This window comes from Ferruginibacter profundus, assembly GCF_054783275.1.
Genome location: NZ_BAAGQW010000002.1, coordinates 1,614,800 through 1,730,142, shown reverse-complemented (window position 1 = coordinate 1,730,142; position 115,343 = coordinate 1,614,800). Strand labels below are relative to the sequence as shown.

The window sequence follows — 115,343 nt, the reverse complement described above, 5'->3', positions numbered from 1 at the left end:
GCATCTTTAAACCCGGCCGTACCCTCATCGTCACTGTAATTTTCATAACTGGTTTTAAATGTTTCAATCTGGCTTTTAGATTCTTCAATTACCGATTCGATAGATGAAGAAACACTAAAGGAAAGAAATACCACACTAACTGCAAGGATGAAAAGTACAAAGGCAAGTTTGATGATATTACCCCTGCTTTTTAAAATGATGCCTATCATGTAAGTAAGAGCTGCAGCCAGTAACAACGCAGATGCGATATAACTTTTAATTACAAATAGTATATACAGGCAGGCTACCAATACAAGGATATTACCCAAAGAATATTTTTTTTTTGCAAATAAGCTGTACCCTGCACTAAAAATAAAACCTACCATACCAAGGCAAAGAGAATCTTTCATTAAACCGCTTCCCCAAAAACATACAGAGGGCAAAAATAGTACTGCGTAGGCAAGTTTTTTTTCAAATTGCTTTTGCAAGAGTTCCCTGAACGTACAAAAAAGACGCCACACACCGGCAAAAGAAATGAGCCCGAAAAATAATGAAATAATAAGGTAACTGTTAAAGGAGAGGTACGAAAATAATGTTGCTATTTTATATACCATTAACGAAGCGCTGTTTGAAAGTCCTGCCTGGATATACAAGCTGTCGTCTCCGGAAGATTTATAAATTTTGGAAAATCCGTCCGGATCTAAGAAAAAAGTTGTTATCGGATTCCCTTCGCCGGCAATCATTTTTCTTACCACCTGGGCGCCCTGGTAAAAGCCAAACGAATCGCCATATCCATAATAATACTGTATTACCATGGCATATAAAAAACTGCCCGACATATGTATCCAGAAACCCGTGATGAAATATTTGTGCAGATCGGTATCCCTGTATTTTATTGCTTTTAACTTAATGATATAATACAGAAAAAAAAGGTAGATTGGCAACAGGACGTAGTCAAAAAAAGTAATATATGCCATTCGTTAATTAGTTATAAAATAATTATAGTAAACAGGCCTCATCTTATTTTACCTTTTATGTATTCCAGTATTGTTGGCTGGTAATACATAAATCCTTTTTCAGTGTGCTGTTTTACCTGATATGTTTCGTTAATTACCTGGGGTAATATGCTTTTTAACGCAGCTATTCCTTCCCCCACCTGTATTACAGGGTAAGTCGTAAAATTATCCGCTTTAGTTGGTTTGGCAAAAACCTGTTTTAATACACCACCGGTATCCACACCAGTATCTACCAAATGAATAGTAGTGCCAAAGTTTTCAACATCATTATTGTACAAAGCCCAATAGCCGCCATGGCTGCCCCTGTACCAGGGTGTAATGCCCACGTGCATATTGATAAAAGTGGCACCCGTGCTTTGCAAAGTTTTTTTACCAATGATCCGTGTGCCGTTTACAATTACTATATCAGGTTGTAATGAGTGTAATAGTTTCTGACAGTCCTCGCTGTTTACTGATGTTACATAATGAGTATGCGTACTGTTAAAGCGGGCATTGCTCAAATGATATGCTTCTGTTAAAGCTGCTTTTCGAACGGCAGCTTTTTTTCTTAACCAGGGAACAACCAGTACAGAGAACATTGCCTGGCCCAACACCTTTAATATGCCAATTCTTTTAACCCGGTTTTTAAACAGCAGTTTTTTAGAAACCGGCTGTTCTATAATGGCTGCGTCGAGTAAAAAATCTTGTGCAATGGCATTATATACCCACCTGGAAGATTCGCAATCAGATGCCAGGAAAACTATTTTTTTATTTTGCATTACGGGAGGAAAAATTATTATTCACAGGCGGCAAAGTTACACATTCGGTTTCTATAAGCCTGCGGCTTCTTTCATGGTGCAATTGGCAAAGCCATACTTTTTATGCAGGGTTTGATAGTGGTCTAATATAACAGTGAGGTTGGCCATGTTTTCGGTAATATTTACCCCGAAATTATGTGGGTGCCACCATAAATGGTAGGCTTCCTTTTTTATAGCAGCCCTGGTCATTTCATTCATGATCCTGCTGAGCTTGATCTTTTCCAGCCAGGCTAAATTTTTATTATAAGGTTTTAAAAAACGGCTGGCAGGTATATTAACCGGGCGTCCTTCTTCTTTTTTTATCACATGGGTATTATACCCCGAGATCGGAAAATAAGTATCCATCAAACGGCAAAGCCTGATAAACGGCACTTCTGCAGTAAATTTCCGGGGTTTGTATATCCATGAAGTGGGATTGCCCCTGTACACCGTAATACCATTATCTTTTAGTACCTCCAGGTATTCTTCATTTACCTGGTTGCGGGGAAAAACAATGCTGTATAAAGTAATGCCGTTTGCCGCGGCAATATTTTTGGCGGCAACAATATCCGCTTCAAATTCTTCGGCACATTGCCCTTCTTCCAGGCAGTAATAATGCGAAAAAGTGTGGGTGCTGATCTCGTGACTGGTTTGTTGCAATTGCTGAAACAGGCTGTACCCAAAATGATAAGGATCCTCCTCCTCATCACTGCCTACGGCCGCAATTTCCCTGCTGTAAACATTGTAATTATCATTGCTGTAAGCCGGTTTGTTATCGGGCAAAGCTGCCAGTAACTCTTTTTTGTTTTTGGCAAATAAAAAACCAACGGTAGCAAATGTGGCTTTAAAACCATAACGGTCAAACAGGCTGATCAATTGGGGAATAACCTCTTTTACCCCCAATATATTGCTGCCATACCTTTCCTTAGTGGTAACATCCCATACACCCCAGAATAATTCAAAATCCAAAGAAATAATAAACAGCCCTTTATCGTTATTGATGGTATCCATTAAAAGTAAAGCAATAAGAAATTGTAGTTTGCGTGAAATTAATTGTTTTATTTTAAATGGATTACAATATCCCGGGCAAAGGTTTGTAAGTATACTACACTTACCTTTGCAACGTTAACCCCCAATCAAATATTCAGTATGTGCGGTATTTCAGGCTTTGCCGATTTTAATAAGAAAACAGACAGAACGATCTTAGAAAAGATGAACCGCATTATGGCGCACCGGGGTCCGGATGGAGAGGGCTATGGTATTTACAATACTGATGCGGCTACCATTGGGCTGGGCCACAGGCGCTTAAGTATCATAGACTTAACTGAAGGGGGCAGCCAGCCTCAAACCTACCAGGCCTTACATATTACTTTTAATGGCGAAGTATATAATTATGCTGAAATTAAAACGGAGCTGGAAGCTAAAGGCCACCAGTTTCACAGCCATAGCGATACGGAAGTGATCCTGCATTCCTATGCTGAGTGGGGCAGTGCGGCATTGCAGAAATTCATAGGCATGTTTGCCTTTGTTATTTACGACGAGGCCAAACAAAAAATATTTGCCTGCAGGGACAGGGCCGGTGTAAAACCATTTTTTTATTACTGGAAAGATGGGCTCTTATTATTTGGTTCCGAATTAAAGGCCCTGTTGCAACACCCCGGCTTTGAAAAACAGATTGATATTGATGCGGCAGCTGCCTTTATGCAATATGGTTATGTACCCACACCGCATTGTATTTTTACCAATACCCATAAATTAAAACCCGGCCATTTTTTAGAAATGGATGTGCCTGCAGGAAGTTTACGCACACAGCAATACTGGAATGTATACGATGCCTATAATAAACCTACTTTAAAAATAAGTTTACCCGATGCTATTACCGAAACGGAAAAATTGCTGACCAGTGCTTTTCAATACCGCATGGTGAGTGATGTGCCGGTGGGTGTATTTTTAAGTGGTGGTTACGATAGCAGTTGTGTAACGGCATTGCTGCAAAAAAACAATACTGAAAAAATTAAAACCTTTACCATTGGTGTACCCGATGCCGGTATGAATGAGGCACCTTTTGCAAAAGAAATTGCCAACCACTTAGGTACCGATCATACAGAATATTATTGTACCGAAAAAGAAGCGCTGGAAATTGTACCGCAGCTGCCATTTTTTTATGATGAACCTTTTGCAGACAGTAGTGCCATACCCACCACGCTGGTAAGTAAAATTGCAAGAGAAAAAGTAACCGTGGCCTTATCTGCCGATGCAGGCGATGAAATTTTTGCAGGTTACAACCGCTATGATTATGTGCTGAAGTACGGTAAAAAAATACAGGCTATTCCCGGCTTATTTCGTAAAACTGCGGCCGGTATAATGAATGTGGTACCGGCTAACTCCATCCCGGTGATGAATAAAAAATATTTATTCCACAGCCGTTACGAAAAACTGAAGATGTTGCTGAAAAATCCATCAGAAAAAAACATCCTGATGAGTTTAACACAGCAAATGGATGATGGTGCTGTGGCAGAATTATTCAAAGGTAATATTCACCAGCTGGCAACAGCCTTTGATAGTACGGAATTGAAAAAAGACAATTACTCTATATTGTCTTACATGATGGCCATCGATTATCAAACATATTTACTGGATGATATTTTACAAAAAGTAGACCGTGCCGGCATGTGCGTAAGCCTTGAAGGCAGGGAGCCTTTTTTAGACCACCGGGTGATTGAATGGGCAGCACAATTGCCCATGGAATACAAGTACAACAATGGCAATAAAAAATTCATCATTAAAGAAATTGTGCATCAGTACATTCCTAAAGAAATGATGGACCGCCCCAAAATGGGTTTTGGTATTCCTATTTCAGCCTGGTTGCAGAACGACCTGAAACCCTTTGTAGACAGGTATTTTGACGAAACCTTCATCCAAAAACAGAATATTTTTAACAACGACATAATACAACGCATTAAAAAGTCGTTTTACCAGGGCAAAATAGAAAGAGCGGAGAAGATATGGTACCTGCTGATGTTTCAGATGTGGTACGATAAGTGGATGAACAATAACTAAAAGCATCGGGCCTTTTCCTAAAACTAACTCATTAAGGTAAATATGTCAATCACCAGCCAGGTAAGAGAGGGATTAAAAAATCCGGCTTTCAAATCAGTGGGCACGTACATATTTACCAATTTTTTTTCCAAGGGTATTTCTTTTCTGCTGATACCGCTGTTTACCAACCCGCTTTATTTATCACCTACTGATAATGGTTTATTAAGTTTGTTTTCCAGCAATATGATCCTGCTGGCGCCATTTGTTTCTTTAGGCATGATACAGTCGTGCACAGCAGATTTTTACAAAAAGTCAGAAAGTGATTTTGCCGCTTCTTTCACCAGCAGTTTTATCATCTCATTTTTAATGGCAGCAATAGCGGCTATATTGCTGTTTATTTTCAGGGACATGCTGCAGCAGAAATTCCAGTTTCCCACTTCATTTGTTTTTATTCTTCCCGGCCTGGCTTTCCTTATATTTTCAGGTGAGCAATTGTTTGCACTGATACGAAACCGTAATGAAGTAAAGCGTTTTGCTATAATGGGCATTTCCAAATCAATTATTGAGTATGCCGTATCTGTGGTGCTCATCGTTTTTTTTCTTACCGGCTGGATGGGCAGGATATGGGGTATTGCTGCTTCGCTGATTGTGGTTAATTTAATTGCAGTAGCCTACTATATTAAAAACAAATACATCAGTTTTCATTTTAAAAAAACACAACTGATAGATGAACTCAAATTTGGTGTACCCATTTTTGCTTTTCAGCTCTGTGTGTTTATGCTGGGCACTTCCAATAAATTATTCCTGGCCATTTACAATGTAGATAAATACCAGCTGGGCATTTACTCCATAGCCTGTGTGTTTGGTACCATGATAGGTGTTGTTTCGCAAAGTATTTTATTGTATGCCCAGCCGCAATTATATAAATCCATCAGCAAAGGGGAAGCTACTATACAAACTGCCAAAAGAGATTTCTTCAGGTATTTTATGATGCTTACCGGTTTATCTGTAGCCTGCATACTGGTGGTTTTATTTGCTTACTATTTTTTAATTGATAAAGTGTACCTGTCGGGCATAAAATATTTTTTCCTGGTAGCGCTGGCATCATACATCTGGGGATTGAATTATTTTTTATTTCTCTTTTTATTATACCACAAACAAAAAAGAAAGATACTTACTGTTACGCTTATTTCACTGGCCTGTTCTATTACCGTGAATATTATAATGGTGAAAAATTTTCTTATTTTGGGTGATGCGCTGGCAAGCCTTATCAATACCATCATTTTCAGTTTGCTCATTATTATTTTTGCGCAAAAAATAATTAAGGATACATTGACTAAAAAAATAACACCCGCTGTAGCGGTATAAATTACAATAACCTGGTTTATCTTATGCGACAACTGGCCCCCATTGCATTTTTTGCCTACAACAGGCCCGAACATACCCGGCTTGCACTGGAATCATTAAGCAAGAATGTACTTGCTGATGAATCTGTATTATGGATATTTGTTGATGGCCCCAAAACCGGCGCCAGCGAAGAAACCAAAGCCGCCATAGCAGCGGTACGGGAAGTAGTAGCAGAAAAAAAATGGTGTAAGGAAGTACATATTATGGCTTCTGAAGTTAATAAGGGAATGTTTAAAGCCAATATTGAAGGCATTACAAAAATTGTGAGTGAATACGGAAAGATCATTGCATTGGAAGATGATGGTATTTTGTCGCCCGGCTTTTTAACCTACATGAATGATGCCCTGGATTTTTACGAAAACACGCCGCAGGTGATGCATGTGAGTGCATATACCAGGCCCGACCTGCAACCTGCAGTTGATAAAGTAGAAGCCTCCACTTATTTTTATTATCATACCACCACCTGGGGCTGGGGTACCTGGAAAAGAGCCTGGGATAAATATACCACTGATGCACTGGCCGTAAGAAAAGCCATTACTGCCAAGGGCAATATCAAAAAATTGAATATGGATGGCACTTTTGAATTTTACTGGGGACTGAAAGCAGTTGCCAAAAAACAATTCAGCTGGAATACCATCTGGCACTCCATCGTTTTTTTACATGACGGGCTTTGTTTATACCCCAAAAAATCTTTGGTGGATAATATTGGCCACGATGGCAGCGGTACTAATTGTTTGCCCGATGACAGGTTTACCCAAAAAGAAGCCCTGGCTGACCATATTGAGGTGGCTGCCATTCCGCTTGCTTTGCATGAAGGTGTAAGGCGTTATTATGTCAGCATGCATTCCATTGGCTACAGGCTTAAGTTTGCAGCAAAACATTACCTGAGGTATTTGGTAAAATAATAGCCCGTTCGGGTGCTTAACAATACCACATTATTTATTTGCCGATACAATTTTTGCATTTTTTATTACGTTTAGCATAACTTTAAATTCTTCTTTTAAACCATTAAAATAGCCTCCATCTGATGAAAGAACTTGTTTACAGGATTATTGACCTATTTACGCTTGGCACAGGATTAAGAAAAAAATTCAACGGCTATTCGGTTAAAATACCCACCCGCTTTATCAATTACTTTCCTTCGGATTACGAAAAAGAAAATTTTTCTTTTTTAACAGCAGAGGCAAAACCCGGCAGTACCGTACTGGATATCGGTGCTCATATTGGTTTATTCTCCGTTATTGCTTCGGAAGTTACCGGCGATAAAGGAAAAATATTTTCATTTGAACCATCACCATCCACTACAGAGTTTTTGAAAAAAACGATCCGTATCAATAGCAAAGAAGCTGTAATTGAACCGGTGCAAAAAGCCATGTCTAACCAGGAAGGGAAGATCACTTTCTTTGTATCGGATGATAAAATTGATAACAGCAACAGCCTTGTTTCTTATAAAGACGACAGGAAACTTACCGGTATTGAAGTGGATATGACCACGATTGATAATTTTGTGGCAGCAAAAAAAATAACCAATGTAAGTTTTATAAAAATTGATGTGGAAGGTGCAGAGTACGATGCCTTGCGTGGCGGTACCAACACGTTTACCACTCAAAAGCCGGCTTGTATACTGGCTATTCATCCTATACCCATTAAAGCAAAAGGCGATAGGGTAGAAGATATTTATGATTATATACTGAAACTGAATTATAGTATTTCTTATAACAACAAACCTATTTCCAGGGAGGAGTTTTGTGCTAACACAGAAATGATTGACCTGCACCTGTTGCCGTTATAAGCGTATACCATTTTCTTTCTTCAAAATCTGATGGTGAAAAAAAAAATTGTTCATTTTATTTACGACCTTACCCGTGGTGGCGCCGAAACCATGATGGTGAGGGTGATTAAGGAATTAACGGAATATGAACATGTGGTGGTTACTCTTTTTCCTGCCAATCGCTTTGGTCCCGAGTTACAATGTGATAAACTCATCTGCCTAAATCTTAAATCACTATACCAACTGCCTTTAGCCATAATAAGATTTAAAAAACTTATTGCAACTGAAAAGCCCGACCTGGTGCATACGCATCTTTTCTGGCCTACTGCTATCGGCCGCTTGTCGGTTCCCCGGCGCATACCTTTAATTACAACCATTCATGCGTTTATTGCCTCTTCGGTAGAATATAAGAATTGGCATGTGCGCCTGATCGATAAACTCACTTACCGTTTCAGAAAAAGCATCATCATTGTGGTAGCCAAAGGCGCTATGGATGAATATTTTTCTTTTTTAAAAATAAAGCCTTATAAAACCTATGTGCTGTACACATTTGTAGATATAGCCCGCTTTAATGCTGTTGCCAAACCCATTGCAACAACACCGCCTGCCATGTTCAGGCTGATATCTGTAGGTGCATTAAGAGAACAAAAAAATCACCGGTACCTTGTAGAAGCATTTGCAAAACTTAAAGGCGAACCTTTTGAATTGCATATTTATGGCGAAGGCGATAAAAAACAATTGCTGGAACAACGCATACAGGAAACCGGGGCCAATGTGGTATTAAAGGGTATTGTAAGTAATGTGGAAACCATTATACCCGGCTACGACCTGTTTACCATGTCTTCTACTTTTGAAGGTTTTTCGCTGGGTGTGCTGGAAGCTATGGCAATGAGTATTCCATTATTGCTGAGCAATATCAAATCTTTTAAAGAACAGTGTGAGGATACGGCCTGTTATTTTGATCTGGCAAACACCGATGATTTTGTAAATCAATTAAAAACATTGGCTGCCGACAGCAACAGGCTGCATGCAATGGCAGTAGCAGCCAAAGAAAGAGTACTTCAGAATTTTACATTAACACATAATATCAGCAACTTGCGTAAAATTTATACGGAAGCACTAAACAACTAAGCGGTGAGTAAAAAGCATGTACTATTTATTTCTTACGATGGCATGACAGATCCCCTGGGGCAAAGCCAGGTGATCCCTTACCTGGCCGGCCTTACAAAACAAGGGTATGAGTTTACCATTTTAAGTTGCGATAAACCGCAGAAATATGCGGCCAACAAAACCTACGTGGAAAAACTGATGGCGCCTTATGGTATTCAATGGACTTCCATTCCTTATCATAAAAATCCGCCGGTATTATCATCGGTATATGATTATATAAAGCTGAAACAAACGGCAAGAAAATTACATCGCATCCGCCCTTTTGATATGGTGCATACCCGGCCGGGGCTGCCGCAATTAGTGGCTTTGTATCTGAAGAAAAAGCTGGGCATAAAATTCATGAATGATATCCGTGGCTTTTGGGCCGATGAACGTGTGGATGGCGGCATGTGGAATTTAAAAAATCCTTTGTACAAAACAGTGTATAATTTTTTCAGGAGTAAAGAAGATGACTGTGTGAGAGTGGCAGATTATAATACCTGCCTTACCTACAGGGGCAAAGAAGAAATTTTAAAATGGAAAAATGTACCGCAACCGGTAAAAGTAGATGTGGTGCCTTGCAGTGTTGATCTTGACCTGTTTAACCCGGCAGCCATTGACGTAACACTTAAAGCCAACTTTAAAAAAGAACTGGGCATTGCAGATAATGACTTTATTGTAAGCTACCTGGGTTCTATTGGTGGCTGGTATTTAACCAAAGAAATGCTGCAGTTTTGTAAAGTGCTGCTGCAAAAAAAACCGGAAGCAAAATTCTTATTCATCTCTAATAATAATCACGAGGATATCATTAATGCCGCCAATGAATTTGGTATACCGGCAGAAAAAATAATAGTAAAATTTGGCAAGCGCCACGAAGTACCGGTGTTATTATCTTTCAGTACTTATTCTTTATTTTTTATTAAAGCCTGTTATTCTAAATTATCTTCATCGCCTACCAAGCATGGCGAAATAATGGCCATGGGTATTCCTGTAATTGCCAACAGTGGTGTAGGCGATGTAAAAGAAATTATAGAAAAATACAACGGAGGTTTTGTGCTGGATAATTTTACACCGGATGAAATGAATGCTATAGCCGATAAAATGGCCGACCCTGCAACAGCATTTGATTCAGGTAAAATAAGAGCAGGTGCAGAAGAATTTTATAATCTTGAAAAAACGGTACAGGTTTACGCACAAGTGTATGAAAAAGTGTTAGCGTAATACTGTTGTTCGAATATAAATTTGGTTAATCATGAGTAAAAAATATTTAATTGTCGGGGCTGGTTTTTCCGGTGCGGTGCTGGCCAACCAGCTAAGCAATAGTTTGGATTGCCATATTGATATCTGGGACGAAAGAGATCATATCGGCGGCAACTGCCACACCAAACGTGATGCTGCAACCGGGGTAATGGTGCATGAATACGGGCCGCATATTTTTAATACCGATAAAAAAGAGATATGGGATTTTGTGAACAGCTTTGTGGAGTTTAAGCCCTTTATCAATCGTGTAAAAGCAAAATACAAAGGCAGCATTTATTCGCTGCCGGTTAACCTGCATACCATCAACCAGTTTTTTAATCAATCGTTTGGCCCTGATGAAGCAAAAGATTTTATAGCCACACAGGCCGATACCAGTATTGGCGAACCACAATCTTTTGAAGAGCAGGCATTAAAATTTATTGGTAAAGACCTGTATAAAGCTTTTTTTTATGGCTATACTAAAAAGCAATGGGGTTGCGAACCATCAGAATTACCGGCTTCTATTTTAAAAAGATTACCGGTACGTTTTAACTACGATGATAATTATTACAACAATCCTTACCAGGGAATTCCTGTAAATGGTTATACTGAATTAGTTGAAAAACTTTTAGACCATGCTACGATAACAGTAACGCTCAATAAAAAATTTCAGTTCAGTAAAGAGCTGTTAAACAATTACGATCATATTTTTTATACCGGTCCCATTGATGCTTTTTATGAATATAAATATGGCAAGCTGGGCTACCGCACTGTAACTTTTGAAAAGCATGTGGCACAGGGAGACCACCAGGGAAATGCAGTGATTAATTATTGCGATGATGATGTGCCTTACACCCGTGTGCATGAACACAAACATTTTGCGCCCTGGGAAAAACATGAACAAACAGTATATTTTAAAGAATTCAGCAAAGAAACGGAAGCCACAGATGTGCCTTATTATCCCAAGCGCCTTACCAACGATAAAGCACTATTACTGCAATACCGCAGCGATGCAGAAAAGGAACAAAAAATATCTTTTTTAGGCAGGCTGGCTACTTACAGGTATATGGATATGCATCATGTAATTGGCGAAGCGCTGGAGTATGCAAAGCTGTTTATAAAGGCAGAGGCAGGAGCAGCAGTGCTTACCGCTTTTCCTAATGTAGAAAATTAAATATTGATTAAGCTGAGTAATGACAAGTTAAACAGCCGTAAAAACTGATTTCAAAGCACCTGCAACATGATAAGAAATTTTCTGTTTCACCGGGTTAGTCCTGAAAGAGATAAACTCTGGGACCCGATGGATGTGCCGATGTTTGACAAATGCATCCGGTATATTTCGGCGCATTACCAGGTGGTGTTACTGGAAGATATTGTTGCAGGAAAAATACAACAAGGCAAAAAAAAACTGGCTACTATCAGTTTTGATGATGGTTACAAAGACAATATTGTTTACGCCGCTCCCATACTGGATAAATATAATTGCAAGGCATCTTTTTATGTAGTGATTGATTGTATTGAAAATAATATGCCAACCTGGACACATATTTTCGAATACTGTTTTCAGTTTACCGCCATCAAAAAAATAAATATTGATTTTGATTTTTTGCCGGCAGAATACAGGGTTACATCATTAGACACAGAAGAAAGCAGGCTTGCCTACGAAAGAAAACTGGTGCCGTTTTTAAAAACAATTCCTAATGCACAAAGAGTTGCAGTAATGCAACGGGTAGTGGATACCTGTACCGATATTACTATTCCGCCATTGATGATGAGCTGGGATGACCTGAAAGTGCTTAAAAACAAAGGCCACTACATAGGATCGCATACCACTACGCATTGTATGCTGGCAACTGTTACTGATGAAGCCGAATTACAACATGAATTATTACACTCCGCAAAAGTGATAGAACAAAAGCTGGGGCATTTTCCTGTTACCATATCTTATCCCGGTGGAAGTTATAATGCCAACACTATAAAAATGAGTAAAGCTGCCGGGTATACGATGGGCCTTGCAGTAAAGCAGGATATGTACGATCCTGCTAAAGATGATATTTTTGAGATACCAAGAATATCATTGAACAATGAACCCTGGTGGAAAAATGTTTTGCGGATCACCCATATTTTAGAAAAGATAAAAAAAATAATACACTACCGATGAAAATTGTAATGTGGATGGACGGTCAGTCCAATCAAAAAGCATTAGCCAATAAAATGGCCGCCAGGTTTGGCGTATCGGGAATCATTATTGAAAAAAGAAAAGGGCAGCGAAAGATAACCATTAAAAAAATCTACGAAAAAATAATTGATAAACTCTTTTTACCGCAGATCACCAATGCCTGGTTTGGTATGCTGGGGCAATATGAAAAACAATACAAAGAATATCCTGCGGCATCAATCATAGAAGTTGAAAATATCAACTCTGATGCAGCTTATAATTTTACCAAAGAAATTGATCCCGATATTATTATTGTTTCCGGCACAAGGCTGGTAAAAGAAAAATTATTAGGATTAAGTCCCTCGATAGGTATTTTAAATTTGCATACCGGTTTATCACCTTATATAAAAGGCGGCCCCAACTGTACCAACTGGTGCATTGCCACCAACCAGTTGCCCATGATTGGCAACACTATTATGTGGATAGATAAGGGCATCGATACCGGCAATATCATCACTACAGAAACCACTCAATTTAATGGTACAGAGAGTCTACTGGAGGTGCATATCAAAGTAATGGAACACGGGCACAACCTGTATGTAAGAGCGGTGGAAAAATTAATTGAAGGTAAGAGGCCGAATGTTAGGCAAGGCGATATTGCCGCAGGTACTACCTACTATACCAGGCAATGGACATTGAAAGAAAGGTTTAACCTGCAAAATAATTTTAAGCAGTTTAATAAAATGGTCAATAGCGAAGATTACAAAAAAGCACAGGCTGCGTTAAAAACTGTACCACTGTAAACTTTACCTGCCGCTGTGTTCATTCTTAAATTTTATTTTCTACTCCTCAATTCCATGTTTTAAATATCGTTGTTATTACAGCAATCACCAGGTATGCTCCTGTAAAAAATGGCTTCCTTACTCATATACACTGGTCCGGCGTGTAGCTTTAAGCAAAAAAATGCGTAGTCTTTTTATGGTAAAAACACGTAGTAAAACAACTATCCGGCTACCTCTTTTTGCGTATAAATGGATTTGCTAATCAGCGTATTATGTTTTTTTTAACGCCCGTACAATAATCGATTTTAAGTGCCGTTATAGTACTGTCCAAATCTATTTAAAACCAAATTACCACCTATGGAAAAGGTAATTGCAGTGGTTGTAACCTACAACCGGCAGGCACTACTATCTGAATGCATCAACGCACTACGTAATCAAACCCGTAAACCCGATGCCATACTTGTTGTAAATAATGGCAGCACGGATAATACCGAGCAATGGCTGCAGCAACAAACAGATGTTATCACAATCAACCAGAAAAATATTGGCGGCGCAGGAGGTTTTAGTACCGCTATACAGGCAGGCTATAAAAAAGGCTATGAATGGATATGGTGTATGGATGATGATGGAGCACCAAAGGAAGATGCCCTGGAACAATTACTGGCAGTAGAGTGTAACGACTTAACATTATTAAACTGTGCTGTAATTAATAAGGATGATAAAAAATCTTTTGTATGGAATACAGGTGGTCATAAAACTTTAGATGAAGTACCAGGTAATATTATTGAAGGCATCGGCCATCCTTTTAACGGCACATTTATTAACCGCCGTATTGTAGAAAGAGTAGGCGTACCCAAAGCACAGTTTTTTTTATGGGGCGACGAAACAGAATACTATTACAGGATAGTAAAGAGAAATAATATTCCGGTTTGTACTGTTGCCGGTAGCATACACTACCATCCCGCAGCAACATTTTCGTTTAAGCAGGACTGGGATTATAAAACTGCATGGAAAATGTATTTCTATATCCGTAACCGCCTGCACATTCACAAAGCTAAATTTAGTAATAAGATCATTGCCTCCATTAACTACGGTTGCTTTTTAGCAGCATTGGCAGGTATCGTTCTGGTATTTCAGAAAACCGATAAGTTAAAAAAACTAAGTTTTATTTTTTGGCCGGCAACAGATGCAGTAGCTAATAATTTTAATGCTACGCCTGCATTTATCCTGGATAAACTAAAAATTAAAGCAGAAAATACTAACAGCAATTTTGTACACACTGTAAAAAATATTTGGTCGATGTTATTTACGCCATCAGGTATGGTGAAGAAAATGCAGACCAGGTAAGAATTAAACCCTCGAAAACTACACAATTACAACCTGCTTATTTTTAAGCAGGTTTTCTTTTTTCTGCCTCGTTGCATCCTGTATCAGGAATAATGCAATAACAAAAAATGGCATGCAGGGAATTTTATAACGGCAAAGTGTACCAAAGTTTAAAGTAGTGGCACCAACAAATAGGGCAAATATGATGGAGAATAAAAAACAATACAGCGCCAATGGGTTTTTGGTTAAGGTTTGAAAAACGGTTTTTATCCCGGCTTTAAAAAAAACGATCATGGTAAAGATCATTAGCGCCAGGCCTTCCAGCGATGATAATAAAGTAGATAGTTTTTTAGATTCCCATAAAAACGGCCTGAAAAAAGTAGTGCTGATAAACACCGGCGCCATTTTTACCAGCTGGCCTATGCTTCCGTCAAACTCCACACCATAACTAAATGCTGATGTACCCTCTGTATTCTGATTTTCGTAGGCGGTGTTCAAGCTCTTCATATTCTTTGAAATACTGCCTACTGCATACTGCCCCATTTCTTCCTGCAGGTTAGTCATTATTTTAGAAAACGCAACTACACAGCCAACAATAAGTACGGGGGCCAGTACAAGCTTCACCGCTTTACTGTTTACCATGTTTACATTTTTTAAGATCAGGTAAAGAAAAAAGAATGGCACATAAGAGATGAGGATATACGGCTTTATTACCCAGAGGAAATAGCCGAACAACAATAATAATAAAGTACTTTTTACAATATTTTTTTTGCTTACAAACAGCTGGTACAGCGAATAAGTGATCCAACCGATAGCCGCAATACAAATACTATCTTTCAGCACACCCGAACTCCAGAATACAAAAGTGGGCAGGTATAAAATTGCAATGGCAAACTTGCGGTGCAGGTGCGGATATTGCTCATAAAAAAACAGGAACAACTTCCAGGCACCGGTAAAAGCCAGCATCGAAAAAACAAGATTGGTAATTAAATATTTACCCAATGTAAAAAAAGAAAAAATGGTTACAAACCGCACCACCATATAATTTGCTTCCCCAAGCAGGTAACCTTTATTCCACGAATTGCTTAATAACGATTCATCAAAATCCGGTCCCGGGGTAAAGATCCACTTGATGTTGGAAGAGTCTTTAAGAATAAGGTCGTACAGGTGTTTGCCTTCTGTTTGATACAACACAAAAGAATCACCAATAGATATTTTCCAGTTAAACACGGCAAATACCAATACGATCAAAGCTTTTATCCAAAACCCCTGCAGGTGATAAAATTTAAGAACCGGGTCGGTGTAGTTTTTCCTGACAGATTTAAATATAAAATAAAAGATGGCAACATAAAAAGGAAACAAAACAAATTCGAAGATGCCCATGAAGCGTAAATGTTAGGAGGTTAAATGGCCCGTTATAAAAAGCAATATGCTGCAATTGCATTCTAATAAACTCAAATTTATCTTAAATTCTAATTTTTCTTTCAATAATATGCGTTTATTTTTGAGTTCAATAGAAAATTATCAGCCAACTAATTTTATAAATAAAGATTTGACCAGCGACAACATTCAAAAAAAACTCATCCGCATTACAACGGTGCCTATGGCGCTGCGTTATTTATTACCCGGGCAAATGAAGTTTATGCAGCAAAACGGGTTTAACGTAATTATGATAAGTGCCGATGGCCCCGAGTTGAATGACGTTATTAAAAACGAAGCCTGCAGGCATATTGTTGTGCCTATGACGAGAAAGATAACACCTTGGCAGGATCTCAAATGCCTGGTACAGCTGATCAGAATTTTCAGAAAAGAAAGACCTGATATTGTACATACACATACACCCAAGGCAGGCTTACTGGGTATGCTGGCGGCCAGGTTTGCCGGCGTAAAAGTGAGGATACATACCGTTGCCGGAATGCCCTTAATGGTTGAGAAAGGTGCTAAATTGAAACTCTTAAAATTTATTGAAAAGCTTACCTATTGGGGAGCCAATCAGGTATGGCCCAACAGTTATTCGCTATACAATTATATAGTCGATCATAAATTTACGTCAAAACAAAAGCTATCTATTATTGGTAAAGGGTCTACCAATGGCATTAATACCAATCGTTTTAGCGCTGCTGTTCTTGATAAAAATATAATAAACGAAGTAAAGCACAGCATTAACTATACGGAACAAAATACCTACCTGCTTTGCATTGGCAGGCTGGTGGCAGATAAAGGTATTGTAGAGCTGGTGAATGTATTTACTGCACTCCAAAAAAAACACAGTACTTTAAAACTGATTCTGGTAGGTGATTTTGAAGTGGAATTAGATCCTTTGCCGGCGGTTGTATTAGAGCAGATACAAACCAACAACAACATCATTCATATTAAGTGGACACAGCAGGTGGAATATTTTATGCATATTGCCAACTACTTTGTGTTCCCGTCGCACAGAGAAGGATTTCCTAACGTGCTGCTGCAGGCGGGTGCTATGCAATTACCCATTATCTGCAGCCGCATTGCAGGCAACGTAGATATTGTAACGGACAAACAAACAGGTTTGATTTTTGAAACTGCCAACGAACAACAAATGGCAGCGCAGATTGAATTCGCCCTCGACAACCCTGCGGCAATGCAGGCTATGGCAGCAACACTGGTGGAAATAATCAAAAAAGATTTTCAGCGTGAAAATATCTGGCAAAATATTCTTTCAACCTATAAATCATTGCTACATTTAAACAACTAATACTACGGTAATGATACTAATCGGCTACTCTGGTCATGCATTTGTAGCCTACGGCATTTTTACAGCCGCAGGAAAAAAAATAACAGGTTATTGCGATAATGAAGAAAAGCAATACAATCCTTTTGCATTACCCTATTGGGGTAAGGAAAACAGCGATGTGGCTATGGCAGCTTTTGCAACAGCCGGTTTTTTTATTGCTATAGGAGATAACACAATAAGGGAGAAAGTTTACCGGGCACTGGCCGCAAACAACTTATATCCCGGCAATGCTGTTCATCCATCAGCCGTAATTGATGCATCGGCAACAATTGCAGCAACGGGGGTAATGATAGCCGCCAATGCTGTGATCAATCCGCTGGCAAAAATTGGTGTTGGTGCCATCTGCAATACCGGTTCCATCATAGAACATGAATGTGTGGTAGGCGATTTTGCTCATATCGGCCCGGGTGCTGTTTTATGCGGCAATGTAAAATTGGGCCATAACAGTTTTGTAGGTGCCAATGCCGTGGTAAAACAAGGCATTTCCATTGGTAATAATGTTATGATTGGTGCCGGGGCAGTAGTGCTTAAAAATGTACCCGATAACGTAACCGTTGTTGGCGTTCCTGCTCAAATAAAATAATCAACAGGTTTTATCGTTTATAATCGGCAAACTGCAAACTCTTCTTTGTACCTTTGCCACGCAAAAAATATACATACTTATGAAAGTTTTAGTTACAGGCGGAGCCGGTTATATTGGTTCTGTATTAGTTCGTCAGTTATTAAACAAGGGATACAATGTTCGTGCCTTTGATAATTTAAATTTTGGCGGCGATGCATTATATGATGTAATGCTGAACCCGAATTTTGAATTTTTAAAAGGTGATGTAAGAAATGCAGCAGATGTGGCAAAAGCTATTGAAGGCATTGATGCCATTGCACACTTAGCAGCAATTGTTGGCGACCCTGCCTGCAAAAAATTCAGTGATGATGCTAAAACCACCAACTGGGATGGTAGTGTGGCCTTATTTGAAGCTGCAGAAAAAGCAGGCGTAAAACGTTTTGTATTTGCCAGTACCTGCAGTAACTATGGTAAAATGGCCGACCCGGATTCTTTTGTTACCGAAACATCTGAACTAAACCCGGTTAGTCTGTATGCAGAGTTGAAAGTGAAGTTTGAGAACTATATCATGAACGACAGAAAAGATACTACGATGTGCAGCACTGCTTTACGTTTCAGTACCGTATATGGTTTTTCTCCAAGAATACGTTTTGATCTTACTGTAAATGAATTTACCCGTAACGCAGCAGAAAAGGGCGAACAGGAAATATGGGGCGCACAATTCTGGAGGCCTTATTGCCATGTAGATGACCTGGCCAGAGCAGTGGTATTGGTAATTGAAAGCGATGAAGCAAAAGTAAAATCCAATGTATTTAATGTTGGAACTACCGAAGAGAATTACAATAAAGGCATGATCATTGAAGAAGTTTGCAAAGTAGTGCCCAATGTAAAAGTGAACTATGTAGAGATGAATGAAGATCCACGTGATTACAGGGTAAACTTTGATAAAATAAAAAATGAATTGGGTTTTACTATCACTAAAACTGTGCCTGATGGTGTAAAGGAAATTTATACGTTAATGAAAACAGGAATTATACAGGATGCTTACGGTCCTAAATTCAGGAATATATAAAACGGAGTACTGCAATGCCAGGTGGCAGATTGCAGCAATGAAAAAACCACAATGAATCCAGCAATACTGCCTAATATAAAATACCTGCATATAGTGCGTGGGCTGGCAGCATTACTGGTGGTGGTATTTCATGCCAAATATGTTTTTTGGGTTGGCGGCACAGTATACAATAAAGAAATAGGATTGCATGGCTTTGGCGGGTATGCTTTATTTGCTGCCGATATGCTTTCTTCCTGCGGTAAAGAGTGTGTGGTGGTGTTTTTTATTTTATCTGCGTTTGTTATTAAACATTCTTTTTCGGGCCATCATTATACGTGGACAAATTTTTATAAAATAAGGCTGATAAGAATTTATTGGCCTTTTTTATGTTCCATGGTATTGTCCATTGCAATGCTGGTGATCTGTATACAATATATCAATCCGCATATTTACACCAGTACTTTAAGGGAGTATAATACAAGATTAAGTGAAGCTTATAACGATCTTTCAATAGGGCAGGTAATAAAAACTATTTTCTTTATTGATAAAGGAGAGTACGCCGGCTTTAACTATGCGTATTGGTCTTTGGGCCACGAACTTATCTTTTATATTTTATTTCCCCTCTATAACAAACTGAATAAATATACCACGCTGCTGGCTGCTGCTATATTTGCAGCCTTATTTTTAATAACCGGGTGGACCATATTTTACTACCAGGTATTTTTTGCAGCAGGGCTGTTGCTCTACCATTATTTTTTCAATCATTCCCGGGCAGCGGTAATTAAAAATAAAACAGTCTACCTGGTTATTCTTGCAGGCCTATTTGTAGCCGTTAATGTGTCTAACAAAATGATATCAGAAAAATTTTCTGATATGGTTACACTGCTGTTTTCGTTTTTTATTTTTGATTACATCCTCTACTTTATAAAAAAGAAAAACAGTGTGTTAATGAAGCTGGGAGATATCAGCTACAGTCTTTACCTGAATCATTTACCCATTTTATTACTCACCTATTCTTTAATTACATTGTATACCGGCCGCCTGGTTTTTTACAGCCGTATTCCGTATTATTCGGGTGTTATTATTGCAGTGTTGTTAACAATACCATTGTATTTGATAACAGAAAAACCTTCTGTGGCGTATCTTAAAAAATTAAGGAAATGATTTTTACTGAAAACGGTCCAGTGTTTTCCAGTATTTGTCTTTGTAAATAGTATAGGAAATGCTTAACTGGTTTTGAAAGGTTTTAATAATATCAAAAGTTATCCTGGAACAGGCTCTGAATTCTTTGCAGGCAAAAAAAATGGTACGTTCGTTATTGTAAGTTTGCCTGCCTGCGTTCAGGTAACCATCAAAGTCATGCAGTTTTTCCATCAGCGCTTCTTCAAACTTGTCCATCAATTTGTAACTTCCTTCATCAGGCATACCCGTTTCATTTCCTTTGTAAGTAATATCTATGGCCAGCATCCATGGGTGCGATGCTTTGGCATCCCAGGAAAGTAATTGTTGGTTCACTATAGCAATCATAGGCAGGTCATTGTCATCCTTTGCTTCCAATGCTGAATAGGTATCATTTTCTGTATCGTATCGTACCCCATCATATTTTTCTATAAATTCTTTTTCACGCCATACCAAATAATCTTTCAGTTTTTCGATCGGGATCAATTCTTCCTTTACTCCCGGGGCATCAAAATAAATATCATCAATTTGAGTGGCCATCATCATCTCCCCAAAGGCGTTGTCTAAATATATCAATGAGCCATTACCAATTGTATCGTGCCGTTCTTCGGCATAATCTTCATGTACAATATGGATCTCAATTTCATCCGGCTTTGCCGGATCAGTTATAGAAAAGAAATTGATTTTGTCGCTGTTAAAATCATATCCATTCATCCGGACTGTAGAAGTACCAAACCCGGTTTCAGGTTTTAACGCTGTAAATTTCCAGCCCTGTATTGCAGGAGCAGCTGCAACGATGTCTTCGGCAAAAACAATGTTTTTAATGTCTCCGTCCGGAGTAATAATTAATTCTGCTGTAGTATCGTCATACATGCCTACCAGGCCATACAGTTCGGGATTAAATTGCTGCAATTGATCGACTATCTGTTGCAGCTTTTCTGCGGCTTTATCCTGGGATTTTACGGCAGCATAAAAACTTTGTTCCTGCTGTAAAAACCAATTCCAGAATGCGGTGGGAGAGTCTATGAGGGGTTGTGTTTTTTTACCGTTAAATAATTTCTTTAAAAAGCTCATACAAATACAACTGTTTTTTACGTTTTAGTAAATAAAGATAGCGGTATAACTTAAAATTGGCATACTTAAACTAAAGCGCCTTTTTACTAACTTCGCCGTGCAAAAATTTCAAACCCCGAAAAACAAAATATATGCTTTTACTCAGCGGCCCCAATATGGCGGGCAACGAATTAAAATATGTTACCGAATGCATTACCACCGGTTGGGTGAGCAGTGTAGGCGCTTATGTTGACCAGTTTGAAAAAATGAGTGCTGAATTTGCAGGCACTAAATACGCAGTGGCTACCAGCAGCGGTACCACGGCCCTGCATATTTGCCTGGTGATAATGGGGGTGAACAGTGATGATTATGTAATTACACCAAACATTACTTTTATTGCAACCTGCAACTCTATTAAATACACCGGTGCTAATCCGATTTTTATTGATACCGATGTGGATAGCTGGCAGATGGACCTGAACCTGCTGGAAGAATTTTTAACCAACGAAACAGAACAACGCAACGGCGTTTGCCATTATAAAAAAGATGGTAAAAGAATTCCGGTGATAATGCCCGTACATGTATTGGGTAATATGTGCGATATGGACAGGTTGCTGGCACTGGCAAAGCAGCATAACCTTACCGTAATTGAAGATAGCACCGAAGCTTTGGGCAGTTATTATAAAGGTAAGCACGCTGGTAGTTTTGGTTTGATGGGTACGTTTAGTTACAACGGTAACAAAATTATTACTACCGGTGGTGGTGGTATGATTGTTACCAACGACGAAGCACTGGCAAAAAGAGCCAAGCACTTAACCACGCAGGCCAAGAGCGATCCTTTTGAATACATGCACGATGCAATAGGCTACAACTACCGCCTGGTAAATGTTGCAGCCGCAATGGGGGTGGCGCAAATGGAGCAGTTGCCGGGTTTTATCAAACGTAAATACGAGATCATCGATTTTTATAAAACTGCCTTGCAGGGAGTAGGGGATATTAAATTTCAACAGGTAAGTGATGATGTAAAACCAAACTGGTGGATGCCAACTATTTTTACAACAAAGCAAAAAGAAGTGCTGAAGGCCCTGAACGATAGTAAAATGCAGAGCCGGCCGTTCTGGGTGCCGATGAATCAATTACCGATGTTTACCAATGATATCTATTACAACCACACCGACAGATCGAATTTTGTGTACCAGCATTGCCTGAGCATTCCATGCTCTACTTACATTACCGATGCAGATTTAAAAGCGGTAAGTGATAAAATAAAAGAATGTTATTAAGGGTTCATGGTTCATAGCAGATGGTTCATAGTTTGAAACGACTATGCACTGTACTATGAACCATGAGCCATCAACCATGAATCAAAATGTATAAACTAACCAAGCGCCTCATCGATATTATCATAGCATCCCTTGTGCTCATCCTGCTGTCTCCCATCCTTATTCCCTCAATAATAATTTTATTGTTTACAGGAGAGCATGAAGTATTTTACTTTCAAAAAAGAGTGGGCTATAAAAATAAAATGTTTGATATCTGGAAGTTTGCCACCATGATGAAGAACAGCCCTAATATTGGTACAGGCGAAATTACATTGCGTAACGACCCAAGGGTAACCAGCTTTGGAAAATTGCTGCGTATCACAAAAATTAATGAGCTGCCGCAGATCATCAATGTATTTAAAGGAGATATGAGCATTGTAGGGCCAAGGCCATTGATGGAGGTGAGTGTAAAATTATATCCTGAAGAGATCCGTAATAAAATATATAACTGCAAACCGGGTATGACGGGAATTGGTTCCTTAATTTTCAGGGATGAAGAAAAAATTGTTTCTGATGCGGCCGATCCTAAAGCCATGTATGCACAGATCTATCCCTATAAGGGTGAGCTTGAAATGTGGTACCAGAAAAATGTTTCTTTCTATACCGACTTTATGATCATGTTTTTGACCGGCTGGTCCATCCTTTTCTCCAAAAACCAACTGGTCGGTAAAGTCTTTAAAGATCTGCCTCAAAGGAATTTCTGATGTTTGTTTACTCTTTTTGTGCTTTTTTTAAACAAATTAATTTTATTATTGTAATAGTAATGTAATAATTCCTTTACAATGAACTCATTTACTATTAAAGACCTGGAGAATCTTTCCGGTATAAAAGCCCATACCATACGCATCTGGGAGCAACGTTATTCTTTTATAAAGCCTGAGCGGTCCGATACCAATATCAGGTATTACAGCAATGATGAATTAAAAAAGATACTGAACGTTGCGTTGCTGAATAAATATGGCTATAAGATATCTCACATAGATAAAATGAATGAAGGTGAGATAAAGGAAAAGATACTTTCGCTCAACCAGATGGAGGCGCAACAGGAGCGTATTGTAAATGAGCTGATCCAGAGCATGGTGGATATTGATATTGAAAAACTGGAGCTCATTTTAGACAAATATATTCTTGCAAGGGGCATCGAAAGAACCATCACACAGATCATTTTTCCCTTTTTGGAAAAGATAGGGATACTATGGCTTACCAATCACATAAATCCTGCACAGGAGCACCTTGTAACCAATATCATCCGCCAGAAATTAATTGTAGGTATCGATGGTATTGTTACTGCATTAAAAGTAAATAAATCAGTACTCTTGTTTTTACCCGAAGGGGAATATCATGAGCTTGGATTATTGTTTATGTATTACCTTTTAAAAAGCCGTGGGGTAACAGCCATTTATTTAGGCAGCAGCGTGCCGCTTAAAGATGTGGAGTACGTGGTAAAACTTAAAAAGCCCGATTACCTCTATTCTCATCTTACCACAGTAGGACAAAATTTTAACTTCGATAAATTCATCAGCAACGTTACTCAAAAGTTTGCCGGTATACCTATAATCATCTCCGGGCAGCTTACCTGTACCTATCAAAAGAAGATTCACCCGCCCCTTAATTTTAAAAGATCTTTTGCAGAAGTGATGGATTTTGTATCCGGATTTTCCAAAATAACAAGCTAAAGCGCTGAAATATAATACGTTTAATCTTTTTTGCAAATAATTAAACAAAAAAGGCTGTGTTTTAAAAATTCTTGTTTAACTTTACACAACAATAATTAAACAAGAATATGTCAGCGATAGAATTTAACCAGGTAGTTATCAATAACGCAGAGTATTTAAAGCCCTTTGCCATAACGCTTACAAGGGATAGTGAAACAGCAAAAGACCTGTTACAGGAAACTATGTTCAGGGCCCTGGCCAACAGGGAAAAATATAACGCCGGTACCAATATTAAAGCATGGTTGTACACTATCATGCGTAATATTTTCATCAACGATTATCGCCGCAAGGCAAAACAAAATACGGTACTGGATAACAGCATCAACGAATTTCTGTTAAACAGTAACCAGCTTTCGGTAGTAAATGCTGCAGAGAGTAATTTAAAGATGAAAGAAATTCAGCAGGCAGTATACGAGTTACCCGATATTTTCAAAAATCCTTTCATGCTTTATTTTGATGGGTATAAATACAATGAGATTGCAGCGCTTTTAAAAGAACCATTGGGCACTATTAAAAGCCGTATTCATTTTGCACGGAAATTATTGAAAGAACAACTGACAAGGTTTTAATTGGTTACCGCTTTTTTATCCCGTTTTATATTTCAATATTCCTAAATTTAGTTCTTGAAAAAAGCAGTAATAATAGGTAGCGGATTTGCAGGTTTATCAGCAGCATGTTTTTTGGTAAAAGCAGGTTACGAAGTAACGGTTTTAGAAAAACAAGCAACACCTGGTGGCAGGGCAAGGCAATTGAAAGCAGATGGCTTTGTATTCGACATGGGGCCAAGCTGGTACTGGATGCCCGAAGTATTTGAACGTTTTTTTAATTGCTTTGGAAAAAAAGTAAGCGATTATTATCAACTGGAAAGATTAGATCCATCCTACAGAATATATTGGCCCGGTAACGAAATGGATGTTCCCGCCAGCTATGGTGAATTAAAAAAGTTATTTGAAACTATTGAACCCGGCAGTGCTGCACAACTGGATAAATTTTTAGCGGAAGCGGAATACAAATACAACGTAGGTATTAATAAACTGGTGCATAAGCCCGGACGGTCACTTACCGAATTTTTAGATTGGGAAGTGATAAAAGGCGTTTTTAAGCTGGATGTATTTGCCAACATGAAAAAACATGTGGCAAAATATTTTAAGCATCCGCAATTACAACAGATGATGGAATTTCCGGTATTGTTCTTAGGCGCTTTGCCCGAACATACTCCGGCATTGTACAGCCTGATGAATTATGCGGATATAAAATTGGGTACCTGGTATCCGCAGGGCGGCATGTATAAAATTGTAGAAGGGATGTATAGCCTTGCAAAAGAACTGGGGGTTATATTTTGTTTTGAACATGATGTACAAAGTATAAATGTAATTAACAATGAAGCAAAGTCGGTAACAAGCAGCGCAACTATCAACTATCAGCCATCAACTGTTAATTTTAAGGCGGATGTTGTTATAGGAGGAGCAGACTACCACTTTATAGAAACAAAATTATTACCCGGAAATTGTAGAACTTATAGCGACGAATACTGGAACAAAAGAGTAATGGCACCCGGTTGTTTATTATATTACGTAGGATTAAATAAAAAATTGAATCAGGTACTGCATCATTCGCTTTTTTTTGACACCGATTTTGGAGTGCATGGAAAAGAGATTTATACAGAACCCAAATGGCCGGAGAACCCTTTGTTTTATGTTAGCATTACTTCGGTAACTGATAACAGTGTGGCGCCGGAGGGTTATGAGAATTTATTTTTCCTGATACCCGTAGCAGCAGGTTTACAGGGAGATACAGAAGCATTAAGAGACCGGTACTTTGAAAATATTGTACAAAGATTTGAAAACAGGACAGGGCAAAAAATAAAAGAAAATATCGTTTATAAAAAATCTTACTCCGTAAGCAACTTCGTAAATGATTATAATTCTTTTAAAGGCAATGCCTACGGTTTGGCAAACACTTTACTGCAAACAGCGGTATTAAAACCGTCCTGCAAAAGCAAAAAAGTACGCAATCTTTTTTACACAGGGCAGTTAACAGTACCCGGTCCCGGTGTGCCACCAAGCCTTATCAGTGGCGAAGTGGTAGCAAAGGAAGTGATAAAACAATTAGGTTGATGTTTGTGTTTAATAATTAAAATAACTTTTGTTTTTGGATAATTACAATGATGAATCTTTTTCATAGCACCAGTCAGCAGTGCAGTAAAATAACTACTGAAATGTACAGCACTTCATTCAGCAGCGCTATAAAATTGCTGCATAAAGATCTGCGTACGCCTATTTATAATATTTACGGATTTGTGCGTTTTGCTGATGAAATTGTAGATACTTTTCATGGTTATGACAAGCAGCAATTGCTGGATGAATTTAAAACAGAAACCTATAATGCCATTGAAAGAGGCATCAGCCTTAACCCGGTACTACATAGTTTTCAGATCACGGTGAACGAGTTCAAAATAGAAATGAGTTTGATAGACGCATTCTTTACAAGTATGGAGTGCGATCTAAGCAAAGCAAAATATGATGCTGAAGGCTATGCGGCCTATATTTATGGCAGTGCAGAAGTGGTAGGGCTGATGTGCCTGTATGTTTTTTGCGAAGGCAACAAAAATGAATATGAAAGGTTAAAGCCCGCAGCGCAGGCATTAGGGGCAGCTTTTCAAAAAGTGAATTTTTTAAGAGACGTGAAAGCCGACTACCAGGAACTGAACCGTACCTATTTCCCCAATATGGATTTTAAAAATTTTACCGCAGCCATGAAACAGCAGATTGAACTGGAAATTGCGGAAGATTTTAAACATGCTTATGAAGGTATCTTACAATTACCTGTAAAGGCAAGATTTGGTGTGTATGTGGCCTATAAATATTATTTATCGTTGTTTAAAAAAATAAAAAAAGTACAGCCTGCAAAAATTTTAGAACAGCGTATCCGCATCCCTAATTACTCTAAAGCATTTATATTGGCCAAAGCCGGTATACGAACACAGTTTAATATTCTGTAATTTCACCGCTTTAATAATCCACGAAATTTTGAACCGATTAATATTAGTTGATGAACATGATGTGCCTTTGGGTACAATAGAAAAAATGGAAGCGCATGAAAAAGCTCTGCTGCACCGTGCTTTCAGTGTTTTTATTTTTAATACCAAAGGCGAAATGTTATTACAACAAAGAGCATTTACCAAATACCATAGCGGTGGATTGTGGACCAATGCCTGCTGCAGCCACCCTTATGTTGATCAGGATACGCTGGCAGCTGCTGAAAAAAGATTGCAGGAAGAAATGGGTTTTACTACGCCCCTCACCAAGGCATTTGAATTTGTGTATAAGGCACCTTTTGATAATGGGTTAACCGAACATGAATACGATCATGTTTTTATTGGTACTTATGAAGGAACTATTACACCTGATAAAGAAGAGGTAGCTGATTACTGTTTTAAACCTGTAAACGAAATAAGATCTTTACTGGAGCAGCATCCTGACCAGTATACCGTATGGTTTAAGATCGCTTTTCCAAAAGTGGAAGATTATCTTGCACAAAAAAAATAATCGGGCTTTATAAGCTCTTTTTTAAGTTACTTTTGCCGCATCTACGGCAGTACAGGTATGAGTAATAAAAAAGCAATTATTATAGGCAGTGGTGTAGCAGGTCTGGCAACAGCCATTCGTTTAGCTGTACAGGGTTTTGCCGTAACAGTGTATGAAAAAAATGGTTACCCCGGGGGCAAATTATCTGCCTTTGAAAAAGCTGGGTTTCATTTTGATGCCGGTCCTTCTTTATTTACACAGCCAGAAAATATAGCAGCTTTATTTGAACTGGCCGGCGAACCCATGGCAAATTATTTCAACTATAAACCTGTTGCTATTGCCTGCAAATATTTTTATGCCAACGGAAAAATAGTAGAAGCATTTACCGATGCTGAAACTTTTGGAAAAGAACTGGAAGATAAATTGGGTGAATCTGCAACTACAGTAAAAAAATATTTGGCAGGCGCCACAAATAACTACAACAATATCGGTACTATCTTTTTAAATCATTCGCTGCATAAAAGAAAGACATGGCTCAATAAAAGGATTTTTAAAGCGTTGGGCGCAACCAAATACAGCTATCTTTTTAAAACTTTACACCAATATAATACAGCAAAATTCAAATCTGCCGAAGCGGTTCAGTTATTTAATCGTTATGCCACGTACAACGGCAGCAATCCCTACAAAGCACCGGGAATGCTTAGCCTGATACCGCACCTGGAATATAACGAAGGCATTTTTTATCCTGAAGGAGGAATGATCAGCATCACCAACGCCTTATATGCATTAGCTTTAAAAAAAGGCGTGCAATTTCATTTTAATACACCGGTACAAAAAATTATTCATCACGAAAGAACAGTAAGAGGTGTGGTGGTGAATGATGAAAATGTATTATCGGATATTGTAGTGAGTAATATGGATGTATACTTTACTTACCGCCGGTTAATGGATGATGTAAACAAAGCCAGGGAGGTTTTACAGCAGGAGAGAAGCAGCAGCGCACTGGTTTTTTACTGGGGTATCAAAAAAGAATTTGAAGAACTGCAACTGCATAATATTTTCTTCAGCGAAAATTATAAGGCAGAGTTTGATTGTTTATTTAAAACAAAAACTTTGTACTATGACCCTACGGTATACATCAACATTACTTCTAAAATGGAAGCTGGCCATGCGCCGGCAGGAAAAGAAAACTGGTTTGTGATGATTAATGCCCCTGCAAATACAGGACAGGATTGGGAAGTACTTAAGCAGGAAGCCAGGAAGAAAATTATAGAGAAACTCAATACTATTTTAAAAACCGATATTGAACCATTGATTGCAACAGAAGAGTTGCTGGATCCTGTAGAAATTGAAGAAAAAACGGCGTCTTACAGGGGTTCGTTATACGGCACCAGCTCTAATTCAAAGCTGGCGGCTTTTTTGCGGCATCCGAATTTTACAGGTGCCGTAAAAGGTTTATTTTTCTGCGGCGGAAGCGTACATCCCGGCGGAGGTATACCTTTATGTTTAAAGAGTGCTCAAATTGTAAGCGACCTGGTTAAAACTGAAAAACGTGCCCATTAAATTTTCCAAATATCAGATTGCAACAGCTATTGCTGTTTTGTTTCATGCCATTGGTTTTGCAGGCATCGTTTTTTTTAAAGACAGTTTTATACTGCAGGCAACGCCTGTCAATCTGTTACTGATGTTTGGTTTACTCATCTGGACACAAGCAGAAAAAAATACTTCCTTCTGGATTTTTGTGTTAATAACAGCAGCTATTGGTATTACAGTAGAAGTAGTTGGCGTAAACACTAAGTTATTATTCGGTGATTATATTTACGGCAGTGTACTGGGCCCTAAAATAAAGAACGTGCCATTAATTATTGGTATCAACTGGTTCATCACTATTTATTGTTGCGGCGTAAGTGTGCATACGCTGCTGGTAAAAGCTATTGATAAAGTATCTGCCGAAACGTCCACACCACCAATGGCATTAAAAGCAGTATCGGTAATTGTGGATGGCGCTACACTGGCAGTTTTTTTCGACTGGCTGATGGAACCCGTTGCAGTACAATTGGGATATTGGAAATGGGCCGCCGAAATTCCTTTTTATAATTACCTCTGCTGGTTTATGGTAGCTGTAATTTTACTGGCAGTTTTCCATTTCTTAAAATTTAATAAGCAGAACAAATTCGCAGTACATTTGTTAATGATACAGGTAATGTTTTTTTTACTGTTAAGAACATTTTTAAATAACTGATGAACTGGTTACTTTTTATACTCATTACTTTATCTACCTTTCTTCTTATGGAAGGCATCACCTGGCTTACACACCGTTTTGTAATGCATGGTTTTTTGTGGTATTTGCACGAAGATCATCATAAACCCACCGGCCATAAATTAGAAAAGAACGACGCCTTCTTCCTGATCTTTGCAATTCCAAGCTGGTTGTGTATCATGCTGGGGCTGCAAAATAAAGTGTATTGGGTGGCTGCCATTGGTTTTGGTATCGCACTTTACGGACTGGCTTACTTTATTGTACATGAAGTGATCATTCACCAGCGTTTTAAATGGTTTACCCGTAGCAACAACACTTACATTAAAACCATCCGCTGGGCCCACAAAATGCACCATAAACATTTGGATAAACACGAAGGCGAAAGCTTTGGTATGCTGATGGTAGCTAAAAAATATTGGGAAAAAGTAAAAACGGATAAAAGTATACAGGCGGAAGGGAAGAAAGTATAAAAAGTAAAATAAGGGATATAGATGAATGAGGTATAAATATAAATAATGTAGCAAAGTTTTGCGAAGCATTTAAATTAACGATTCACCTCTCACGTCTCACGTCTCACCTCTCACGCTTCACGTCTCCCCACTCACCACCCCCACAAATTGCTCATACATTTCCCGCCATCCTTCAAACTCTTTTGCGGTGCCAAAAAAATTATTGTGCCAGATGGTGATTAATGTGCCGTTCACATCTTTACACACTTTGTAATACTGCAGTAATTCTTCATAAGCCTGTTGGGCAGAAAAATGTTGTTCGTAATAGGAATTGGCATCCATAAAACAAAAAGGATGAATACGCAGGTCGGTGTATTGTTCGTTTTGAAGGTCGTACCAATAAAACGAGGAAGCTACAGATGCCCTGAAACCATTGATACTGCCGTATCCCATGCTATAGTCGTCGGTAATACCGGCTTCAATTAATTTTTGATAGCCGTCGGGTAAATTGAAACGGATATAATGCTGCCTGCTGAGTGTCGGGGCAGTTTTATCAACCTGAGCCATTGCCCCGAATTGTTCAATTTCTTTTTTAAGCAAGTTAAAATCATCGCCACTTTGCCAGCTGGGATGAATGCCAACAGTATATTTTTTTGCATGATACTTTACCAACCGCCACATCACATCCCGTGAGGGTAAAATATTTTTATCGTAAATGCCGTTCTTTTCTGCCACCAAAAAAAAGTAAATGGCAGCCAGTTTATTTTTCTGGTGCAACTCATTCATCCAGCCAAAGGAATCAAACGGGTCTTTTTGCAAACCCAGTAAAACTTTAATTCTTTCTGCCGAAGGGGATTTTAAAAAGCCGCCAATATTTCTTACAAAGCCTTTGTGTTTATAACTAAATGCAATATCAATATCGTAAGTGGGTTTAAACCGGAAGATGGAATATTGTGCTTTGTATTGATATTCCGGTGCAGGAAATTTTTTCTTAATGGCAGCAATAAAATCCTTAGCCCAGGTATTGATCAATGGCAAATGCAAAAACCCTTCTTTAAAAGCCAGGGCATTTTCATGTGCATAGCGGCCATACATATCTTTGGCGTGCGGTAAATATTCTTCGTAGCGGGTAAGTAAATAAAATGTAGCTGCAAAAATGTCGAATGAAAAATCTCCGGCTATAGTTTTATAAAATGCTTTATACCCATTCGTCTCAAAACAAGTGATCGCTTGTTCTTTTATGCCATTTTCAAATAACAATTCGCAATTGGGTATCCAGAATTCTTTTTCTTTAATTGGAGTTGCAGAATAATTAATACCAACAGCTTCATGATTTTTAAATTCCTCCGAATCAATTGTGATGACACAATTAAGCCCCAGTAATTCTTTAAAAATAAATGCCACACTGTATTGCAGTCTTGATGATGATATAGGAGCGTAAATTAAAATCATGCAGGCACAAATTAGAAAACTTGGCTCACACAAAGAGGGTTTAAAAAAAATATTTTTACTTACCTGATATAATGTTGTATCCCAAACCCAAAAACGGCTGATGCTGAAGCATTGAAATCGGCATTAAAATTTCCACTTACATTTAAATACCCACCTGTGGTAACAAATAGCCGCGTATTATAATTCACAAAATAATTACCTGAAAAATTAATCCAGGTGTTATTGGTCAGATTTTCATTTGATACAGCCCATACCAGCATGTTAGAGAGCCGGGTGCTGATATTGGTTCTGGTGTTGGGGTAATAACTCCACTCTAAATAACCATACAGGTTACCGGATAAATTATCAGTGAAGTATTCATCCTTAATGACATTATAGCTGTTTTTCTCCTTGCTGTAGATGTAAGAGGTACTTAATGTAAGCCCTTTATTATACTGCTTTTTAATACTGATGGCTTTTGCTTTTTCAATACCGATGCTCAACGTGGCAATTACAAATTTGGAAGATAATTTTGATGTGCTGTCAACCGGCATTAAATCAAAAACCGTTTTTCTGTTATTGATTCCTATTGACGGGGTAAGGGTAATAAATTTTTCCAGTCCATGCCTTCGCTGTTCATTAAAGGCATAAAACCAATCATCATTAACGGTAGTAAAATAATCGATACTCTTTTCTTTTACTAATCCCGTGGCATTTAAAAACGAGTCAATCTGTTTTAATTCAAAAATATGTTTGCGCCTGAAATCAAATAAACGGGTGTTGTTTATCCTGGTGATGGTTTTGGCAAGACCGTTAATATCATCATTGCTGAAATCTGCAGAAAGTAAATTATTCTTCTTAAGATCGTTGAGGATATTGTAAGCCATTTGTGCATCCGTAACATTTTCTATCCTCCCTTTTCCAAAGCCGATAGAATAACCGGTTGAAAGAAAATCCACATTATCTTTTAAAGTATAATTATTGTTGCTGCTGTATATAGATTGTTTTATCTCGGAAGAATAGCCGCTTAAAAAGTATTTATTGCCCCTATACTTTTTTTGAGTTACAGCCTGGGTGATGGAGTAGGTGAAATTCGAATTACGTTGTACCCCTGTTGCCAGGTTGGCCTTGTCGTAACTATAACCAACAGATACGCCATAGGAGTAATACGCCAGTATATCATCTGTACTTACTATTCTTGTGGCTTCTAATTTTGGATTGAGCGAAAAATTCAGCGGGTTATTAGTGTTGCCTCCTGAAATATTGCCATTGGCATTACCTGATAATAATACCGACCGGTAATTGGGGGTACGAAATTTAAATTGTTGTAAAAATGTACCGGAATCTTTTTGGGCAAAGGCAATAGTGGTACCACATAAAAATAACAGCAGGGTAAAAATTCTCATAGACAAGGTTTTCTCAAATATGCAACTTATATATTAAAGAAAACGTTAAATGCTATTTACCTTTCATACGTTCTTTCCACATTTCATTAAAAGTCTTCGGGCTGAAGTTAAGTTCGCTGCGGTGTTCTTTCCAGCCTTTAAATAAGCCATTTACTACTTTGTTTTTTAAATTACCGTTGCCCATATTCATCAGGCCTCTTTTTAATGAAGCGATCTTCCACATTTTCCAGGCCATCTTTTCACTGAAAGTTACCAGCCCTTCGTCCACACTTTCTTTACGGTTTTCTAAAAGCAGCTCATGTAAATTTATTTTTACGGCGCATACTTCGGTACAATTACCACAAAGCGATGAGGCATAACTGAGGTGTTTAAAATCTTCCATACCCTGCAGGTGTGGTGTTATTACACTGCCAATAGGGCCGCTGTATGTAGCTCCGTATGCATGGCCTCCAATATTTTTATAAATAGGGCAGGCGTTTAAACAGGCACCGCAACGGATGCAGTATAAACTCTCTCTTTGCTTAGGATTTTTAATGATGTTGGTGCGGCCATTGTCTAACAATATCACATACATTTCTTCGGGGCCGTCGGTTTCGTTTTCCTGCCTGGGGCCGGTTACAATGGTGTTATATACAGTAACTTTTTGCCCTGTACCAAAAGTAGAGAGCAGGGGCCAGAACAAAGCCAGGTCGGTAACAGAAGGGATCATCTTTTCTATACCTACAATTACAATATGTGTTTTTGGAAAAGCACAACTCAATCTTGCATTGCCTTCATTTTCTGTAACCGCAATGCCGCCGATATCGCTGATAATAAAATTAGCGCCGGTAACACCCACTTCGGCATGTACATATTTCTCTCTTAAAATTTCTCTTGCTTTTAAAGTAAGTTGTTGCGGTGTGAAATTTATTGGCGTTCCTAATTTCTGATTGAACAGTTTGGCCACATCTTCCTTGCTCTTATGCATGGCCGGTGTTACAATATGGTAAGGCGGCTCGCCATCTAATTGCTGAATGTATTCTCCCAGGTCAGTCTCCACACTTTCAATACCATGTTCTTCCATGGCTTTATTCAAATGAATTTCTTCGGTAACCATGCTCTTGCTTTTTACCAAAGTCTTACAATTTTTTTCTTTGCAGATCTTTACCACTTCATCAATGGCCTGTTGTGCATTTTCGGCCCATATCACTTTGCCTCCTCGTTTGGTAAAATTCAGCTCAAACTCTTCCAGTTGCTGGTCCAGGGTTTCAATGGCTTTCCACTTAATATTTTTAGCCCTTTCCCTTACCAGGTGTACATCGGCAAATTGTTGTTTGCCTTCGGGTACTTTGCTGTTGTATTTGCCAATATTAAAATTGATCTTACGGCGATGTTCCAGGTCGGCCGCTTTGATCTTACTTTTCGCTATAAATGTTTCTGAATTTTCTGACATATATTTTGGCACTAATGGCACAAATTTACACTAATGAAAAATTATACTTCAAATGTTTTTTGTTGATCAGCTTTTGTTCTATGATTGAAGTATAGAGACAACACTCCGTTCAACAATGGTAATTACTATCCACTTTTGTGAGAGCAAAGATAAAGTATTACTAAGGAAGTCGATCCCTGCGAAAATTATTTAACCTTTATCAACACACCTGTTTGATAACTGCTGATGGTATAACTGTCCACAAAAGGGGTATCCTCAGTCCCCTTACCACTTTGTTTCTTATCACCCAGTTTAATACTAAAAAATTCTACCTGCATTTTCCCGTTCTCTACTTTGTAATTATCTACAATGGTATTGCCTTGTACAGTAAAAGCACCATGGATGGCATTGCCATGTACATAACTGTCTAAAATAATACCGTCTTTTTCATCAATCACCCAGTGTCCTGCAGCACTGTCAACAGGTTTTAATAGATAAGGGCGGTTATCCTCTTTCCCGGGTGGAGTCGAAGGGGTTCCATAAATTATTTGCCAGGTAAACTGACCAGCAGAATCTGCAGGTTGAATACGCAACTGCATGGTAAAAGTTTGTGTAGGTTTTCCATTTACCATCCATTGCAATTTTCCTTTCCAGTTGCCGATGAAAGATTGCGGAAAGCTATTTTTATTTTGCGATGCAGCAATAAGTGAAGCAAAAATTACCAGGACAAACAGCATTACTTTTTTCATTACCTGCAATGTATTTTCTATTGTTTTTACGGCGCAAAGATAAAGTATTACCGGTAGCCATTGCTTTACCTGCTATTGCTGCCGATAGTTAATAAGGGCCACATGGTAACTATTGCAAAAGCGGATCAATATAACCTAACTTTGCTTTAAGCTGTTGTGTTGTATGAATTTTTTACAGATCATAAGTTATACCGGTATTTTTATTTTTGCCATTACGGGTGCACTAAAAGCCCGTGCCTACAAAATGGATATTTTTGGTGGCATTGTACTGGCATTTGTAACAGCCTATGGTGGTGGTACTTTAAGAGATATATTAATTGGTGTAAAACCCGTGAACTGGGTTAATGACAATCTTGCTTTGATACTGGTACTTTCCGGCACTGCCTTTACCTTTTTTTTAAAAGAAAACCTGCGCAACTTTAATAAGTTTATCTTTTTTACAGATGCTATAGGATTGGGGCTTTTTACGGCAACCGGCATTAAGGTAGGATTGCTCAATGGTTTAAATGAAACCTATGCCCTGATTATGGGTGTAATTACAGCCACTTTTGGCGGATTGATTGCCGATATACTTTGCAATGCCGTACCCAATTTATTAAAAAAAGGAGAACTGTATGCAACAGCCTGCGCCATTGGTGGCGGAGGTTATCTGGTGCTTAATAAATTTATTTCAGCAAAAGACCTCAACCTTTTTTTATGCGTGGTAATTGTTGTAGCACTCAGAATTTATTCTAAAAGAAAAAGGCTGATGCTGCCGGAAATATAAAATCTGCAAAGATTAAATTACGCCCAACTCTTTTCCGATTTTTGTAAACGCAGCAATCGCTTTATCTAAATGCTGTTGCTCATGCGCTGCACTTAACTGTACCCGTATCCTTGCCTGTCCTTTTGCCACCACCGGAAAGAAAAAGCCGATCACATAAATACCTTCGCTTAATAATTTGGCAGCAAAATTCTGAGCTACCACTGCATCGTACAACATGATGGGTACAATAGGGTGGTCGCCGGGTTTAATATCAAAACCAGCGGCTGTCATCTTTTCCCTGAAATACCTGGTATTGAATTCCAGTTTATCTCTCAGTTCTGTGGTTTCGCTCAGCATATCCAATACCGCAATACTGGCACCTACAATACTTGGCGCTACAGTATTACTGAACAGGTAGGGGCGGCTACGCTGGCGCAATAATTCCACAATTTCTTTTCTGCCCGACGTAAAACCACCGCTTGCACCACCTAATGCTTTACCTAATGTGCCGGTGATAATATCTATTCGCCCCATTACGCCACGGTATTCGTGTGTGCCTCTGCCGGTCTTTCCTAAAAAGCCCGAAGAGTGGCATTCGTCTATCATTACAATGGCATCGTAGGTATCGGCCAGGTCGCAGATCTTATCCAGTTGTGCAATAGTACCATCCATGCTAAAGCTGCCATCAGTAACAATAATGCGGCTGCGTAAATGAGCACTTTCTTTCAGCTTTGCCTCCAGGTCTTCCATATTATTATGTTCGTACCTGTAGCGTTGCGCCTTACACAAACGTACGCCATCAATAATACTGGCATGGTTCAATGCATCGCTGATGATGGCATCCTGTTCGCCAAATAAGGGTTCAAACACACCGCCATTGGCATCAAAGGCAGCAGCATATAAAATGGTATCTTCTGTACCTAAAAATTCGGCTAATTTTTTTTCCAGTTCTTTATGAATATCCTGTGTGCCGCAGATGAAGCGTACACTGCTCATGCCATAACCCCTCAGGTCGATATATTTTTTTGCGGCGGCCAGCACTTTGGGATGGCTGCTGAGGCCCAGGTAGTTATTGGCACAAAAATTCAATACGGTGGTGCCGCCAACAATAATTTCGGCCCCCTGCTCACTGGCAATAATGCGTTCTTTTTTAGACAGGCCGGCGGCTTCAATTTCGGAGAGTTCGGCAGCAATGCGGTCAACAAATTTCTGATTCATAAGCGTAGTTTAGTGGGCAAAAGTAAGGCAAATGGAACACGGATGGCACGGTTCGGCAGGATTTTCGCAGCTTCAACCTGCAACCGTTTACCAGCACTTCATCGGCTTTATTTACTTTTTGTACTTTTTTCCACTTTTCCTGTAACTTTTTATTCAGACCTTCGTATTATACAAAACCAACCCACTAACACCTACATGACGGAGAGAGAATATAATGAATGTGTAAACCTGTATGCAGACAATGTGTACCGCTTCATCCTCAAGAACCTGAGGCATGAAGAGGATGCCCGTGATGTGGTACAGGGCGCCTTTGAAAAAATGTGGGTGAACAGGGAAACGGTAGATAATGAAAGGAGCAAGAGCTTCCTTTTTACTGTGGCTTATAACCAGATGATTGATCATATCAGGAAGAACAAAAGGATCAGCTTAAAAGAGGAGTTTAATGAGAACGACAGGGGAACAGTAGCACCAAAGCATGATACCAAACGCATTTTAAATGAGGCCTTGAGCAAACTGAGCGAATTGCAGAGGAGCCTGGTAATGTTGAAAGATTATGAAGGTTATAGTTACGAAGAGATCGGGCAGATCACAAATCTGAACGAAAGCCAGGTGAAAGTTTACCTGCACAGGGCAAGGTTATTGTTAAGAGAGTATATTGTAAAAGTAGAAAACGTTATTTAGCTTATGGCTAATAGTTCATGGTTCATAGTCTAAACCGCTTTTGTTCCATGAACCATCAACTATGAACTATCAACTATCAACCATGAACTTAAACAGACATAATTACGAAGAGTTTTTTTTACTGTATGTAGATAATGAATTATCTGCTGCAGACAGGAAAGCTGTGGAATTATTTGTGCAGGAAAATGCCGACCTGGAAGCAGAATTGAATATGCTGCAGCAGACTGTATTTAATGCAGACGACGTGGTGTTTGATAATAAAGCCAGTTTACTGAAAGAAGAAATTACTGCCTTGCAGCAAAATTTGTTATTGTATATCGATAATGAACTAAGCCCTGCCGATAAATTAACTACCGAAAAATTATTGCGTACTGATATTGCTGCCGGTAAAGAGCTAAGCCTGTTACAGCAAACTAAATTAGAAGCAGATACTGCGATTGTTTTTGCCGATAAAAAATCATTGTACAGAAAAGAAGGCGGCAGGGTGGTGGCCTTGCCATGGCGCAGGATAGCTGCCGCGGCAATTTTGCTGGGTTTTGGTACCTGGGCTACGGTTACATTTATTAAAACCGATAAAACGGAGGGAAGAGAAACAGCAGGACTGGGACAAACAAAGACGAACGCCCCAAAACAAACTGGCAATACTATTACAGCAGCTACACCTGCATTACCGCAACAACAAACTACTGTTGAAGCAAACCCTGTTACAGCAAATACTAATGATGGAGTAAAACAGGCGGCGCAAAAAAATGATCAGCAGTTAAATAATGGTATACAGCAAAGAGTAGACGAAAAACAAAATGATAACATAGTTGTTGCAAAAGAAGATATAAAAAAGCTAACTAATAATTTACCTAAACCTTATTCTGAAAATATTAACAAACCAGAACGTAACGAAATCATAACTGCAGACGTAACACCTAAGAACACAGCAACTGAAATAAAGTCCGGAATTAAAACACCAGTTGTTGATGTAAACAAAAATGATGTTGAAGTGAATGGTTACGCATTAAACGCCAACTATACCGACGACAATGCAGGCAACAGCCTTTCTCCCGATGATAGCAAAGGGAAGAAAACAAAACTCGGCGGTTTCTTTCGCAAGGTAAAAAGGTTGGTAGAGCGCAATACCGAAGACGAGTCAGGCAACGGTATTAAAGTTGCCGGTTTCGACATCGCCATTAAATAATTTTTTAAAAATCGGAAACATGAAACAGCTAATTACATTTTTAGCACTGGCAATCATTTGCTCCAGCGCAACAGCACAAGACAGTACCAAAAGGTCAAAATCAGATACGATCCGTATCGGCGGTATCATCATCGTAAAAAATGGTAAAAGAGATAAGGATACTAAAGAAAAAAAGGAAGTAGACATTACCCTTGGCCGTAATGAAAAAGCAAAAAAGAAGAATCCTAATGTAAGCACCAACTGGTGGATCGTTGACCTTGGGTTTGCCAACTATACCGATAACACTAATTACACTACGGCTACTGCAGACGGTTACCTGAAAAACAGGCCAGGCTACCCTGCATTAGATAAAAACGATTTTAAATTACGCTCCGGTAAAAGTGTGAATGTGAACATCTGGTTTTTTATGCAACGCTTAAACCTGGTAAAGCACTATGTTAATTTAAAATACGGTGTGGGGCTGGAGTTGAATAATTACCGTTACAAATCTGCTATCAGTTATAAAGAAGGTGGCTATATTCCTTATACTGCAGGTTTACAAACCAATGCCCCATTTATTTTCAGGGATTCCATTTCATTTTCTAAAAATAAACTGGCCGCCGATTATTTAACGGTGCCAATTATGCTGAATTTTACCAGCAATCCCGGAAGCCATAAAAAGGGGATCAGTTTGAGTGCCGGTGTTAGCGCAGGTTACCTGTACAGTCAGCGTAATAAACAAAGAAGCAGTGAACGTGGTAAAGACCGCAATAAAGGTGATTATGATCTGAACCAGTTTAAATTCAGTTATGTAGCTGAATTGGGTTTAGGTAAAGTACGCTTTTATGGTTCTTACAGCCCGCAATCATTTTACGATCACAGCCTGGATATGAAACCTTACACTGTAGGTGTTCGTTTCAGCAACTGGTAATAAAAAGCTCTCTCACTCATACCCAAGCCTGTTACACCCGGGTGTATACAGGCGAGGGATTGGGTTTTACCATACGATCCCCGGTACACCGGGGATTTTTTATTGCAGGCAGTACAACCATTAATTAGTCATTTACATCTATTATGCTGGGCTAAACAATTTCTGAAAAATTAAAAATTAAAAAATGGCGTACAGTATTATCGACATTGAAGGCATAGGGCCTGTTTTTGAAGCAAAATTAAAAGCTGCCGGTATAAATACTACCGACGAACTGCTTGCACAATGCGGTACCAGGGCCGGGCGTAAAAAACTTGCAGAAAATACAGGTATTGATGAAGGAAAAATTTTAACCTGGGTAAACCATAGCGACCTTCACCGTGTAGGTGGTATTGCAGGGCAGATAGCTGAACTGATGGAAGCTGCAGGCGTGGATACCATAAAAGAACTGGCTACCCGTAGTGCGGTTAACCTTGCTGCAAAAATGCAGGAAGTAAATGAGGTTAAAAATCTAAGTGGCCGTGTACCATCCGCAGAGCAACTGCAAAAAATGATTGACCAGGCCAAAACTCTGGAACAAAAAGTTTTTCACTGATTTGTTTTTGTTTTTAATTTCAATGGCTACCGTAGTTTTACTCACACCTGTAAATACTGCGGTAGTATTGTTTTATAGCTTTACTACTGCTCCTTTACTATCCTGCAACCTTTTTGGATTTTATTGCCGTTTTTTCCGATATCTTTTATCGCTTTAAATTATTTCCCTTCTTTAATTTACATTTGTAAAACAGGGCCTTAAGGCAACCGATAACACTTACAACCGACAACCAGAAAAACTTATGCTTTTTAACTCATTGGGTTTTGCCTTATTCCTGCCCATCATTTTTTTTCTGTACTGGTTTGCTACAAATGGAAAATTAAAGCTGCAGAATATGTTGCTGCTGGTGGCCAGCTATTTTTTTTATGCCTGCTGGGATTACCGCTTTTTATTCCTGCTCATCTTTTCAACCTTCCTGGATTATTTTACCGGTATAAAAATGCATGAAGCCCCCAACCAGAAGATGAAAAAATTCTGGTTCTGGCTAAGCATTGGTGTTAACCTGGGCTTTCTGGGAGTGTTTAAATATTTTAATTTCTTTGCTTCTTCCCTGGCAGATACACTTTCACTATTGGGTATAAAAACAAATTTCTGGTCGTTGCAGGTAATTTTGCCCGTTGGTATTTCGTTCTATACATTCCATGGCCTCTCTTACGTAATAGACATTTATCACAATAAAATAAAGCCCGAAAAGAATTTTATTGATTATTCACTCTTCGTAAGTTTCTTCCCTTTGCTGGTTGCCGGCCCTATTGAAAGAGCAACGCATTTATTGCCGCAAATAAAAAAGGAAAGGCATTTTGATGTGGCAAGAGCAGTGGATGGTTTAAGGCAGATTTTATGGGGCCTGTTTAAAAAAATTGTAATTGCAGATAATTGTGCAGAGTACGCCAACACTATCTTTAATCATGCCGGCGATCATACCGGCAGTACATTGGTGCTTGGTGCCGTGTTTTTTGCCTTCCAGATCTATGGGGATTTTTCGGGTTATTCGGATATAGCATTAGGTACCGCAAGATTATTGGGCATCGACCTGCTTCGCAATTTTGCGTTTCCTTATTTTTCGAGAGATATTGCTGAGTTCTGGCGGCGCTGGCATATTTCATTATCCTCCTGGTTCAGGGATTATTTATACATTCCCTTAGGTGGCAGTAAGGGTGGTACATGGTCTAAAGTACGCAATACATTTATCATATTTTTAGTGAGCGGATTCTGGCATGGTGCCAACTGGACATTTATTGTATGGGGATTATTGAATGCGATCTTTATTATGCCTTCAATAATATTCAGTACCAATCGTAGTAACCTTGATATTGTGGCAAGAGGAAAATATTTTCCTACAATAAAAGAATTCCTTTCCATTATACTCACCTTTTCATTAACAGTTTTTGCCTGGATATTCTTCCGGGCTAAAAGTTTAGATGCAGCGATGAGTTATATCGGTGGTATATTTTCCCGGTCGGTATTCAGCATGCCCGATTTTAAAGCATTAGTGGGTTCTCAAAATCATCCTTATATTTTACTGTTGTTTTTATTTTTGTTTATTGTAATTGAATGGCTGGGCCGGGAGCATCAATATGCATTAGCCGCCTTGGGATTAAAATGGCCCAGGCCGGTGCGCTGGTTTTTTTATTATTGTATTGCCATGCTGATTTTTTTATTTGCCGGTAAAGAACAACAATTTATTTATTTTCAGTTTTAAATTATGAAAAGATTCCTGTTTAACGTTGCTTTGTTTACGCTGCTTGTATTTGCAGGAATGCTTTTTGTTTTTTTTATTGCAGATGGTAAATCAGATGCATATTACCTGCGGTTTACCACAGCACCGCAACATTCATTGATCATTGGTACATCAAGAGCTGCACAGGGTTTGCAGCCGGCGGTATTTGATTCGGTGCTGTATAAAAACAGTAACGAACATTTTTTTAATTATTCTTTTACAATTACCGATTCTCCTTTCGGGTATGCTTATTTTGAAAGCATCACCAAAAAACTTGACCCCGGTACAAAGCATGGCATTTTTGTTATCACAGTTGATCCATGGAGCTTGTCTGCCTCAACTGCAGATCCCAATGATTCTTCACATTTCAGGGAAAATAAAAGCTTTGTAGGCAAAACAAAATATGTTAATCTAAACCCCAATATACCTTACCTGGTAGAGTCGTATGGCGAACCCTACATAAATATTATCAGAAAATGGAAGAGCACTCCCGACCTGCTGTTACATAAAGACGGCTGGTTACAGGTAGACGTTCCGATGGACAGCACAGCGGTAGCGCAACGCCTGGAAAATAAGATAGCAGATTACCGGAAAAACTTTTTACCGGTATATCAATTTTCGGCGGTGCGGTTGAATTATTTAGAAAAGACCATTAATTTTTTGCAAAGCCACGGTAAAGTTTACCTGGTGCGTTTACCCATTAACCAAAGGATGTTTGACCAGGAAGATGAACTGATGCCCGACTTTGACGAAAAGATAAAAACGGTATCGGATAAAACTACTGTACCTTACCTGAACTTTAAAAAAGCCGACAACACTTACCAGTATGTTGATGGTAATCACTTATACCAATCTTCCGGTAAAGCAGTATCTGCTGTAATAGCCAACTGGATAGCAGCTACTAAATAGCAATGCATTAACATGGTTTGCACAATAGTTTTTTGTTTTTTGCAAACAGTTTTTCCTGTACTTATAACAAGGGCTTAGTATAATTGCGTATCAGTTGGTTTATTACCACGTAAAATTCCTTTTATAAACATTGTAATTACTGCCTTAACTGTATAATTTGATTGTCAGTAAATTATAGGGCAAGGCTAAAAATATTTTTCCACATTGCTTATGAATTGTTAATGTTATTCACATGTTTAAAATATTTTTACATGGCACGGCGTTTGAGTAATAGAAACACAAATTGATTCAGGTATGAAACAACTTCGGTTTAATCATTTTATGGTATTGTTTTCGATCTTGGCATTAGTGTCTTTTACAACCGATAAGGGCAAAAAGAAAAAGACTCCCTCCAGAACAGCAAAACTTACCCCTAAACCTAAACCGGCGGCTGCAGACTCCACCTCAAATCCCTACTACATAATTATTGATAAAAGCGATTACGAACTGAAAGTATATGATGATGAAGGTTGGTATGCCACCTATCCGATTGTATTTGGCAGTAAAGACCTGAGTGATAAAATGAAAGAAGGCGATAAGCGTACGCCTGATGGAAAATTTAAAGTAGTATTAAAAAAAATACATCCTAAATGGGGTCCGGAACTTTTACTGGATTATCCCAATGAAGTAAGCTACCAAAGGTTCAATCAAAGAAAAGCCAGTGGCCAGATTCCTAAGAATGCTAAGATAGGCGATGGTATAGCCATACACGCCACAAGGCCCGACGAAGAATGGACGGTAGATAATTTTTATAACTGGACGGACGGTTGCGTATCTGTAAAATACACCGAAATGAAAGACCTCTTCAGTTATATCCCTGTAGGTACGCCGGTTACTATTCAGCAATAAACAACAAACTTCCGTCGCCATAGCTCAGAAAACGAAAATCATTTTCTAAAGCGTAATCGTAAATTTTTCTCCAGTAATCACCCACTGCTGCAGATACTAATAACAGTAACGTAGATTGCGGCTGGTGAAAATTGGTAATGATAGCTTTCGCAATTTTAAACTGGTAGCCAGGCGCAATTAAAATTTGTGTTTGGGTAAAAAGCCTGGAGTAATTATTTTTTTTCAACCAGCTGGCTAAGCACTGCAATGCATCTTTAGCGGTAATATTTTCTTTTGCTGCCAACTCCTCATATACTTCCCACTGCGTAATATTTAATGCCGGTGATAAAGGGTCAAGTGCTGCTTTAACACCTAACCAATAAAGGCTTTCCAATGTTCTTAAAGAAGTAGTACCAACGGCAATAATATGGTTGTTGATATTGCGGATACAATTTTCAATGAATTCAATACTTACATCAATCCATTCTGCATGCATTTCGTGCCCCTGCATGGTAGCTGCTTTTACAGGCTTAAATGTACCTGCACCTACATGCAGTGTTACAAAATCTTTGCGGATATTTTTTGCGGCTAGTTTTTCAAAAACAGTTTGTGTAAAATGCAAGCCTGCTGTTGGCGCCGCTACGGAGCCGTCATGCGCCGCATAAATAGTCTGGTAGCGTGCTTTATCTGCTTCGTCTACTTTTCTTTTGATGTACGGTGGCAAAGGGATATTGCCGGTTTGCTCCAGTATTTCTGCAAAGGGTATATTGCCATTCCAGTTTAATTCCACTACATAAGCATCAGTTAATTTCTCTTTTAACTGTGCCTTTAATGTATAATTGTGCGCTGTTAATTGTAATGCACCGTCTTTCCATTTGGAAGCGCCACCAATTAAACATTTCCATTGACAGGATTTGGTTGCTGTTAATGTGGATGTGTAATCTGCATGATAAGGTTCCAGCAAAAATATTTCTATAACACCACCGGTTGGTTTGGTAAACAATATCCTGGCATTAATTACTTTGGTATTGTTAAAAACCAATAAACTGTTTTCAGGAAGGTACTCATGAATATTACTGTAAGTGTCCTGGCCGATGATACCGGCTTTATAAATTAATAATTTAGACGCATCTCTTTCTTCTAATGGACGCAATGCAATTCTTTCATCGGGAAGATGATACGTGAAATCAAGTATGGAAATATTCTTAGGATGCATGGGGCGTATCAGGCAGATAAGTATAGAAGGTGAAAAATTATTTTAAAAACTCCGTAATGGTTGACACCCATTTTTCATTTTCTTTTTTACAAAGGCTTTCATGGGCGCTGCTGTCATATACCACTAATTTTTTTGCAGTGTAAATATTGCTGTAGATATCATCAATTTCTTTCCTGGAAACTCTGGGGTCGTTAGCGCCCCATTGCAGTAACACAGGGCAGGTTATTTTTTTTGCAAACGATGAGGGCTTCATATTAAAAGCCCAGAAGCCATGTTCGGTACCTCCCCAAAAAGTAATCAGTCTTGCCAATGGCTCTGCAGGTAAGCCCATCATTTTTATTCTTCCTTCGGCAGCTTCAACTATTGAACCGAAAGGCATTTCCAATATAATTTTACCGGGCTGCAACTGGTAATCATTGATGGCTTTTGTAATGGTGGCAGCACCCATGGAGATACCCCACAACACAATATTTTTTTCACCCTTGCTTTTTACAAAATCATATACCAGTTTTACATCTTCACTTTCGTAATAGCCAATGGTGCAGGTATTACCCTCGCTGTTACCATGCGCCCTGAAGTCTAACTGAAAAGTATTGTACCCCAGTTTCCTGAACGCTTCTGCTTCGGCATTGGTGCCGCTTTTTTTGCCGCCATGCCCGTGAAATAAACATACTGTTCCTTTGGCAACAGCTGCTGCACTATACCAGCCTTCTAATTTTAAATGATCAGCCGTGGTTAAAATAACCTTTTCGTTACCCGAATCGGCAATGGCATTTTGTTGTTTAAAGGCATTGATGCCCAATAAAATTGCAGCCGCCTTGCTTTGTGGTGCCGCCTCGCCAGCATCATAAAAATGCGTGAATTTATATGCATGAAAAGCAGTGATGATATTTACCAGGATAAATAGCACCAATACAGTGCGTAAAAAATACTTCAGGAATTTCTTCATATCAACAGTGATAAAATTTTTCAAATGTAAAGGTAATAATATTGCGAACGGTATAAATTTAAGTGCCAGAATCACTATTTTAGCCATTCATTTTAACTTTTAAAAATAATCTTGTATGCGATTTTTTAAACAGCTGGGTTTTGTACTGTTGCTGGCAATTTCAGTGAGTAGTATTGCCCAAACCGGTAAGTACGAGTGGAAAGAAGCCACGTCGGGAGGATTTACTTATAAATATGTAACCAACGACCCGGCCAAAGCCAGGTTCTATACCTTAAAAAACGGGCTGACGGTAATTTTAAGCCCTACCAATAAAGACCCCCGTATTCAATGCTATGTGGCTACAAAGGCAGGTAGTAAAACAGATCCGGCCGATCATACCGGGCTGGCGCATTACCTGGAGCATATGTTGTTTAAAGGCACAGATAAGTTTGGCTCATTAGATTGGGCTAAAGAAAAACCTGAGCTGGATAAAATTGATGCTTTATATGAAGAATACAATCATACTACAGATGTTGAAAAACGCAAAGCCATTTATCACCGCATTGATTCTGTATCCGGCGTGGCTTCAAAATATGCTATTGCCAATGAGTATGATAAAATGATGAGTTCGATGGGAGCGCAGGGTACCAATGCGTTTACTTCTTTTGAACAAACGGTGTACACAGATGATGTGCCTGCTAACGCCATTGATAAATACCTTAAAGTACAGGGCGAAAGATTCAGGAACCCGGTACTGAGAATTTTTCATACCGAACTGGAAGCCGTATACGAAGAAAAAAACCGCGGATTAGATAATGATGGCAGAAAAGTACAGGAAAAATTATTTGAAGAGTTATTTAAAAATCACAATTACGGCAAACAGACCACCATTGGTACTATAGAGCATTTAAAAAATCCTTCCTTAACAGAGATCAGGAAATACTTCAATACCTGGTATGTGCCCAATAATATGGGTATTATTTTAAGTGGTGATTTTAATTGCGATGAAATGATAAAGAAAGTGGAGGCTACATTTTCTTACATGCAAAACAAGCCGGTAACAAAATATACTTTTAGCGCAGAAGCTCCTATTACTGCACCAATTGGAGCGGAAGTAGTGGGGCCTGATGCAGAAAGTGTAACCATCGGTTTCAGGCTGCCGGGCAATAAAGATAAAGATGTGTTGCTTGCCGATTTAGTGGGACAGATACTTACTAATGGTAAAGCTGGTTTAATGGATCTGAACCTGGTAAAGAAACAGAAATTATTACGGGCTTCTGCATCTGCATTTACGCTGATTGACTATGGTATTTTATTTATGCAGGGTAATCCAACACAGGGCCAATCACTGGAAGATGTAAAAGCTTTAATGCTAGGGGAAATAGAAAATCTGAAGAAAGGCAATTTTGATGATAACCTTATTACAGCCATCATCAACAACCAAAAGAAGAATAAAATACTGGGCACAGAAACTTATGGCTCCAGGGCAAATGACCTGATGGAGGCTTTTACATCTGAATTGGATTGGAAAGACCAGGTAGCCTATACCGACCAGTTATCTAAATTAACCAAGAAGGATATTGTGGCTTTTGCCAACAAATACTTCCAGGATAATTATGTTTTTATTTACAAACGCAAAGGAGAAGATAAGAGCATTATAAAAGTAGAGAAGCCACCAATTACGCCTGTAGAAACCAATCGTGATGCACAATCAGATTTTGTAACTAAGGTAAATAATATGCCTGCAAGCGTGGTAAAACCTGTTTGGCTTGATTATAATAAAGACGTACAAAAAGCAAAACTGGGTCCGGCAGAAGTATTGTATGTACAGAATAAAGACAATAGCATCTTCCGCCTGCGTTACCGTTTTGACATGGGTACCTGGAATAATAAAAAATTAAGCCTGGCTGCACAGTACCTGCAATTTTTAGGTACAGATAAAATGAGTGCCGAAGAAATTACCAAAGCATTTTACCAGATAGCCTGCAGCTTTACCATCAGCGCCGGTACCGAATTTACAACGGTAACCATTGAGGGCTTACAGGATAATTTTACCAAAGCAGTAAGCTTGTTTGAAGATGTGTTGAAAAATTGTAAAGGAGATGAAACAGCATTGAAATCTTTAAAAGCAAGACTCACAAAATCAAGAACAGATGCTAAAGCCAATAAGGCTGCCATTATGGGTGGTTTGGTTTCTTATGCAAGATTCGGCAGCAAAAACCCTTTCAATTACACATTAAGTAACGATGAATTGCAAAATGCTACTGCTGATGAATTAGTGAATGCATTGCATAGTTTAAACAGTTACAGCCATAAAATTTTATATTATGGTCCTCAGCCACTGGCACAATTAACTGCCGCTTTAAAAACAGTACATACCATACCAGCTGCATTTAAAATGGCGGATAAAAAAATGGAATTTCCTACTGTAACGCAAACTAAAAATGAAGTGTTGTTTGCAGATTACAATATGGTGCAGAGTGAAATACGCTGGGTAAGGAATACGGCGCCGTACAGTGCTGATAAAGAACCGGTGATCGACATCTTTAATAATTATTTTGGTGGCGGTATGGGAGCATTGGTTTTTCAAACCATAAGAGAAAGTAAAGCATTGGCCTATTCTACTTTTGCGTTTTACGCAAAGCCTGATAAAAAGGAAGATCCGTTTTATACTTTAGCATACGTGGGTTGCCAGGCTGATAAATTCAACGAATCTATTGTAGCAATGAATGAGCTGTTGAATGATCTGCCGAATGTGGAAGCAAATATTAAGTTTGCCCGTGCCGGTATTAAAAAAGATATCGAAACAGAACGCATTACTCAGGACGGTATCATTTTCAACTACCTTACTGCACAGCAAAAAGGATTGAACAGTGATATCCGTAAAACGACTTATACTGCGGTAGATAAGATCGGGTATCCTGAATTGAAAAAATTCCACAGCGAGTATATTGCCAATAAACCGTACACGTATTGTGTGGTGGCTTCTGATAAAAAAGTAACAGAAGATACCATGAAAAAATATGGTGAGTTGAAAAGGTTGAGTTTGGAAGAGATATTCGGGTACTAATATTTTAATACTATTTTTTTGAAGAGCTCCAATACGGGGCTCTTTTTTATTTTAATAATTTGTGTAAACTAAAAATAAACAGCATCCTGCTGGTATATCCGAAATAAAATTTACTATTATGAGAAGACTAATTACAACTGCATTTTTAATGGTTGGTATCAATGCAACAGCGCAAAGCAATACTGCATCAAACCTTATTGAGGGCGGTAAAACCCTGGTAGAATTAGTACGTGTTTTTAAAACCCCCAAAAATGCAGCACCCCGGCAAAGCCTTATTGAAAGTAAAGACAGTTGTGTGCAAAAAAACCTGGCAGACATTTGCTATAAAAATATTTCGGGTAACAGTATCACTATTAGCTTTTTTAAACGAACAGGGCAGGTATATGCACCGGCACTAACACTTAAAATAGCCAGTAATGGCCAGGAATGTCTGTATGAATTACAAGCCGGAATTTATAAATATAAAGTTGAATCAGGAGATCAAAAACTATTGCAGAGTGAAGGAGAAATAAAATTAAATGCCTGTGATAAAATTGTAAAGGAAATAAAATAGTACAATATTACAGGTTCATTTTTACCCGTATTGCAACAGGTATTGCCTTTTTATTCACCACAATGGCAGCAGTCATTATTGAAAAATAATTTTCATCCATCAGCATATAACCATCCAGCGCATTGTTGGTTCCCCATGAATTTTTAAGGTAATACCATTTATGGCCCTTCTCATCTTTGGTTACACCAACAATATGCATCAGGTGGTCCATATAACTGCTGCTATCTGCAAAAGCGGCTTGCCTGCTGAGTACTTTGTTGCTGAAGGTATCTGGTAAAAATGCAACACCTTTAGAAAAATCAAATGCTTCATCAGTAACATCGCCATTCCATAAAACAGTATAGCCGTTTTGTAAGGCATTGTCGGTGATGGCAACAAAATCAGCAAAAGGTACATTCATGTATTTGTCAAAAGAGAAATTGTATTTGTTTTCAAAAACAGCGCTTTTATAAAATGGGTGATGAGTGAAGGACATGATCTCCATATAGTCATCCGGGTTTAGCTGCAAAAAATCAGCAGCATAAGTTTTGGGCGTATACTGTTTACCCTGTACAGTAAACGATGCCGGAATTTTGCCCAGGTATTTATCGAATAATGCATTAATATATTTCCAGTCTGCAGCAGAAGCTGTTTTCTTTTTGCTTTTAACAAGGCCTTCCACAAATTTTGTAATAGCGGTATCCAATAAGCTGTGGTTGTGGTTTTTTTCTTTCGATGGCTTTCCGTTATATACTTCTTCGGGCACCATGCCATAATTTTTTATTACCCATTGTATGTTGTGAAATTGACCGCCTGGAGTTAAATAATTCAACCCGTTTTTCTCCAGGTGTAATTTTATTTTTTGCAGCCATGCAAAACGGGCCGTATACATTTCGCTGATATCAATATTTGTTTTTCCGTTCTTTAATAATTCACTTTCAAAAAATGAATTGCCGCCAAAACTCCAGCAGGTAGAGGACAGGTATTGATCTTTGATACTGGTGCAAGGAAGGTTACTGGTAAATGTAAGTGTATGATTGGTGGTGGCTATGGATTGTGCTGATATACCAATGGCATTGGAAAGTAATATGGTGATCAATACAAAACGATGCATCATAAAAATGTTTGGTGTAAGTTATGCAACAGTTACTGATACTGCAATACCGCTTGGTGGGTATATATACTCCGGATATTTGTTAAACTGAAAGGTAAGCACCTGCTTTTTTATGCTTGCTGCCAGGGCAATAATACCAGCGTAGCCGGTAAATAACAACAAGGTATAAACGAATTTATATATTTTAAAAGACATAGTATGCATGATTAAAAAAGAGGCAGGAGATGCTGTTAGCTAAAAATATTAGTTTCATAAATAATTGATAATCAGTATAAAGCAAAAATATAAACATTTTTGAAACATTTTTATCAATTTTACAAATAATATTTATTAGGTTTGCTGCAACAACACAATGATGAATACAGTGAACCCCAAAATGATATTATTGGCACGGGAATCAAGAGGATGGCCACAGCAGACTTTATCGGAAAAGATCCGTTCCAATAAAGCCAATCTTTCAAGACTGGAGAATGGTGATGCACAGGCTTCACCTGATTTGTTAGAAGCCATTGCAGATGCCACAGGCTACCCTGTTCATTTTTTTTACCAGAAAGGAGACCTGCTGCCGGTAAACCTGGCATACCGTAAAAGGCAAAATGTTCCGGCAAAGATCATCACCCCCATTGAAGCACAGATCAATATTATGCGCATGCACGTTGAGTTTTTAACCAATCTGGGAGGCACGCAATTACCAGTGCTACCGGTGTACGAGGTTACGGAGAAAAATACTCCTGCTGCTATTGCTTCATTGGTTCGTAAGGCATGGAATATAAATACCCCTGTTATTCCCAACCTGCTTCAATTGCTGGAAGAAAAGGGCATACTGGTAAATACGTTTGATTTTGGTACCGAAAGAGTGGACAGCAAAAGCATTATCACCAGTAATAAATTTCCGGTGATATTCCTGAATGCTTCATTACTGGGCGATAAGCAGCGTTTTTCATTGGCTTACGAACTATGGCATCTTTTGCAAAGTTGTACAGCGATAGCACATGACAGGGATATTTCGCATGAAGCCAACCAGTTTGCAGCAGCTTTTTTAATGCCGGAAAAAGAGATCAGGAAAGATTTTGAAAACGGTATCAGTGTGTCTTTACTGGGAGAATTAAAAAGAAAATGGAAAGTGTCGATGATCGCTTTATTATACCGTGCAGATGATCTTGGGTTTGTAACGGCTAACCAGAAACGCTATTTGCTGCAGCAGTTTAACCAGTTGAAAATAAGAAGAAGGGAACCACAGGAACTGGATGTGCCGGCAGAACAACCGCATTTGATACGTTCGATACTGGCGGACTGCCGTGAAAAATTAAAACTGGGCACAGTTGAAATGGCGGCATTGCTTTCTTTAGAAGTGAGTGACTACCTGGAATTATACAGTTAGATATGAACATTAAAATAATTAACATGACAACGATAACAAGGACTTTAAGAATGGTAGAAGTAAAGGCTTACAGCATTGGAGAACTGGCTTCTTTATACGAGATAAGTGTGCGCACTATGAACCGCTGGCTTAAACCACACCTGGAAAAGATTGGCAAACGGCAGGGCAGGTTCTTTACAGTAAAACAGGTAGAAACAATATTTGACCTGCTGGGTTTACCCAAAGAGTATGACTAACGCTTTAAATGAATTACCATCATGACCAGTTAACGCAACCACTTTGTACAGGTGGTTTTTTTATTACTACTCTTTTGTGGTAACGCAAAACTTCCTCTTCCTGCTCAATCCTGCCTAAGGCTGCATATAACTACGCAAAACGGACAGTGAGGTTTACGGGTGATAGTATGTTTGTGTTATAATATAAAAAGCTATGGAGAATATTATCAATAATGAATTTCCAGAGTACACATCACCATTTGGTGAAGGAAGCATTTTCAACGATGAAGGATACGTAAATCATGTAAATTTTGAAAAATTGATCCCTGATATTAAAATGTATCATGGTACGATGATTCCTTATGACTACCGGATTTATGAAAGTAAAGTCACTGTTCCTGCAGGTGATCCTTTTCCGGGTAATTTTTTTCCACCGCATACCGAGTCAAAGGATGAAGGAGACACAATGGTTGACCAGGTTCTGGACGAGTTGAGATCTGTACTGATTCCGCCTGGAATTCCTAGTGATACTGAATATAAACAAGGAAAAGATCTTTTGTTTTTTGATGGTGTGCTGAACAAAAAACGGGGTTATATTAAAATAGACAGGAATCACATTGGTTTTGTATTTGAACTTGATCCTGGAAAAGGGATAATAAAGTTTCGTGATCATATTTATTATACCGACCCGGTTACGCAAAAGCGAAAAAATCAATGGGCTATTCAAATTGAAACCATGAATTTTGAAACTTATAGAGCATTGTGTAAAGCTGAAGGCTTGTATTTGTCGGCTTCATCTTTGGATAATATTCAAAGGCGTTATACGGATGCATTAAATAAAGCAAAAGATAAGCCAGGCACTATGGCCTGGCTGTATCACTGGATGCCCGACTTTGTTTTTAAAACAAGAGATAACGACAGTTTAATAAACGATCTAGCCACAATACTGCAAGGTTCAGTAAGAGAGCACGGATATAAATATATCAACGAAGAAGCCCTTGTTCTTAAAATTATTGGAGCTTTTGCTACTGGCAAAAAAGATGATCATGATTGCTTGCTGGGAGAATTCAGTACAAGATTGATTAATAAGAAAGTGATGTTCCAGATATTGTATGAAAAGATGAACGACTGGGCCGGACAACCAAATTTTACAGCTGCCATGCGGGTATTGTATCTTATCTGGAGCTACAGCAGTTATGCCAACCCTAATAATCATACCTATAACGGACAACCAGAAACGCTTGCCTACCAGCCAAAAAAAATACTTGGTTTTTATACTGACAATTATTCGTTTAAGTTTGATAAGCAAAGCATAATGGCTTATGAAAAAGTGACCGTCCACTACCGAACAGGTAATAGAGAAAATCCTGATGATTTCAGGGAAGAACTACAGTTCAGGGCAGCTTACAGTTTTTTCCAACCGGTTCAATTGCCTGAAATAGGTGAAGAAGGAGAGATGATACTGCCAGATACATTAATCCCGGCTTTTTATCTTAAAGCTTTTGCGGATAAGAATGTATGGCATGATTTTGAAAAAGCAACCTGGCTTGTATTGGATATTGTAACAACTTTTTCGGGCTTTGGCAACCTTTTAAAATTGCGTTACCTGGCCACCCTGCCTAAATGGGCGAGAATATTAAGGTTAAGCTTTGGTGTGGTGGAACTGGCAAGCGGTGTTATGAGCACCATGCTTAACTTTGTAAACAGTTGTGATGAAAAAGGAAGTTTTTGCTCTAAGCTTAAGAATTATCTTAATTGGTTAAATTTATGTGCCGGCGCCGCAGACATTGCCTTTACACTGGTGGAAAAGAAACTGTGGCAAACTGGAGGTGAGGCGCTGGAAGAACTTGGAAAAAAGGCTGATGCAACACTGAGTAAGGAAGAAAGAGAGATTAAGAAGCATTTGGAGGAGGTGGTTGGGATGGCTGAAAATATAAAAACAACTAAAAATGTTGAACAGTTTTTAGCAAGTGCAAAAAAATTAGAAAAAATAAAACCTGAAGAGGCGTTAAAATATTTAGATGAAGCACTTGAACATTTTAACTACGAAGTAATTGATAATGCAGTTGTACAAATTTCGGACAGAAATTGTATAAATGTGGTACAGAAAGTGGATGAATTTCTGGAGACAGGAAAAATTTCTAAAGCAATGCCTTCCAAGCCTCGAGATATTTTTGAGTTAGAGGAGATGTATGGTAAAACATTTTTAACCTACAAAATTCCTTCGTTACAGAATGTTATGAAAGAAGGTGAAAGGGGCATTATTTTTGGTAATAAAGGGATTAATGAAATAGGTCATGTTTTTAATGTGGTTAAGATAAAAGGCGAATTAAAATTTATAGATGGCCAAATCGGCAAAGCAGCAAATTTGAAAGCCGGATATGTAGAATTTAAATATTTCAAAACCAAATAAAATTATATAGTTATGCTTACAGAAAAAGAAATGGACGAAATTGCCGAAAAGTATATTGCCGATATGTTTGAAGGAACATCAAAGGAAGTAATACTTCTTCATGAATTCACTCTTAAAAAAAATTATGGGAACATATATGTTTATAACAACAAAAAATATATTGAAACCAAAGATTACAGATATGCTTTAGCAGGTAATGCGCCATTTCTGGTACAAAATGAAACAGGAAAGATTATTGAATTTGGAACTGCGCATTCGAAAGATTATTATATACAAGAGTACGAAGCAGACAGATGGTACCCAATTCGAAAGAGCTAATGTATGAGGTATAATTATTTAAGAAGAACCACCTACGGGTGGTTTTTTAATGCATTTGGATGAATCATATACCTATGCCAACAGACTTAGTAAAGGCAAATAATAAAGATTTTTTTTGAAAAGTACTACACCCAAACACTCATAAAAAAATCTCTGCAGAAGAGGATCTAATAATATTTATCAAACAAAAATTTCCTCTAAGCAAATAGCTTCTCTTACCGTCCAGTTTACTCTAAACTTCTCAACCGCCTTCCGGCGGTTTTTTTAATTTAAGCCATTTCTACCTCTCTCTCCACAAAATTGCCCATTGATACTTGTTCCTGCTCATTCCTTCCCATCGCTGCTCATAACTACCCAAAGCGGACAGTGACCCTCCTCCACCATAGTATGTTTGTGATGTAATAAGTAAATAACAATAAAACAATCATCATGAGACAGGTTAAAATTCAGCAGACAAAAAATTATGCTTCACCAGCTTCGGAAAAAGGTTATGCAACACTTGCCAGCCAACAAACGCAATACGTAAACACAGCCTGGAATTTTGCCTATTCTGCTTTATGGAATACGGTAAAATTTTCAATGAAAGAAATTGAGCTGGCCAAACAAAAGATCGCAGTTCACCTGCATTCAGAAAACCCCGAGAAAACATTGCTTGCTTTTTGCCAGCGTGTATTATTGGCAAGAGATTATATAACTAAAAATCCGGGCAGGTATATTCCGCTTCCTTCGGTATGGCTGGATGATAAAAATAAACTGGGTTTTTCGGGTACGCAGCAATGGTATGATAAAATTACTACTATCCGGAGGTCATTACCTGCTTATAAAACAGGCATCAAGGCGCTGGCTGAAGCTGTACTAGAAGTAAGTAAAGACCCATCACGGGGCAATTATGAATACTGGAGATCGTATTTCATTGAACGTAACACACCGGGATTGCTGAACCTTTTTCAGATAGCAACTGTGCAACAATTATATCAAAATTAAACCTTAAAAATATGCAAAGAAAGATCAACTATATCGTGGTGCATTGTACGGCAACCCCGGTTACTACAACAATAGAAAGCATTGAGCGGTACTGGAAAGAACAAAAAAACTGGAAGCAACCAGGCTATCATTATATCATCAAAAGAAATGGGGAGATCATCAACCTGCTTCCGGAAGACCAGGTGTCTAATGGGGTGAAAAATTTCAACCTGCATTCGGTACACATTTCTTATATCGGTGGTATTGATGATAATAACAATGCGCTTGATAACCGGACCACTGAACAAAAAATAGCATTGCTTAAAAAACTGGCTGAGTTAAAGCAACGATATCCGGCAGCCAAAATACAGGGGCATCGTGATTTTCCAAATGTAACAAAAGCCTGCCCGTCTTTTAATGTAAGAAGCTGGCTTAAAGAAGCGGGGCCGGAACTTTTAAACTGATTCAATCAATTCATTAAAAAAAACTTTATGAAAACATTTATTCAACAATTATTCAAAGACAAAAATGGCAATTTTAGCCTGAGGGAATTTGCAGTGGCTGCATTCATACTTGTTATCATAACCAGTTGGGTAGCCCAGCAGTTCTTCGGTCGTGTGATACCAGAGTATATGTTTTACACATTTGCTACTATGATTGGCACAGGATGTTTTGGCTATTCCATTGAAGAAAAAACAATCGCTCATAATTAAACTTTATACAATGAACATATCAAGAACAATATTTTTTTCTTTTTTAAGCATGATCACTGGTATTGCCCTTTGCATGCTATTCACCTGCAATGATAACAACAAAGATGTAAGAGTGATTCAGCCGGCTGAACTGGAAAAAAAAGCAGAACAGTCGGAACAGAATTTTCAGAAGGCAACGGATTCATTAACGAAGCGAACGAAATCATTGCATGCAGAATTGTTGTCAACTAATTTTTTACTCGATAAAAGCAAAAAGAAGAACGCATTGATAACATCACAATTAGTAAAGCTCTCAGGCAATGACTCTGCAAAAAAGGATACTACCCAATTTATTAAAGATTGTGATTCACTAAGGAACAATTTAAAGCTTTGGGTAGAAAGCAGTACAGAAAAAGATAGTCTGTTTGAGGCCGTTATTAATAACCAGCAAAGCCAATTGGTGCTTAAAGATGCTGCAACTGATTTACAAAACCAACGCTATAATAACCTCAATGATCTGTTCCGGCAAAGTTTGCTTCAGCAGGAACTATTGAGCGGGATCAATAAAAAAATGAAGCGGTCACTCAGGCGACAGCAGTTTAAAACTAAAATGGTTTCAGGCCTTTTAGTGATTGCTGCAGGTATTACAGCTCATTACCTCGTCAAGTAAAAAAATATAACTCTTTAACATGTTAATGCCTGTGATATCACAGGTACCGGATATCCATTTAATAATTTAAAAAAAACAACAAAATGAAAAAAATCACGAACACATTGTTCCGGTTTGCTACCATGCGAAGCCCGGAACTAATCTCGGATGAAAACAAACAAAAGAACTTTGTTTATCATCCCAACCCGGCCGCTGAAGGATACTTCCACAGCCTGGTGGCCAGTCCTATTGCGGATAAAGCTACCCGTGAGCAGGCGTGGAAAACATTAGCCAGCACCTTCGGTGCATTAGAATCACCTGAGGCTGTAAAAAGTTTTATTGGGCAAAATTTTTATGACTTTGCCAACTGGCTGGCAAAAAATGCCAGGGAAGTGAGCGATGGAACGCAAACTATTCCGGAGAATTTCTCAGGGGTTGCACAACTCAGCAACAGCCAGCTTGTCACCATCTGGGATAATTTATTTTACCAGCTTATTGCCAACAAATCTTCTTATGTAAGGGATTTGGTAATTAATGTACTCATTGCCAATCACTATGTAAAATCTGGCCCATCCGAAGGCAGAAATAAACTGGTATTGTCAAGAGTGGTGATTCCGCAGGAGTTTTATGGCACTGCATCGTTGCCGGCGACTGCAGCCCCGGTTACGCAACCAGTGTATACACGGGAATTGCAGGTACAGATAGATAGGGTAGTTGCAACAGAAAAAGTTGAACAGATATCCGTTCTTACTGAGGAATTGAAAAATGCACAGCAGGCATATAATCAAAAGACCAGCCTGCAATACGAGGCTGCAAGAAATGAGTATGACCTCGACTGTTCTTTCAGAAGAAGACAAAGCCAGGTGGACAATACAGCCGACCAAAAACCTGTTGATGTACCAGCTGTTGATGTACAGCCATTTTCGTTTATTCCTTCCAGTGAAATGAGTCAACAGGACGTATCTGCCCATTTATCGGCACAAAGCCTTTTACTGGCAGCAAAATTAAACCTGTTTGCACAACCTGATTTTAATGCAGCATTTGCATATTTAGCAGATGAATTGAAAAAACAAACCACGCTTTCTTTTGATGATGAAAAAGCATCCAGCCAGGTAGTAAAGATCAATAATGCACTATTGCCTGTTGGCCAGGTACTGCCTCTTCCAGGGCAGCAATACACTTACGTAATTCAGATGGTGCCTTTTACTGCTTCTTCTACCTACAAGATCGTTGTGGCTATCAACATGGGCTATCCCAATGCAGATGCTGTGTATGCAACTTATTCAGCTGCAACATCTAACGGTAATAATACCAACGGTACCTTTATTGATTCGGCATCTGGTAATTACATGATAGTGCAACTGTTTCCTAATGGTTTTTCAATTCCTGCAGGCACAGCTGCTTTTGGCCTTACCGGAGAAATAAGATTGGCCAATGGCGACATATTAACGTTCAATACGCAGGTTTCTGTAACTGCCGGCGCATCGGGAAGGATGACATTATCGGCCGCAACACCGGAACCCGGTACAAACGGAGATTATGTGCCGCTTGGCTTTGGTATCAAAAGGCTGGGTATTGCAGATTACAGGAAGGTGGAGCAAACTACCTGTTGCTATGTGCCCGGAGAAGTGAGCCATATTGAAAACATAATGGCCAAAGAATATAAAGAGAAAAGTACCCGACGCCTGAGAAGATCAGAGGAAACAATTACTACAGAAAAACAAACTGAGAAAGAACAACTGACTGATACAACCAGTACCGACAGGTATGAAATGAATCAACAGGCATCTGAAGTGATCAGTAAAGATTTTTCAACCAGCCTTAGTGCAAGTACTAATATGAAGATACCTTTTATGGGAGACACTTCATTGAACAGCAACTTCGCTTATCATACTTCTACTCAAAATTCCAATTCGCAGGCAGTAAGTCTTGCGAAAGATGTAACCGAAAGAGCGATGGAAAGGGTGGTGCAAAAGGTAAGAGAAGAGCGGATACTTAAAGTGATAGAAGAGTTTGAAGAACAAAACAAACACGGTTTTGATAATCGCAAGGGTACCAATCATGTAAGCGGCATATACCGTTGGGTTGATAAAATATACAACAACCAGGTGTATAATTATGGTAAGCGTTTGATGTATGAATTTATGGTGCCGCAACCAGCCGTATTTCATGCCGAAGCAATGAAAAATGTAGTGCAGGGTACAACCGTGCAGGTATTGCAAAAACCAATAGATCCACGTACTGCCGGATTACCAGACTACCGTAGCGTTAATGAGCCGCTGGCTGCCAAATGGGCTGCAGCATTTAACGCAGCAATTGAAAGCCCCGTTGAAGAATATATCACTATCAGCAAAGCCTATGAAATGAATACAACCGATGCACCCGGCTGGAATTTTACCGGTGCTAAATCCTTTAAAATGGATTTACCGGATGATTACGAAACCACTGGTGTGAGAGTGGGTGCCACATTTCATTTTCATCCCGACAAAGATGAATGGTCGCACACCAACATACGTGTGGGTGAGGCATGGTTTTCACTCTGGGCGTATAATAACCTTAACCAGGCGGTGTCTTTTGCAAATCCTGTTCGTAAAGAACTGGCTATATCTGCCGAAGTAAGGGATCTTGGTGGTTTAACCATCAATGTAATGGCCAATTGCCACCGTACCGCAGAAGCATATACGAAGTGGCAGGTGAGTACATTTGCCGCAATTATTAAGGCCTACGAAGATAAGCTGGCTGATTATAATGATGCAGTGGCCAGCGCACAAGTGGATGCAGGTAGTAAAGGAACCAATCCAGGCTTTTACCGTATCATTGAAAATACAGTATTGCGTAAAAACTGTATGACGTACCTGGTGGGTGATTACAACCTGGGGCAAAAGTTTTACAGCGGCAGTACAGTGGATACACTTTTGCCTGATATTACTGAAACAATGGATCGTTATGCCGCCCGTGCCAAATTTATGGAACAGGCTTTTGAATGGGAACTGCTGAGCTATAGCTTTTATCCGTTTTACTGGGGCAACAGGGCCGCATGGCAAAGTATGTACCAGGCTGATGTGGACGATCCTTTATTCCGTTCTTTTTTACAGGCTGGTCTTGCACGTGTAATCGTAACAGTGAGGCCAGGATTTGAAGAAGCTGTGATGCATTATATGGCCACCGGCCAGGTTTGGAATGGCGGCCAGGTGCCTGTGGTGGGGGATGAATTATATCTTTCCATTGTGGAAGAATTAAAGAACCCTGCCTACTATGTTGATGATACCTGGGAAACACGGGTGCCCACCACCCTTTCTGTTATACAGGCTGGCAGTATTGGCCTCAATACACAGGGCCTGCCTTGCGAATGCGGCGGCGATGACCAAAACAATATTGTGCAGTTACAAACCACAATGCTCGGCGAAAACGACCCGACGGGACCCGGTGGAGCTGGCTACCCTGTCTTTCCTGGAGAGCTCCCCATGGCGCCATCAGGAGTAGCGCCACTGGAATAATCATCACGTAAGTTGATGATCGCATAATAAAAGCGAAAGACTAAAAATGAACACCTACAGCGGCTACTTACATAAGTGGGTAGTCGCTGTTTTTAAAAGCAAAAAAAAATGTTATAATGAAAAAGATAAATAGTATACCCGTATACAGGAATACTAAAGCAAATAAAATAATGTTAAGCAGTCTGTTTCAACCAGCAAGCAGTACAACCTTTAGTTCAGTACAAACAAGTAAAAGCTTTGAAGATATATCTCGAAATATTTGGGATGAAATGCAATTGAACACGGCAAGTGTAGGCCAGCCGGCCAACCCTTGTGAAAGCGAACCCTTCAGTGATGAATTTTACACTGACGGTATTGATTTTATGAAACTGGTGAGTTATTTAAAAATGAATGGACTCGCAATTTTCGATTATAGAACATTTCAGGGGGCAGTTTCTTATTCTTCATCAGGTTCTGACCCATTTACAGGTGTACAAAGCAGCAATGTTTATGAAGTAATAGACAATATCCCTTATGAATATGTAGATTCAAATGGAAATACCCAAAAAGTAACTTTAACAGGTAAGCTGAATAAGAGAATATGCTATTTGGAACAGGCCAGTTATGGTCTTCAACATGGATGGTGGTTTACATTAGACCCTAAAAATAAAGTCTGCATCGGCGGATTGGAATATTACTACAAAAACACATTTGCATTAAGACAGGATGCATCTTATACGCCAGAAAAGGATGATTATTATTTAAACAATAAATACAAGGCTGTTGTAATTACATCAGCAGTTATTGACGACTATATTGCTGTTGTTTCAGAACTAGGCAATAAAAACTCAAACGTTGCGATAAAGAAACCCATCATAGATAAGTTTGCGCAATGCTTAAAAACTTGTACGGATATTAATCAATTAAAATTTTTGTATGATAGCATGCCAGAGTTTGTAGTTGATTACTTAAACAAAAATAATGATGTACCTGCCAACACACTTTGGGAACATGTTGTAAAACTTACCGAGTATGATGACACAGGCCTGTTAAGCATTTTTAAAGATGCAAGTGCAGCATTGATTAAAGTGTTAAGAGTATTGGGCAACGCAAAACTTTTGTATGAAAAATTTTCTGCAGATCAAAAATTTGTAAAAGCAATTTATAAGAGCCTGGATGGAAGCTCAGAAATAAACGGGCAAAAAGTAAGTAACCGCATCATCTTCAGCAACCTGGTTTATGCACTTTGTATGGTGAATGATACAAAAAATCTTACTGTTATTGATAAAATGTTTACGGTAGGTGGTAATTACAAACTTGACGGTAATGTAACCGGTGTTAACGAAGGGAACGATGAATTTTTTCTTCAGCAACTTATAGAAGTGCCGCCGGGCGGAATGGATGTGATGCCCGAAAAGTTTTGGGAAGATGTACCTGCCATTGAGGGCGACAAAGGCGCAATGTATAAACCGCTGGATATGGTGATGTTTACAGATATTTCAGGGAAAGAACAATTGTCCTTACTGGTACCTGCTATTTTTGTAAAAGCGCTGTCAGATGAAGCAGAATGGGATAACATATCCCAAAACATACGTATAGGGTTTGATGTATTGGCGGTTATAGCAGGTATTGTAACAGTAGCAACTACAGGTAATCCATTAGTATTTGCACTGTCAATGGCCGATATTGGGTTAGCCGTAACAGATATTACTGTACAAGCCTTTCGCAAAGAAATAGAGGAAATGGAAGGCGGGAAAGAATTTTTAGAAACGTGGGAAAAAATATACTTAGTGGGTACTTTAATTACCGCTGGCCCTGCATTAATAAATTCCTGCCTTAAGTTTGGCACAACACTGCTAAGAGCTGCAGAACTGGTTAAAAACTTTAAAGTAAAAGATTTTATAGTTGCCTGCTTTACCAGGATTGTATTTGAAAGAAACATAGCCAACTTTACCGGCAATACTGTAAAAAAAATTATCTTCAGTAACGAAGCCTTGTCAGGGTGGCCTGTAGCAGTAAACTTTGCAGCCGCTACCCGCCTGCAGGATAGTGGGGTATTATTTATAAAAGGGCTTGGGACCAATAATGAAATTGTAAGAATTGCCGCCATTTACAAAGGAGAAGCAATAGCAGCAGGAACTGCAAAAGAAGTTAGAAATGCTTTAAAAGAAATTTGGAGTGCAAAAGGAGCAGCATTAATTGAGAAGCTGGAAGCCATACTTAACAGGAGAAGAATAATAATAGTTGAAGATATAAGCAGGCTTGGCGAGGCAAGTAAAACAGGGGCCTGGGTAAGCTTTAAATTGATTGATGAGTTTGGTAATGCAATGGGGGAAATAATAAGAGCAAACGAAAAAGCATATAAATTAGTTTATAGACTGATACAGGATGGTGTAAAAATAGATTTAAAAAGTTCAGTTACATTATTTGATGAGACTACTATAACAGAAGATATAAAACATGCAATTAATAAAGGCGAACATTTATTATATGCTGATTTTAACTTGCCGCTTAAAATTAGTGAAAAAATGTCGGGTTTAGGAAGGTTAATGTTGAACGATGCATTGGCTTTCTTTAAGCAAAGCCCTAAATTTGGTAAAGTAGATGGTACTATTGAATTATGGACAACTCAAAAAATTTATGCCGATTATGGTGGTAGTTCTATTTTATTGCAACAATTTTGGAAAGCAAAAAATGCAGGATTGAGTAATGAAAAAGCGGCATTTGAAACTTTCTCCGGTAAATGGGCTAAAGAAAATGGATTTGGAAAAATAAGAATAAAGGATATTAACAAAGATATCGAAGAGGACGAAGTAATATTAAACTTTTTAAAATCAAAATGATGAATATAACATTTTATAATACATCCAGAAGGGATAAAACAGAAAAGGAATGGTTTGCAAACGTAGGCCAGGGGCTATACAAAGCAGCAGGGTCCCGCCATAAAGTAGATGATGAAGATTATTTAGCAATAATAACTAAGGTTATTCCCGATAAATTAAAACTGATTCCTTTTTGGGATATAGCGTTAACAACAATGGAATCAGAAAATTTGCTAAATGAATTTGGGACATACATAGAAATGCTGATTGCGAAAAGACCCAAAAAAATTGTTAGACAAAATGTTGCTATGTTTAGAGGTAAGGAGATCAAAATGCATAAAGATGAAGATCTGCATATTAAATGGGCAATTAAAACTTATACTCTTATAGAGAAATGTTTGCGGGAAAATAAACCAGTTTATTTGAGTATTGAAGAAGAGAGCAATTAGTTATTTGTTGTGTATGCTATATTGGGAATATACTCAGCATGTAAAATTGTCTTTTAGGGTTCGTATAGAAATATACGAACCTTTTTCTGTATCCGCAGGTGGCATCACATCCGTAGCTGCATCAATCTACGCCGCAGTCTTTTTTTACCAAATGGCGTATACTGTGTCCCGGTAGATATTTTTTCAAAATCAACTTAATGGGTATAGAGATATTTTGATGAATAGTAAAATGAAAGATGGACATATTGTGGAATTTCGTTTGCATCTTAAAGAAATGTATGAAGCTGCTGATGAAATTGGGCACGAGTTGTATAAAGAACATAGAAATATAGAAGCTTTATCAAAAACAAGAAATCTTACTATTGAGGAAAAAATCAAGATTTCTCAACTTAAAAAAAGAACAATTCAAACTTTACATCCAAGCTTGGAATAAAATTTCTTTAAAATAAATTAAAAATTATGTTAGAAAAAAAATATTATAAGTATGGTCTAAGACCTATAATTGAAGAAATAGAACCTGAGTTTTCTACTTTCTATGCCTTTCAATGGGAAACAGGGGACTTTAAGGAAGATATGACGTACGCCTCAAAAATTTGGTATGATCCTTCAGTAGACAGAGAAGACCTCACAGAAGAAGAATTCAATTCTTATGTTAGTAAACTCAAAAAAGAAAAAGGGTTTATATAACCTTATATCAGTTTAGAAATAAAAGTGTGTGAATATTCGCACACTTTTATTTTGACATGGTTACAAGTTTAACAACTATCCTAATCTTTAAACCTAGTTGAATGACGCATTGGCATTCTTTAAGCAAAGCCCTAAATTTGTTAAAGTAGACGGTACTATTGAATTATGGACAACTCACAACATTTATGCTGATTATGGCGGCAGCTCTGTTTTATTGCAACAATTTTGGAAAGCAAAAAATGCAGGATTGAGTAATGAAAAAGCGGCCTTTGAAACTTTCTCCGGTAAATGGGCTAAAGAAAATGGATTTGGAAAAATAAGAATAAATGATATTAAAAAAGATATCAAAGAGGACGAAGTAATATTAATCTTTTTAAAATCAAAATGATGAACATAACATTTTATAATACATCCAGCAGTGATAAAACAGAAAAGGAATGGTTTGCAAACGTAGGCCAGGGGCTATATTACAAAGCAGAAGGGTCCCGCCATAAAGTAGATGATGAAGATTATTTAGCAATAATAACTAAGGCTATTCCCGATAAATTAAAACTAATTCCTTTTCGGGATATAGCGTTAACAACACTGGAATCGGAAAATTTGCGTAACGAATTTGGGACATATATAGAAAAGCTGATTGCGGAAAGACCCAAAAAAATTGTAAGGCAAAACATTGCTATGTTTAGGGGTAAAAAGATTAAGATGCATAAAGATGAAGATCTGCATATTAAATGGGCAATTGGAACTTATACTCTTATAGAGGAATGTTTGCGGGAAAATAAACCTGTTTATTTGAGTATTGCAGAAGAGAGCAATTAGTTGTTTGTTGTGTATGCTATATTGGGAATATACTCAGCATGTAAAATTGTCTTTTAAGGTTTGTATATAAATATACGAACCTTTTTCTTTTATAATTTTAGCTCCGCCACCGAAGAGCTATTTGAAAAATTGGATTTACCCCGAAGAGTAAACTAATTCCGGGATTGAATTCGGTTTTGCCTACTGGTGAAAAATTGTACGAACTGTATTTGAATTTTAGTAAAATGAGTTTACGCTCACACTCCCTCATTGCTTCCCCAATCCTTCTTTTATTTTCACCAAAGTATCCAGCTGTACACCGGTAATAATTTCTTTAGTCAATTTTGCATTGGGCCATTGTATTTCTATTGCTTCAATAGATTTTGCTTTACCCAAACCGGCTTCTACACGTAGAGTTTGCGAACCAAAACTTCCGCCGGTGCTAACTGTATGATAGAAGTGCTGCACTGTTCCATCTTCCATAATAACTTTTATTTTTACTCTTGCACCAATGGCAGCACGGTTGCATGTAACACCTTCCAGTTTTAATTGTATCCAGTGATTGCCGGTGCTGGTGGTGTTTTCAAAAAGTACATTTCTAAAACGATCCCCTTCCACGGCACCACCCATTACTTCATAAATATCCTGGTCGCCATCATTATCAATATCTGCAAAAGCCACCGCATGTCCTTTTTGAATATGTGCTGTATTGGTGGCATAACTGATGTCTTCAAATTTTTTGCCCCCTAAGTTGTGGTATAATTTATTAGGAATGATGCTTTGAAATTCGGGTGCACCGGTGCCCAGGTAAAAATCGGGCCAGCCATCATTATCTATATCTCCGTAATTACAACCCATCGCATAGCTAACATGATCAACACCATATTGTTTACTTACATCAGTAAAAGTATTGTTGCCATTGTTATGATAAAGACGTGGCAAATCTCCCAATGGGCTCATGCCCATCATATCCCGTGCAACATCCTGTGCCACCAGGGTAAACTGGCGGGTATCGTAACCGGAAACATAAAGATCCAGTAATCCATCGTTATCAAAATCAAAGAACCAGGTAGGAAAACTATAGATCGGTTCTTCCACTCCTGCGGCTTTGCTGATGTCTTCAAATATTCTTTCGCCGGCAACAGCACCGGGTTTGTTCAACCATAACTTATTGGGTTGCCCTAAAACAGAAAGGTAGAGGTCAGGAAAGCCATCGTTGTTGATATCGCCCCATACACAGCCTTTTGCAAAAGTGGTAATGTTTAAACCATACTTTGCTGCTTCGTCTTTAAATTTCCCTTTATGATTGATGAATAACTGGCTGGGGTAGTTTTCGTGCGGTACAAAAAGATCTATCCACCCATCGTTATTAAAATCGCCCCAGCTGGCAGTTTGCGTTGGTGCAGGAGAATACAGTCCCAGCTCAATGGTAACATCTTCAAAAGTATTGTTGCCATTATTTTTCAACAAAGAGAATGGAAATTTTGCATTCTTACCCCACCAGCCGCCACGTAATACAACGATATCTTCAAAACCATCATTATTATAATCAGCATGAATTAAATTTAAACCACCTGTTATGCCCACTAATCCAGCGGTGGTGGTTTCTGTTTTAAAACTGCCGTCTTTCATCTGGTGCATATAACGTACCTGGTCGCTTAATCCATACGATGTAGCCATGATATCGAGTAAGCCATCATTATCCAGGTCTTCCACAACACAACCGCCGGATATGCCATTCATATCAACACCTTTTTTGCCCGCAATATCTTTTAAAACAATATTGCTGCTATTACTTTGTGCAAACACGCCCGATTCGATCAACCATTGTTTAGGTACTTCTGCAGGGTATTTACCCAGCGTCATGTAAGCAATGTTCAATAAATATCTTGATTGCAGGTCATCAGGATATTTGGCAAGAATGAGTTTATACAATTCAATAGCTACTTCTGAACCATAAGTTAATTTGTGTATTCCTTCTCCCTGTATAGGAATAATGCAGCTTTGGGGATTGTGATTGGCGGCGCAATTTTCCAGTTCGCCTTTTCTCATATAGCTGATGGCCAGCTGATCAAAAAACTGTTTGTACTGCTCTGTAAAATTCTGCCCGGTAATACCCATGGCAGACATTACCTGTTTAAGCACATTAATAGCTTCTTCGGTATTGCCGGCATTTAAAGATTCAATACAATATTGAAAGTAGAGGTTTACCCTTTTGTTGGGATCTTTTTCTGTATCCAGTTTTTTTCTGTAGTTGGCAGCACGCTGCGTATTCATCACATAAAAATCTTCGGGATTAGCATGTTTGCTGATGCTGTCCAGTATCTTCACCATTTTTAAAGTACCCTTTGTTTGTGGTACAGCAGAAACCAGTTGTACACCATCGGGTTCACAACAACTTTTCATTTGCGCATTTACTGTATTAATAAAAGTAGCCAGCGCAAAACAGCAAGTGATATAATATTTCATATTGTGTGCAGCCTTAAAAATACAGCGTTATATAGCCCAACAGCAAAAGCATGGTTATAGTTTACCATTTTTAATTTCTTCCACCACACCCGGATCTAATAAGGCAGAAGTGTCGCCCAGGTTTGCCATTTCACCTTCAGCAATTTTTCTCAGTATGCGGCGCATGATCTTGCCACTTCTTGTTTTAGGCAGGCCCGATACAAATTGTATCTTATCTGGTTTTGCAATGGCACCAATCACTCTTGTTACAGTTTGTAAAATATCTTTTTTGGTATGTTCTTCATCGCCATGCATGTGCCCGTAAATAACATAGGCATAAATACCTTGCCCTTTTATATCATGCGGATAACCCACTACAGCACTTTCCACCACACCGGCATGCATGTTAATGGCATTCTCCACTTCTGCGGTGCCAATACGATGGCCGCTTACATTTAATACATCGTCTACCCTGCCTGTGATCCTGTAATTGCCATCCGCATCTTTTAAGGCACCATCACCGGTGAAATATAAATTGGGATAAGTTGCAAAATAGTTGAGGCGGCAGCGTTCATGATCGCCATAGGTGGTTCTTAAAATAGATGGCCACGGCGCTTTAATGCAAAGGTTTCCTTTCAGCATGCCATGCTCATCTTTTTCAGTTACTTCTTTTCCATTCTCATCTACTAAAATGGGTTGCACACCCGGCATTGGCAAAGTAGCCCAGCTTGGTTTTGATGGAGTAATGCCGGCAAGATTTGAAATGAGCACACCTCCGTTTTCTGTCTGCCACCAGGTATCAACTATCGGGCATTTTTTCTTACCGATATGCTCGTCGTACCAATGCCATGCTTCTTCATTGATGGGTTCGCCAACGGTGCCTAATATTTTTAAAGAAGACAGATCTTTTCCTTTTAATGGATCTAAACCAAAACCCATCAGGCTTCTTATAGCAGTAGGGGCGGTATACAAAATATTTACTTTATGCCTGTCTACAATATCCCAGAATCTTCCTGCATCAGGATAGGTGGGAACACCTTCAAACATTAATGAAGTACCACCTGCACTTAAAGGGCCATATACAATATAACTGTGGCCGGTGATCCAGCCTATATCTGCGGTGCAAAAATGTACCTGGCCCGGCTGGTATTGAAACACGTTTACAAAAGTGTAGTTGGTCCATACCATATAACCTGCACTGCTATGCACCACACCTTTTGGTTTGCCGGTACTGCCCGAAGTGTATAAAATAAATAAAGGATCTTCTGCATCCATTTCCACTGCCGGAAAAGAAACCACGCCATCTTTTTCCACTTGTGTTTCGGCATATTCCATTTCATCTTCCCACCACAGGTCCCGTCCCTTAAGCATAGATACCGGAATTCTTGTACGGGTATATACAAAAACTTTTTTTACAGTACGGTTGCCTATCAATGCATCATCAATCACACTTTTAAGCGGAATATCTTTTGCGCCACGGTACGCACCATCGCAGGTAATAATAAATTCGGCCTGTGCATCGTATAACCTGTCTGCAATACTTTGCGCACTAAAACCACCGAATATTACGCTGTGTATGGCACCAATTCTTGCGCAACCTAAAATGGCATAAGCCAGTTCGGGTACCATGCCCATGTATATACATACACGATCGCCTTTTTTTACACCATTGTTCACCAGCATCTGTGCTACCTGGCACACACGTTTATGTAAACGGGCATAGGTAACAATGCGTACTCTTTCTTCAGGGTTATTAGGCTCCCAGATGATAGCAGGTTTATCTGCCATGGTTTTTAAATGGCGGTCGATGCAGTTTTCAGTGATATTCAGTTTAGCACCTTTAAACCATTCTACTTTAGGTTCGGTAAAATTCCACTCTAAAACTTTATCATGTTTTTTACGCCATTCAAAATTTTCGGCAACAGCTCCCCAAAAGCCTTCCGGGTCGTCTACACTTTTTTTATAATCAGCATGATATTGTTCCAGTGAAGCAATCTGATAAGGATATGACATGTTCTTTTTTTTATCTTGCTCAAATTTATAGATACCAATTGATTTAATTGTACTTTAAAAACAATTTGTACATTTTTTTTATCATAACCTACATTACAGGACAGTTGACTTTAAAAACATAGTATCTTTCCCTAACAATTGTTTACTATATGAATGAGCATTCTACAAAAGGAATAGGTAAGGTCATTTTCTCTTCTTCGCTGGGCACATTAATTGAATGGTATGATTTTTACATTTTTGGTATGCTGGCCAAAACAATCTCTACACAATTTTTTCCTGAGGGTAATGAAACAGCAGCCCTGCTGAGTACACTGGCTATTTTTGCTGCCGGCTTTTTGGTACGTCCCTTTGGAGCATTGGTGTTTGGAAGATTGGGTGACCTGATCGGCAGAAAATATACGTTCTTATTAACACTGGTTTTAATGGGCGGTTCTACTTTTTTGATTGGCCTGGTGCCCTCTTATAAAGCCATTGGTATGGCGGCACCATTACTGGTTTTATTATTAAGATTAATACAAGGTTTAGCATTGGGTGGCGAGTATGGTGGCGCTGCAACTTATGTGGCAGAGCATGCGCCAGCACATCGCCGCGGTTATTTTACTGCATGGATACAAACCACCGCTACATTGGGTTTGTTTGTGGCATTAGGGGTAATTATGCTGGTAAAAAGCAGGCTTACAGAAGCACAGTTTAATGCAGAGTGGGGCGGATGGCGCTATCCTTTCTGGATATCTATTTTGCTGGTAGGTGTTTCTATTTATATCCGTTTAAGAATGAATGAATCGCCGGTGTTTGCCAAACTAAAAGCAGAAAAGAAAACATCGGTTAACCCTTTAAAAGAAAGTTTTGGTCATAAAGCGAATTTCAAAATGGTATTGCTGGCTTTGTTTGGCGCAGTGATGGGGCAGGGTGTTATCTGGTATACCGGGCAGTTTTATGCACAAAGTTTTTTAGAGAATACCGTGAAGATAGAATTTGTACAGAACAGGGAAATATTATTGTGGGCTATCGGTTTAGCTACACCCTTCTTTTTAGTGTTTGGTGCATTAAGCGATAAGATCGGCAGAAAATGGATCATGCTTACAGGAATGTTATTAGGCGTTATTTTTTACAGGTTTATATTTGGCACTTTATTAAACGATGCCAATGCAGCAGAATGGAAAAGCAGGAATGAAGGCATGCGCTATGTAAATATTGAAGGGCAAAATAATCCTTCGGTAAAATATGATACCGTAAAACGAAATGATGAAACAATAGTTATTACACATGTAAAAAGTGTGTGGCAATTAAGCAGCGGGTTAAAATTTACAGAAACCTATGCCGATACCGGGGCATTGGTAAAGAACGGAGATGTAAAAAGTTATTATAAGGATCAATCGGGTTTTTTATGGATCAGCAAGGATGTAAAACCGGCCTATTCAGATAAAGTACTTACCAGCGGATTGAAATGGAAATTCATCGGGCTGGTATGGATCATGATCATTTTTGTAACAATGGTGTACGGGCCCGTGGCAGCATTTCTGGTGGAATTATTTCCTACTAAAATAAGATACACTTCAATGAGCTTGCCTTATCATATTGGTAATGGCGTGTTTGGCGGACTGGTGCCATTTATAGCTACCTTGTTATCGGCAACATTTACAACCGATCCATTGGTAGGCCTATGGTATCCGATTGGTGTTGCGGCATTGTGTTTTGTAATTGGTACTTTATACCTGAATAATAAAATTGATAAAGAAATTAACGACTAAACCTGCCTGCCGGAAGGCAGGAATATTTTTTATGAATCAGCTTAAAAGAATAATGGGTTTTATTTGGTTGGTGATTGCTCCTGTAGTAATTTATTTTTTAGTAATGGGTGCCGTTCATAATATTGGTGCCGGTACAAAAGATATTAATAAGCCTATCCCCTGGGTTATTATTATTACCATATTTACACCAATTGCTATTGGCCTGATGATATTTGGCTTTTATGCATTGAAGGGGGAGTATGATAGATTGCCTGAAAGCTCCGAAGAACTATAACACTAATTAAATCGAATTACACTAATTTATTTCCGCTAATTCGTGTAATTGTTTTTTAATTCGTGGAATAAATGTAACAAAAATGCTTACCCATCGTTCTAAAAAAATTATGAGGCGTACATTAACCTACAGCTTGGCTTTAATTTCGGTATGGCTTTTATTAGCCCAATGTTTTATTATGCGTAACCGGTGGAGCGATAAAAAAGCCTACAGTGTCTTTAAATCTAAACAAGTTCCCCTTATTATTTATGATACTGTAATTAATAAAAGGCATTTGCATTATGCCGTTTGTGGTCCGGATACTTTACCTACATTGGTTTTTATACACGGCAGCCCCGGCAGCTGGATGAATTACATGAAGTATATGTGGGATTCATCCATGCGCAAAAAATTCCGCATCGTAGCCATAGACCGCCCGGGCTTTGGGTATAGCGATTTTGGTAAAGCCATGCATTTGCAGGAACAATGCAACATTATTTTACCGGTATTGCAGCAATTAAAAACCAGTGCACCTATGTATGTAGCCGGCCATAGTATGGGCGGACCGGTGGCAGTAAAATTAGCTGCTGATAATCCGGAATTGTTTAACACCGTAATTCTTATTGCGGGAGCTATTGATATTAACCAGGAAGCAAAAGAAACCTGGCGGAAAATTATGAATGTAAGGCCCATGTATTGGGCACTGCCCGGAGCATTCGGTCCAAGCAATACAGAATTGCTCTATCTTAAAAATGACCTGCTGCCCTTGCAGGAAGATTTTAAAAAAGTTACCTGTAATATTTTATTTGTACATGGCGATAAGGATACCTGGGTGCCTATAAAGAATATTGCATACGGTACAAAGATGATGGTGAATGCAAGATCAATTACTGCAGATACATTGCGTGGCGCCGATCACCAGATACCATGGAAAAGAATGGATGAGTTGAAAAAAATATTGCTGCAACTATATTGACCTGCTATTGATTTTTCACCTTTGACCAGTTACAACCCCAACGCTTTATAGATCGCTTCATGAATTTTTGGCCGCACATTCAGGTTCAATAATTTTTTATTGATATCGCCACCATCAGGATTAACACGGTTACTTAAGAAAATAAAGATGAGCTTATTTGCAGGATCGGCCCATACGCAAGTGCCCGTATAACCGGTATGGCCAAAGGTTTGCGGCGATGCTGATAAACAAGGGTAGGGCTCCGGCCTGCTGGCATTATCTTTTTCAGGTTTATCAAAACCGTAACCACGGCGGCTGATGGTACTGTGGTAAGCAGTAAACAGGGCAACTGTTTCCTTGTTCAGATATTTTTTTCCGTTAAAAGTGCCATCATTCAAAAGCATTTGCATGATCACCGCCAGGTCGTAAGCATTGCTGAATAAACCTGCATGGCCCGATACGCCCCCAAACATGGATGCGCCCGGATCATGCACATCGCCACGTAATAATTGCAGCCGAAAAGTTTTTTCCTGTTCGGTAGGTATTATCCTGTTGAGTGCAAAATGTTCCCTTGGTTTAAAACCTGCAGTAGTTAAACCTAATGGGTTATAAAATTCCTGTTTAGCATATTCATCCAATGGTAATCCGCTTACGGCTTCTACTACTTTGCCCAGGAAAATAAAATCATTATCGCTGTAAATGTATTTGCCGGTTTCTCCTAACGGACTTTGCAAAATCCTTTTATACATAGTATCTCTCCAGTCGTTACGCATAAATAAATTTTCCGCCACACGTATGCTAAAAGAATCAGTCTGTTTAGTGGAATAATATTTTGCTAACGGCTTCCCTTCCGCATCAATAGTTTCTTTATAAAAAGGGATAAAAGAAACCAGGCCCGCCTGGTGCAGTAAAATATTCTCAATCAGTAAATGCTCTTTATTGCTTCCCTTTACCCAGGGCAGGTAATCGCCTAAAGTTTTTTTAAGATCAATTTTTCCGGCATCATACAATTTCATGATGCTGATAGTAGTGGCACAGATTTTTGTAACTGAGGCCATATCATAAATAGACTCTAACTGTACCGGCTCTTTGCTATCATAAGTGTAATGGCCATAAGCTTTGTGGTAAGCGATCCGGCCATCTTTTACCACCAATACCACACCACCGGGGGTAGCACCTTTTTCAATAGCATCGGTTACAACAGAATCAACCGTGTTCAATTTAACCGGGTCAAGCCCTGCTTCGTCAGGATTGATGTGGGGTAAAAAAAAGCCGGATGTAATAATGCCGCTGCCATATTGATAGTCATCACAAACCGTAACCGGTAATTTTCCTTTAGCAGCAATTTTTCCTTCCAATAAATCTATCGCCGTATTTTGTATTATATCATCATCTTCGTAACAAGCCACTATATTTTTTGCGGCACACCAGTTTTTTATAGCATAACAATTACCAAAAACAAAAGTGATGGCATTGGTTTGTTGTTGCAATGTTGTTGCCAGGTCAACCGCAGCTTTTGAAATACCGAAATTATTGGCAGGCGCACGGTTATAATTATGAACGCCAATGATTACTCTTTTGTACACTTTCTTTATTGAATCAACCAGCCTTATATTATCAGCACCATCCTGCAAGTAATTAAAATAGAAAACGTCTGCGGCATAATCACTACGCATACGTTTTGCAAAGCCATTGTCGCTGCTGTTGCCAATACTTACATAAGCTACTTCGTTTGCCACAGGCTTAACAGGCGGCAACATGGGGAAAAAAATATCATCCGTTTTTTTCAGTACCGTCAATGCATTTTCTGCAATTAACCTTCTCATGGCAGGTACCTTACTGTTGAGGTCATTAGTAAGGTTATCAGTATTGATAGGTTGTAATGCGGTTAATCCGTATTGGTATTTTGCCAGCAATACTTTTTTACAATGCAATTCAATAGCTGCCCAGCTTAGTTTTTTTGCTTTAATAGCGGCTTTAATTTTTTCAATTGCCAGGGGCACATCGCCGGGTAAGCATAACATATCATTGCCCGCCACTAACGATTCTACAGAGGCAGCGCCATCAGGATAATATTTTTTTACTCCCTGCATTTCCAGGGCATCGGTAAAAGTTAAGCCCTGGTAGCCTATTTCGTTACGCATTAATTCCGTAACATTTTTAAAGCTTATAGAAGTGGGTTTATTGGGCGTATTGTCAATTGAGGGAACCGATAAATGTGCTATCATCACACTGCCAATACCAGCCTTAAAAATTTCTTTGAAAGGATATAATTCCAGTGAGTCTAATTGCGCCATCGATTTATTGATCACCGGTAAATCCAGGTGCGAATCTACCGCAACATCACCATGGCCCGGAAAATGTTTGGCACAAGCCATCACACCATTATCCTGCATGCCCTTCATGTATTGAACACCGAATAAAGCCACTTTATATTTGTCTTCGCCAAAACTTCTGTCGTTGATAACAGGGTTATTGGGATTATTATTAACGTCCACAACAGGAGCATAGTTAACCTGTATACCCACTCTCTTACATTGCTCCGCCACAATTTTTCCATATTGATAAGCTATGCCTGCGTCCGACACCGCACCCAGCATCATCTGTTTGGGCAACGGCAATACACTATCGATCATTCGCATACCCACACCCCATTCGGCATCTATACACATCAGTATCGGCGTTTTTGCAATGGCTTGTAAATTGTTGATGATGGTTGCCTGTTTAACAGGGCTGCCCTGGAAAACGCAGATGCCACCGATATTATATTGTTTGATCAGGCTGGTAACCAGGGAATCAAAAAAAGTAACGGTCTTTGTACGGGCATCATAAGTAGATAAACGCACTACCATTAATTGTGCAATGCGTTCGTCATCGGATAAGGTTTTGTACACACTATCTGCCCAGCGGTTGGCCGCTGTGGTTTGTGCTATCGAAAATTTACTGCATAAAACAATGGAAAAGAATAATAAATAGTGCTTGATCATAGCTATAAAAATACTTAATAAAGACAAATATCAGCCATTTTAAATAGGAGGTGCTTTTAAAAATATTTTTAACTTTACTATATGTCAATTGCTGGAAAATACCGGCCACATTATACTTACGATGAATATTGCCTTTGGGAAGGCAGATGGGAATTAATTGAAGGCATGCCTTATGCAATGAGTCCTGCACCCGTGCCTCAGCACCAAACAATTAATGCAAATCTGGCATTGGTTTTTACAACAGCATTAAAAAAGGTTGCAAAAAGTACAAGGCTTACATACCTATCGATTGGAAAATTGCAGAAGATACTGTTGTGCAGCCAGATCTTTTGGTAGTTTGCGATAAAATAGAAAAAAAAATATTTAGATTTTCCCCCGGTTTTGGTAGTGGAGATTTTATCTCCGGCAACTGCAGCAAAAGATCGTGGAGAAAAGATGGAATTATATCAATTGCAAAAGTTAACATATTATCCTATAATTGACCCCCACTTTAAAAAGACAGAGATTTATCAATTTGAAGATGGTGCTTATCAACCGGTAGCTTTAAATCCGGAAAACTTTAATTTTACTTTCGATGATAATTGCACAGCCGAAGTAAGCTTTGCAGATATTTGGGACTAGTATAGTTTTATCTCCATTTAGTCAGAAAATTTTGCGACTTTTGCCAACTAAATAAAGGAGGACTTTTGCCCGATATCATTCAATTATTACCCGATAACATTGCCAATCAGATTGCAGCAGGTGAAGTAATTCAGCGGCCGGCCAGTGCTGTAAAGGAGCTGCTGGAAAACGCTGTGGATGCCGGTGCAGATGAAGTTAAACTCATCATCAACGATGCCGGCAAATCGTTGATACAGGTGATCGATAATGGCAAGGGCATGAGCGAAACCGATGCTCGTATGGCTTTTGAACGCCACGCTACTTCCAAGATCAGTAATATCGAAGACTTATTCCGCATAAAAACCATGGGCTTCAGGGGCGAAGCACTGGCAAGTATTGCTGCCGTGGCGCAGGTGGAATTAAAGACCAAAAGAGCAGAAGATGAAACCGGTGTTTATCTTGAAATTGAAAACAGCATCGTAACAAAACAGGAACCTGTTGCGGCACCCACCGGCACCAGCATTGCCATGAAAAATCTTTTTTTCAATGTGCCGGCAAGAAGGAATTTTTTAAAAAGTAATCCTGCAGAATTAAGACATATTGTAGACGAGTTTATAAGAGTGGCCATGGCTTTTCCCGAAGTATTCTTTTCTCTTAACAGTAATGGACAGGAAGTTTTTCATTTGGAAAAAGGCACTCTAAAACAACGTATTGTTCAGATACTCGGTAATAATTATAATGCCAGGCTGGTAAGTGTACAGGAACATACCGATTATATGAATATATACGGTTTTGTGGGCAAACCCGAAACGGCAAAGAAGACAAGAGGCGATCAGTATTTTTTTGTAAACAACCGTTTTATAAAAAGCGCTTATTTAAATCATGCATTGATGAATGCATTTGATGCGATGATCGCCAAAGATAGTTTTCCGATGTACGCTTTGTTTATCGATCTGGACCCCTCGCAACTGGATATAAACGTACATCCCACCAAGCAGGAAATAAAATTTGAGGACGAAAAGATTGTATACGCTTTTGTGCAAAGTGCGGTAAAACATGCGCTGGCACAATTCAGTATTACACCAACATTGGATTTTGACCTGGATGTTTCCATTCAGCAACTGGATGCGGTAAGCAAACCTTTTACAGAAGAAAAAAAATCAACTGCAACATCATCTTCTTTATACAGCACCTTCACTAAAAAACACCAATCCCATTTTATTGAAAGCAAAAGCGAACTGAAGCATTGGAAAGATTTTTATGAGCCTGAAAAAACGCTGTCAGATGATAGCGGGCAACTGGCAGGTGGCGGTACACCTGTTGCAGCACAATCAATGCTGCATACTAACAGCAACCAACTGTCAACTGAAAATTTAATGCAGTTGCACAATAGCTATATAGTGTTGCAAACCAGCAAAGGCTACTACCTGGTACACCAGCAAAATGCACACGAAAGAATTTTATACGAACAGTTTATTGCCGCAGTGGATGGTAAACCAATTGCCACACAGCGCAGTTTATTTCCTGCCACTTTAGACCTTTCTGTTACTGATGCGGTATTGCTTAAAGAATTATTACCGGATCTGAATCACCTTGGATATTTATTAGAACCTTTTGGTAACAATACTTTTGTTATCCAGGGTTCACCTGCTGATGTTACAGATGGGAATGAAAAAGTTGCGGTAGAAAAAATGCTGGAGCAATACAAACATTTCAGTAACGATCTGAAATACAGCAAGAGGGAAAAACTATTACGCTCACTGGCGTTACAGCAATCAATTAAAGCCGGTGTAAGTTTAACCGATAAAGAAATGAAAGTGTTGATAGAAAATCTTTTTAATTGCAACACACCAAATATCACGCCCAATGGCAAGCCTGTCTATTTAGAGTTTAAAAAAGATGAGCTGGATAAAATGTTTGGCCGGTAAGTTAATCCTTTCAATGGAAGGATTTGTTTTTTGCAACGGTACGTTGGCTACACCGCTGGCTTAAAAAAATGTTCAGTGCTTAATTTTCGACACTGTTACAAAAAATAATCTACGGTCTTTAGTAATCAACATCAACCATCGGTACATAGGTGTTCTCAGGTTTTCTCTCTTTATCTAAAATAGTCAGCAGCTTGCCCAGCATTTCCTTATACTGTACTGTTTTGCCAAACTGCGTTTCTATATTGATATACCGTTTATTCAGTTCGCCATAATACACACTCAGCGATCCGTCCTTATCCACTTTTACATTGTCCTGCAAAATACTGTTATACCCAAGAGCCGACATTTTAGTAAACAGATTTTCATCTGTTGTCAATGCAATATCATCTGCATCCTGCCAGTCATCGGCATATACCTGTTTGGCATCATGCTGTCTTTTACCACCAGCCTGGTAACTTTTAACGGAATAATCACCATCTGTATTATTATGCAACGCCACAATGCAGGAAGTAGTATCGGGAATCAATTGCAAAAGATGTGCAGCAAATTTTTCCACTTCGGTTATTGCCAATGGGTTTATTTTTCCTTTGGCAGTTAATGTAAGCCTGATACCTGAAGCAGAAAATATCCTGTTGGGGTCAAATGTATATAGCACACCTTTAAATGAAAAACTTACCAGGCGTTGTGCATTATTGTCGATCTTAATTAATAACCCGCCTTCCCGTTCTAGAATAGCACGTGCGGCCTGTACTGCTGTAGCTTCATTGTCATGTACATTAACACAGCAGGTGCTGACAGATTCACCGTATTGTATCACTTTAAAGGAAATGGTCTTATCACCCAACTGGTGCAGCACTGTTTTTTCTGCAGGTGTAAAAGTTGCCGGTTTTTGCAGCGGTAATGTTGCAGCCGGATGCAGGATACTGCTTATGGTGGTGGTTAAGGAAAGTAATAAGGCAATGCCCGGCATCAGGGTTTAATTTGCTGCGAATATATTTATAAATTTTTAACCTCCTGTATCTAACCAGCCGTTATCCACGGGTTGTTTAAAAAAAGATCCTGCAACGACGATGCTGCAGGATCTTTTTCTATTATCATGAAACCAGAGAGCTAGAGTTTGGTAAACCTTGCATAACAGGTTTTGCCGCCATACACTACTTTAATGGTATACAAACCGGGGGCAAGGTCATTGATAGTAAAGCTAACCAGGTTATTACCGGTTACACCCTGCTGATGTTTTTCTCTTACCTGCACATTTAAAGTATTGTAGATGTAAGCATCTATCATACCCGGTTGTGTTAATGTTACATTTATATTTACCAGGCTGCTGGCAGGATTAGGGAATGCCTGTAATTCACAAACATTACTTACCACATGCTCAATTCTGATAACACTGCAGAATTCTTTTACACAACCACCCAGTGTGATGGCTTTTAAGCAAACCCTGTAATAACCAGTATCATTAAATACGTAGATAGGATTGTTCTGGTGCAATATTACCGGAGGTGTTGTTGCCGGAGATAATTTTGTTATCGTCCAGGTTTGATCCAGTATCGGGAAGTTGGCATTGGCATAGAAATACAATTTGTTAGGCACAAACGGATCTCTCTGGAAAGTATACGTTACGTGAATACTATCGCAATTGATCTGTGGCAATACCGTAATTGTTTTGCAGGTAGTGCTGGCGCAATTGGGCCCACGCCATGCAGTTAAGCAAGCAGTGTACACGCCTGGCTGTGCGTAACGATGAATAGCGATCGGGTCGTGGCTGCCGGTACCATCACCAAAGGTCCAGGTATACACTACATCATTAAAAATATGATCGGGAGTAAATTTATATTTCTGTGCATCAGTGCTGAACTTTTCATAAGTAAACCTGGAAAGTTCCATGCAGCTGGGCGCAGGGTTTGGAATCACTACAGTATCGCAGGTTTCTTTTACACAGTTTGGAGCAAAAGTAACAGTTAAGCATACCCTGTAAGTGCCGGCCTGTGCATACTCATGTACTGCATTCCAGGTAGCGGCAGTGGTGCCATCTCCAAAATGCCATACTGCAGTAGCGCTGGCTGTTGGAGCAATAGTAGTATTGTTGAAATATACCTTACGGATATTAATGGAATCCCTGTGCATGGTAAAACTTACCGGTATACTGCAGGGGGAAAGTACTGCAACTGTTTTGCATATTTCACCAACACAAGGTGTGGTAGAAGTGTTGAGGTTTCTTTTTACCCTTAAGCAAACATTGTAATTGCCCGCTTGTGCATAATCATGGGTTGGGTTGGCCACATTAGGATCACTTTGTAAGCCACTTAAAGAAGTGCCGTCACCAAAGGTCCAGCGAACAGAATCAGAAGCATTGGATACCACGCTGAGGTTAGTAAACTTAATGCGCAATGGATGTAAGCTATCCGGTTGAGAACTGAAATTGGCTGCAAGATTACAAGCAGTAGTTATTACAACTGTTTTGCAGATTTCGCTTACACAAGGAGTAGTGCCTGGTGGAAAATTATTTTTCTTCACCCTTAAGCAAACGGTATAAGTACCTGCTTGTGCATAAGTGTGCGTTGGATTAACATCATAAGAAACCGTGCCATCGCCAAATGTCCATCTTACAGAGTCAGCCGCCGCTAATGGCGCACTTAAATTATGAAAGGCAATTACCAGCGGACTGGCAGCAGTGCTGGTCCAGTTAAAATTAGCTATCAGGTTACATACCGGCGCAACTACAACTGTTTTGCATATTTCACTAACACATGGTGTGCCGCCGGTGTTATTATTTTTCTTTACACGGATACAAACATTGTATGCGCCTGCATTGGCGTACGTATGTGTGGGTGCAGAAAGATTACCCACTAAACCATTAACAGGCGGTGTACCATCACCAAAATTCCAGCGGATAGAATCAGTGGCGTCGTTGGGTAAAGATTGATTTTGAAAATAGATCGTATTCCAGTTGGTGGAATCGGCATGCCATATAAAATAAGCCTGCAGGTTACAGGCAGTGGTTTGCTGAATAACCACCGTCTTAATTACTGAATCGGCACATACAATAACACCGTTAGGATTTGTTCTTAACATGATATGTGTTACGCTGTAAGTGCCTGCAGCGGCATAAGTATGTGTAGGCAATGGAATATTGATCACATTACCATCACCAAAACGCCAGTAATGCATGGTATTGATAGAATCACCAATAAGAACAGGGGTGAATTTTACGGTATTGCCCGTTACAAACTGAAAGCTGAAATCAGCATTACAGGAAGTGGTGGTTTGAGCCCGGGATGAAAAACTAAATGCTGAGAGTACGACCAGCAATAGTGTAATAATTTTTTTCATAACAAACGTTTTTGATTAAAGGGTAATTTGGTTTTTCGTGTTGTTTAAGTTAGATACTGCCAGTTTCGGATGTGTTGCCTGAGGGGCAGGAAATTTTAATATTTTTCACGGATACCTTCTAAAAACCGCTCTGCCGCCCGGCGTACGGGAGTAGCGCTGGTTATGTAATTATTAGCTAATATAGAAAAAATAAGCAATTTCCCTTTGTTGGTGATGAGATAACCACTTAAAGCACAGTTATTACTTAAAGTACCCGTTTTGGCGTAGATAAAGCCGGCGTCTTTTTTAAAATAGTTTGCTAATGTTCCTTCACCACCGGTAGCTAAAATACTTTTCATTCTTGTTAAGCCAAATTCATGTTGCATCTTATTTAAAATGTACACAAAACTTTTTGGGGTAAATAAATTATACCGGCTCAGCCCGCTGCCATCTACCCATTTGGGGCGTTGTGGTACATCTTTTAAATCGGCCTTTAAAATGGTATCAATAATGGCTTCATCATTCATATAACCCAGGTGCTCATTGCTGGCCATTAATAAGGTTTGCTCAGCAAAAAAATTATCGCTGCGGTGCATCATGGGTTTAAAGAGAGAGTCGGAGGGTTGGGAGTGGATGATTTTATCTTTTTTATCAAAGGAAACTAAATATCCATTTGTATAAGCAATATCTAAATTTGGTAAAGTGTCTTCCAATAATTTAATGCCGGTAAATAAATCTGATTCAAAAGTGGTGCTCTTGCTTTTATCATTTCCTGAAGTAAAAATCAAATGATTGCTTCCGGATTTTTTAATCAGATTAAAACCGCTATCAAAAGCATCAGTCATTTCACTTTCTTTGTGAAAATATTTTGGAACTATTGATAAACTGTCTTTATTATTCCACTTTATTCTAACTACATCTCCATACATTGGAAATGTGCTTCTTGGCGCCATAAATGTTTCCTGGTAATCGTCCCATGCCCAACCCATTCCTAGCGGAGCTAAGTATTGTAACCTGTTGATAACAATTTTCTTTTGTTGCTTTAAAAAATCCACCACAGGTTGATTAGTGAATTCAGAAAGTAAAAAAGTGGGGTCTCCGGTTGGTGTTATTTCTGTAATTGTTTCCAAGCCCATCTTTTGAATTTGATACCTCAACCCCACCAAACTATCCCCCAGATATTTCATCCCTGCATACAATGTAAACAGTTTGGTATTACTGGCCGGTATAAAATAATGAGTAGCATCATAATTATACCAGTATTTATTGGTAGCCGGTTCGTAAATGCAAATACCAATATGCCCGGTGCTGACGGACGAGTCTTTTAATAAAATGATATCGGCCTGTTTGGCTATTTGTTTAGATACAGAACAGCCATTTAAAACGCAGTATAGTATAAGTGCAGCAAATAAATTCAGTAACCTCATTATATTGTATTTCAGTTAGCGGTTGGGCAAATTAATGTATTTCAGCAATAGCCATGACCAATGTCTTTTTTTATCTGGCTTTAAAGTTATAATTTTCGGCCGTTGTTACAATACATTTAATGAAACGACTCTATCTCTTTAAAGGACTACTACAGCCACTGCTATTACTCAACAGCCTTATACTGGCCGGCACTATTGGTTATATGCTGATAGAGCAGTACAATTTCCTGGATGCATTATTCATGACGGTGATCACTATTGCATCGGTGGGCTTTAATGAAGTAAAGCCTTTAAGTGAGGCAGGGCAGGTGTTCACCATCATACTCATCCTGGTTAACCTGGGTTTATTTACTTATTTCATCACTTTATTATCCCGTTATTTTTTTGATGCCGAATTGGTGAAAAAATATAAAATGATCAAAATGGAAAACAGTATTCAGAAATTGCAGAACCATGTTATCATCTGCGGCTTTGGTCGCAATGGAAAAGAAAGTGCACAGGTATTACACGATAATAAAATCCCGTTTGTTGTGCTGGAAGAAAAAGTTGACCTGGAGACTGACCTCCCTTTTGAAGTAAAATATTTTATTAAAGGCGATGCCACAAAAGATGAAGTATTATTGGAGGCAGGCATCAGCAATGCCAAAGCCATCATCATCACTTTGCCTGTAGATGCGGATAATTTGTTTGTAGTGCTCACCGCTAAGCAACTCAATCCAAAAGTTACCATCATCAGCCGTGCCTCACAGGATTCATCAATAAAAAAATTAAAGATCGCCGGTGCCAGCAATGTAATAATGCCCGATAAAATCGGCGGCGCTCATATGGCTACCTTAGTGTTGTTGCCCGATGTGGTGGAACTTATCTCAATCATGAGTACAAAAAACAACAGCGACTTCAGGGTGGCAGAATTAAAAACGCAGCAAAGTATATCTTTAGCAGAACTTGATCTGTGGAAAAAAACCAATTGCACTATTTTGGGAATAAAAGATGCGGCGGGACACTATACCATCAATCCATCATCTTCCTACCAGGTCAATCCCGGCCAAAGCATGATCGTTATGGGCAGCGATGCACAAATTGAAAATGCAAAAAAGTTTGTTTGAAGATGTATCACTCACACCAGGCAATACAGGGTTTCGCTAAACCCCTAAACCCCTAAACTTCTAACCCCCTAAACTTCTAAACCCCTAAACCCCTAAACCCCTAAACTAATTAACCAACTAACTACCCTCTCTCCTGCGCCCTCAACCATCGCTCCGGAATTTCATTGCGGCTGGCCTGTATATAATCTTTATAACTGCTGGCAATATATTTTTTATCAGGCAACTGCATCCACCAGCGGCCGGTTTTTTTGCTTTGTAAAAAATTAGTTTCTGTTTCGGTAAAATGGCAATGGTATTCATTAAAATTACCACGGTCTTCAATAGCAGCTTCCTGTTTAGCCCTGTTTTTGCCATCAATAAAATACCAGAGCATTTGTGCAATTTGTTTGGCGGTAAGGTCATTCACATCATGCTGCGGCAGATAACCATAAATACCAAAACTGTTCAGGTTGGTGCTCATGCCTGCATAGCGGGTAAGCATACAAGCCTCTTCGCCGGTAAAACCATTGGGGCTTTGTACAGAAGCCGGCGAATCGCCATACTTTATGGCACAAATATCAAAGCTTAATAAATTGGTATTACGTAAAACGGGTTCCATCTCTTCCATATCTTCTTTAGCCATTCCTAAACGAAAACAATCAAAACGAAGTTTATCCATTGTTTCCAGCATACGGGGATGCACAAAATAACTTTGAAAGCCGATATGATTGTAATGCTTTACCAGGTTAGGTTCGCCGGTTAGCATTTCCATTAAAAAGTTTTCGCTGCGTTCGGGGCTTTCGCCACGCAGGTTGATATTGGCATCAATGCAGGTGGCTTCCACCACTCTTTTTAAATCAACATAGGCAAAGTATTGTGCCAGGGTAATATCGTGTGAGCCACCTAATATCACTACAGTTTTATTTTGTCGCAGTAATTCTGTTAGTACAGTCTTTACAGCGGCGTAGCTATCATTCAGCGTGGCGCCTGTTTTAATATTGCCGATATCTGCAATGCTGATGTCTTTATGCCAGAAATGTAACTGGTACAATTGCCTGCGGATGGCATCGGGTGCCGAATGCAGGTTATTGAAAATGCCGGCACCCCTGCTTTCTGTAACGCCTACCAAAACAATATCTGCATCGGTAATATCAGGTATTTCGGTGTCATATAAAGCAATATGTTTGGCAAATTGTCCGTCGTTATAGCCATTATCTTCATTAATGGCACTCAGTAAAACGGGCTCTAAAAAGTCATGCAGGTCGTACATCTAAAAAATTTGGGCAAACCTAATTTAATAATTTCAAATTGTGGGAACGTTGCCGGAAAAATTGTATAAATATCAGGCAATTAAAAAGCTTAAAATCGGTAACTTCGCTACCACAATTTTAAAAAACGATGAGCTATAAAGAAGAAGTACTTAAAGATGTAGTGATAAAATTTGCCGGCGATAGCGGCGATGGTATGCAGCTTACAGGCAACCAGTTTACCAATAATACCGCAATGCTGGGTATTGACCTGGCCACCTTTCCTGATTTTCCTGCCGAGATACGTGCCCCGATAGGTACCCTGCCCGGTGTGAGCGGATACCAGTTGCGCTTTAGCAGCGACAGGATATTTACTCCCGGCGATGCCTGTGATGTATTGGTAGCGATGAATGCCGCTGCATTAAAAGCTAATTTAAAAGGATTAAAACCCGGCGGTAAAATTATTGCCAATGTAGATGGCTTTGATGCTAAGAACTTGCGTTTGGCCAATTATCCCGAAGGTGTACATCCTTTGGAAGATAACAGCCTGGGTAACTATGAAGTGATAAAGATTGATGTAACTAAAATGACCCGTGAGGCATTGAAGGATATTACCATGGGCGTAAAGGAAAAAGACCGTGCAAAAAATATGTTTGTACTGGGCTTTTTGTACTGGATGTACAACCGTGATATGGAGAATACCATCAGCTTCATTAAAGATAAGTTTGGTAAAAAACCGGAAATATTTGAAAGTAATGTAAAGGCATTGCAGGCTGGTTATAACTATGGCGATACTACCGAAACCTTTACCACAAAATATACTGTTGAAAAAGCAAAAATGGAACCGGGTACTTACCGTTCTATCATGGGTAACCAGGCAGTAGCGTATGGACTGATTGCAGCGTCACAAAAAAGTGGTTTGCCATTATTCTTAGGCAGCTATCCTATCACACCTGCAAGTGATATTTTGCATGAGTTAAGCAGGTATAAAAACTTTGGAGTAAAAACCTTCCAGGCAGAAGATGAGATAGCAGCCATTACTTCGGCTATTGGTGCCAGTTATGGCGGTAGTTTAGGTTTAACTACAAGCAGCGGACCAGGTATTGCATTAAAAGCAGAAGCAATGGGTTTGGCAGTGATGCTTGAAATTCCTTTGCTCATCATTAATATTCAGCGTGGTGGCCCATCAACCGGCTTGCCTACCAAAACAGAACAGAGTGACCTGATGCAGGCTTATTATGGAAGAAATGGCGAATGCCCTATGCCCGTAATTGCTTCAAGTACACCCAGCGATTGTTTTAGTGCTGTATATGAAGCGGCAAGAATTGCTGTACAGCACATGACACCGGTAATGTTCCTGAGTGATGGCTATATCGCTAATGGCGCAGAGCCATGGAAATTTCCCAAGAGCGATGACCTGCCGGAAATAAAAGTTCATTTTACAACAGCTAATGATATCACCGATAGTAAATTTATGCCTTACCAGCGTGATGAAAAACTAGTAAGGCCCTGGGCCATCCCCGGTACACCGGGCCTTGAACATAGGGTAGGTGGTTTGGAAAAACAGGATGGCACCGGTAATATCAGCTATGACAGCGACAACCACCAGCACATGGTTAAAACACGCCAGGCTAAAGTGGATCTTATTGCTAATTATATTCCTGAACAAAAATTAGACAGTGGCCCGGACAAAGGAAAAGTGTTGGTATTGGGCTGGGGCAGTACCTACGGTTCAATCAAAAGTGCCTGCAAAGAATTGCAGGATGAAGGATTGGAAGTAAGCCATGCTCACCTGCGTTATGTTCGCCCTTTCCCTAAAAACCTGGGCGATATACTCAAAAACTTCGATACTGTTTTAATACCGGAAATTAATAATGGCCAGTTGATAAAAATCATCCGTGATGTTTATTTTGTAGATGCAAAGGGCTATAATAAAATAATGGGTGTGCCTATTACAAAAGGCGAACTGGTAGATGCAATAAAAAAACTATTGTAATCATCTCAACATAAAGATGTAGTAAAACGCCTCAATTTTAAATTGAGGCGTTTTCATTTCCTAAAATGCCTTATATGCCTATATAGTGAATTTTACCATCTGGGCATATAAGGCATATAATTTTATTTAAGTGGTCAGATTATTAAATTAAATAAAAATGGCATTGATATTGCTATATCAAAATCCTTAAACCTTTTATCCCAACAACTGACTATGAAAAATACTTCGCTGCAATGCATTTTTTTATCAGCCCTTATTTTTTTTATCTCCTGTACCAAACAGGATACATTGGTGCCGCTGCCGGAACCGGAAATTAAATCATCCTATATCAGTTTTAAGCAAGACACAATACCTGTAATGCTTTCAGTAACAACAGCAAGAAAAGAAAATGTAGGCACTTTATTTACTACCGCTATTGAAGGAAAATTACCTGATAGCATTGTACGTAAAAACAATTTAATAATCAGGGTTACAGGTGATAGTGTAAGAACATACAAGGGTAATGAAATATTTGCCAGCTATACCGATTCATTGGGTGTTACTTATGCTAATAATGTAAGTGATACTTCCAATAAAGTAACACTTACAAAATTGCAAAAAATAAAACAAGGTATTGCGGAAGGTAATTTTACGATTAAGGTTAGTAATTCTACCAAAACAAAAACCTTATTATTAGCGGAAGGAAAATTTTCTACCAGTTTTTTAGAATAAAAAAATCTTTGGCAAATTATTTGTTAAAGAGTAATAACACAGAACTGCCCTTACCAATTCAGCGCAATGCAAAACACGTTTCCTGGATTTTGATTCCCTGGATGATTTATAGCAAAGCCTTTTTATAAGATTGTATTAACCCTGTTTGATATTTTTTATAGCTGTTAAACCACTATCCGTTTATGAATGAAACGCTGCTGACTAAAACTCCTGTTGCAAAACAACAATTGCATCCTGCTGCAAAAAAAATGCAGGGCCCTTTAACTGAAGGCTTGCAGGAATATTCCGGCACCTGGGATACGCCCCAGATCGTACACCTGTTAAAGCGAACCTTATTTGGTGCAAAGCAAAAGGATATTCAGTATTTTAAAACAAGAACTTTATCACAGGCAGTTGATGAATTATTACAACCAACTGCAGCTCCGTCTTCTGTGCCGCTTAATAATTACAATGTTAATGGTTATACCGATCCCACCGGTGTTGCTTTATGGCAAACATGGATCAACACAGGTATCAGCCTTGCCGATACAGAATTAAATAAACACCGCATTGATTCTTTAAAAACATGGTGGCTGGGCCAGGCGGTACAACCTTCCCGTTCTATTCACGAAAAATTAACCGTGTTCTGGCATAATCATTTTGCTACCAACATTAATAACTCAGGCGATAAAATAAAAGCCAGGTTCTGGTACGATCATTATTTAACCCTGCGGCAGCATGCATTAGGTAATTTTAAAACAATGGCTAAGGCCATTACATTGGATCCTGCCATGTTATATTTTTTAAATGGCGATAGTAATGTAAAAGGCTCCCCCAACGAAAACTATGCAAGAGAACTGCAGGAGTTATACACCGTTGGTAAAGGCCCCAATTCAAAATATACTGAAGATGATGTGAAAGCTGCAGCATTGGTACTTACAGGCCATACCGTAAGCCCGACCACTTTTACGTATTTTTTTGACGCCGGAAAACATGATGCTACCAACAAGGAATTTTCTTCTTTTTACAGTAATAAAATAATTACCGGGTATAGTGGTGTTAACGGTGCTGCTGAAGTAGATGCATTACTGGATATGATCTTTTCGCAGGAAGAATTATCCAAACATATCTGCAGAAAAATTTATCGCTTTTTTATTTATTATAAAATTGACAGCAGCATCGAGCAAACAGTGATAACACCACTGGCACAAATTTTCAGGAATAATAATTATGCTATTCAACCGGTATTGTCTACGCTGTTTAAGAGTAAACATTTTTACGACCTGGTATATTCTTCAGCCTGCGTAATTAAAAGTCCGCTGGATTTTGTAATTGACCTGTGTAATGAATACAATGTGGTAATGCCAGATGCCGCTAATAACGAAGCTACTTATGCCGTATGGCAAAGTATACAAAATGAGGCCAGCGAAATGCAGCAGGAGCTGGGTGCCATACCTGAAGTAGCAGGCTGGTATGCTTATTACCAGGAACCGGCTTTTCACGAATTATGGGTAAACTCTTCTACCTATACCCGCCGTAATATTTTTACCGACAGGATGATTGCAGATGGTATCATGAACAATAATCAAACCATAGTGATTGACCCGATCGCATTTGCAGATCAGTTGAACAATCCCGGTGATCCTAATTTGCTGATCAATCAATCGCTGGAAATTTTATTGCGTTATCCATTATCCGAAAGTGCAAAAGAATTTATCAAGCGATCTATTTTACTAAGTGGCCAGCTGCAGGATTATTACTGGACCAATGCCTGGGATGCCTATAAAGTAGATACCAGTAACCCGGGTACAAAAGCAATTGTACTAAGCCGGTTAAGATCATTCTATAAATATATTATGAACCTGCCGGAATATCATTTGTGTTAAACCATCCAATTCCATTCTATGCAAAGAAGATCCTTTTTAAAACGAAGTATACAAGGTGCAGTATTGCCATCTCTGTTAGGTAGCTTATCGGTAAAAGCATTTGGCAACTCTGCATTTTTACAATCACTTAGTGGTGCCGATAATGATCATGTACTCGTGCTGATTCAATTAGCCGGAGGTAATGACGGATTGAATACCATTATCCCTTTAGAATTTTATAGTGATTATAATCGCATCCGCCCCAACATTGCTATACCTGAAAATAAAGTGCTGGCATTAAATAATAATCTTAAATCAGGATTGCATCCGTCATTAACCGGTATGCAGCAAATGTATAACGAAGAAAAATTGTGCGCTATCCAGGCGGTGGGTTATCCATCTGCAAACGGTTCGCATTTTCGTTCAATGGATATCTGGTTAACAGGTGCTGATGCGGAACAATATTTATCTACCGGATGGGCAGGCAGATACCTCAATCATCAGTATCCTAATTATCCCGTAGGTTTTCCAAATGACACCATGCCCGATCCGCTGGCATTACAGATCGGTTCCGTATTGTCTCCGGTATTCTTAAGCCCTACAGGATTTGATGCATTAGCTATTGATGAGAGCCTTAATTTTTATAATTTAATTGATGCTATACAGGACCCAACACCCAATACACCAAGTGGCGTGGAGTTAACCTACCTGCGCACTATTGCAAAGCAAACCAATAAATATGCAGAGGTAATTAAAAAAGCAGCAGACAAAGTAACACAGCAATCAGCATATCCTGCGGATAATTACCTGGCAGCACAATTAAAAGCAGTGGCAAAATTGGTAGCGGGCGGGTTGAAAACAAAAATTTACATGGTAGGCATGGGTGGTTTTGATACGCATGCAGGCCAGGTAAACGGTGGCAATCCGCTTACCGGAAATCATGCTGGCTTATTAAAGCAGGTTTCAGAAGCCATTACAGCATTTACAAAAGACCTTAAATTTTTAGGCGTTTCTCAAAAAGTGTTGGGTATGACGTTTTCTGAATTTGGAAGGCGTATGCAAAGTAATGGTAGTTTAGGTACAGATCACGGTGCCGCACAACCGGTATTTTTATTTGGCGATAGCGTAAAGCAGGGGATACTCGGTAAAAATCCTTCTATGCCGGTAACAGGCCAGGCTGTAGATAACGTACCGATGCAATATGATTTCCGTTCGGTATACTCTACTATTTTAAGAGATTGGTTTTGTTTGCCGCCACAGGATGTGGATAGTGTATTGCTGAAAAATTATCAATACCTGCCGGTGATAAAATCTACGGCCTGTAATATGGATATGCAGGAGTTGAATAACCTGGGCGATAACCTGATTATCAATTACCCCAATCCATTTGGTAATTCCACCAAAATTACTTTTAAAACAACGGGTGGCCATACCCTGGTACAGATATTTGATACCGCAGGTAAAAGAATTGCCACATTGATTGACCAGGAATATGCAACCGCAGGTACTTATACTGTAACTTTTAATGCACCGTTACTACCAACAGGTGTGTACTATGCAAGATTGCAAAACGGTGCGCTGCAGCAGGTGCGGCCAATGTTAAAAGTAAAAGGATAAATTATTGAACTCAAAGCCTTTACAACTGTACTTAAAATAAACCCATGAAGCGTTTTCTTTGCATCATATTCTTTTGCTCTTCATTTTTTATAACTGAAAGAAGTGCAGCACAAATGGTTTATGCTATTCAGCATAGCAGTAGTTGTGCAGGCAGTGCTGTAACATTTAATTCCACGGCTTTTGAAACGGCGCAATTTCCGTCCACCATTCTCTGGAATTTTGGAGATACGGCAAGTGGGTTATTGAATACGGCAAAAGATATACAACAGCCTTCGCACATTTACAATACACCGGGTACCTATATTGTTACGCTGCATGTGGTAGATGGCGGCGCAGGAACCATTGATCTTACTGATACTATTAATTTTGTATTGCCTGTTACCTATAATTTTGGTCCCGATGTTTTTTTATGCGGCGATACGGGAACCTACATACTCAACGCACCCATTATACCCAATGCCTTATACGAGTGGAATGATGATACTGCTACAATAGGCCCGGTACTGGCAGTAAAAAAATCGGGTACTTATACGGTAAAAATAAATGGTTGTGAAGTAACAGATACTATTGGTGTCTTTTTCACCAGAGAACCCGATCTTGATTTGGGAAGGGATCATATACTGTGCCAGGGCGAGCAACTGACATTAGATGCATCAAGTGAAAATGCAACCTACCAATGGCGCTTAAATGGAACAGTATTGAGTTATACCCAATCGCAAATTCCTGTTATTGCACCTGGTGGGCAATACATTGTAAATGTTGATGTGGCAGGATGCGGTGCATACAGTGATACCGTTAATATAAGTTTTAGTAATTACGCAGCACCTGCTTTTAAGCTGGGGCCTGATACATTACTATGCCCCAAGGAAATCTTCAATTTAACGGCCCATGTTACCGGTGCTACAGGTTATGCCTGGAGCAGCAAAGGTTTAAATGTAAATGATGCGGTATTGTATAATATCGACATGGATTCCACCATTACCATAAACAGCCAGGGCCGTTACTGGGCTTTTGTTACTATTGGCAAACAATGCGAAGTGGTAGATACAATGATCGTACGCTATCGTGGCAACAAGCAATTGAATTTTAACGATACCGCACTTTGCCAGGGAAATACACTGGTGCTGGATGCTGATTTTGGTACCGGTATTTATAAATGGGAATCTATACCTGCACAAAGAGATGATCAGAATAATACCAATCAATCTACTTACTTTGTGTATAAACCCGGCTTTTATGCAGTAACGGCAACGGTTGGCCACTGTGTATTTAAAGACAGTTTATACGTGGTGTTTAATGATACCCTGCAACTGGGGTTACCAAAAGATACCACCTTATGCCGTGGCGAAACATTTATTATTCAACCGAAGGCCAATGCGCCGGATTATAAATGGCAGGATGGATCGGTGGGAGGACTGTTTACCGCAACCACCACCGGCCTGTACCGTATAACAGCACAAAATGGTTGTGGCAGAGATACAGCATCAATGAATATTGTTTTTGAAGCCTGCCCCTGCGCTTTATTATTACCAAATGCGTTTACACCTAATAGTGACGGAGTGAACGATAATTTCCGTCCGCTACATGCCTGCGATATGCAGGATTACACCATGACCATTCTTAACCGCTATGGCGAAAAAATTTATATCAGCAAAGATCCACTGGAAGGTTGGGATGGTACACTAAAAGGCACTTTACTAAATATGGGTGCTTATGTGTGGATGGTAACTTATACCAAAACAAGCAACAAACAAGTGATTCAGAAACAGGGAACGGTATTGTTGCTGAGATAACATATTACTTTTCAAGTAATAAAAAAAGTCCGGGAAATTTCCAGGACTTTTTTTATTAAAATTATCTTCTTCTTAATGCGATCTCTTCTCTCTGCCCAATACCAAACTTACTTTAAGGTTAAAAGTAAAATAGGCATCATTGTTTTTTGAATTACCTCTCTGGTCTCCGTCGCCGGTAATATGTGTGGGGTCCAATTCGTACTGGCGGTCGTTCAGCAATAAAGCGTTGGTTAATTTGGTGCCGGTAAAATAATTGGCAAATAAATTCGGGTCAACGTAACTGGTACTTACATCATCTAAATAATCAGTACTTAAAATGCGGTACAAAATTTCTGCTCTTAAATTTATCATAGGAGACAGTTCGTATTTAGCGCCAACACCAACGGGAATATTTACCTGGTGTAAGGAGTAAGGTTTTCTGTTAGGGTATTCAGCAAAGCCTTGCCCTTCCGTGCTTAGCGGCTGAAGGTCAACCCAGCGGTTTAATAATTTAGCCTGTGGGTTAAAGGAATAAAAACCAATACCTGCTGCCAAATAAGGAGAACATCTTGGCACCGTGCTGTTTTCATCATACTTTTTAAAAATGAATAAAGGATGAATTTCTGCCAGTACTGAGAACTCAGTGATATTACTCCTGAAGCTCAGGTTACGTTCGTACCGGCCGTTGGTAGAGGTCTTTACCGATTTTAAAATGCTATCGTATGCTTTTACCTGTCCAAAAGTACCTTCCAGCCTTATTGCCACTGCATTTTTATACAGGGCATTTAAAAAAAGACCGCCGGCAAACTGCGTATTTCCAAAATTCAGATCTTTAATAAATTTTTTACCAATTCCCTTTTTACCACCCAGGTCAGTAAGGCAATTCATCACACCAACAGATGCCCCCATTTCGTACACCACAGGATTATCGTAGTAGTTATTATCGTAAAAATAATATTGAGCCGAAGTTTTTTGAGCAGAACAAAGCAATAATAAAATGAGTGCGGTAACTGAAGCCAGTCTTTTCATGTACATAAATATCCTTTTGTATTAATATTAATTTTGGCGGTTGGGGGAGATACTTCAAAGGGATATAGATTAAGATACAAATAAAGCGATTATTCCGCAATAAAAATTCAGGTAGCGGATAATTGTTTACAAATTTCAGGATACTTAATATTAAGTATACGCTGCTTGGTATAGCTATTTTACCGCTGTTGCAAAGCTGTTTAGAAAATAAAGCCGATTTTAAAATTCATTGAGAAATAGGCATCATTCTTTTTAGGATTGCCCCGGATGTCGCCGATATTGGTAGCATGCGCCGGATTGATTTCATTTTGCCGGTTATATAATTTTAGTGCCTGTGCCAGCTTTTCGCCATCTAAATATTTCGCAAATAAGCTTTTGTCGATATAAGTGGTACTCACATCATCTAAATAATCGGTCATTAAAATGCGGTAAACAAACTCGGCACTAAAATTAACACCATTTGCAATTTTATACTTTATACCGGCACCCACAGGAAAATTAATTTGCTTTAATTTATAGATCTTCCTGTCCGGGTATTCTGCAAAACCCTGGCCTTCGGTACTCAATGGCCTCAGGTCTACCCAGGCACTGTCGTACTTAGCCCTGGGGTTAAATACAAAATAACCAATGCCCCCCAACAGGTAGGGTGATAACCGGGGCAATTTTTCATTTTGCGAATACAATTTAAAAAATCGGGGATGAATTTCTGCTACCAGCGACATTTCAAAAATGGTACTTCTGAAATTCAGGTTACGGTCGTACCTGCCGGAAGTAGATTCCTTTACATTTTTAAGCACCGCATCACTTGCTTTTACAATGCCCCATACCGCTTCTGTTCTTAGTGCCACGGCATTGCGGTACACCACACTTGTGAATATGCTCCCCTGGGGTTGACTGTAGCCAACATTCACGTCTTTAATAAAATTTTTACCTGCTCCTTTGCCGCCACCTAAATCGGTAAGGCAATTCATTACGCCAAGGGATGCCCCCACTTCAAGAGTGAATTTGCTGTAATAATAAGGATCTTCAGAAAAATCAGGTCGTTGTGCCAATACAGGTGTACACGAGCATACCAATACAATGGCAATGCCCAAAAATGGGGTAATTCTTTTCATGAAATAAGGTTTCCTGTTTGTGAAAAATGGGGTTATTTTAAGAGGATACCTGGAATTTCACAATTGAATATCTGATTTTTTTTTAATGCGGACAAATTTACAGGCAGTTTTTAAACCACATTCGCTGCATTTGGGGTTCCTGGCGGTACAAACATACCTGCCATGTAATATTAACCAATGATGCGCTTTGTACACATATTCCGCCGGAAAATTTTCAATTAATTGTTTTTCGGCTGCCAACGGAGTTTTGGCATTGGTGGTAAGCCCGATTCTTGCACTCACCCTGAATACATGCGTATCCACTGCCATATTGGGTTGCTGATCTATTACCGAAGTAATTACATTGGCTGTCTTTCTTCCCACACCGGGTAACTGTACCAGCTCGTCCACCGTCATGGGCACTTCGCCATTAAATTTTTCCAATAGCATATTGGCCATGCCAATAAGGTGCCTGGTTTTATTATTGGGGTAAGAGATGCTTTTGATAAATGGGAATAATTCTTCAAAACTGGCCTTGCTTAAAGCTTCCGCAGTAGGGTATTTTTCAAAAATAAAAGGTGTGGTAAGATTAACTCTTTTATCTGTACACTGTGCAGATAAAATTACGGCCACTAACAATTGAAAAGGACTATCAAATAATAATTCCGTTTCTGCATTGGGCGCATGCGCTAAAAAATAGTCAATTACAAACTGGTAACGTTCCTTCCTGGTCATAAAAAAAATCCCCCTACATCTGTCGGGGGAACTAAATTACGTTAAAAACGGGACGATCTTAAACTGATGCAGAAAGTTCGCTGACAGCTTTTTCGGCATAATTCAAAATATTGTCGATCGTTTGTTGGCTAGGTGACATCTTTAAAGTTTCCAGCTGGCTTTGAGCAGCAGTGATCTCTTCAAATTTTTCACGAAGACTCCAGTCATTTTCCAAAGCAGCCTTTATTTCGGCTGTTTGCGCTGGGGAAGTTTCCTTGTACAAATACTGTAATAGATCTTCCGGGGTAAAATTGTGCATAGCAAATGTGGCTTGTGTTAAAAAATTAAATATCCATTATCCGTTTACATAAACGGTATTTTTACGGCGATATTGTATTTTAGCGCAAAATTATTTGCTTTCTGAGGGGGTATTTATTATGAACAGATCTTCATTATCTTTTTTCATCATATAGTTCTCCCGGGCATATTTTTCAATCGTTTGGGAGTTGGTCTTCAATAAATTACGGTCTTTACTGGTTTCCACAATCAATTTAGTCATGTGTTGCTCATTTTTTTGCAACTTGCTGTAAGTCTCTATTCTATTGATAGTAGAAGGAATATCTTTTGGATCAAAGAAAAAAATCCAGACTAAGAAAGCCGTACCCGCAATCAGGTACTTATTTTTTAGCCAGGATGGTATGTGAGCAAGTAATTTCATTTAGTTATAGTTGAAAAAGTTGATGGTTCATAGTTAATGGTTCATGGTAAAACAATGCATTTCCATGAACTATGAACCATCCGCTATAAGCTACTGTCCAAATTTAATCTTTCCTTTTGGATAAATGCCGCTTTCGCCCAACATTTCTTCAATACGGATCAGCTGGTTATACTTAGCCATACGGTCGGTACGGGATGCAGAACCGGTCTTGATTTGTCCGCAGTTTAATGCAACAGCCAGGTCAGCAATAGTGGTATCTTCAGTTTCGCCGCTGCGATGGCTCATGATGGTATTGTAACCACCCTGTTGTGCCATACTTACCGCATTGATAGTTTCTGTAATAGTACCAATCTGGTTTACTTTCACCAATAAGCCGTTTGCAATACCTTCATTGATGCCTCTTTCCAGTCTTGTAACGTTGGTTACAAAAAGATCATCACCTACCAGCTGGCATTTTTTACCTACTGCTTCGGTCAGCATTTTCCATCCTTTCCAGTCATCTTCGGCCATACCATCTTCGATACTGCAGATGGGATATTGTTTTACCCAGCTGGCCCAGAAATTCACCAGTTGTTCGCTGGTCATTTCTTTTCCTGAGCTTTTATGGAAAACATATTTTTTCTTTTTGCTGTCCCACAATTCACTGTTGGCAGCATCCATAGCAATAGTGATCTGAGAACCGGTTTTAAAACCTGCGGCCTGTATTGCAGTCAATACGGTTTCAATAGCCTCTTCATTACTTTGTATATTGGGAGCAAAGCCACCTTCATCACCTACGTTAGTGCTGAAGCCTTTTTTCTTTAATACAGTTTTTAAGGCATGAAAAATCTCAACACCCCAACGTAAGCCTTCGCTGAAAGAAGTAGCGCCAACAGGCATTACCATAAATTCCTGGAAGTCGATCTTATTATCCGCATGTGCACCACCGTTTAAGATGTTCATCATCGGTATGGGTAAAATTTTTGCATTGGTCCCCCCAATATAACGGTACAAGGGAAGGTTAGCTTCCAATGCAGCAGCTTTTGCAACTGCCATACTAACGGCAAGCATTGCATTGGCACCTAATTTTCCTTTGTTGGCAGTGCCATCCAAAGCCTGCAGTGCAGCGTCAATACCGGTTTGGTCAGCTACATCCCATCCTAATAAATTATCTGCAATAACTGTATTTACATTTTTCACCGCTTTTAAAACACCTTTACCACCATACAGTTTTTTATTATTGTCCCTTAACTCCACCGCTTCATGAATACCCGTACTGGCACCACTCGGCACAGCGGCACGGCCCAAATGTTCGTTCTCTGTTAAGATGTCAACTTCTACTGTTGGATTTCCACGGCTGTCTAATATCTGACGGGCATGAATGGAGGCGATGTAGCTCATTTTCTTTGTTGTTTGATTTTTTAATTATTATTTGAAGTCAAATTCCTGAATACTTCTTCCAGGCTGTTATTTTCACTTTGCAAAGAAACAATGTTCCAGTTGTTCCGCAAACTCAGTTCCATTAATTGTTTTCTAATACTTTCGGGATTTTTTGTTGAAAGTTGAAAATCAGAAGCTGAGGACTGGCTGATACCGGTTACGTCTTGTATAGACTGTAACACATCTGCCGGCACATTTTCTTTAAACTGTACCTGTACCACATGGATACCGGAATTGTTTTTTTGAAGATTGCTTAATTTATCATCTGCCACAATATTCCCTTTGTTAATAATGATCACCCTGTCGCAAATAGCTTCCACTTCCTGCATGATATGCGAAGAGAACAACACGGTTTTATTTTTACCCAGTTCCTTTATCACTTCTCTAATTTCTACTATCTGGTTAGGGTCAAGGCCGCTGGTAGGTTCATCTAATATCAATACATCGGGGTTGTGTATCAGCGCAGCGGCTAAGCCTACACGTTGTTTATAGCCCTTGCTTAACTGCCCTATCTTTTTATTGGCTTCTATCTGCAAACCAACAGTAGCTATCACTGTTTCAATCTGTTGTTTAAGATTATCCACTTTATGTACATTGCCCACAAACTCCAGGTACTCTCTCACAAACATATCGTAGTACAAAGGATTGGCTTCGGGCAGGTAACCGATCTTCTTTTTGGTTTCGTTGCTGTTTTCGTCTACCGTAATGCCGCACACCACTGCATTGCCGCCATCTGCCTTAAGGTAGCCGGTAATAATCTTCATGGTGGTGGATTTCCCGGCTCCGTTAGGCCCCAGGAAACCAACGATCTCTCCTTTATTGATGGTAAAGGAAATGTTATTAACCGCTTTTTGAGCGCCGTAAATTTTAGAAAGGTTGCTGACTGTAATAGACATGTACTACTGGATTACCTGAGAATTGAAATATGAATATTTATTTCAATTGCGAAAGTACAAAATATAATGCTTAGAAAACATGATAGAAAACACGGGTAAATTTATTGGGATTATCTATTTTTACCGTAATGGAATATAAACCCGGTAAACATCTTATTGCTACCCTGCAACCTGGTAAGGCTGAGCTTATAAAGCATTATGCCGGTTTTAAAGATCTCATCGACCATTTGGTTGACAATTACCAGCTGTTTAAATTAGGCGAAGTATACCATGATTTTTCCCCCGAAGGCTTTACTGCAGTGGTCTGCCTCAGCGAAAGCCATATTTCTATACATACCTGGCCTGAGCACCGGCTGGTAAATGTGGATGTTTACCTGAGTAATTTTAAAAAGACCAATGACGACACGGTGCAGGCACTTTTTGAAAGTATCACCGCCTACTTTGATGCTATTGTTTTATCTGTACAAACAATAACCCGCTGATGAGCGACCTGCGTACTATATTACAATGCCCGAAATGTAATGCCATGCTGGCGTTTGAATACCCGGCATCCAATATTAAAGAATGTACCTGTGGTGCAGTGTTAGTAAAAAAAGATAACCAGTTAACAGTTGCCGAAGGATTAAATAATGTTACTGTAAAAGGCTACCAGCTAAAACCCGGCACTACAGGCCAATGGGAGGGCAGGCAGTTCAGGATATTGGGAAAAATGGGGGTTTGGTTTGAGGAATCTTTTTTTAGTTATTGGTGTATTGTTTTTAAGGATGGTGCCACCGGATTTTTAGCAGAGGGCTATGGCCTGTATTCCATTTTGCTGGAAGACAAACAGGCGGTTATTAAAGACAGTGATCTCGGCAGTAATAAGGTAGGGCAGGTAGTGATCAATACGGATTACCAGTTTCAAAAAAAAAGCAGCACTTTTTACTGGGAAGTGGAAGGAGAGTTGTGCCTCAAAAATTTCAGCACCTATTTTGATGTATATGAATACGATGGCGAAAGCGGAAAACTTTTTACACTATTTAAATGGGGCGATAAAACAACCGAGACCTTTAGTAATAATCCCACTTCATTTGACGATCTTAAGCTGGAAAATATACAGGAGAAAAATCCCTATGGCATACAATTAAAATGCCCGCAATGTGCTAAAGAAATAGTCATCAGCACTTATCCGTTGGCTCAAAGCTGTACCTGTAATGATTGCGGTACTTTTTACAGCATAGAAAAAAAGAGATTGATCGATAAAGGAAAAAATAATAAGAACACCTTTACTAGCTTACTGCCCTTAGGCGCCAATGGTATTATTAAAAATATAAACTACCGGGTGGTGGGATATACCAAAAAGCAGGAACAAAATGCCTATAAAGCCAAATGGAGGGAATATGTTTTATTTAACCCCACATACGGTTTTGCTTTTTTAAGTGAGTTCAACGGGCACTGGATATATGTAAAGGAAACCCTTGCAGCGCCGGTAATATTAAACGAGAATACTAAAACTTTTGAATTTGATAACGAATCTTTTCATTTGTATAACTCTTACTCTTATACGGTGATAGAAGCCCGTGGCGAATTTCCCTACAATGCTTTTGATAATAAAAACACCATGGTGAAAGAATACATTTCGCCACCGGAGATTTGGATAAGAGAAAAAGATAGTAAAGAAGGGATCAGCTGGTTTTGGGGCCAACATATTGCGCCTAAAGAAATAAAAAAAGCTTTTGCTATTGATAATGCCATGCCATACCGGATTGGGGTAGGTGCAGTGCAGCCTACCGGTTACATCAACATAAAAAAATTAGTATTGATGAGTGCGTTGGGTATTTTAGGTTTATTGCTGGTGTTCATGATATCGTCGGGTAATAAACAAAATAAAATCCTGGCGCAGAATACTTATTATTTTCCGGATTCAGCCGATAAAATAAAAATCGTTACCGAAAAGTTTGTACTGAATAAATGGCGGAGCAATGTGCAATTTGATATATCATCGCCGGTGAGTAACAGCTGGTTTGAATTGAGTGCAACCCTGGTAAATGTGGAAACAGGCAAAGAATATACAATGGAACAGGGTATTGAGTATTATTACGGCTATACAGATGGCGAAAACTGGACGGAAGGCAGCCATGACGAAACCGCTTATATTACTAACGTACCTGCCGGCAAATATTTCCTGGAGATGGAAGGGGCAAGGGAAACAAATTCTGCTGTAAAATTAAACAGCTTTAGCGCAAAAGTAATTTACGATGTAGCGGCCTACAGAAATCTTTGGTTTGCCATTTTCCTGTTATTGCTGTGGCCGGTGATTAACTATATCCGAAACCAGTATACAGAAAAAAGCAGGTGGCAGGACAGTCCTTATTCTAATTACACAGACAATTAAAATGACATACAAAATGAATTTTAATTTTTTTAAAAACCGATCACCATTGTTTCCATTCCGGTGGTTTATTGTAACCTTTCTTGCAGTAACATCACTGCTGCTTTTTTGTGATATTACAGGAAGAAGAATGTTTTCTTTTAGTAACCAGCAGCAATGGAGCAGCAGCGGTCCAGGCAGCCACAAATAAAACTTTTATATATGACACAGCCCATCATCAACTCTCTTTTATATGCTTTTTTAGGCATAGCAATACTGGCAGTATCCTTTGTGCTGTTAGAAATATTAACGCCCCGGCATAATTTGCGTAAAGAGATACTGGAAAATAAAAATGTTGCCCTTGCTATTTTAGCTGGTTTTTTTATGCTGGCAGTTGCTATAATTATTGCTTCGGCCATACATTAATACCATGATAAAAAAAGAAAGCAGCGCCCAGTGGATATTGCTGATTGCAGTATTTTGTATTGCCACCTGCGGTTTAATTTATGAATTGGTAGCGGGTACCCTGGCCAGTTACCTGCTTGGTGATAGCGTTACACAATTCAGCACTATCATCGGCACCTATTTATTTGCCATGGGTATCGGGTCTTTTTTTTCCAGGTATTTTAATAACGATATTTTAAGATGGTTCATTAAAATAGAATTGCTCATTGGTTTGATCGGTGGCTTCAGTTCTGCCTTATTATTTTTATTATTCCCGTTGGTGGTTTCTTTCAGGGTAGTGCTGTATTTAATGGTGTTGGTAACCGGTATTTTAGTGGGGCTGGAAATTCCGTTGCTGATGCGTATACTGAAAGACAAGATTGAATTTAAAGACCTGGTAAGTAAAGTTTTTTCCTTTGATTATATTGGCGCATTACTGGCCTCTGTTGTTTTTCCTTTAGTGCTGGTACCTCATTTGGGTTTGATAAGAACTTCGTTATTTTTTGGTATCATTAATATTGGCGTTGGCTGGTACCTGGCCCATTATTTTGCCAGCCAGATAAAACAGGCCGTAAGCCTGAAAGCCATAGCGATTATATTACTACTGGTAGAAGTAGCGGCATTTGTGTTTTCAGATAACATTATGTCTTACAGCGAAAGCCTTACCTATAGAGATAATATAGTGTATGCCACTTCATCTCCTTATCAACGCATTGTGATCACAAAAAATAAAAGGGAATTACGATTGCATTTAAATGGCAACCTGCAGTTCAGTACTGCAGATGAATATCGTTATCATGAAGCGCTGGTACACCCGGCATTGTCATCTGTTGCCGGCTTAAAAAGTGTACTGGTTTTGGGTGGAGGAGATGGCTTGGCGGTAAGAGAAATATTAAAATATCCCTCTGTTGAAAAAATTAAACTGGTAGACCTTGATGCAGCCATGACGAAATTATTTTCAACACAGGAAGTATTGGTGCATTTAAATAACGGATCATTGCTCAATAAAAAAGTACAGGTACAAAATGAAGATGCTTTTTTATGGCTGACCAGGAACACGGAAAAATTTGATGCCGTGGTGGTAGATTTTCCTGACCCTTCTAATTTTTCTATTGGTAAATTATACAGCACCATGTTTTATGCACTTTTAAAAAAAGTACTTAATCCTGATGGCGTAGCGGTTATTCAAAGTACGTCACCTTATGTAGCGCCAAAAAGTTTCTGGTGCATTAACAACACCATTCAGGCTGCAGGCTTTTTTACAAAGCCTTATCATAATTATGTACCTTCTTTTGGCGAATGGGGGTATATCATTGCCAGCATTAATCCCAACCTGCATTGGTTTGCAGCATACCCGGCAGGATTAAAATATTTAAATGATGCGGTTATTCCGCAAATGTTTGTTTTCCCGCAAGACATGCAATACAATAAACCCATACCGGTAAATAAATTGAATAACCAGGTGCTGGTAGGTTACTTTGAAGAAGAGTGGGATAAATACCTGGATTAAAAAATGAACAGGAAACAATTTATACAAACTGTTTTAGGGGCCACTGCAATCACTACAGCTGCAACAGCCTGTAATACAAAAAAGCATATTGTAAAAGGAACGATCATCGGGGCTGCTTCAAACATCGGCCATTTACTCAGGCAAGCAAAAAATAATACCATAACTGCAAGGGTTCAAAAAAAAGTGGTGATAATAGGAGGTGGCATCAGCGGTTTATCTGCAGCAAGGTATTTGCAGGCCAATAACATTACCGATTTTATTTTACTCGACCTGGAAAAAGAAGTTGGCGGCAATGCAAAAAGCGGGGCCAATGAAATATCTGCATTTCCATGGGGGGCACACTATGTTCCTATACCCAATAATAATCTTACCGAATACATTGATTTTTTATCGGATTGTGGTATTGTAAAAAATACAGGAGCAGATAAAATACCTGAATACAAAGAAGAATATTTATGTTTTGATCCTGAAGAAAGATTATTCATCAATGGGCGATGGCAGGATGGGCTCATCCCTCATTTTGGCGTACCTGGTGCAGAACTTTCGCAGATAGATATGTTCTTAAAAAAAATGAATACTTACCGGTATGCCGTGGGTACTGATGGTAAAGATGCATTTGCAATACCGGTTAACGAATCCAGTAAAGATGCAGATTATACAACGCTTGATTTGATCACCATGAAAGAATGGTTGCTGAAAAACGGATTTACAAGTTCTTATTTACACAACTATGTCAACTATTGTACTAAAGATGATTTTGGTACAGCCTACCACAACATCAGCGCATGGGCAGGCATACATTATTTTGCTGCAAGAAAAGGTAAAGCTGTGAATGGTACATACAGTGATGTAATTACCTGGCCCGAAGGAAATGGATTTTTAGTGAACAAATTAAAAGCCTTATGTGAGCCTCAGACTAAAACCAATTGCCTGGCTACTGGAATTATACCGCAGGATGATAAAGTGGTAGTAGAGTATTTTGATGTGGTAACACAACAATACATTGCCATTGAAGCAGATCAATGCATTGTTGCCACACCGCAATTTGTTGCCAGCCGGTTATTACATGATGAAACCAGAACAGGCATTGTAAAAAATAATTTTAGTTATTCCCCATGGATGGTAGCGAATATTACAACCAACGAACTGAAACAAAAAGAAGGCGCACCAATATCCTGGGATAATGTAGTATATGATACAGCCTCTTTGGGTTACATTGATGCTACCCACCAGCAATTACAACTGTATAAAAATAAACGTAACCTTACTTATTATCTGCCACTGTGCAGCACCGATGCGGTAACAGAAAGAAAACAGGCGCAGGAAAAAAAACATGCCGACTGGACTGAGATAATTTTTAATGATCTGAAAAGGATACATGAAGACATTGAAACACAAACAGAGGAAATTAATGTCATGGTCTGGGGGCATGCCATGATTCAGCCTTTGCCCGGTTTTATATCCGGCAATGCAAGGCATGAAATGGCAGCATCCATCAACAATAAAATTCATTTTGCACACACCGATATTGCAGGGATATCTATTTTTGAAGAAGCATTTTACCAGGGCTTGCAAGCCGCTAAAAAAGTAATTGCAGCAATATAAATTATTACATTATGAAACAACAACCCTGGATAGGTAACCGGACCATTGATGTGTTGTTTATTCTGCTGCCCCCGTTTGTAAGCCTGCTCATTATTTTTCTTTTTCCACAGCTATTCCGGGATGTAAAAGCCATGCCCGATGCCGGTTGGGTAATTTTAATTTTACTGATTGATGTGGCACATGTGTACACCACTTTGTTCCGCACATACTTTGATGCCGGTGCTTTTAAAAAGCAACGCTTTATTTTATCAGCCATTCCATTTGTTGGTTTTATAGCAGGTGTAATGGCCTATTCTATCAGTAGTATTTTCTTCTGGAGGTTGCTGGCTTATGTTGCGGTCTTTCATTTTATACGGCAGCAATATGGATTTATGAGGGTATATAGCCGTAAAGAAATTACCGGGCGATATGCTAAACTGGTAGATACGGTTACCATTTATTATGCCACTATTTACCCGGTTGCCTACTGGCATTTAAAAGGCCCGAGAAATTTTAATTGGTTTACCGACAACGACTTCGTTTATTTTAATGCCAATACAATACTTAACATTTTAACGGTGTTGTACTTTATTACGGTGTTGGTATTTATTGCCAAAGAAATTTATGGGTACGCAAAAAGCCGTAGGATCAATATACCAAAACTGGCGGTTGTAACGGGCACGTTAGTATCCTGGTATTTTGGTATTGTGTATTTTAATGGTGATATGGCATTCACTATTTTAAATGTAGTAAGTCATGGTATACCTTATATGGCTTTGATATGGATCTATGGAAGAAAGAATTATCAGCAACCGCAAAAAGGTAATCGCTTTCTTAAAATAGTGTTTAGTAAATACGGTATTCTTATTTTCCTGGCATTGATTTTTTTATTTGCTTTTGTAGAAGAAGGGTTATGGGATTTTATGGTTTGGAAAGAACATAGCCTGGTATTTAATTTCAGCAATTGGCCTGCAGTAAATATCAGCAATAAGGCTTTGAGTTTTATTGTGCCCTTACTGGCATTGCCACAAATAACGCACTATATTTTAGATGGCTTTATCTGGAAAATAAAAGAAGATAATTTTAAATGGAATAACGAAAACCGGTAGACTACATTTATGTGCCGTAAATAAAAACGCCGGTTTTAAGCCGGCGTTACTGTATAATTATTTATTTTCTCCGCTATTATTATTGGGATTGGGCCTTTGCTGATTCGGGTTAGGTCTTTGTGGTCCACGGTTTTGTGGCGGCCTTTGCTGTGGCCTGTTTTGTTGTCCGCCACCTTGTGGTGGTCTTCCCCCGGGTTGATTAGGCCTTTGTTGTTGTGGCTGGTTTGGTCGTTGCTGATTTTGGCCACCCCTGTTTTGCTGGTTACCACCGCCCCCTTGTTGCGGCCTGTTTCCTTGTTGTCCGCCGCCTTGTGGCCTGTTGCCCATTCCCTGTTGCCTGTTATCGCCTTGCCTGTTGCCTCCCTGCCTGTTGCCACCTTGCTGCCCACGTTCGTTCTCTCTTCTTTTGCGGCTGGTTTTTTCCAGGCTCTTTAAACTGATCTGCCCCACCACATCTGCATACACCGGTTCAATATCTTTTGGTTTACTGGTCACTATTTCCACAGGTTCCAGGTCTGCAGGGCGTACACCCTGCCTGTTTAATTCTTTAATTTTTTTAACCCTTTCAATCGTTAACGGATATTGTTTATTACTGTCGGGCATTGTATACCACATCAGGTTTTTAAAAATATCCTTCTTTACTAAAAAAGCACGGCTTCTTTCCATTTCCAGCATATCTGCATCGTCAGGAAAAAACTGTAAGGCATCCATATAAGTATCCAGTTCATAATTCAAACAACATTTTAAACGGCCGCATTGTCCGCTTAATTTGGTTTGATTAATGCTTAAATTCTGGTAACGGGCGGCGTTAGTATTTACACTTTTAAAATCAGTTAACCAGCTGCTGCAACACAATTCCCTTCCGCAACTGCCGATACCACCCACTTTGCCGGCTTCCTGGCGGGCGCCGATCTGGCGCATTTCTACTTTTACTTTAAACTCGGCCGCATATAATTTTATCAACTCACGAAAATCCACCCTGTCATCAGCAATATAAAAGAAAGTGGCTTTGCGGCCATCGGCCTGTATTTCCACTTCTGCCATTTTCATTTCTAAATTCAGCTGGCGGGCCATTGCACGGCTGCGTATCAATACCTGCGCTTCCCTGGCCTTGGTTTCCTTCATTTTTGCAATGTCGGTTTCGTTGGCACGGCGCAATACTTTTTTAATATCCGGGCTTTTCTCATCCACATTCCTTTTCTTCATCTGTAAACGCACCAACTCGCCGGTCATATTTACAGCGCCTACATCAAACCCACTGATGCCTTCCACAGCAATCATATCTCCTTTTTCGTAAAAATGCAGGGTATTATTTTTAAAGAAATCTTTGCGGCTGCCATTATTAAAACTCACTTCAATAATGCGGCAACTGCTTTCAGGGTCGCTGAAAGGTAAATTTGCCAGCCAGTCGTGTACATTCATTCGGTTGCAACCGCCGGTGCTGCAACTGCCATGACTCTGGCAGCCACCTGGTGCACCATCTTTTGTGCCGCATCCTCCACTTCCACATCCCATATAGACAACAATTAAGTGTTAGTTAAAAAATAAGGAGGAAATTTTTTTTGACCCGGGCAGAAGAATTACTATCGGCAGCATTGGCGTCGCACTCTTCAACTATATATTTCTATTCGGCAGGTACAGCTCAAAAATGGTATGCCGTACAAGTGAGTGACACAACGATGTTGATCAAAGATTATATGTTGATGACAAAATAATCGTTCCTAGTAATTGTCTGTTCCCCTGTTCAAATTCCTCAATTCACCAAAATTACTGATTTGTTGCTAATAATGTGGTATAACCTGATAGAAAGGGCATGGAAGAGCATTTTTGCATTAGCATTTCTTTCAATGTAGTAGCTGGCCTTGTCCAGTTCGTTGATAATGGCCTCCTGCTGGCCAATGCCACAGATCTTGTTCAGGCGCAACGCAAAATCATGGTCAGCAGTCTGTTGTGTATTATCCGAGTCGCCCAAAGCCCTTAACCGTACCGCCTGTTCCAGCAAATGAATAAAATATTTGAGGAATTGTTTTTGTTTTTCCCGGCCCAGTTTGGCAGTTTCGTCAATCCATTTTACCTGCGCTACAGGCCCGGTTTTTAAAATTGCGTTCAGCCAATCCCTTAACATAGCCTGCCAATCGTCTTCGGCATGTTGCAATAATTGCAGGGCTTCCCGGTAATTACCTTCGGCCAAAGCGGCAATCTGCCCCGCTTTTTCTATGTTAATACCTTCTTTTAATTCCAGGGCGGCTTCCACCTCTAAATTGGTGAGCAGTGGAATTTTTACCAACTGTGTTCGTGATAAAATGGTAGGGAGTATCTGCTCTTCGCTTTCTGCCACAAAAAGAAATAAGGTATTGGGTGGTGGTTCCTCAATCAGTTTTAATAATTTATTGCCCTCTTTACCCAAAAACTCGGGTTTCCACATAATGAGGATCTTATATTCACTTTCAAAACTTTTCAGGCTCATGGTGCGGTTAATATCATTGCATTCTGTTGCGGTGATATTACCCTGCTTGTTTTCGGCACCAATAAATTGTAACCAATCGTATACATTGCCATAAGGACTTTGCACCACAAACTCCCGCCACTCCTTTATAAAATCGGCACTGATGGGTTTTTCTCCCGCCTTTTTTGTAATAACCGGGTAACTGAAATGTATATCAGGATGAATTAATTCGGTAGCTTTTTTACAGGCTGCACATTCACCGCAACTGTCGTTGTACGTTGTTGGTTGCTCGTTTGCTGCCTGCACTTCTGGCTCTGGTTCTCCAAATAATGAAGCTCCGGCTGACGCTTGGCGATTCGCTATTGACGATTTACCGTTTACTTTTTCGCAAACAATATATTGTGCAAAAGCCATGGCCAGTTGCAAAGCGCCGCTGCCTTCTTTACCTAAAAATAATAAAGCATGGCTCAGGCGATTGTGCTGAATCATTTGTACCAATTGTTCTTTGGTATCTTTTTGGCCGGTGATGGAGTGGAATTGCATGAGGTGCAAAGATAAAGAAGAGCAGATGGAAATGAATTGTCTAAAATGTCCAGAAACGTTTTTTTTAGATCTATCCATAATGGCGGGCCATCATCGGTTAAAGCTGGCGTTGTTTTTTCTTTTAAAGAATGTGGGGTAATTATCCACTTGCCTGTTCGGTCTTTGTGTAATGTTCCGCTTTCGTACAATTCACCTTCTTTAATACCTGTAAGATTTGCCGGAGCGTATATCCAGATTTTATTGCCTTTAATTTTTATTTTACACTTACCATACATTTATTGTATTCCATATCGCAGTAGTTATAAGTATAAGTACCGCTTTTAGTAATTTGCGCAAAGGAAACAGAGGTAAGAATCAAGAGTAAAATGAGAATATAAATTTTCATACTCTAAAATAAATTAAAAAAAATCCGAAGCTTTTAAAACTTCGGATTTGAAAATTATTGTTTGCACTTATTATAACTTACTTGTCAGCTCTTCGCTCATCGGCTCAACCTTACTTGGGAAATAAGTAATTAAATGCCCGTTTTCATCCAGTAAAAACTTACCAAAATTCCATTTGATCTCAGCATCTAAAACACCGTTTTCACTTTTGCTGCACAACCATTTAAAAATAGGAGCAGTATCATCGCCTTTTACAGAAACTTTTGCTGCCATAGGAAATGTAACCCCGTAATTCTTTTTGCAGAATTCTTTTATTTCTGTGTTGGTGCCTGGTTCCTGTCCGCCAAAATTGTTGGCAGGAAAACCTACGATCACTAATTTATCTTTATACTTTTCGTACAATTTTTCCAGGCCTTCATATTGTGGTGTATAACCACATTTGGAAGCCGTATTCACTACCAGTATTTTTTTGCCTTTGTATTTTGCAAAATCGATAGTGCCGCCATCCAACGCCTCTACTTTAAACTCATAAATAGATTTTGCTGCTACCATAACATTGGTTTCAGGTGCATTTGTGTTTGGAGTGCTGTTATTGAATTGCGTGGCACAGGCAAGTGCGGCAGCAACAGTTAATAGTTTTATCATAATTTTTAAAGTTTACTTTTTAAATAACACATTTTTTAAAATATTGTTCGTGCAATTTTACTGCCAATTTGGTTCTGCAGCAGTACCGCTTATAAAAAATAATGTGTGGTTACTGTTTTTCATAACAACCTAAATCGGGTAAACCAACGTTTCGGTTGCCATCATCCAGGTCTTTTGTAAAACCTGTAGCTATGCCTTTATTGATTCCGGGGGCAGCATTGGTTTTGGTGATCCGGAAATCGTAGATGCGTTTACTGATATCAATACTGTCGAATTGAGGATACTGATTTTTAATATTGCCTGTTAAAGTGCTGTTGGCAGGGTCACTTTGCACCCGGTATAAATTCTTTTCAAAAAGCACATTAAAGGTATTGCTGCCTTGTTTGTTTACCACTACTTCATTATTTACAAAGCCGGTATCGGCCCAAAATATACAGTTACGGAATGTGGCGTTTAAATTGGCTGTAACAGTAGCACCGCCCTGTGTTGCAAAATTACTCACTGTTAACACCGGGTTTTTGTGCAGGAGGTACAGATTTGAAAAACTGGCCACCGTGCAATGGGTAAAATTATATTCGCCGCCATATATTAAAGCAATATTACTGCCGCAATTGCTGATTAAACTATTATTGGCATAAATGCTTGTATTGGCTGCCAGCACACCGGCATCGTAAGCATTGTCAATAATACATTGTTGCAAAATAAGTTTCGGGTTGGTATTCACCGACGGGCTTGTTGCAACTACGGCCTGGTAGGCATTTTTAATAACTGCAAATTTCAACACATTGTTTTTACTGTTGCCACGGAAATAAATACCGGGCCATCCTGCCGGCAGGTCTTTATATTCATTATCAAGGCGGTCGCCAGCAAAAACCACTTCATTGTTTTTTGTGCCATTGATAATAAGTGTGCCATCTACAATAAAAGGAGCATCAGCATGGCTGTAAATTTTTGTGCCCGGCTGAATGGTTAATGCTGCCGTGGTATCAATGCGCAGGCTTTTTAAAATTACAAATGGTAAAGTGTTGGTCCAGGTTACATTGCCAGTAATTACTTTATTGGTAAGATAAATAGCATTCTGCCCGTAAGCCTGTAATTGTACAAAACGGTCGTTACCATTGTAGTTAATTAAAATACTGTCGCTTACAATAAAAGGAAGATTGGCAGCATTAGGGTTAATGGTTACCGATGCAAAAACATAGATGCTATCATTGGCTTCAATTTCTATATTATTTAATTCTGTAGCAGCGGTGCCATTTACATTTATTTTAAAGGCAGATGCAGTGCCGCCCATTAATTTTACTTTACTTAATCTCAGCTTCTGGCTGTTTTCATTAATGATCTTAAACGATTTGGTGATAGAGCCGGTGGTGGTGAAAACAGTATCGTATTTTAAAGAATCTGCGGTAATAGTAAGCCTGGCTTCTGCACTGGTAATGAAGGAATCTTTTTTGCAGGAAGAAAGCAAAAAGCAAAAAGCAGAAAGCAAAAAGCAGAAAGCCCGGGATTTATTCATAATTCAAATTTAAACCAAAACTATTTAGCAGCGTGTGCTAATGTGGCAATATATAATTTTACACCTTCTGTTTGCAGTAATACGCTGCCACAGGCTTCCAAAGTAGCGCCGGTGGTTACCACATCATCTACCAGCAAAATATTTTTACCTTTTACAATTGCCGGATCTCTAACTACAAAGCTTCCTTCCACATTCTCCCATCTTTCTGTACGATGTTTACGGGTTTGTGTTTCGGTAAAACGCTGTCGGATAATATTGTCTTTTAAAACCGGCACATTCATAACCTCAGAAACGCCATTGCAGATTATTGCAGCCTGGTTATAACCTCTTTTACGTTCTTTATCCGGATAAAGTGGTAACGGAACCAGGTAGTCAATATTGTTAAAACGTTTGCTTTGGAGTAAACTGGTGCCCATCAATTCGCCTAAATAAAAACCAATGGCGGTATTATTTTTATATTTCAGTTGATGAATAAGATGCTGCAATAAAGTTTCTTTGGCAAAATAAAACTGGCTGTGTGCGGCAGTAACCGGTATACGCCCCCAGAATATTTTTTCTACCGGGTTATTATTAAATTGAGCAAAATCAGTGTGTGGCAGATCGTTGATGCAATGTAAACAGAGTAGATTATTGTCCTCCAGTAAATCGCTGCCGCAACCCGTGCATACATGTGGGTAGAAAAGGTGAAGGGTAGAGGAGAGTATGTTTTTTAAAGATTGCATAAACTTAAGTCTCGGGTTGAAGAAAATAATTTTCAATATTCAATTTTCAATGCTCAATGTTCAATGAAATACATCTGCATTTTATGTTGAGTATTTTGCTTAAATACATGGCATGCCCTCCTCAAGTTTATCAAAACAAATACTGATACACTTCCTCCACTTTCCCCAACGCCACAATCTCAATATTAGTTTTTTGTTTGGGTAAACTTTTAGCATTGTACTTACTTACAATAATTTTTTCAAAGCCTAATTTTTCTGCTTCAGCAATGCGTTGTTCAATTCTGTTAACGGCTCTTATCTCTCCACTCAATCCAACTTCACCGGCAAAGCAGATCAGTTGCGGCAGTGGCACATCTTCATAGCTGCTGAGCAATGCACATACAATAGCGAGATCAATAGAAGGGTCTTCAATCTTTAAACCGCCGGCAATATTTACAAACACATCTTTTACTCCAAAATGAAAGCCACCACGTTTTTCAAGCACGGCTAATAATAATTGTAAGCGGCGCAGATCGAAACCACTTACAGTACGTTGCGGCGTACCATACACACTTTGCGTAACCAATGCCTGTGTTTCAATCAGCAATGGCCGCATACCTTCAATAGTGGCAGCAATGGCAATACCACTGAGTGCATCTTCTTTTTGGGTAATTAAAATTTCGCTGGGGTTGGTTACTGCTCTCATGCCATCACCGGTCATTTCGTAAATACCTAACTCTGCAGTAGAGCCAAAACGGTTTTTTAAAGTTCTTAAAATACGATACGCATAATGGCGGTCGCCTTCAAACTGTAATACCGTATCCACCATATGTTCTAAAATTTTGGGCCCCGCTATATTGCCATCCTTGGTAATATGGCCAATTAAAAAAACCGGGGTATTGGTTTCTTTTGCAAACCGTTGCAGTTCTGCAGCCGTTTCTCTTATCTGGCTGATGCTGCCCGGCCCGCTCTCTACAAAGGGAGATTGTAATGTTTGTATAGAATCAACAATAACTAATTGTGGTTTTAATTTTTTTACTTCCTGGAAAATAGTTTTAGTATCAGTTTCGGTAAGTAAATAAAAGTTCTCGCTTTTAATACCCACTCTGTCGGCACGCATTTTAATCTGCTGCTCACTCTCTTCTCCACTTATATATAATGTAACCACATCTTTCAGTTGCAAACCAATTTGTAAAAACAACGTAGACTTTCCAATACCCGGTTCGCCGGCAACCAGAACAATGCTACCCATTACAATACCACCACCAAGCACACGATTTAATTCTGTGTCCTGGGTAAGAATTCTTTTTTCTTCGGCACTGCTTACTTCGTTGATGGAAATGGTTTTTATTTTTCCATCTCTTTTATAATCTGCCCATTCATCTTTTTCTTTTTTATCGCTGCCTTTAACAATTACCTCTTCCACAAAAGTGTTCCAGTTATTACAGCTTGGGCATTTGCCTAACCACTTTGCACTTTCATAGCCACAGCTCTGGCAAAAAAATGCCGACTTAGTTTTACTCATGTTGTAAAGTTAACGGAGGATTTGAAATTGAAAATTTTAGATTTATAAAATCAGTTTGCGGATCATTATCACAAAAAATGAAGTAGAAAATATTTTAGGTATGGTTGTACGATATTTTAAAATTACAAACCAATTTTGGTAACGACTGAAAAGTAAAAGGGCTATCATTTCTGATAGCCCTTTATACTTACTAACCCATTAAATTCTATTGCTAAATTACAATTTAAGGCCACATAAAAAAATATATTTTGAGCGATGTTGATAAGTTATGCGTTTAATAAAGGCCGGGGCGGGCAACCAAAGAAGAGTTTTAAAGTGATGATAATCAGTGTATTACAAACCAATTTTGGAGAGAAGAATACTGCAAAATGCAAGGTTAAGAAAAAATTATTTCTGCAAAATATTTGGTTTATAAAATAAACTACTTTACGTTTGTGTAAAATTTAGAAGGATGAAAAATTGGTTTACTTTACTGCTTACGGTGTTGATTTTTTCGGCAAATGCCCAGGTTAAAATCAGCGGTAAAGCGTTGGATAATAAGAACAAACCGTTGGCTGGCGTTAGTATAGTATTAAAAAATACATATGACGGAGCCACCACAGATTCGCTGGGTAACTTCTCTTTTACCACCACCGAAAAGGGTGAGCAGGTTCTTGAGGCCAGCTCGTCCGGTTACAGAACTTTTGA

Annotated in this window: 100 protein-coding genes and 1 pseudogene (2 of these 101 running past the window's edge); 68 read left to right on the top strand and 33 right to left on the bottom strand. The window is 39.0% G+C overall.

The genetic code is table 11. From position 1 onward, the window contains the following. The 3 genes in view from ACYVM0_RS17425 to ACYVM0_RS17415 are tightly spaced (at most 51 nt apart) and all read right to left on the bottom strand, a layout consistent with a single transcriptional unit that may run on beyond the window. A protein-coding gene (locus tag ACYVM0_RS17425; RefSeq protein WP_460559027.1) for a hypothetical protein crosses the window boundary here: on the bottom strand, nucleotides 1-956 show its 5' portion. The gene continues 400 nt to the left of window position 1, outside the view; only the first 956 of its 1,356 coding nucleotides appear in the window; its start codon is at nucleotides 954-956; its stop codon lies beyond the left edge, outside the window. Between the two features lie 38 nt (nucleotides 957-994). Next, complete coding sequence (locus tag ACYVM0_RS17420; protein WP_460559025.1) at nucleotides 995-1,753, bottom strand: formyl transferase; 759 nt, start codon at nucleotides 1,751-1,753, stop codon at nucleotides 995-997. Between the two features lie 51 nt (nucleotides 1,754-1,804). Then, the gene (locus tag ACYVM0_RS17415) at nucleotides 1,805-2,782 is read right to left on the bottom strand and encodes a polysaccharide deacetylase family protein (protein ID WP_460559023.1); all 978 of its coding nucleotides are present in this window, start codon (nucleotides 2,780-2,782) and stop codon (nucleotides 1,805-1,807) included. A gap of 138 nt (nucleotides 2,783-2,920) precedes the next feature. Between ACYVM0_RS17415 and asnB the strand changes: the two genes are divergently transcribed. From asnB to ACYVM0_RS17365, 10 genes are all read left to right on the top strand, one after another. Continuing rightward, nucleotides 2,921-4,831 carry an asparagine synthetase B family protein gene (gene asnB, locus ACYVM0_RS17410; RefSeq protein ID WP_460559021.1) on the top strand — a complete coding sequence of 637 codons (1,911 nt, stop codon included), beginning with the start codon at nucleotides 2,921-2,923 and terminating at the stop codon, nucleotides 4,829-4,831. 42 nt (nucleotides 4,832-4,873) lie between these two features. Further along, nucleotides 4,874-6,178, top strand: coding sequence for a lipopolysaccharide biosynthesis protein (locus ACYVM0_RS17405; protein ID WP_460559019.1), 1,305 nt, complete (start codon nucleotides 4,874-4,876; stop codon nucleotides 6,176-6,178). Nucleotides 6,179-6,201: 23 nt separating this feature from the next. Further along, complete coding sequence (locus ACYVM0_RS17400) at nucleotides 6,202-7,122, top strand: glycosyltransferase family 2 protein (protein WP_460559017.1); 921 nt, start codon at nucleotides 6,202-6,204, stop codon at nucleotides 7,120-7,122. A gap of 122 nt (nucleotides 7,123-7,244) precedes the next feature. Further along, nucleotides 7,245-8,009, top strand: coding sequence for an FkbM family methyltransferase (locus ACYVM0_RS17395; RefSeq protein ID WP_460559015.1), 765 nt, complete (start codon nucleotides 7,245-7,247; stop codon nucleotides 8,007-8,009). 30 nt (nucleotides 8,010-8,039) lie between these two features. After that, nucleotides 8,040-9,119: a glycosyltransferase family protein gene (locus tag ACYVM0_RS17390; RefSeq protein WP_460559013.1), complete on the top strand. Its 1,080-nt coding sequence runs from the start codon at nucleotides 8,040-8,042 to the stop codon at nucleotides 9,117-9,119. A gap of 3 nt (nucleotides 9,120-9,122) precedes the next feature. After that, a complete protein-coding gene (locus ACYVM0_RS17385) occupies nucleotides 9,123-10,358 on the top strand; it encodes a glycosyltransferase family protein (protein ID WP_460559011.1) in 1,236 nt (411 codons plus the stop codon). Between the two features lie 31 nt (nucleotides 10,359-10,389). Continuing rightward, nucleotides 10,390-11,550, top strand: coding sequence for a UDP-galactopyranose/dTDP-fucopyranose mutase family protein (gene glf, locus ACYVM0_RS17380; RefSeq protein ID WP_460559009.1), 1,161 nt, complete (start codon nucleotides 10,390-10,392; stop codon nucleotides 11,548-11,550). A gap of 66 nt (nucleotides 11,551-11,616) precedes the next feature. After that, nucleotides 11,617-12,537: a polysaccharide deacetylase family protein gene (locus ACYVM0_RS17375; protein WP_460559007.1), complete on the top strand. Its 921-nt coding sequence runs from the start codon at nucleotides 11,617-11,619 to the stop codon at nucleotides 12,535-12,537. Further along, a complete protein-coding gene (locus ACYVM0_RS17370) occupies nucleotides 12,534-13,337 on the top strand; it encodes a formyl transferase (RefSeq protein WP_460559005.1) in 804 nt (267 codons plus the stop codon). Before ACYVM0_RS17375 ends, ACYVM0_RS17370 begins: the two co-directional genes overlap by 4 nt. Nucleotides 13,338-13,673: 336 nt before the next feature. Next, the gene (locus ACYVM0_RS17365) at nucleotides 13,674-14,663 is read left to right on the top strand and encodes a glycosyltransferase family 2 protein (protein WP_460559003.1); all 990 of its coding nucleotides are present in this window, start codon (nucleotides 13,674-13,676) and stop codon (nucleotides 14,661-14,663) included. 18 nt (nucleotides 14,664-14,681) lie between these two features. On the opposite strand, the gene ACYVM0_RS17360 is transcribed toward ACYVM0_RS17365, so the two are convergent. Then, a complete protein-coding gene (locus tag ACYVM0_RS17360) occupies nucleotides 14,682-16,025 on the bottom strand; it encodes a hypothetical protein (protein WP_460559001.1) in 1,344 nt (447 codons plus the stop codon). 121 nt (nucleotides 16,026-16,146) lie between these two features. On the opposite strand from ACYVM0_RS17360, the gene ACYVM0_RS17355 reads away from it, so the two are divergent. The 4 genes from ACYVM0_RS17355 to ACYVM0_RS17340 all read left to right on the top strand — a co-directional run bounded on the left by ACYVM0_RS17355 (nucleotide 16,147) and on the right by ACYVM0_RS17340 (nucleotide 20,189). Then, the gene (locus ACYVM0_RS17355) at nucleotides 16,147-17,373 is read left to right on the top strand and encodes a glycosyltransferase family 4 protein (RefSeq protein WP_460558999.1); all 1,227 of its coding nucleotides are present in this window, start codon (nucleotides 16,147-16,149) and stop codon (nucleotides 17,371-17,373) included. Nucleotides 17,374-17,383: 10 nt separating this feature from the next. Beyond that, nucleotides 17,384-17,995: an acetyltransferase gene (locus tag ACYVM0_RS17350; RefSeq protein WP_460558997.1), complete on the top strand. Its 612-nt coding sequence runs from the start codon at nucleotides 17,384-17,386 to the stop codon at nucleotides 17,993-17,995. A 79-nt stretch (nucleotides 17,996-18,074) separates the two neighbouring features. Beyond that, nucleotides 18,075-19,046, top strand: a complete 972-nt coding sequence (locus ACYVM0_RS17345) for an NAD-dependent epimerase/dehydratase family protein (protein WP_460558995.1) — start codon at nucleotides 18,075-18,077, stop codon at nucleotides 19,044-19,046. Nucleotides 19,047-19,097: 51 nt separating this feature from the next. Then, a complete protein-coding gene (locus tag ACYVM0_RS17340) occupies nucleotides 19,098-20,189 on the top strand; it encodes an acyltransferase family protein (protein WP_460558993.1) in 1,092 nt (363 codons plus the stop codon). A 3-nt stretch (nucleotides 20,190-20,192) separates the two neighbouring features. On the opposite strand, the gene ACYVM0_RS17335 is transcribed toward ACYVM0_RS17340, so the two are convergent. Beyond that, on the bottom strand, nucleotides 20,193-21,278 hold the full coding sequence (locus tag ACYVM0_RS17335; protein ID WP_460558991.1) for a DUF695 domain-containing protein: 1,086 nt from the start codon (nucleotides 21,276-21,278) through the stop codon (nucleotides 20,193-20,195). A 131-nt stretch (nucleotides 21,279-21,409) separates the two neighbouring features. Between ACYVM0_RS17335 and ACYVM0_RS17330 the strand changes: the two genes are divergently transcribed. The 10 genes from ACYVM0_RS17330 to ACYVM0_RS17285 all read left to right on the top strand — a co-directional run bounded on the left by ACYVM0_RS17330 (nucleotide 21,410) and on the right by ACYVM0_RS17285 (nucleotide 30,551). Then, on the top strand, nucleotides 21,410-22,540 hold the full coding sequence (locus tag ACYVM0_RS17330; RefSeq protein ID WP_460558989.1) for a LegC family aminotransferase: 1,131 nt from the start codon (nucleotides 21,410-21,412) through the stop codon (nucleotides 22,538-22,540). Between the two features lie 86 nt (nucleotides 22,541-22,626). Then, on the top strand, nucleotides 22,627-23,283 hold the full coding sequence (locus ACYVM0_RS17325) for a sugar transferase (protein ID WP_460558987.1): 657 nt from the start codon (nucleotides 22,627-22,629) through the stop codon (nucleotides 23,281-23,283). A 78-nt stretch (nucleotides 23,284-23,361) separates the two neighbouring features. Next, entirely contained in the window at nucleotides 23,362-24,255 is an 894-nt protein-coding gene (locus ACYVM0_RS17320) for a MerR family transcriptional regulator (RefSeq protein WP_460558985.1), read from the top strand. A 107-nt stretch (nucleotides 24,256-24,362) separates the two neighbouring features. Continuing rightward, nucleotides 24,363-24,863, top strand: coding sequence for an RNA polymerase sigma factor (locus ACYVM0_RS17315; RefSeq protein WP_460558983.1), 501 nt, complete (start codon nucleotides 24,363-24,365; stop codon nucleotides 24,861-24,863). Between the two features lie 54 nt (nucleotides 24,864-24,917). Continuing rightward, a complete protein-coding gene (locus ACYVM0_RS17310) occupies nucleotides 24,918-26,411 on the top strand; it encodes a phytoene desaturase family protein (protein WP_460558981.1) in 1,494 nt (497 codons plus the stop codon). A gap of 101 nt (nucleotides 26,412-26,512) precedes the next feature. Beyond that, nucleotides 26,513-27,295, top strand: coding sequence for a phytoene/squalene synthase family protein (locus tag ACYVM0_RS17305; protein ID WP_460558979.1), 783 nt, complete (start codon nucleotides 26,513-26,515; stop codon nucleotides 27,293-27,295). A gap of 28 nt (nucleotides 27,296-27,323) precedes the next feature. After that, a complete protein-coding gene (gene idi / locus ACYVM0_RS17300; RefSeq protein ID WP_460558977.1) occupies nucleotides 27,324-27,842 on the top strand; it encodes an isopentenyl-diphosphate Delta-isomerase in 519 nt (172 codons plus the stop codon). Nucleotides 27,843-27,899: 57 nt separating this feature from the next. Next, a complete protein-coding gene (crtD, locus tag ACYVM0_RS17295) occupies nucleotides 27,900-29,384 on the top strand; it encodes a phytoene desaturase family protein (RefSeq protein WP_460558975.1) in 1,485 nt (494 codons plus the stop codon). Beyond that, complete coding sequence (locus ACYVM0_RS17290; protein ID WP_460558973.1) at nucleotides 29,374-30,063, top strand: carotenoid biosynthesis protein; 690 nt, start codon at nucleotides 29,374-29,376, stop codon at nucleotides 30,061-30,063. The genes crtD and ACYVM0_RS17290 overlap by 11 nt, the downstream gene beginning before the upstream one ends. Further along, entirely contained in the window at nucleotides 30,063-30,551 is a 489-nt protein-coding gene (locus ACYVM0_RS17285; protein ID WP_460558971.1) for a sterol desaturase family protein, read from the top strand. The genes ACYVM0_RS17290 and ACYVM0_RS17285 overlap by 1 nt, the downstream gene beginning before the upstream one ends. Before the next feature lie 117 nt (nucleotides 30,552-30,668). Here the strand turns inward: ACYVM0_RS17285 and ACYVM0_RS17280 are convergent, their stop codons facing one another. From ACYVM0_RS17280 to ACYVM0_RS17265, 4 genes are all read right to left on the bottom strand, one after another. After that, a complete protein-coding gene (locus ACYVM0_RS17280; RefSeq protein WP_460558969.1) occupies nucleotides 30,669-31,982 on the bottom strand; it encodes a polysaccharide deacetylase family protein in 1,314 nt (437 codons plus the stop codon). 59 nt (nucleotides 31,983-32,041) lie between these two features. Beyond that, on the bottom strand, nucleotides 32,042-33,367 hold the full coding sequence (locus ACYVM0_RS17275; protein WP_460558967.1) for a hypothetical protein: 1,326 nt from the start codon (nucleotides 33,365-33,367) through the stop codon (nucleotides 32,042-32,044). 52 nt (nucleotides 33,368-33,419) lie between these two features. After that, entirely contained in the window at nucleotides 33,420-34,799 is a 1,380-nt protein-coding gene (locus tag ACYVM0_RS17270) for a lactate utilization protein B (protein WP_460558965.1), read from the bottom strand. 185 nt (nucleotides 34,800-34,984) lie between these two features. Continuing rightward, entirely contained in the window at nucleotides 34,985-35,527 is a 543-nt protein-coding gene (locus ACYVM0_RS17265; protein ID WP_460558963.1) for a hypothetical protein, read from the bottom strand. Between the two features lie 163 nt (nucleotides 35,528-35,690). Between ACYVM0_RS17265 and ACYVM0_RS17260 the strand changes: the two genes are divergently transcribed. Continuing rightward, complete coding sequence (locus tag ACYVM0_RS17260; protein ID WP_460558961.1) at nucleotides 35,691-36,293, top strand: trimeric intracellular cation channel family protein; 603 nt, start codon at nucleotides 35,691-35,693, stop codon at nucleotides 36,291-36,293. Between the two features lie 12 nt (nucleotides 36,294-36,305). Here ACYVM0_RS17260 and kbl read toward each other — a convergent pair whose 3' ends face one another. Next, entirely contained in the window at nucleotides 36,306-37,490 is a 1,185-nt protein-coding gene (gene kbl, locus ACYVM0_RS17255) for a PLP-dependent aspartate aminotransferase family protein (RefSeq protein ID WP_460558959.1), read from the bottom strand. A gap of 195 nt (nucleotides 37,491-37,685) precedes the next feature. Here kbl and ACYVM0_RS17250 point away from each other — a divergent pair, with 195 nt between their 5' ends. The 7 genes from ACYVM0_RS17250 (at nucleotide 37,686) to ACYVM0_RS17220 (ending at nucleotide 44,379) form a co-directional block, all read left to right on the top strand. Then, a complete protein-coding gene (locus ACYVM0_RS17250; protein WP_460558957.1) occupies nucleotides 37,686-38,171 on the top strand; it encodes an RNA polymerase sigma factor in 486 nt (161 codons plus the stop codon). Between the two features lie 82 nt (nucleotides 38,172-38,253). After that, on the top strand, nucleotides 38,254-39,360 hold the full coding sequence (locus ACYVM0_RS17245; RefSeq protein WP_460558955.1) for a hypothetical protein: 1,107 nt from the start codon (nucleotides 38,254-38,256) through the stop codon (nucleotides 39,358-39,360). Between the two features lie 19 nt (nucleotides 39,361-39,379). Then, complete coding sequence (locus ACYVM0_RS17240) at nucleotides 39,380-40,270, top strand: porin family protein (RefSeq protein WP_460558953.1); 891 nt, start codon at nucleotides 39,380-39,382, stop codon at nucleotides 40,268-40,270. A 184-nt stretch (nucleotides 40,271-40,454) separates the two neighbouring features. Continuing rightward, a complete protein-coding gene (locus tag ACYVM0_RS17235) occupies nucleotides 40,455-40,862 on the top strand; it encodes a DUF4332 domain-containing protein (RefSeq protein WP_460558951.1) in 408 nt (135 codons plus the stop codon). 241 nt (nucleotides 40,863-41,103) lie between these two features. Next, nucleotides 41,104-42,564, top strand: a complete 1,461-nt coding sequence (locus ACYVM0_RS17230; RefSeq protein WP_460558949.1) for an MBOAT family O-acyltransferase — start codon at nucleotides 41,104-41,106, stop codon at nucleotides 42,562-42,564. Between the two features lie 3 nt (nucleotides 42,565-42,567). Then, on the top strand, nucleotides 42,568-43,491 hold the full coding sequence (locus ACYVM0_RS17225; protein WP_460558947.1) for a hypothetical protein: 924 nt from the start codon (nucleotides 42,568-42,570) through the stop codon (nucleotides 43,489-43,491). Nucleotides 43,492-43,785: 294 nt separating this feature from the next. Next, nucleotides 43,786-44,379: a L,D-transpeptidase family protein gene (locus ACYVM0_RS17220; RefSeq protein ID WP_460558945.1), complete on the top strand. Its 594-nt coding sequence runs from the start codon at nucleotides 43,786-43,788 to the stop codon at nucleotides 44,377-44,379. On the opposite strand, the gene ACYVM0_RS17215 is transcribed toward ACYVM0_RS17220, so the two are convergent. Then, on the bottom strand, nucleotides 44,366-45,574 hold the full coding sequence (locus ACYVM0_RS17215; RefSeq protein WP_460558943.1) for an S-adenosylmethionine:tRNA ribosyltransferase-isomerase: 1,209 nt from the start codon (nucleotides 45,572-45,574) through the stop codon (nucleotides 44,366-44,368). The genes ACYVM0_RS17220 and ACYVM0_RS17215 overlap by 14 nt on opposite strands. A 37-nt stretch (nucleotides 45,575-45,611) precedes the next feature. After that, nucleotides 45,612-46,523: an alpha/beta hydrolase gene (locus ACYVM0_RS17210; RefSeq protein ID WP_460558941.1), complete on the bottom strand. Its 912-nt coding sequence runs from the start codon at nucleotides 46,521-46,523 to the stop codon at nucleotides 45,612-45,614. A gap of 115 nt (nucleotides 46,524-46,638) precedes the next feature. Here ACYVM0_RS17210 and ACYVM0_RS17205 point away from each other — a divergent pair, with 115 nt between their 5' ends. After that, nucleotides 46,639-49,572, top strand: coding sequence for a M16 family metallopeptidase (locus ACYVM0_RS17205; protein WP_460558939.1), 2,934 nt, complete (start codon nucleotides 46,639-46,641; stop codon nucleotides 49,570-49,572). 118 nt (nucleotides 49,573-49,690) lie between these two features. Beyond that, entirely contained in the window at nucleotides 49,691-50,125 is a 435-nt protein-coding gene (locus tag ACYVM0_RS17200) for a hypothetical protein (RefSeq protein ID WP_460558937.1), read from the top strand. Nucleotides 50,126-50,132: 7 nt separating this feature from the next. Here the strand turns inward: ACYVM0_RS17200 and ACYVM0_RS17195 are convergent, their stop codons facing one another. Next, on the bottom strand, nucleotides 50,133-51,221 hold the full coding sequence (locus ACYVM0_RS17195) for a C1 family peptidase (RefSeq protein ID WP_460558935.1): 1,089 nt from the start codon (nucleotides 51,219-51,221) through the stop codon (nucleotides 50,133-50,135). A gap of 349 nt (nucleotides 51,222-51,570) precedes the next feature. Between ACYVM0_RS17195 and ACYVM0_RS17190 the strand changes: the two genes are divergently transcribed. From ACYVM0_RS17190 to ACYVM0_RS17120, 15 genes are all read left to right on the top strand, one after another. Continuing rightward, the gene (locus ACYVM0_RS17190; protein WP_460558933.1) at nucleotides 51,571-52,599 is read left to right on the top strand and encodes an ImmA/IrrE family metallo-endopeptidase; all 1,029 of its coding nucleotides are present in this window, start codon (nucleotides 51,571-51,573) and stop codon (nucleotides 52,597-52,599) included. A 23-nt stretch (nucleotides 52,600-52,622) separates the two neighbouring features. Beyond that, nucleotides 52,623-52,835 (top strand): hypothetical protein, encoded by a 213-nt coding sequence (locus ACYVM0_RS17185; RefSeq protein WP_460558931.1) that lies wholly within the window; start codon nucleotides 52,623-52,625, stop codon nucleotides 52,833-52,835. 193 nt (nucleotides 52,836-53,028) lie between these two features. Next, complete coding sequence (locus ACYVM0_RS17180) at nucleotides 53,029-55,227, top strand: hypothetical protein (RefSeq protein WP_460558929.1); 2,199 nt, start codon at nucleotides 53,029-53,031, stop codon at nucleotides 55,225-55,227. 12 nt (nucleotides 55,228-55,239) lie between these two features. After that, on the top strand, nucleotides 55,240-55,545 hold the full coding sequence (locus tag ACYVM0_RS17175; protein WP_460558927.1) for a hypothetical protein: 306 nt from the start codon (nucleotides 55,240-55,242) through the stop codon (nucleotides 55,543-55,545). Between the two features lie 429 nt (nucleotides 55,546-55,974). Beyond that, complete coding sequence (locus ACYVM0_RS17170; protein WP_460558925.1) at nucleotides 55,975-56,529, top strand: hypothetical protein; 555 nt, start codon at nucleotides 55,975-55,977, stop codon at nucleotides 56,527-56,529. A gap of 11 nt (nucleotides 56,530-56,540) precedes the next feature. Then, nucleotides 56,541-56,972, top strand: a complete 432-nt coding sequence (locus ACYVM0_RS17165; protein ID WP_460558923.1) for a peptidoglycan recognition protein family protein — start codon at nucleotides 56,541-56,543, stop codon at nucleotides 56,970-56,972. A gap of 27 nt (nucleotides 56,973-56,999) precedes the next feature. Continuing rightward, nucleotides 57,000-57,221 carry a hypothetical protein gene (locus tag ACYVM0_RS17160; protein WP_460558921.1) on the top strand — a complete coding sequence of 74 codons (222 nt, stop codon included), beginning with the start codon at nucleotides 57,000-57,002 and terminating at the stop codon, nucleotides 57,219-57,221. A 10-nt stretch (nucleotides 57,222-57,231) separates the two neighbouring features. Further along, complete coding sequence (locus tag ACYVM0_RS17155) at nucleotides 57,232-57,870, top strand: hypothetical protein (protein WP_460558919.1); 639 nt, start codon at nucleotides 57,232-57,234, stop codon at nucleotides 57,868-57,870. Between the two features lie 83 nt (nucleotides 57,871-57,953). After that, complete coding sequence (locus ACYVM0_RS17150) at nucleotides 57,954-61,346, top strand: hypothetical protein (RefSeq protein ID WP_460558917.1); 3,393 nt, start codon at nucleotides 57,954-57,956, stop codon at nucleotides 61,344-61,346. Between the two features lie 116 nt (nucleotides 61,347-61,462). Further along, nucleotides 61,463-64,168: a hypothetical protein gene (locus ACYVM0_RS17145; RefSeq protein WP_460558915.1), complete on the top strand. Its 2,706-nt coding sequence runs from the start codon at nucleotides 61,463-61,465 to the stop codon at nucleotides 64,166-64,168. Continuing rightward, the gene (locus tag ACYVM0_RS17140; RefSeq protein ID WP_460558913.1) at nucleotides 64,165-64,596 is read left to right on the top strand and encodes a hypothetical protein; all 432 of its coding nucleotides are present in this window, start codon (nucleotides 64,165-64,167) and stop codon (nucleotides 64,594-64,596) included. The genes ACYVM0_RS17145 and ACYVM0_RS17140 overlap by 4 nt, the downstream gene beginning before the upstream one ends. A gap of 229 nt (nucleotides 64,597-64,825) precedes the next feature. Further along, complete coding sequence (locus tag ACYVM0_RS17135) at nucleotides 64,826-65,029, top strand: hypothetical protein (RefSeq protein WP_460558911.1); 204 nt, start codon at nucleotides 64,826-64,828, stop codon at nucleotides 65,027-65,029. 26 nt (nucleotides 65,030-65,055) lie between these two features. After that, on the top strand, nucleotides 65,056-65,283 hold the full coding sequence (locus ACYVM0_RS17130; RefSeq protein WP_460558909.1) for a hypothetical protein: 228 nt from the start codon (nucleotides 65,056-65,058) through the stop codon (nucleotides 65,281-65,283). Nucleotides 65,284-65,380: 97 nt separating this feature from the next. Beyond that, nucleotides 65,381-65,671 (top strand): hypothetical protein, encoded by a 291-nt coding sequence (locus ACYVM0_RS17125; RefSeq protein ID WP_460558907.1) that lies wholly within the window; start codon nucleotides 65,381-65,383, stop codon nucleotides 65,669-65,671. Beyond that, the gene (locus tag ACYVM0_RS17120; RefSeq protein WP_460558905.1) at nucleotides 65,668-66,102 is read left to right on the top strand and encodes a hypothetical protein; all 435 of its coding nucleotides are present in this window, start codon (nucleotides 65,668-65,670) and stop codon (nucleotides 66,100-66,102) included. The genes ACYVM0_RS17125 and ACYVM0_RS17120 overlap by 4 nt, the downstream gene beginning before the upstream one ends. A 246-nt stretch (nucleotides 66,103-66,348) precedes the next feature. Here the strand turns inward: ACYVM0_RS17120 and ACYVM0_RS17115 are convergent, their stop codons facing one another. Further along, nucleotides 66,349-68,550 (bottom strand): FG-GAP-like repeat-containing protein, encoded by a 2,202-nt coding sequence (locus tag ACYVM0_RS17115; RefSeq protein WP_460558903.1) that lies wholly within the window; start codon nucleotides 68,548-68,550, stop codon nucleotides 66,349-66,351. A 54-nt stretch (nucleotides 68,551-68,604) separates the two neighbouring features. Continuing rightward, nucleotides 68,605-70,542: an acetate--CoA ligase gene (gene acs / locus ACYVM0_RS17110; protein ID WP_460558901.1), complete on the bottom strand. Its 1,938-nt coding sequence runs from the start codon at nucleotides 70,540-70,542 to the stop codon at nucleotides 68,605-68,607. A gap of 149 nt (nucleotides 70,543-70,691) precedes the next feature. On the opposite strand from acs, the gene ACYVM0_RS17105 reads away from it, so the two are divergent. From ACYVM0_RS17105 to ACYVM0_RS17095, 3 genes are all read left to right on the top strand, one after another. After that, on the top strand, nucleotides 70,692-72,293 hold the full coding sequence (locus ACYVM0_RS17105; protein ID WP_460558899.1) for an MFS transporter: 1,602 nt from the start codon (nucleotides 70,692-70,694) through the stop codon (nucleotides 72,291-72,293). A 31-nt stretch (nucleotides 72,294-72,324) separates the two neighbouring features. Further along, entirely contained in the window at nucleotides 72,325-72,567 is a 243-nt protein-coding gene (locus ACYVM0_RS17100) for a DUF6814 family protein (RefSeq protein WP_460558897.1), read from the top strand. Nucleotides 72,568-72,676: 109 nt separating this feature from the next. Continuing rightward, nucleotides 72,677-73,522 carry an alpha/beta fold hydrolase gene (locus ACYVM0_RS17095; protein ID WP_460558895.1) on the top strand — a complete coding sequence of 282 codons (846 nt, stop codon included), beginning with the start codon at nucleotides 72,677-72,679 and terminating at the stop codon, nucleotides 73,520-73,522. A gap of 29 nt (nucleotides 73,523-73,551) precedes the next feature. On the opposite strand, the gene ACYVM0_RS17090 is transcribed toward ACYVM0_RS17095, so the two are convergent. Then, nucleotides 73,552-76,488, bottom strand: a complete 2,937-nt coding sequence (locus ACYVM0_RS17090; protein ID WP_460558893.1) for a glycoside hydrolase family 3 N-terminal domain-containing protein — start codon at nucleotides 76,486-76,488, stop codon at nucleotides 73,552-73,554. Nucleotides 76,489-76,569: 81 nt separating this feature from the next. On the opposite strand from ACYVM0_RS17090, the gene ACYVM0_RS17085 reads away from it, so the two are divergent. From ACYVM0_RS17085 to mutL, 3 genes and pseudogenes are all read left to right on the top strand, one after another. Further along, nucleotides 76,570-76,824, top strand: a complete 255-nt coding sequence (locus ACYVM0_RS17085; RefSeq protein ID WP_460558891.1) for a Uma2 family endonuclease — start codon at nucleotides 76,570-76,572, stop codon at nucleotides 76,822-76,824. Nucleotides 76,825-76,860: 36 nt separating this feature from the next. Continuing rightward, nucleotides 76,861-77,109, top strand: a pseudogene (locus ACYVM0_RS17080) (Uma2 family endonuclease); the annotation flags it as partial. Between the two features lie 65 nt (nucleotides 77,110-77,174). Further along, on the top strand, nucleotides 77,175-79,016 hold the full coding sequence (mutL, locus tag ACYVM0_RS17075) for a DNA mismatch repair endonuclease MutL (protein ID WP_460558889.1): 1,842 nt from the start codon (nucleotides 77,175-77,177) through the stop codon (nucleotides 79,014-79,016). 118 nt (nucleotides 79,017-79,134) lie between these two features. On the opposite strand, the gene ACYVM0_RS17070 is transcribed toward mutL, so the two are convergent. The 3 genes from ACYVM0_RS17070 to ACYVM0_RS17060 all read right to left on the bottom strand — a co-directional run bounded on the left by ACYVM0_RS17070 (nucleotide 79,135) and on the right by ACYVM0_RS17060 (nucleotide 83,758). After that, the gene (locus tag ACYVM0_RS17070; RefSeq protein ID WP_460558887.1) at nucleotides 79,135-79,986 is read right to left on the bottom strand and encodes a hypothetical protein; all 852 of its coding nucleotides are present in this window, start codon (nucleotides 79,984-79,986) and stop codon (nucleotides 79,135-79,137) included. Nucleotides 79,987-80,126: 140 nt separating this feature from the next. Beyond that, nucleotides 80,127-82,352 (bottom strand): PKD domain-containing protein, encoded by a 2,226-nt coding sequence (locus ACYVM0_RS17065; protein ID WP_460558885.1) that lies wholly within the window; start codon nucleotides 82,350-82,352, stop codon nucleotides 80,127-80,129. A gap of 95 nt (nucleotides 82,353-82,447) precedes the next feature. Continuing rightward, the gene (locus ACYVM0_RS17060) at nucleotides 82,448-83,758 is read right to left on the bottom strand and encodes a D-alanyl-D-alanine carboxypeptidase (RefSeq protein WP_460558883.1); all 1,311 of its coding nucleotides are present in this window, start codon (nucleotides 83,756-83,758) and stop codon (nucleotides 82,448-82,450) included. A 119-nt stretch (nucleotides 83,759-83,877) separates the two neighbouring features. Between ACYVM0_RS17060 and ACYVM0_RS17055 the strand changes: the two genes are divergently transcribed. Beyond that, entirely contained in the window at nucleotides 83,878-84,864 is a 987-nt protein-coding gene (locus ACYVM0_RS17055; RefSeq protein ID WP_460558881.1) for a potassium channel family protein, read from the top strand. 121 nt (nucleotides 84,865-84,985) lie between these two features. Here ACYVM0_RS17055 and ACYVM0_RS17050 read toward each other — a convergent pair whose 3' ends face one another. Further along, nucleotides 84,986-86,113 carry a formimidoylglutamase gene (locus tag ACYVM0_RS17050; RefSeq protein ID WP_460558879.1) on the bottom strand — a complete coding sequence of 376 codons (1,128 nt, stop codon included), beginning with the start codon at nucleotides 86,111-86,113 and terminating at the stop codon, nucleotides 84,986-84,988. A gap of 128 nt (nucleotides 86,114-86,241) precedes the next feature. Between ACYVM0_RS17050 and ACYVM0_RS17045 the strand changes: the two genes are divergently transcribed. The 5 genes from ACYVM0_RS17045 to ACYVM0_RS17025 all read left to right on the top strand — a co-directional run bounded on the left by ACYVM0_RS17045 (nucleotide 86,242) and on the right by ACYVM0_RS17025 (nucleotide 94,051). Continuing rightward, nucleotides 86,242-88,086, top strand: coding sequence for a 2-oxoacid:acceptor oxidoreductase subunit alpha (locus ACYVM0_RS17045; protein WP_460558877.1), 1,845 nt, complete (start codon nucleotides 86,242-86,244; stop codon nucleotides 88,084-88,086). 213 nt (nucleotides 88,087-88,299) lie between these two features. Beyond that, a complete protein-coding gene (locus ACYVM0_RS17040; protein WP_460558875.1) occupies nucleotides 88,300-88,797 on the top strand; it encodes a hypothetical protein in 498 nt (165 codons plus the stop codon). A gap of 182 nt (nucleotides 88,798-88,979) precedes the next feature. Next, on the top strand, nucleotides 88,980-90,662 hold the full coding sequence (locus ACYVM0_RS17035) for a DUF1800 domain-containing protein (protein ID WP_460558873.1): 1,683 nt from the start codon (nucleotides 88,980-88,982) through the stop codon (nucleotides 90,660-90,662). A gap of 18 nt (nucleotides 90,663-90,680) precedes the next feature. Then, nucleotides 90,681-92,258, top strand: coding sequence for a DUF1501 domain-containing protein (locus ACYVM0_RS17030; RefSeq protein ID WP_460558871.1), 1,578 nt, complete (start codon nucleotides 90,681-90,683; stop codon nucleotides 92,256-92,258). A gap of 44 nt (nucleotides 92,259-92,302) precedes the next feature. Continuing rightward, on the top strand, nucleotides 92,303-94,051 hold the full coding sequence (locus ACYVM0_RS17025; RefSeq protein ID WP_460558869.1) for a T9SS type B sorting domain-containing protein: 1,749 nt from the start codon (nucleotides 92,303-92,305) through the stop codon (nucleotides 94,049-94,051). A 72-nt stretch (nucleotides 94,052-94,123) separates the two neighbouring features. On the opposite strand, the gene ACYVM0_RS17020 is transcribed toward ACYVM0_RS17025, so the two are convergent. From ACYVM0_RS17020 to gldA, 7 genes are all read right to left on the bottom strand, one after another. After that, complete coding sequence (locus ACYVM0_RS17020; RefSeq protein ID WP_460558867.1) at nucleotides 94,124-95,065, bottom strand: hypothetical protein; 942 nt, start codon at nucleotides 95,063-95,065, stop codon at nucleotides 94,124-94,126. A gap of 194 nt (nucleotides 95,066-95,259) precedes the next feature. After that, entirely contained in the window at nucleotides 95,260-96,174 is a 915-nt protein-coding gene (locus ACYVM0_RS17015) for a DUF6089 family protein (protein WP_460558865.1), read from the bottom strand. A 57-nt stretch (nucleotides 96,175-96,231) separates the two neighbouring features. Further along, nucleotides 96,232-96,888 carry an endonuclease III domain-containing protein gene (nth, locus tag ACYVM0_RS17010; RefSeq protein ID WP_460558863.1) on the bottom strand — a complete coding sequence of 219 codons (657 nt, stop codon included), beginning with the start codon at nucleotides 96,886-96,888 and terminating at the stop codon, nucleotides 96,232-96,234. A gap of 58 nt (nucleotides 96,889-96,946) precedes the next feature. Beyond that, entirely contained in the window at nucleotides 96,947-97,186 is a 240-nt protein-coding gene (locus ACYVM0_RS17005; protein WP_460558861.1) for a hypothetical protein, read from the bottom strand. 90 nt (nucleotides 97,187-97,276) lie between these two features. Then, the gene (locus ACYVM0_RS17000) at nucleotides 97,277-97,426 is read right to left on the bottom strand and encodes a hypothetical protein (protein WP_460558859.1); all 150 of its coding nucleotides are present in this window, start codon (nucleotides 97,424-97,426) and stop codon (nucleotides 97,277-97,279) included. Between the two features lie 249 nt (nucleotides 97,427-97,675). After that, on the bottom strand, nucleotides 97,676-98,965 hold the full coding sequence (gene eno, locus ACYVM0_RS16995; protein WP_460558857.1) for a phosphopyruvate hydratase: 1,290 nt from the start codon (nucleotides 98,963-98,965) through the stop codon (nucleotides 97,676-97,678). A 20-nt stretch (nucleotides 98,966-98,985) separates the two neighbouring features. Further along, nucleotides 98,986-99,900, bottom strand: coding sequence for a gliding motility-associated ABC transporter ATP-binding protein (gene gldA, locus ACYVM0_RS16990; protein ID WP_460558855.1), 915 nt, complete (start codon nucleotides 99,898-99,900; stop codon nucleotides 98,986-98,988). A 128-nt stretch (nucleotides 99,901-100,028) separates the two neighbouring features. On the opposite strand from gldA, the gene ACYVM0_RS16985 reads away from it, so the two are divergent. The 6 genes from ACYVM0_RS16985 (at nucleotide 100,029) to ACYVM0_RS16960 (ending at nucleotide 106,897) form a co-directional block, all read left to right on the top strand. Beyond that, nucleotides 100,029-100,382: an S-adenosylmethionine decarboxylase family protein gene (locus ACYVM0_RS16985; RefSeq protein ID WP_460558853.1), complete on the top strand. Its 354-nt coding sequence runs from the start codon at nucleotides 100,029-100,031 to the stop codon at nucleotides 100,380-100,382. After that, entirely contained in the window at nucleotides 100,382-102,274 is a 1,893-nt protein-coding gene (locus ACYVM0_RS16980; RefSeq protein WP_460558852.1) for a DUF4178 domain-containing protein, read from the top strand. The genes ACYVM0_RS16985 and ACYVM0_RS16980 overlap by 1 nt, the downstream gene beginning before the upstream one ends. 198 nt (nucleotides 102,275-102,472) lie before the next feature. Further along, nucleotides 102,473-102,676 (top strand): DUF350 domain-containing protein, encoded by a 204-nt coding sequence (locus ACYVM0_RS16975; protein WP_430986253.1) that lies wholly within the window; start codon nucleotides 102,473-102,475, stop codon nucleotides 102,674-102,676. A 4-nt stretch (nucleotides 102,677-102,680) separates the two neighbouring features. Continuing rightward, nucleotides 102,681-104,204: a spermidine synthase gene (locus ACYVM0_RS16970; RefSeq protein WP_460558850.1), complete on the top strand. Its 1,524-nt coding sequence runs from the start codon at nucleotides 102,681-102,683 to the stop codon at nucleotides 104,202-104,204. A gap of 3 nt (nucleotides 104,205-104,207) precedes the next feature. Next, a complete protein-coding gene (locus ACYVM0_RS16965) occupies nucleotides 104,208-105,809 on the top strand; it encodes a flavin monoamine oxidase family protein (RefSeq protein WP_460558848.1) in 1,602 nt (533 codons plus the stop codon). 11 nt (nucleotides 105,810-105,820) lie between these two features. Further along, entirely contained in the window at nucleotides 105,821-106,897 is a 1,077-nt protein-coding gene (locus ACYVM0_RS16960) for a hypothetical protein (protein ID WP_460558846.1), read from the top strand. 57 nt (nucleotides 106,898-106,954) lie between these two features. Here ACYVM0_RS16960 and ACYVM0_RS16955 read toward each other — a convergent pair whose 3' ends face one another. The 6 genes from ACYVM0_RS16955 to radA form a co-directional block, all read right to left on the bottom strand. After that, entirely contained in the window at nucleotides 106,955-108,412 is a 1,458-nt protein-coding gene (locus ACYVM0_RS16955) for a PSP1 domain-containing protein (protein ID WP_460558844.1), read from the bottom strand. 238 nt (nucleotides 108,413-108,650) lie between these two features. Beyond that, entirely contained in the window at nucleotides 108,651-109,886 is a 1,236-nt protein-coding gene (locus ACYVM0_RS16950; protein ID WP_460558842.1) for a DNA polymerase III subunit, read from the bottom strand. 455 nt (nucleotides 109,887-110,341) lie between these two features. Next, nucleotides 110,342-110,914, bottom strand: a complete 573-nt coding sequence (locus tag ACYVM0_RS16945; protein ID WP_460558840.1) for a glutathione peroxidase — start codon at nucleotides 110,912-110,914, stop codon at nucleotides 110,342-110,344. A gap of 109 nt (nucleotides 110,915-111,023) precedes the next feature. Next, nucleotides 111,024-112,430, bottom strand: coding sequence for a hypothetical protein (locus ACYVM0_RS16940; protein WP_460558838.1), 1,407 nt, complete (start codon nucleotides 112,428-112,430; stop codon nucleotides 111,024-111,026). Nucleotides 112,431-112,450: 20 nt separating this feature from the next. After that, entirely contained in the window at nucleotides 112,451-113,152 is a 702-nt protein-coding gene (locus ACYVM0_RS16935; protein WP_460558836.1) for a ComF family protein, read from the bottom strand. Between the two features lie 130 nt (nucleotides 113,153-113,282). Then, nucleotides 113,283-114,656, bottom strand: a complete 1,374-nt coding sequence (radA, locus tag ACYVM0_RS16930) for a DNA repair protein RadA (RefSeq protein ID WP_460558834.1) — start codon at nucleotides 114,654-114,656, stop codon at nucleotides 113,283-113,285. A 451-nt stretch (nucleotides 114,657-115,107) separates the two neighbouring features. On the opposite strand from radA, the gene ACYVM0_RS16925 reads away from it, so the two are divergent. Continuing rightward, nucleotides 115,108-115,343, top strand: partial view of a TonB-dependent receptor gene (locus ACYVM0_RS16925; RefSeq protein WP_460558832.1) — the start only. 2,023 nt of this gene lie beyond the right edge of the window; 236 of the gene's 2,259 nt are visible here — the first part of the coding sequence; the start codon lies at nucleotides 115,108-115,110; its stop codon lies off the right edge, out of view.

Bases quoted from the DNA above. Each gene is read 5' to 3' on its own strand.
- ACYVM0_RS17420 (WP_460559025.1), bottom strand. From the start codon at position 1,753: ATGCAAAATAAAAAAATAGTTTTCCTGGCATCTGATTGCGAATCTTCC.
- ACYVM0_RS17415 (WP_460559023.1), bottom strand. From the start codon at position 2,782: ATGGATACCATCAATAACGATAAAGGGCTGTTTATTATTTCTTTGGAT.
- asnB (WP_460559021.1), top strand. From the start codon at position 2,921: ATGTGCGGTATTTCAGGCTTTGCCGATTTTAATAAGAAAACAGACAGA.
- ACYVM0_RS17405 (WP_460559019.1), top strand. From the start codon at position 4,874: ATGTCAATCACCAGCCAGGTAAGAGAGGGATTAAAAAATCCGGCTTTC.
- ACYVM0_RS17400 (WP_460559017.1), top strand. From the start codon at position 6,202: ATGCGACAACTGGCCCCCATTGCATTTTTTGCCTACAACAGGCCCGAA.
- ACYVM0_RS17395 (WP_460559015.1), top strand. From the start codon at position 7,245: ATGAAAGAACTTGTTTACAGGATTATTGACCTATTTACGCTTGGCACA.
- ACYVM0_RS17390 (WP_460559013.1), top strand. From the start codon at position 8,040: ATGGTGAAAAAAAAAATTGTTCATTTTATTTACGACCTTACCCGTGGT.
- glf (WP_460559009.1), top strand. From the start codon at position 10,390: ATGAGTAAAAAATATTTAATTGTCGGGGCTGGTTTTTCCGGTGCGGTG.
- ACYVM0_RS17375 (WP_460559007.1), top strand. From the start codon at position 11,617: ATGATAAGAAATTTTCTGTTTCACCGGGTTAGTCCTGAAAGAGATAAA.
- ACYVM0_RS17370 (WP_460559005.1), top strand. From the start codon at position 12,534: ATGAAAATTGTAATGTGGATGGACGGTCAGTCCAATCAAAAAGCATTA.
- ACYVM0_RS17365 (WP_460559003.1), top strand. From the start codon at position 13,674: ATGGAAAAGGTAATTGCAGTGGTTGTAACCTACAACCGGCAGGCACTA.
- ACYVM0_RS17360 (WP_460559001.1), bottom strand. From the start codon at position 16,025: ATGGGCATCTTCGAATTTGTTTTGTTTCCTTTTTATGTTGCCATCTTT.
- ACYVM0_RS17350 (WP_460558997.1), top strand. From the start codon at position 17,384: ATGATACTAATCGGCTACTCTGGTCATGCATTTGTAGCCTACGGCATT.
- ACYVM0_RS17345 (WP_460558995.1), top strand. From the start codon at position 18,075: ATGAAAGTTTTAGTTACAGGCGGAGCCGGTTATATTGGTTCTGTATTA.
- ACYVM0_RS17340 (WP_460558993.1), top strand. From the start codon at position 19,098: ATGAATCCAGCAATACTGCCTAATATAAAATACCTGCATATAGTGCGT.
- ACYVM0_RS17335 (WP_460558991.1), bottom strand. From the start codon at position 21,278: ATGAGCTTTTTAAAGAAATTATTTAACGGTAAAAAAACACAACCCCTC.
- ACYVM0_RS17330 (WP_460558989.1), top strand. From the start codon at position 21,410: ATGCTTTTACTCAGCGGCCCCAATATGGCGGGCAACGAATTAAAATAT.
- ACYVM0_RS17325 (WP_460558987.1), top strand. From the start codon at position 22,627: ATGTATAAACTAACCAAGCGCCTCATCGATATTATCATAGCATCCCTT.
- ACYVM0_RS17320 (WP_460558985.1), top strand. From the start codon at position 23,362: ATGAACTCATTTACTATTAAAGACCTGGAGAATCTTTCCGGTATAAAA.
- ACYVM0_RS17315 (WP_460558983.1), top strand. From the start codon at position 24,363: ATGTCAGCGATAGAATTTAACCAGGTAGTTATCAATAACGCAGAGTAT.
- ACYVM0_RS17305 (WP_460558979.1), top strand. From the start codon at position 26,513: ATGTACAGCACTTCATTCAGCAGCGCTATAAAATTGCTGCATAAAGAT.
- crtD (WP_460558975.1), top strand. From the start codon at position 27,900: ATGAGTAATAAAAAAGCAATTATTATAGGCAGTGGTGTAGCAGGTCTG.
- ACYVM0_RS17285 (WP_460558971.1), top strand. From the start codon at position 30,063: ATGAACTGGTTACTTTTTATACTCATTACTTTATCTACCTTTCTTCTT.
- ACYVM0_RS17280 (WP_460558969.1), bottom strand. From the start codon at position 31,982: ATGATTTTAATTTACGCTCCTATATCATCATCAAGACTGCAATACAGT.
- ACYVM0_RS17275 (WP_460558967.1), bottom strand. From the start codon at position 33,367: ATGAGAATTTTTACCCTGCTGTTATTTTTATGTGGTACCACTATTGCC.
- ACYVM0_RS17270 (WP_460558965.1), bottom strand. From the start codon at position 34,799: ATGTCAGAAAATTCAGAAACATTTATAGCGAAAAGTAAGATCAAAGCG.
- ACYVM0_RS17265 (WP_460558963.1), bottom strand. From the start codon at position 35,527: ATGAAAAAAGTAATGCTGTTTGTCCTGGTAATTTTTGCTTCACTTATT.
- ACYVM0_RS17260 (WP_460558961.1), top strand. From the start codon at position 35,691: ATGAATTTTTTACAGATCATAAGTTATACCGGTATTTTTATTTTTGCC.
- kbl (WP_460558959.1), bottom strand. From the start codon at position 37,490: ATGAATCAGAAATTTGTTGACCGCATTGCTGCCGAACTCTCCGAAATT.
- ACYVM0_RS17250 (WP_460558957.1), top strand. From the start codon at position 37,686: ATGACGGAGAGAGAATATAATGAATGTGTAAACCTGTATGCAGACAAT.
- ACYVM0_RS17245 (WP_460558955.1), top strand. From the start codon at position 38,254: ATGAACTTAAACAGACATAATTACGAAGAGTTTTTTTTACTGTATGTA.
- ACYVM0_RS17240 (WP_460558953.1), top strand. From the start codon at position 39,380: ATGAAACAGCTAATTACATTTTTAGCACTGGCAATCATTTGCTCCAGC.
- ACYVM0_RS17235 (WP_460558951.1), top strand. From the start codon at position 40,455: ATGGCGTACAGTATTATCGACATTGAAGGCATAGGGCCTGTTTTTGAA.
- ACYVM0_RS17230 (WP_460558949.1), top strand. From the start codon at position 41,104: ATGCTTTTTAACTCATTGGGTTTTGCCTTATTCCTGCCCATCATTTTT.
- ACYVM0_RS17225 (WP_460558947.1), top strand. From the start codon at position 42,568: ATGAAAAGATTCCTGTTTAACGTTGCTTTGTTTACGCTGCTTGTATTT.
- ACYVM0_RS17220 (WP_460558945.1), top strand. From the start codon at position 43,786: ATGAAACAACTTCGGTTTAATCATTTTATGGTATTGTTTTCGATCTTG.
- ACYVM0_RS17215 (WP_460558943.1), bottom strand. From the start codon at position 45,574: ATGCATCCTAAGAATATTTCCATACTTGATTTCACGTATCATCTTCCC.
- ACYVM0_RS17210 (WP_460558941.1), bottom strand. From the start codon at position 46,523: ATGAAGAAATTCCTGAAGTATTTTTTACGCACTGTATTGGTGCTATTT.
- ACYVM0_RS17205 (WP_460558939.1), top strand. From the start codon at position 46,639: ATGCGATTTTTTAAACAGCTGGGTTTTGTACTGTTGCTGGCAATTTCA.
- ACYVM0_RS17200 (WP_460558937.1), top strand. From the start codon at position 49,691: ATGAGAAGACTAATTACAACTGCATTTTTAATGGTTGGTATCAATGCA.
- ACYVM0_RS17195 (WP_460558935.1), bottom strand. From the start codon at position 51,221: ATGATGCATCGTTTTGTATTGATCACCATATTACTTTCCAATGCCATT.
- ACYVM0_RS17190 (WP_460558933.1), top strand. From the start codon at position 51,571: ATGATGAATACAGTGAACCCCAAAATGATATTATTGGCACGGGAATCA.
- ACYVM0_RS17185 (WP_460558931.1), top strand. From the start codon at position 52,623: ATGACAACGATAACAAGGACTTTAAGAATGGTAGAAGTAAAGGCTTAC.
- ACYVM0_RS17180 (WP_460558929.1), top strand. From the start codon at position 53,029: ATGGAGAATATTATCAATAATGAATTTCCAGAGTACACATCACCATTT.
- ACYVM0_RS17175 (WP_460558927.1), top strand. From the start codon at position 55,240: ATGCTTACAGAAAAAGAAATGGACGAAATTGCCGAAAAGTATATTGCC.
- ACYVM0_RS17170 (WP_460558925.1), top strand. From the start codon at position 55,975: ATGAGACAGGTTAAAATTCAGCAGACAAAAAATTATGCTTCACCAGCT.
- ACYVM0_RS17165 (WP_460558923.1), top strand. From the start codon at position 56,541: ATGCAAAGAAAGATCAACTATATCGTGGTGCATTGTACGGCAACCCCG.
- ACYVM0_RS17160 (WP_460558921.1), top strand. From the start codon at position 57,000: ATGAAAACATTTATTCAACAATTATTCAAAGACAAAAATGGCAATTTT.
- ACYVM0_RS17155 (WP_460558919.1), top strand. From the start codon at position 57,232: ATGAACATATCAAGAACAATATTTTTTTCTTTTTTAAGCATGATCACT.
- ACYVM0_RS17150 (WP_460558917.1), top strand. From the start codon at position 57,954: ATGAAAAAAATCACGAACACATTGTTCCGGTTTGCTACCATGCGAAGC.
- ACYVM0_RS17145 (WP_460558915.1), top strand. From the start codon at position 61,463: ATGAAAAAGATAAATAGTATACCCGTATACAGGAATACTAAAGCAAAT.
- ACYVM0_RS17140 (WP_460558913.1), top strand. From the start codon at position 64,165: ATGATGAATATAACATTTTATAATACATCCAGAAGGGATAAAACAGAA.
- ACYVM0_RS17135 (WP_460558911.1), top strand. From the start codon at position 64,826: ATGAAAGATGGACATATTGTGGAATTTCGTTTGCATCTTAAAGAAATG.
- ACYVM0_RS17130 (WP_460558909.1), top strand. From the start codon at position 65,056: ATGTTAGAAAAAAAATATTATAAGTATGGTCTAAGACCTATAATTGAA.
- ACYVM0_RS17120 (WP_460558905.1), top strand. From the start codon at position 65,668: ATGATGAACATAACATTTTATAATACATCCAGCAGTGATAAAACAGAA.
- ACYVM0_RS17115 (WP_460558903.1), bottom strand. From the start codon at position 68,550: ATGAAATATTATATCACTTGCTGTTTTGCGCTGGCTACTTTTATTAAT.
- acs (WP_460558901.1), bottom strand. From the start codon at position 70,542: ATGTCATATCCTTATCAGATTGCTTCACTGGAACAATATCATGCTGAT.
- ACYVM0_RS17105 (WP_460558899.1), top strand. From the start codon at position 70,692: ATGAATGAGCATTCTACAAAAGGAATAGGTAAGGTCATTTTCTCTTCT.
- ACYVM0_RS17100 (WP_460558897.1), top strand. From the start codon at position 72,325: ATGAATCAGCTTAAAAGAATAATGGGTTTTATTTGGTTGGTGATTGCT.
- ACYVM0_RS17095 (WP_460558895.1), top strand. From the start codon at position 72,677: ATGAGGCGTACATTAACCTACAGCTTGGCTTTAATTTCGGTATGGCTT.
- ACYVM0_RS17090 (WP_460558893.1), bottom strand. From the start codon at position 76,488: ATGATCAAGCACTATTTATTATTCTTTTCCATTGTTTTATGCAGTAAA.
- ACYVM0_RS17085 (WP_460558891.1), top strand. From the start codon at position 76,570: ATGTCAATTGCTGGAAAATACCGGCCACATTATACTTACGATGAATAT.
- ACYVM0_RS17070 (WP_460558887.1), bottom strand. From the start codon at position 79,986: ATGCCGGGCATTGCCTTATTACTTTCCTTAACCACCACCATAAGCAGT.
- ACYVM0_RS17065 (WP_460558885.1), bottom strand. From the start codon at position 82,352: ATGAAAAAAATTATTACACTATTGCTGGTCGTACTCTCAGCATTTAGT.
- ACYVM0_RS17060 (WP_460558883.1), bottom strand. From the start codon at position 83,758: ATGAGGTTACTGAATTTATTTGCTGCACTTATACTATACTGCGTTTTA.
- ACYVM0_RS17055 (WP_460558881.1), top strand. From the start codon at position 83,878: ATGAAACGACTCTATCTCTTTAAAGGACTACTACAGCCACTGCTATTA.
- ACYVM0_RS17050 (WP_460558879.1), bottom strand. From the start codon at position 86,113: ATGTACGACCTGCATGACTTTTTAGAGCCCGTTTTACTGAGTGCCATT.
- ACYVM0_RS17045 (WP_460558877.1), top strand. From the start codon at position 86,242: ATGAGCTATAAAGAAGAAGTACTTAAAGATGTAGTGATAAAATTTGCC.
- ACYVM0_RS17040 (WP_460558875.1), top strand. From the start codon at position 88,300: ATGAAAAATACTTCGCTGCAATGCATTTTTTTATCAGCCCTTATTTTT.
- ACYVM0_RS17035 (WP_460558873.1), top strand. From the start codon at position 88,980: ATGAATGAAACGCTGCTGACTAAAACTCCTGTTGCAAAACAACAATTG.
- ACYVM0_RS17030 (WP_460558871.1), top strand. From the start codon at position 90,681: ATGCAAAGAAGATCCTTTTTAAAACGAAGTATACAAGGTGCAGTATTG.
- ACYVM0_RS17025 (WP_460558869.1), top strand. From the start codon at position 92,303: ATGAAGCGTTTTCTTTGCATCATATTCTTTTGCTCTTCATTTTTTATA.
- ACYVM0_RS17020 (WP_460558867.1), bottom strand. From the start codon at position 95,065: ATGTACATGAAAAGACTGGCTTCAGTTACCGCACTCATTTTATTATTG.
- ACYVM0_RS17015 (WP_460558865.1), bottom strand. From the start codon at position 96,174: ATGAAAAGAATTACCCCATTTTTGGGCATTGCCATTGTATTGGTATGC.
- nth (WP_460558863.1), bottom strand. From the start codon at position 96,888: ATGACCAGGAAGGAACGTTACCAGTTTGTAATTGACTATTTTTTAGCG.
- ACYVM0_RS17005 (WP_460558861.1), bottom strand. From the start codon at position 97,186: ATGCACAATTTTACCCCGGAAGATCTATTACAGTATTTGTACAAGGAA.
- ACYVM0_RS17000 (WP_460558859.1), bottom strand. From the start codon at position 97,426: ATGACTAAATTGATTGTGGAAACCAGTAAAGACCGTAATTTATTGAAG.
- eno (WP_460558857.1), bottom strand. From the start codon at position 98,965: ATGAGCTACATCGCCTCCATTCATGCCCGTCAGATATTAGACAGCCGT.
- gldA (WP_460558855.1), bottom strand. From the start codon at position 99,900: ATGTCTATTACAGTCAGCAACCTTTCTAAAATTTACGGCGCTCAAAAA.
- ACYVM0_RS16985 (WP_460558853.1), top strand. From the start codon at position 100,029: ATGGAATATAAACCCGGTAAACATCTTATTGCTACCCTGCAACCTGGT.
- ACYVM0_RS16980 (WP_460558852.1), top strand. From the start codon at position 100,382: ATGAGCGACCTGCGTACTATATTACAATGCCCGAAATGTAATGCCATG.
- ACYVM0_RS16975 (WP_430986253.1), top strand. From the start codon at position 102,473: ATGACACAGCCCATCATCAACTCTCTTTTATATGCTTTTTTAGGCATA.
- ACYVM0_RS16970 (WP_460558850.1), top strand. From the start codon at position 102,681: ATGATAAAAAAAGAAAGCAGCGCCCAGTGGATATTGCTGATTGCAGTA.
- ACYVM0_RS16965 (WP_460558848.1), top strand. From the start codon at position 104,208: ATGAACAGGAAACAATTTATACAAACTGTTTTAGGGGCCACTGCAATC.
- ACYVM0_RS16960 (WP_460558846.1), top strand. From the start codon at position 105,821: ATGAAACAACAACCCTGGATAGGTAACCGGACCATTGATGTGTTGTTT.
- ACYVM0_RS16955 (WP_460558844.1), bottom strand. From the start codon at position 108,412: ATGGGATGTGGAAGTGGAGGATGCGGCACAAAAGATGGTGCACCAGGT.
- ACYVM0_RS16950 (WP_460558842.1), bottom strand. From the start codon at position 109,886: ATGCAATTCCACTCCATCACCGGCCAAAAAGATACCAAAGAACAATTG.
- ACYVM0_RS16945 (WP_460558840.1), bottom strand. From the start codon at position 110,914: ATGATAAAACTATTAACTGTTGCTGCCGCACTTGCCTGTGCCACGCAA.
- ACYVM0_RS16940 (WP_460558838.1), bottom strand. From the start codon at position 112,430: ATGAATAAATCCCGGGCTTTCTGCTTTTTGCTTTCTGCTTTTTGCTTT.
- ACYVM0_RS16935 (WP_460558836.1), bottom strand. From the start codon at position 113,152: ATGCAATCTTTAAAAAACATACTCTCCTCTACCCTTCACCTTTTCTAC.
- radA (WP_460558834.1), bottom strand. From the start codon at position 114,656: ATGAGTAAAACTAAGTCGGCATTTTTTTGCCAGAGCTGTGGCTATGAA.